The sequence below is a fragment of the Lichenifustis flavocetrariae genome (assembly GCF_026130545.1).
Lineage (GTDB): Bacteria > Pseudomonadota > Alphaproteobacteria > Rhizobiales > Beijerinckiaceae > Lichenihabitans > Lichenihabitans flavocetrariae.
On record NZ_JAMOIM010000004.1, the window covers coordinates 57,672 to 170,232 of the forward strand.

The following is a 112,561-nucleotide window of genomic DNA, read 5'->3' on the forward strand; positions in this document are numbered from 1 at the left end:
GGCGTCGATGCAAGTCGCGGCTTCGGGAGGGCCGCTTTTTGGAGGTGATCGTCATGCGTTCGGCGATGGCTGTATTGCTTCTTACGATGCTCTTTCATGGTGGGGCTCTGGCCGACGGTCGATTCCGCAACATGATGCCCTATGGCGAAGCGCGCGAAATGTTTCTGCGAATGGGATACCGTCCCTACATGATGCCCGGCGCGGATATCTGTGACCCGGACGACCCGCGCTGCTTTCCCGAACTCGAATATTGCGCGAAGAGCCGAACCTGGGCCTGCACCTACACGTGGCGGCGCGGCAAGACCATCATCGAAGTCGAAACCCGCTACGACAACCCGATCGTGGCGCGATCGGAATGTGTGGTCAATTGCACCCAGTCCCCGAAGTCGGTTCCGGCGTCCGGTGAGGGTGTCGCTGCGCGGTAGTCATTCCCACGGCGGGTTCTAGATCTTTCTGTCGTGGCCCCGCCTGATCGCGAGATGACCTCGGTCAGAAATGGCGTCGACGGGAAGAGGGCGATCGAGCCAATCGGACATCCATGCTGACCACCCTCGCGGTCGAGAGCTATCGTTCCCTTCGAAAGCTCGTCATCCCCCTAGCCCCTCTGGCTGTGATCACCGGGCCGAACGGGAGCGGAAAATCGAGCCTCTACCGGGCATTGCGATTGCTCGCCGACACTTGCCAAGGCTCGCTCGTGGCGAGCCTCGCCCGCGAGGGTGGGCTGCCGTCGACACTATGGGCCGGGCCGCATGAGATCGGGCGGGGCGTGAAATCGGGGCAGTATCAGGTGGAAGGGCTGCGGAGACACCAGTCCGTCCATCTGCGGCTCGGTTTTGCGGCCGATGACTTCGGCTATGCGATCGACTTGGGACTCCCGTCCCAAACTCCGCCAAGCGCGTTCAACCTCGATCCCGAGATCAAGCGCGAATGCCTCTGGTCAGGCCCCGTGCTGCGCCCCTCGACCCTTCTGGTCGACCGGCGCGGTCCCTCGCTGCGGGTGACAGACGCCACGGGCGCCTGGCAACATGCGTTGACGGCGCTGCCGCCCTACGACAGCATGATGACGGCTTTCGCGGACCCGCGGGGGGCGCCCGAGATGATCGTCTTGCGCGAGAGGGTTCGGGGCTGGCGCTTCTACGACAACTTCCGCACGGATTCAGAAGCCCCGGCCCGGCACATGCAGATCGGGACGCGGTCACCCATCCTCAGTCACGACGGCGCCAATCTGGCGGCCGCCCTGCAGACGATCCGGGAAATCGGCGATGCCGCCGGGCTCGACCAAGCCGTGGACGAAGCCTTCCCGGGTGCGGAAGTGATCGTCGTCCATGCCGACGGGCGGTTCCAACTGACGATGCGCCAGCATGGGCTTCTTCGTACCCTCGGGGCAGCCGAACTTTCCGATGGAACGCTGCGCTACCTCCTGCTGGTCGCGGCGCTCCTGACCCCGCGGCCGCCCGAACTTCTTGTCTTCAACGAGCCCGAGGCGAGCCTTCATCCCGAACTTCTACCGGCACTGGCGGCCCTGATAGGCCGAGCCGCCGCACGATCTCAGATCGTCGTCGTGTCGCACAACGCGCACCTCGTTTCCCTGTTGCGGGACGGTGCGGACACCGGAACGATCGAACTGGAAAAGGCCTTCGGCGAGACTCGGATCAAGGATCTCGACGCCGCCGACAGGCCCCGATGGGAGTGGCCCGCCCGGTGACAACGTCCGGCCAGGCGCGACCCGATTGTTACTCGCGCCCCATCAGGCGCTGCCTCCTCCCGGAAAGGCGCGCCGCAGCAGGTCGAACTGCGACTGCACGCCGGGGAGCGACGGGCGGGGCCGGTCGACACGCGATGCGTGAACCTGCGCATCGAAATGGACGATGCGCGCGTGGATCCGAAGCGATTGCGCCGTGAACTCCTGCAGATCCTCCGGCAATTGAGCGAAGAGAGCGGCCTGACTGGCAATGCCTTGCGAGGACGTCAGGCTTTGCCGGCTTCGTGCCGTTTCGTCATCGGCCAACTCGCCATCGTTGACCGCCTTCTGGACCAGCAGCCACGAGGCGATCTGCATCAGGCGGGTCGTGAGCCGCATGCTTTCGGCCGCGTAGGCGAGGGCGAGAGGACGCGGCAGCGTTCGGGATTGCTCACGTCCCGGACCATCGAGATAGGCCGCAACATCCTCCACGAGGGACATGCCGTCCTGATAAAGCGTCTTGAACTGGGGAGAAGATGCCAGCCGGTGGGCGAAGCTGATCGTATTTCCTTGTTCCATGCCCAGCATCACAGACCTCTTCTCCATCGTCGCGATTGCCCGGATCCGGCGGCGCCTGCCGCCTGTGCCGAAGTGAACCGCTCTCATCTAACCGCGATCAACGTTGCAAACACCACGCCGCGAGAGATCTCCTCGCGTTAACTTTGTGTTAAGGTTAACGGAACGCGTCTTCCGCCACGGTGAGGACGATCTTTCCGATGTGGTCACCCGCCTCCATGCACCGGTGCGCGGCGGCGGCTTCGCTCAAGGTGAAGGCACGGTCCATCACGGGCCTGATCTGACCGGACGCGATGATCGGCCAGACTTTGGATTCCAATGCGTTGGCGATGGCACGCTTCTCGGCGATGCTGCGTGGCCGGAGGGTCGATCCCGTATGGATCAGGCGTTTCGTCATGAGCTTGGTGAAGTTCACCTCCGCCTTCGCGGCTTCCAGGAAGGCGATCTGCACGACCCGGCCGCATTCGGCCGCAGCCTCGTAGTTTCGCTCGATGTAGGAGCCGCCGACCATGTCGAGGATGACATCCGCGCCCCGCCCGGACGTCACGGCCTTGACGGCATCGACGAAATCCTCGTCCCGGTAGTTCACCGCCCGGTCTGCCCCGAGCGCCACGATGGCGGCGCATTTCTCCGGCGATCCGGCCGTTGCGATCACACGTGCGCCGAAAGCCTTGGCCAGCATGATGGCCGTCGTACCGATGCCCGACGTCCCACCATGGACCAAAAGTGTCTCACCGGCTTTGAGCCCGCCTCGTTCGAACACGTTGGTCCACACCGTGAAGAACGTTTCGGGGAGCGCGGCGGCCTCGCGCATTGTCAGGCCCGTCGGGATCGGCAGGGCCTGCGGCTCCGGTGTCTTCACATATTCGGCGTAGCCACCGCCCGGCACCAGCGCACAGACACGATCGCCGACCGCGTAGCGGTGAGTGCCAGGACCGAGGGCCGCGACGGTGCCGGAGACCTCCAGGCCCAACAGGTCGGAGGCCCCCGGAGGCGGCGGATACGCGCCTTTGCGCTGCAGGATATCTGGGCGGTTGACGCCCGCCGCCGCGACCCGGATGAGGATCTCGCCTTCGTGCGCTTCCGGCACGTTGCGATGAGCGAGTTCGAGGACCTCGGGGCCGCCCTTCCCGTTCATGGCGACGACGGTCATGGTTTCAGGGAGAGACATGGCGGCTCCTGGGTTAGAGATGTTTTTCAGATAGAGCGTTCCTGCGACCGGGACACGCTCGATACCGAAAGACGGAAGATGACCGATCCGCAAGGACTCGCGCAGCGCCTGGAGGCGCTCGAAATGCATGCGGCCCATCAGGCGCGGGTAATCGACGAGCTCAATGCGACCGTTGCGGCGCAATGGACCACGATCGACGCCTTGCGGCGGGGCCTCGCGACGATCGCCGAGCGACTGGAAAGTGCCGAGGCGCGCGGCGTCGGCCTTCCACCCGTGCAGAAGCCGCCGCATTATTGATGGCACGGGTTCCTCCGCCCCAGTCGCCTCGCCGAACGCCACGTGTCATCGAATTGTCGCTGCCGACGGGCATGAGCGGCCGACGCATCAACCGGAGGTTTCTCATGAAAGCACAGGTCCTGTCGGCCGCCACGGCGGTCCTTTGCATCATGGGGACTGTCCCGGTCGTCCAGGCGGCAGAGCGGCCGCATAACGTCATTCTGTTCGTGCCCGACGGCTTGCGTGGCGTCATCGTCAACGACACGACGGCCCCGTCCATGGCGGCGCTCGCGCGACAGGGCGTCTGGATGAAGAACAGCCATTCGCTGTTCCCAACCTTCACGACCGCCAACGCCTCGGCGATGGCGACGGGGCATTACCTCGGTGACACCGGCGATTTCTCCAACACGATCTATACCGGCTTCCAGGTGCCCGGCGCCGGCAACAGCATGGTGCCGTTTCTCGAGAACGATCCCGTGCTCGGCGATGTCGACGAGCATTTCGCCGGGGATTATCTCGATGAAGCCACGATTTTGAAGCTCGCCCGCGACAAAGGGTTCAGCACGGCCGCGATCGGCAAGCTCGGACCGGTCTTGATCTTCGACCATACGAAGGACGGCCGCGAGCAGTCGATCATCATCGACGATCAGACCGGGACGCCCAAGGGGGTGCCTCTGTCGGCCGAGCTGAGCGATCGGCTGAAAGCCGCCGGTGTCCCGCTCGCGGCACCCACGCGGGGTGACAACGGCAAATCGGGGGATTTCAAGACGGCGGGCACCCATTCGGCCAACGGCAACCAGCAGGATTATTTCGCCTCCGCCGCGACCCGGGCCGTGCTGCCGCTCTTCGCCGCGCGCGACAAGCCCTTCGTTTTGGTGTTCTGGTCGCGCGACCCCGATGGCACGCAGCACAATCAGGGTGACAGCCTGCTGAGCCTCGTGCCCGGCATCAACGGGCCGACCTCCATGGCGGCGATCCGGAACGCGGACGATGACCTCGCCCGGCTGCGCGCAACGGTGGCCGAACTGGGCTTGACCGACACGACGGACATCATCGTCTCATCCGATCACGGCTTCTCGACCATTTCGAAACAGAGCGAAACGAGTTTCGCCGCGAAACAAACCTTCAGCGATCAGCCGGCGGGCCTGCTCACGGTCGGCTTCGTGGCCATCGACATCGCGCAGGCTTTGAGCCTGCCGCTGATCGATCCCGACAACAACTACGTGACGCTCGCTGCCGGGCAGCATCCGAAGTTCGGCAACGGCCTGATCGGCGGCGACAAGGATCACCCCAAGGTCGTGGTGGCCGCCAATGGCGGGTCGGATCTGATCTATGTCCCGGACGGTGACAAGGACACGGCCCGCAAGGTGGTCGAATTCCTGATGAGCCAGGATTACGTGAGCGGCCTGTTCGTCGACGAAAAGCTCGGTCATTTCCCTGGCACGCTGACGCTGGCCGACATCAACCTGCAAGGCACCGCCGTCACCCCGCTGCCGGCGATCGCCGTGAACTTTCGCTCTTTCGACACGGTCTGTGGCGAGCCCACGCGTTGTGCGGTCGAACTGGCCGATACGGGGTTGCAGCAGGGCCAGGGCATGCACGGCTCCTTCAGCCGCGCCGACACGCAGAACTTCATGGCCGCCGTCGGCCCCGACTTTAAAGCGGGCTTCATCGATCTCGCGCCCACCAGCAACGCCGATATCGGCAAGACGATCGCCAAGATCCTCGATCTGCCGGTGGCCGACAAAGGCAAGCTCGTTGGAAGGCCGATCACCGAGGTCATGGCGGGCGGCGCTCCGGCGCCCGAGGTTCTCAGCGAAATCCTGATGTCGGACCCGGATTCCAAAGGTCTGAGGACAGTGATCGACCGGCAGCAGGTGGGAGACACCTTGTATTTCGATGCCGCCGGCTTTCCGGGCCGCACCGTGGGATTGTCGAGCACGCCCTTCGACCTCAAGGCCAAATAGCTGAAGCCTTCGCGTTATCCGAAATACGTCGGGGCCAATCCGACGCAAGCGCCCAGCATAACGATGACGAGCGGCGGCCTGTCGAGGGCCGTCAGAAGGACGAAGCCCGTCGCGACGCTTGCAAAGTCGGACGGGCGCAGGACGGTGCTGGTCCAGACCGGGCATAGAGAGCAGACGAGACTGGTCCGCTCAGAGACCGCGACAATGTGAGAAGCGACGACATTTCGACCATCACGAGGCTTTAGCGTGCGGGTCCCGCCTGTCCAACGTCTTCGGCCCCGTGATCCACCCGGCACCTTCAGCTTCGCCCGCCGCCGGCGCTTGCCAAGCTGGACGCGCATCTTTACCTGTGCGTCCCGCACGCGAGACGGACCCCGACCATGGCGACCCATAAGCTTTTTCTTCTTCCCGGCGACGGCATCGGCCCCGAAGTCATGGCCGAAGTGGAGAAAGTCGCCGCTTTTCTGACGGAGAGCGGACAGGCCCGGTTCGAGATCGAGAAGGGTCTGGTCGGCGGATGCGCCTATGACGCCCATGGTCAGGCGATCAGCGATGCCGATATGGCCCGCGCGCAGGCTGCCGACGCCGTCATTCTCGCCGCGGTCGGCGGCCCAAAATGGGATGACGTTCCTTACGAGGTCCGTCCCGAGGCGGGATTGCTGCGGCTGCGCAAGGACATGGCTTTGTTCGCAAATCTCCGTCCGGCCATCTGCTATCCGGCGCTGGCTTCCTCGTCGTCGCTGAAGCCCGAGGTGATCGAGGGGCTCGATATCCTGATCGTGCGAGAACTCACGGGCGGCGTGTATTTCGGCGAGCCGAAGCAGATCATCGACCTCGGCAACGGCCAGAAGCGCGGCATCGACACCCAGGTCTACGACACGTTCGAGATCGAGCGCATCGCCCGCGTGGCCTTTGAACTGGCGCGCCAGCGCGGCAATCGCGTGACTTCGTCCGAGAAGCGAAACGTGATGAAGTCGGGCGTGTTGTGGAACCAGACCGTCACGGCCCTGCACAAGCGAGACTATGCCGATGTCAAACTCGACCACATGCTGGCCGATGCGCTCGGCATGCAGCTCGTCCGCTGGCCCAAGCAGTTCGACGTGATCGTCACCGACAACCTGTTCGGCGACATGCTGTCGGATGTTGCCGCCATGCTGACGGGCTCGCTTGGCATGCTGCCCTCGGCCTCGCTGGGTGAAACCGACGTCAAGACCGGCACCCGCAAGGCGCTCTATGAGCCCGTCCACGGTTCGGCACCCGACATCGCCGGCAAAGGCATTGCGAATCCGATCGCCATGATCGCGTCCTTGGCCATGGCGCTTCGCTATTCCTTCCACAAGCCTGACTTGGCGGCCCGCATCGAGGCCGCGATCTCGGCCGTTCTCGATCAGGGCATGCGGACGGCCGATATTGCCGCCAAGGGCGAGGCTACGGTTTCGACTTCGGCCATGGGTGATGCGATCGTGGCGGAGATCCGCAAGGCGGGCTGACCCCACACGGCCCGAAGCCGCCTGGATCCGGTGAGCAGTCGCCCGCACCGGACCGCGACAGCAAGGATCGATTTTGTTTTGTCGGTGCGAAACCGATCCTGCTAGAAAAGCGCTCACTGAACAAACAAGGAAACGGTCGCGTGTGACGGCCGGTGCCTAGAGCTTCCTTTGGAGGCGGTCGACCAGATGGATTTCAAATCGGCGCACAATAGCGCGCCACTCGTGCCGGGCCGCGAATGCGGGGCCTGCACGATGTGCTGCAAGGTCTACAGGATCGAGGCACTCGGCAAGCCGGATGGTGTGTGGTGCACCCATTGCGTCGTGGGATCTAGCTGCAAGATCTACCCCGACCGGCCCGACGATTGCCGGGACTTCTTTTGCCTGTGGCGCACCGATGCGACACTGCCCGACAGCTGGAAACCCAACGTCTCGAAGTTGACGATCAGCCTGTTTCCCAAGAACGGGTTTCTCTATGTGCAGGTCGATCCCTCCACTCCACAGGCGTGGCGCAAGGAGCCTTATTTTTCGACCCTGAAAACCTGGTCGGCGAGCCTCTTGCAGCGCGGGCGGCATATCCTGGTCTTCGTGCGCGATCAGGCCACCCTGATCATGCCCAGCGGTCCGATCCCGATCGGCATCATGTCCCCCGACGACGGCTTCGTGGTCCGCGAACGATTCACCCCGACCGGCAAGACATTCGAGGTGGAACGCGTGGCTTCCACCGGTGGGCAGCGCACCGCCGTCTAAACTCTACGCCGGGAGGCCCAGACGTCAGGCGGCGTGTGAGGTGTGATCGGACTGCATCAGCACTGCGTGCAGCGCCTTGGCGTCCCGGGTCATCCGCAATTGCATGGTGAGCTTCGGGTCACGTAGAAAGCGCGCCACGCGTGCCAGAGCCTTGAGATGATCGGCCCCCGCCATTTCGGAAGCGATGAGCAGGAACACGAGATCGACGGGCGCGCCATCCATGGCCTCGAAATCGATCGGCTTTTCGAGGCGAGCGAAGACGCCGAAGATGCGCTCGCATCGCGCCAGTTTGCCGTGCGGGATAGCCACGCCGTTGCCAACGCCCGTCGAGCCGAGCCGCTCGCGTTGGAGGACAGCGTCGAAGACCTCGCGGTCTGAGAGCCCCGACACCGCAGCAGCCCGTTCGCTCATCTCCTGCAAGACGGTCTTTTTGCTCGCGGCGCGCAACGACGGCAGGATTGCGTCGCCCGGGATCAGGTCGATCAAAGGCATTCCATCAAACCTCGTCGACGGCTGCGATTTTGGGCATACACAGCCCAAGATCCGAACCGTCCGTCATTCGGCCCGAGCGAATTTGCGGCACCATCCCGGACGGGATAATGCCGGCACACAACGGTGATATGATACGCATCCGAATTGTGGTCCACCGCTCGAACCTCGAAACCTTGAGGGCTTCGAACCGGCCGACGCAATTCACATGCCGGCCCCGAATTTCCTGGCTACGACTCCAGATCATAAGGATCGATCCAGCCGATATGCCCATCGGTTCGCCGGTACACGATATTGACGTGATCGTTTCCCGAATGCCGAAAGACCAGCACCGGCGCACCCGAAAGATCCAGTTCCGAGACGGCCGCGGCCACCGACATCGCGGTCAGGGGCTTTTTGGTTTCGGCAACGATCACCGGGCTGTAGCCGACGGCATCCAACTCCTGATCGGGCTGCTCGATGGTCCGGTCCGGCATCAAGGGTAAGCTGGCCACGCCAGACCCCGGATGCCGCTCCCGCAGCTTGCTCTTGTAGCGGCGTAGGCGGCGCTCCAGCTTGTCCGCCGCCTGGTCGAAGCAGGGATAGGGCTCATGCGCGCGACCCTCGACCTGCAGGGTGGTGCCGGAGGTGAGATGCAGGGTCAGGTCCGACCGGTAGCCCGATCCCTCCGTCTCGATCGTGACGTGGCCGGTGATCGGACCGTCAAAATATCTGCCGACCGCGGTCGTGATCCGCGTGCGGGCATGGTCCTGGAGCGCTTCCCCGATCGTCAGGTTCTTGCCGGACACCCGCAATGTCATCGCTCACTCCCGTAATGCTTCGTTGGGGCGAGAGCGTTAGGAGCGCCTCGCCGCGAAGTCAACGCGCGAGAGCGGCCTCGAGAGGCCCGCCCAATGCCGATTTCTCCCGCCGTCGTTCGACCGATGAAGGAATCCGCAAGCTTTCGCGGTATTTCGCGACGGTGCGCCGGGCGATGTCGATGTTGGCCTGTTTGAGGCGGCTCACGATGGCATCGTCCGACAAGACGCTCGTCGGGCTTTCGCTTTCGATCATCTGTTTGATTCGAAATCTCACTGCCTCGGCCGAATGGGCATCGCTGCCGTAGGACGAGGCGATCGACGCCGTGAAAAAATATTTGAGTTCGAACAAGCCACGGGGCGTGCTCATATATTTATTGGAGGTGACGCGCGACACCGTCGATTCATGCATGCCGATTGCGTCAGCGACGCTGCGCAGGTTGAGCGGCCGCAGATATTCGACGCCCTTGGCGAAAAAGCCGTCTTGCTGGCGGATGATCTCGCTCGACACCTTCAGGATGGTGCGGGCCCGCTGTTCGAGGCTCTTGGTCAACCAATTGGCCGTCTGCAAGCAATTGGTGACGAAGGTCTTATCGGCATCGCTCACGGGTGAGCGCGACACCCGCGCATGATAGCGTTGATTGATCAGGATGCGGGGCAGCACCTCGGTGTTCAATTCGACGTGCCAGGACCCGTCCTGCGCGGCCGAGACGAAAACGTCCGGGATGACGGTCTGCACCGGCGCACCGCCGAAGGTTCGGCCTGGCTTCGGATCGAGCGTGCGTATCTCCGCCAGCATGTCGCGGAGGTCCTCGTCATCGACGCCGCAAAGCTTTCTCAGGCTGCCGAAATCACGACGCGCCAGCAGTGGCAGATGGGCCAGCAGCGCCTGCATCGCGGGATCGAGCCGGTTGCGCTCGCGCAACTGCAGCCCCAGGCACTCCGCCAAGTCCCTCGCCCCGATCCCGGTCGGTTCGAAGCCGTGGATTACGGCAAGCACGGCCTCGACCCGGGCCGTCGATGTGGCGAGGCGCTCGGCGACGGTCGCGGTCGACTCGCGCAGATAGCCGGCCTCGTCGATCGCATCGATCAGGCTGAAACCGATGATCCGTTGCGCGGGATCGACGACCGCCAACATCAGCTGCTCGATCAGAACTTCGCTCAAGGTCGCCGTGCTGCTCAGATAGGTCTCGGGACCCGCGCTCTCGCCCGTTGCCGAAGGCGCATTGTTCCAGGTGGTGGTCGAAAGCCCATGACCGTCCAAGGCCTCGCCGGTCGTCCCGCCGCTGCGATCGGCGTCGAACGTATTCGCCAATTCGGTGCCAAGGCTCGCCTCAAGCTCACGCTGGTCGGTTGCAAGTTCATTCGAGGTCCAGTCGCGCTCGGCCGAGCCGCCGTCAGCGGAAGCGTCGTCGCGTTCCGCGGCATGAGGTTCGGTGGGGTCCGGCCGGTCCTCGGCCCGTTCAAGAAGCGGGTTGCGCTCCAATTCCTCTTCTATGAACGAAGCCAATTCGACGTTGGACAGTTGCAGCAACTTGATGGCTTGGAGAAGCTGCGGGGTCATCACCAGGGTCTGGCCCTGGCGCATCATCAATTTGGCCGATAATGCCATTCAACCACCCAACGCATGAATGCACTGGCCGCGCTCACGAGGCGAGCGATCGACAGACCGCTTATAGCACGGTTCTTGCTTAACCGAAGGCTTTGCCGGTGGAAGCGACGGGGTTTGACCGCAGCGGCACGATTATGGTTAACGCGTCGTCCGACGTCACATGCGGAAGTCTTCGCCGAGATAGAAGCGCCGGACGTCCTGGTGGGCCACGATCTCGTCGGCGGTTCCTTCGGTCAGAACATGGCCAGAATGAATGATATAGGCCCGGTCGATCAGGCCGAGCGTTTCTCGCACATTGTGGTCGGTGATCAGCACCCCGATGCCGCGCCCCTTGAGGTGCCGGACGAGGTCCTGGATGTCGCCGACCGCGATCGGGTCGATGCCGGCGAAAGGTTCGTCGAGCAGCATGAAGGACGGATGGCCCGCGAGCGCACGCGCGATCTCGCACCGCCGCCGCTCGCCGCCCGACAGCGCGATCGAGGGGGTCTTGCGGAGACGCGTGATATTGAACTCGTCCAGCAGTTCTTCGAGCTCGGCTTCGCGCTGTTTCTTGTCCGGGACCGTGATTTCAAGCACGGCCCGAATGTTGTCCTCGACATTGAGGCCGCGGAAGATCGAGGCTTCCTGAGGCAGGTAGCCGATCCCGAGCCGCGCGCGACGATACATCGGCAGAGCCGTCACATCGTGGCCATCAAGTTCGATACTGCCTTTGTCGGGCTTCACCAGCCCTGTGATCATGTAAAACACCGTGGTCTTGCCGGCGCCATTCGGGCCGAGCAAGCCCACGGCCTCGCCCCGCCGCACGTAGATGCTCACGTCTTCGACCACTTTACGGGCCCGGTACGCCTTGCCGAGATTGTGGACGCCGAGCACGCCTTCGGCGTCCGGCACGGGCTTAGGTACATCTCCCGCGAGACTGCTCGCCTGGTTTTCCCGCGGGGCACCGTCGTCGTTCGGCGTGACCGACGGGAACGCGAGCTCATCCTCGGTAAGGTCCCGCTTTCCACGGGACCAGATTCGTTTCAACGACACCATGCCACCTTGGACGGGTAAGTAGGTTGCGGTCGGCGTGACCGGCTTTGTTCGAAGGCCAATGTCATCCACGATGTCGCTTGTGCGGTGCAACCGATGATGCGCGCGGGTCCGATAGGGAACAAGCAGTTTCGCGTCTGTCCATCATTGTCGATCAAGGCTGGCTGGCGGTCGTCGCTTTCTTCTTCGGGGCGGGCTTTTTCGCCGCGGCCGCATGGCCTGCGGGCCCTGCGGCAGGTGCCGCCGCATCCGGCGTTCCCGAGCCGGGCGTGAAGATGCTGCTCACCCGCCCGTTGGTTTTGCCAGAAAACACCTGTGCCTGGCCGGAGGTGAGATCATAGACGAGACGATCGCCGCGTGTGACGTTCGGTCCCTGGCTGAGAGTGACATTGCCGGTCAGGGTCACCCGATTCTCGTCCTTATCGTAGGTGCCATTGTCGCCTGTGCCGATCTGATCCTTGGAAATTAGGGTCACAGGGCCCTTCGCCTCCATATGGCGCACCGAACTTCCCGCACCTGGCGCGCCCGCAGCCGCGCCGCCCGCCGTGGCCGCCGCTGCGTTTTCGCCGCCGGCCGCCGGGGCAGGGGCGTTCGGATCCGATTTCGTAAGAAAGATGACGAGTTGCGACGCCTTCAGCGTGGAATCGCCCTGAACCGCCACAACGCTTCCCGAGTAGACGAGCTTCTGCTCCTTGTCATAATAGTCGAGCTTTCCGGCGTCGATATTGATCGGCTCATGCGAGCCGGCGCCCGGAAGGAGCGTGGGGGAGGGGCCTGATTTCTGCGGCGCTGCAGCCGGCTTCGGCGCCGCGGGTGGTTTCTGCGCATGGGCCGGGACCCACGACAGCGTGACAAGTGCGAAGCCGCCCAAAGCCCTTCGCCATCCGGAGGGAAGCTGAGCAGACCGGCTCACGGCGCGGTTCCCTTCATCTGCGCCACGGTTCCGGCCGCGCTCGCGGCCGGCAGCATCACCGAATGCACGTGCCCCTCGAACGTCAGTTGTTTGCCATTGTCGATCATCGTCATCGTGTCGGCCGTGACCGACCCCGTCTGCATCACCACCGTCACGGGATTGGGGGTCGACACATCGCCGGCCTTGAACTGCACATGGGCCTTGCTCATCCGCACGTCATATCCCGACCCACCGACCAAGTGAATGTTGCCTTCGAGGTCCATGGTTTCCTTCGACGTGTCGTACAGTCCCTTGTCGGCCACGATATGGGCGACCGTCCGATCGGGCAGGGTCACATGGGCGTCGAGCGTGTTCAGTTCGAGCACATTCGGGGTGCGGATGTCCTGCACGGCCGTCTCGGCGGTGAAATCATAAGGCCGGCCATCCTGCCGAAAGCCCGACATCTTGGGCTTGGCCATGGTGACGCGCGATCCGTTCAGCCCCACGCTGCTGACCGACACATTGTCGGGCAAGACGGCCCGGAAGGGATTGAAGAAGGCAAATCCCACGATCCCGAGGCACAGCGCGACGGCCCCCACGACGATCAAACGCCGCATCCATCTGACCCGCGCCGTGTGCCGGCTGGCGAGCGTAAAGGCGTTCCCGCCCATGCGGGTCGTAACCGTCGTCAATCGTCCCGGACCCGGGAAAGCGGTGGTGTCGGTCATCGGGCTCGTGGACGGATCGGATCTTTGTTCCGGGATGCGCTGCGCTCCTAGGAGAGGCGAGTGGCCAAGTTAAGGCGCGCGCCCGGACGCCGTATCACTCGTGGGAGAAGATATCGACGCTCGGCCAACCTTGAAGATCGAGGTGGGCACGGGTGGGCAGAAAGTCAAAGCATGACTGCGCCAGGACCGCTCGTCCTTCGCGCGCCAAAAAGGCATCGAGGCGCGCCTTCAGCGCATGCAGGTGAAGCACGTCGGACGCCGCATAGGCGATCTGGGCCTCGCTCAAGGCGGGAGCGCCCCAATCCGAGGATTGCTGCTGCTTCGAAATGTCGAGGCCGAGCAGTTCGCGGCAGAGTTCCTTCAAACCATGGCGATCGGTATAGGTGCGGACCAGCTTCGAGGCGATTTTCGTGCAGTAGATGTTTTCGGTCATTGTTCCGAATGCATGAAACAAAACCGCCACGTCGAACCGCGCGAAATGAAATAGCTTCTGGACCGCGCGATCGGCCAACAATCGTTGGAGGTTCGGCGCGCTGCGCTGGCCGACCGCGATCTGAACCAGATCCGCCGAGCCGTCGCCACCGGACAATTGCACCACGCACAGGCGGTCACGATGCGGATTGAGACCCATGGTCTCGGTATCGATCGCGACACTGTCGCCATAGCGCCGGTCCGCGGGAAGGTCGCCTGCGTGGACCTGGATCGTCGTCGTCAATGAAGTGGCCACCTTGAAAGCTGAGGCAGGTCTCTTACCCCGGTTTTCTCACATGGGGCAATGTCCTGCGCCAAATCGGGCCGGCGGGTCCCTGCTTCGGTGGCTACGGCGGCGAACCACAGCAGCGGTCGCGTATTCGTCTACCGACATGCCTATCGAATACAGACCGATACCGCGAGAAAATGTTTACAATACCGTAGAAAGAAAACCGCCGCGAAATGTTATGTTCACTTTGTGATCATTACAAATAGACGCCGCAGGCCCCAAAGGTCAGTTCAATATGAAATGCAGTGTTAAGTAGGACGGGCTCTGGATCCAAACGTGATCAAGTGGTAATTTTCTGTTCGTGCGATCGAACGCGAACTATCAACAATACTTGTACTAAAAGCTACGGGTGTGGGGATTATGTCTGCTTTTAATCTGTTCAAGCCCTGCGGTGCGGCATCCGAGCGCAGCGCACTGGATCATTCCCTTGCGATTATCTCATTCACACCCACCGGCACGATTCTGGAGGCAAACAGCAACTTCTGTTCCCTCTTGGGATACGAGGCGTCGGAGCTCGTCGCCCAGCATCATAGTCTCTTCATTGATCCCGCGGTCGTTGCCAGCGCGGACTATAAGCTCTTCTGGATGAAGCTGGGTCAGGGAATATTCGACGCGCGCGAGTACAAGCGCCTGGGCAAAGGAGGGCGCGAAATTTGGATCCAGGCCTCCTACAACCCCGTCAAGGACAAGAAGGGGCGCGTCATCCGCGTTGTCAAAGTCGCTACCGACATCACGGCCGACAAACAGAAGAATATGGAATTTGAGGCCAAGCTGAACGCCGTCTATAGGGTTCAGGCTGTGATCGAGTTCTCGCCGAGCGGTCAAATCCTGACGGCAAACCAGAACTTTATGAATTGCCTCGGTTATGATCTCAGTGAAATCAAGGATCAGCACCACCGGATGTTCGTGGAGCCGGCCTATGCTCAATCCCCCGATTACCCGGAATTCTGGAATCGTTTGAACCGGGGCGAGACGATTTCCGCTGAGTTCAAGCGTCTTGGAAAGAACAAGAAGGAAGTCTGGATCCAGGGCAGCTACAATCCCGTGTTCGACGCAAACGGCAAAGTCGTCAAGATCGTCAAATTCGCGAACGATGTCACTGAACGTATGCGGGCCATACGCGAGATCGGCCTCGGCCTCGCCGCACTCGCCGATAGCAGGCTCGACCATCGCATCGTCACGACGTTCGGTCCGGAATTCGAGCAACTCCGCACTGACTTCAACCATTCGCTCGAAGGACTTCAGACCGGTCTGAAGAAGGCAGAAGCGAGGGACCAGGAGTTGCGGGCCGCGCAGGACCGGAAGGCGGCGGAGGACCGGCTGACCATTTCTGAACTGGGGAACGGCCTCAAGGCGCTGTCACGAGGTGACCTGACCCATCAGATCGAGGCGGATCTCGCGCCCGCCTCGCAGGTTCTCAAGGACGATTTCAACAATGCGGCAGCCATTCTTCTAAAGGCGATGACGGATGCTGTGGCGGCCGGGTTGATCGTGTCGTCCGGCAGCCAGCAACTCTCGGCCTCGGCCGAGCAGCTGTCGCAGGGCTCGACCGAGCAGGCCTCCGCGACCGAGGAGGCCTCGGCCTCGATGGAAGAAATGGCCGCCAATGTGAAGCAGAATGCAGATAATGCCAGCCAGACCGAGAAGATCGCCCACCAGTCGGCCAAGAACGCCGAAGCGAGCGGGGTCGCGGTCGGCAAGGCGGTCGACGCCATGCAGACCATCGCGACCAAGATCACCATCGTGCAGGAGATCGCCCGCCAGACCGACCTCCTGGCCCTCAACGCCGCCGTCGAGGCGGCCCGGGCCGGCGAACATGGCCGCGGCTTCGCGGTCGTGGCCTCCGAAGTCCGCAAGCTTGCCGAACGCAGCCAGGCGGCGGCGGCCGAGATCGGCACCCTGTCGTCCGAGACCGTGAAGGCCGCGCAGGAGGCGGGCTCGATGCTGGCCAAGCTCGTGCCCGACATCAAGCGCACGGCGGAACTGGTGGAAGAGATCACCGCCGCCTGCCGCGAGCAGGATGTCGGATCGATGCAGATCAATCAGGCCATCCAGCAGCTCGACAAGGTCACCCAGCAGAACGCCTCCGCGTCCGAGCAGATCTCGTCGACCTCCGAGGAATTGGCGGCCCAGGCCGAGCACCTCCAGAAGACGATTGGCTTCTTCCATCTCGGCACAGAAAACGGCCAGATCAAAGGTCAGGGCGAAACCGGTTTCAATCCCGTGCGCAACCTGCAGAAGAAGGCCAGCCGTTTTACGCGGGACGCGGTGAAGCCGGCCAAGATCACCCACACACGCAAACCGTCGAACGGCTTCACGCTGGACTTCGAGGAAGATGAGGAGGATGCGCGTTTCAAGCGCGCCTGAGGCTCTGCTCCGGACCTACGACAGGAGGGGGAGGCGCGACAACCTCCCTCCTGCGCTTCCCGAACTGCCGCGGCACGAGTATGCGTCGATCACGAGATGCCGAGGCGAACGGCAAACCTGCAAGGGTCCAAGGTCGCATTTCGCACTTGACGGATCCCTTCGGTCGAGACAGGCGGCGTGAATCTTTGGACCAATTAGGCCTTCCTGGCCACCACGGCGCGCGGGCGACCACCGAGATCGGAGCGGGTGGTCTCGTGCCGCAATCCCGCGCGATCGAGAAGACCTTGCACGGATCGTGCCTGACCGGCACCAACTTCGAGGACAGTCACCCCGCCGGAACGCAAAAGGCGCGGCAGGGCCGAGGCGATCACTCTATAGCAGTCCAGCCCGTCCGAGCCACCGTCTAGCGCAAAATGTGGATCGTGCTCCCGCACCTCACGGTCGAGCGTCGGGATCACACTTGTCTCAATGTAGGGTGGGTTGGAGACGACCAGATCGAACCGGCTGTCGGCGATCGCATCGGCCCAGGAGCCATTCACCACGAGACTCCGGCTTGACAAGCCCAAAGCCGTGAGATTGCGCCGAGCCACGTCGCAGGCCGGGCGGGACCGGTCGACACCAATGCCTTCCGCCAGGGGACATTCCGTCAGAAGCGAGGCCAGGATGGCGCCCGACCCGATCCCAAGGTCGAGGACGAAAAGCGGGGAGGCGCGGCGGTCCCCCAAGGCCGTGAGTGCGGCGGAGACGAGCGTTTCGGTATCCGGTCGGGGGTCGAGGACGGCCGGCGTGACGGCGAACGGCAGGCCCCAGAACTCACGCTGCCCGACAATGCGCCAGACTGGCTCGCCGGCGAGCCGGCGTGCCAGCCAGAGCCGCAGCCGCTCGGCCGCGACGCCGCCGATCGGCACGCCACCCGCCCGGATCAATGCGGTTCGGTCGAGTCCGCTGGCCTCCTCGACAAAGATGCGTGCGTCGAGCGCCGCATCCGCAACACCGGCTTCCCGCAGGCAGCGGGCGATGTGCGCGCGCGCCTCGATATGCGTGAGCGACGCGAATGCGCCCGGTCCCGTCAAGTTCGTAACCCAGTCGGGTAGTCCCGCCCGGGCCACCATATTGTTCGCCGGGGCCGCGGTAACATCGAGGTCAGGCGGCCGCGCGTTCCAGGACACGGCGCAAGCGAGCCGCGAAAGCCGCCGCGTCCTTGGGCTGCTCGCCGTCGACGATGCGGGCTTCGTCGAAGAGCAGCCAGGCCGAATCCTCGACGATCGCTTTGTCACCATCCCCACCGAAGCGGGATGCCAGCGCGGTGACGAGCGGGTGGTTGGGGTTCACCTCAAGCACGGGTTTCGACAATTCGTCGAGCCGACCGTGCTGGGAGAGAATCCGCTCCAGGCGCCGGTCGGGTCCGTGTTCGGGGGCCACCAGACAGGCGGGGCTTTCGGAGAGGCGGTCGGAGGCGCGGACATCTTCCACGGCCCCTTCCAGCGTCTGTTTCATGAAAGCCAGCAGGGTTGCCACCTTCGGACTGACGTCCTCGGATTTCGGCGCCTCCTGGCCATCCGCGAGCGGCACGAGCTTGATGTCTGCGGCGCCCTGCGTCACCGACTTGAACGGCTTACCCTCGAAACCGGCGGCGGTTCCGACCCAGAAGGCATCGACCGGGTCCGGTAGGAGCAGGACCTCGATGCCACGTGCCTTGAAGCCTTCGAGCTGCGGGCTGCCGGCAAGGCGTTTCGCATCGTCACCGAGAAGGTAATAGATCGCGGTCTGGTTCGGTCGGAGGTTGGCGATGTAATCCGCAAGCGTCCGGTTTCCATCGGGATGCGTCGAGCTCACGAAGCGGGCGAGCTTGAACAGGGCGTCGCGTCGCTCATAGTCTTCATAGAGCCCCTCCTTGATGACGGACCCGAAATTCTCCCAGATCTTGCCGAATGCGTCCTTGTCATTCTCGGCGAGCTTGGTGAGCTCGCCCATCACGCGGGTGACGACACCCTTCTTGATCGCCGCGAAAACCGGGCTCTGCTGCACGATTTCGCGCGAGACGTTCAGGGGCAGATCAGCGGTGTCGACCACAAGCCGGACGAAGCGCAGCCAACCAGGCACCAGGTCGGCATCCGAGGTGATCAGCACGCGGCGAACATAGAGCTTGGCACGACCTTTACGCGCGGGATCGAACAGGTCGAAGGGCCGTGAGCCGGGCACGAAGGCCAGGACGTTGTATTCGTAACGCCCCTCGGCGCGCCAATGGATCGTCAGGGCAGGCTCGTCGAACTGGCCCGCGAGGGTGCGGTAGAACTCGGTATATTGCTCAGGCGTGACGTCGCTCTTCGACTTCGCCCAAAGGGCCGCACCATCGGTGAGCGATTTCTCTTCGCCCTCGGGCTTGTCGAGGAACACGATCGGCACCGCGACCGCGCCAGAATGTTCCTTGATCAGGCTTTCGATCTTGTAGGCCTGCAGGAACTCCTTGGCGTCCTCCTTGAGGAACAGATTGACCCGCGACCCGCGCGTCGGCGCAAGGCTAAGATCGAGCGGCTCGATGCGATAGGCCCCCTTGCCGTCGGAGATCCAGCGCCATGCCGCGTCCGTGCCGGCCCGCCGCGTCTCCACCTCGACCCGGTCGGCAACCATGAAGGCCGAGTAGAAACCGATGCCGAACTGGCCGATCAGGTTTTGCGCCTCGGCCTTCTTGTCCTCTTCGGCATTGAGCCTGTCCAAGAAAGCCTTGGTGCCGGAACTCGCGATCGTACCGAGTGCCGCGATGAGATCGGCCTCGCTCATGCCGATGCCATTGTCCGCAACCGTGAGACGGTTCTTGTCCGGATCGAGACTCACCGTGATGGCGAAAGGCGCTCCGTCGGCCACGAGTTCCGGATGGGCTATCGCCTCGTAGCGGAGCTTCTCGCAGGCGTCCGCGGCATTGGAGATCAGTTCACGAATGAAGATGTCGCGCTCGGAATAGATGGAATGCACCATCAGATCGAGCAGACGGGCCACATCGGCCTGGAAGGCGTGGGTGGCGGTGGGCGTTGCGGCGCCGGCAGCGCCGGTAGCGGCTTCTGCCTCGTCGGTCATCGGCACAGGTTCACCTCGGATCGGTGGAAAAACGTAGACGCCAGATATCGCGGCACGCTTGCTCGGTTGCAAGGGCACGCTGGCCCGCGCCTGGGCAAAAAGGACGCCTGAGTCCGACGTCGGCTTGAATGCACGAGGGCCCTGCGCAACATTGGGAGGCGAAGCAGGGTGAGGCATGACAATCAACGAAGCGCCGGAAAATGGTGATCAGCAGACCCGTATGGATTCGCGTGCCGCGGTCCATCCCTTCCCGAGCCGTCAAACTCCCGAGCCGAACCGCCGTGAGGGCGCGGTCGTGTCGTTCGATCGGCACGAGTTGCGGGAGATCCTGAACGTCTATGGGCGCGGCATCGCCAATGGGGATTGGAAGGATTACGCCCTCGATTTCACGCCGCAGAAATCGGTCTTCTCGATCTATCGCCGCGCCTCCGAGGTGCCGTTGTACCGGATCGAGAAGGATCCCGCGCTGGCCCGCAAACAGGGCGCCTATGCGGTGGTGAATGCGGCCGGTTTCGTGCTGAAGCGCGGCCCCGAACTCGCTCGCGTGCTGCGGGTTCTGGAGACGAAGCCGCGGTTGAGCGTGGTATAGACGGTTGGCGATCTTTGGCCCAGGATCCGAGATGACTCCCGTCAACAAAAAACCCCGGATCGCTCCGGGGTTTTATCGTGAAGTCTCTGACACCGTTTAGTTGTTCCGGTTGCCCATCAGGTAGAGCAGGCTCTGGAAGATGTTGATGAAGTCGAGGTAGAGCATCAGCGCGCCGTTGACCGACTTCTTGGCGGTCATTTCGTGGCCGTCACCCTCGTAATACATTTCCTTGATGGCCTGCGTGTCCCAGGCGGTGAGGCCCGAGAAGATCAGCACCGAGAGAATCGACAGGCCGAACTGGAACGCCGAGCTCTGCAGGAACACGTTAACCAAGCTGGCGATCACGAGACCGATGAGGCCCATCACCAAAAAGGATCCCATGGCCGACAGATTGCGCCGGGTCGTGTAGCCGTAGAGGCTGAGGCCGCCGAAAGTCGCCGCGGTCACGAAGAACGCGTTGGCCACCGAAGCCCCGGTATAGACCAGCAGAATGCTCGACAGCGACAGACCCATCACGGCCGAGAAGCCGAGGAACATGTTACGCGCCGTCGCGGCCGCCATACGGTCGATCCGGAACGAGAAGAAGAACACGAAGGCGAGCGGCGCCAGCATCACCACATAGCGCAGAGGGCTCAGATAGAGCGCCGCGCCCAGCTGCGTCAGCTCGACATGCATGCCGCGCACCGCGACACCCTCACCAGCCGGCGCCACCGCCAACATATGGGTGCCAAGTGCAACCAACCCCGTGATGGCAAGGCCCATCACCATATTATTGTAGACACCGAGCATGTAGCTGCGGAGGCCTTGGTCGATCTCAGCAGCGCCGGCTCGAGCCGCGCGCCCGCCGAAGCGTGCCGCCGCGTTGCGGTCGAAGTCGGACATGGGAACCCTCTAATGTAAAAACCGAACCGCCGGGCCGGCGGTTCGCGAGACCGAGGCGTTTGACGGCCTTGTCCTTGACGGAAATATGGCTTGCCTCGCGATGCGCGACAAGCCTCGGCGAGGCTCCTCGCAATGAAGTTTCGGTAACTTCGTGGCGTAGACTTAACCGTCGCGCGCTTCGAGGTCATGCCCGAGGCGCGTTTCCAGCATGGCCAGGACGGCGGCTTCTTCCGGGCTCAGTTGGGCCAGGTTGTCGCGAAGTTCCGCATCGACTTCCTGCTTCATCTCCAGCAGGAGTTCGCCCGAGAGGTAGGTCTTGAGGATCTCGGGATGCACGTAGCATTTGCGGCAGATCGAGGGCGTATTTCCCAGGCGCGACGACACGTTTTCGATCGCGACCCGGATGTTCTTCTTGGCAAGCGCCTGCGAGTCGAAGGCTTCGAACCCGTTGAGCGCCAGAGCCGCCAGCACGGTGCCGGCCCAGGTGCGGAAGTCCTTGGCGGTGATCCGCCGGCCGGTGATCTCGTGGAGATAGTCATTGACGTCCTGCGAGGACACCGAATGTCTGAGACCCTCATGATCGAGATATTGGAACAGCTGTTGGCCTGGCAGGTCCTGACACGCCCCCACGATCTTCGCCACGCGCTTGTCCTTGACGTGCAGGTTCCAGATCTTTTTGCTCTTCCCTTTGAACTCGAAATGGATTTCCGATCCCTCGATCTCGACATGCGGGTCGCGCAGGGTCGTCAGGCCATAACTCTTGTTGGTTTTGGCATAATCCGCGTTGCCGACGCGGATCAGCGTGGTTTCGAGCAGGTAAACGATGGTGGCCAGCACCTTTTCGCGGGGCAGGCCGCGCAGCGCCATATGGGTCTTCACCGTCGATCGGATCGTCGGCAAAGCCGCGGCGAATGCGTTCATATGCTCGAATTTGACGCTCTCCCGCACTTCGCGGAACGCGGCGTGGTAGCGGTATTGCTTGCGGCCTTTGTCGTCGCGGCCCGTCGCCTGGATGTGTCCGTTGGCTTTCGGGCAGATCCAGACATCGCGATAAGCGGGTGGGATCGCGAGATGGCGGATTCGCTCAAGCACCTTCTGGTTGGTAATCGTCTTGCCGTTCGGTCCCCGATAGGTGAAGCCATTTTCGGCCTTCTCGCGGGCAATGCCGGGACTGTCGTCGCTGACGTAAACGAGGCCAGCCCCTTCGGCCGCATCGCGCGGGTCAACGATCTCGTGCACCTCGGAATCGTCGTCTGCCAGCATCCGTTCCACTTTCACGCGCCTTACCGTCGATGAGCGCCCAGGCGCAATGGCACCGCCGCGCTCTGTCCCGAGCCTCATTGTCCGACAGGTGAGAACCGGCTGGCGGCTCAACGGTTCCTGAGGCTCGCCACGAGCGGCTGCGGCTAATCCGACTTCGGGGCTGTAACGGCGCCGATACATCAGGCGCTTGCGGCCGGACCCGCGCTCAGTATAGTGCCGGCCTCGCAAGGGCCCCGAAACGATGACCAAGCCGATCAACTGGACCAACTTCTCGACGCTCGCCTGCGTCGCGATTCTGGTCGGCACGGAGACGGTTGGCCTGTCCTGGGCGGCGGGCTGGGCGCTCGGAGGGTTGTTTCAGTTGCCGCAGACCTTGGCCCATGTGGTCGAGATCCTGTTCGGGCTGATCGGCTTCGTGCTGCTGTTCTTCTTCATGCGTGCCGCCGTCAAGGTCGAGCCCATCCGCGGCTGACCCGCGCTTCTCAATCCTGTCTCCCCTCCCAATCCTGTCTCCCTGTCTCAACTCCTGAGTGTTTCATGTCGCGTTCGATTGACCGTCGGGATTTCGTCAAGGCGTTGACGGCCGCGAGCGCGGCCGGCCTTCTGGCGAGCGGCGGCGTGCCGGCCTTCGCCCAGAGTGCCCTGAAGCTCGGCGATCCCGAGCCCTTCTCGTTCGACAAGCTCAAGGAGACGGCGCGAGAGATGGCGCAAGGCGCCTATGTGCAGCCCCGCGAACCCGACCCGCAGGTCGTCGACAAGATCGATTACGACGCATGGGGCAAGATCACTTACAACACCGATCAGGCCTTGTTCGTCGACGGCCCTGGCAAGTTCCCCGTCACCTTCTTCCATATCGGCAAATTCTTCCGCAAGGCGGTGGAAATGCACGTCGTGGCCGACGGCCAGGCACGCACGATCATTTCGAACCAGGACATGTTCCATATGCCGGTCAATTCGCCGGCGCGCGACCTGCCGCCCGGCGTCGGCTTTGCCGGGTTTCGCTACCAGGAACCGCGCGATGGAACGCTCGATTGGCACAAGAACGACTGGGTGGCGTTTCTCGGCGCCTCCTATTTCCGGGCCATTGGCGAACTCTATCAATATGGCCAATCGGCGCGCGGTCTCGCCGTCGATGTCGCGGTCGCGGGGAAGAATGAGGAATTCCCCGACTTCACGCATGTCTACATCGAGACTCCGAAGGACAAGAGCGACACGGCGGTTCTCTACGCCCTGTTGGACGGCCCATCGGTGACGGGAGCCTACAAGTTCATCATGACACGTGGCAAAGGCGTGCTGATGGACATCGAGCACACGCTGCACCTGCGCAAGGATATCAGCCGGCTCGGGATTGCACCGCTCACCACCATGTATTGGTTCTCGGAGACCGCGAAGCCGACCGCGATCGACTGGCGCCCGGAAGTTCACGACTCGGACGGTCTTGCGCTCTGGACCGGAGCGGGCGAGCGGATCTGGCGCCCGCTCAACAACCCGAGCATCACGACGGCCTCGGCCTTTGCGGACCAATCGCCGAAAGGCTTCGGCACGCTGCAGCGTGACCGCAATTTCGACCACTATCTCGACGGCGTTTATTACGACAGGCGTCCGAGCGTTTGGGTGGAGCCGCTGGGCGACTGGGGCAAGGGTGCCGTCCAATTGGTGGAGATCCCGACGGACGACGAGATCCACGACAATGTCGTGGCCATGTGGGTGCCGGCCGAGCCCGCGACGGGCGGCAAGAGCTACGGGTTTCACTACAAGCTTCATTGGCTCGCTGACGAACCCTACCCAGGCGAACTCGCCCACTGCGTGGCCACCCGCCTCGGCCGCGGGGGCCAGCCTGGTCAGCCGCGCCCCGCCGGTGTCCGGAAATTCATGGTCGAATTCCTCGGCGGCCCTCTCGCGACGCTGCCGTTCGGGACCAAACCGCAAATGGAGCTTTGGACGTCGCGCGGGCGCTTTACCGACTACCAATATACCGAGGCTGTGCCGGATGGGGTCGCCGGGCATTGGCGCGCCCAGTTCGATCTCGTTGTCGACGGCAACGATCCTGTGGAGATGCGCTGCGTGCTCAAGAACGGCGACACGCGCTTGAGCGAAACCTGGGCATTCCAGTATCATCCCTTCTGACAGGGGCGTTTACCTTAATCTCCTGTTGTACTCTGGCAGGGAACTTTCGTTGTTGCTTGACGTTGTCGCCTTATACCAGGGAGGCTGCAATGGGTCGTTCTGTTTTGCTTTGGCTTGTGGGTGTTCCGATCCCCGTGATTATCCTTCTCGCCATTTTCTGGCATTAAACTCCAGCCCGGCCTCAGGCCGGGTTTTTTGCGTTCGATTGGAGCGTCGTCTGTGGGAACTCTGCGGCCAACGCTGAATTTGCCCGTCGGAGACATCGGGGCGTAAGCCGGGACGGAGCAAAGAGGGGCCATGGCGCGAGTCAATGCGTCCATCCCGCCAGCCGAGCGGGATGGGACACGGACGGTTATCACCGTCGGCGCAGTCATTGCTGCGCTTTACTTCGGCAGGGAAATCTTCGTCCCGATCGCTTTGGCGATCCTTCTGAGCTTTGTTCTGGCCCCGGCTGTGCGGAAGCTCCACGCCGTTGGCCTCGGGCGGGTGTTTCCTGTCATGTTTGCGACCCTGACGGCGTTTGCCGTGATCGCGACCCTGGCGGCCGTCATGGCGGCTCAATTGAGGGATGTCGCCGCGGACCTTCCCCGGTACGAAGACACGGTAACCAAGAAGGTCACGTCCCTTAGAGGCGCGACGAGCGGCGGCGCATTGCAAAAGATCGAAGACGCCGTGACCCGGGTCAACGGTGCCCTCAACAAGGAGCCTCGCGCCCAGGCGAGTGTGAATGCGGGACAAGCGCAATCTCCGGAGGAGGCTCCCGCGGCCCGCGCGCCGATCCAGGTCGAGGTCCAGAAGCCGGTCTCATCCTTCGACACCCTGAGTGCCGTCGTGAGCCCACTGTTGCACCCCCTGGGAACCGGGGGCATCGTGGTGATCTTCGTGATCTTCATCCTGCTGCAGCGCGAGGACCTTCGCAATCGCCTCATCCGCCTATTCGGCGCAAGCGATCTGCACCGGACCACCGCGGCCATCGACGACGGCGCCAAGCGGCTTAGCCGCTACCTTCTGATCCAGTCGCTTCTCAATGCGACCACGGGCCTGCTCATCGGGGTCGCGGCCTTCGCGATCGGCGTCCCGAATCCGATCCTCTGGGGGATACTGTTCGGTTGCATGCGTTTTGTCCCATATCTCGGGCCGATCATCGGGGGAGCGCTTCCCTGTCTATTCGCGGCGGCGGTCGATCCAGGCTGGTCGATGGCGCTTTGGATGGCGGGAACGGTGGTGGTTCTCGAGCTCCTCGTCGGTCAATTCCTCGAGCCCTTGCTCTATGGGCACAACACGGGCCTCTCCCCGGTTGCCGTGGTTGTCTCGGCGACCTTCTGGACCGTCCTGTGGGGGCCGATCGGCCTGCTGCTCGCAACGCCCCTGACCGTCTGCCTCGTCGTCATCGGCCGGCATGTCGATCAATTGGAGTTTCTCGATGTTCTCCTGGGCGACAGGCCGCCTCTGAGCGCCCCTGAGACCTTCTATCAGCGCATGCTAGCCAACGATCCGACGGAAGTCTCCGACCAGGCTCAGGAATGCCTGAAGTCCATGTCGCTCACTGACTATTACGACAGCGTGGTGCTGCCGGGGCTGCTTCTGGCCCAGGGGGATGTCGCCACCGAGCGTCTCTCCGTGGACCGGCAGATCCAGATCAGGGATGCGACCGCCGAGGTGATCGAGGACCTCAATGATCAGGACGAGCCGGCAGAAGGCGCAGGCCAGCAGCGTTTGCGCCGGTTGTTGGGGGCACGCGAGACGGACGATCATGGGGCTTCGGAGACGCTGGACGAGGTGCCGGTCCCGGCGGCGTGGCAGCAGGGTGGCGCGGTTCTTTGCATCGGAGGCCGGGGGCCGCTCGACGATTGCGCCGCTTCGATCCTTGCGCAGGTTCTGAGCGAGCGCGGCATGGGGGCTCGTGCGGAAAGCTATGCGGCTCTTTCCAAAGGCTCCATCGGACAGCTCGATGTCGCTTCGGCGCGGCTGATCTGCCTCTCCTGTCTCGACGGCACGAGTTCCGCCTATCTGCGGTTCGCGATACGCCGCATCCGGCGGCACGCGCCGCGTGCAAAGATCATGATCGGCGCGTGGTGGCTTCAGACGGCTGAGGAGGGTGGCAGTCAGCCCGCGCAGGCGCCCGCGAGCCTCGTCGATCCATTCGCCACCACGATCGTCGACGCGGTCCGGTTCTGTCTCGCCGAAGCGTCCGCTTTGCCGGATGAGGAACTTTCGTCGGTCGCAGATATGCAGCCGGACTTGGCAGCCGCCTCGTAAACCGCCGCCATGATGCCACACAACTTACTTAAAGGTGAACGGGCGCTGAAGGCGTTCTTCGAAAGGTTGCGATTTGACCAGCAATCATCCCCATGGCCTCGGCCGCGCACCTGCGTGTGACCCCGACCGGAGGGTTGCGGAGCCTAGCCGCACGGGAAGCGATGCCTCCGGCGACTTCTTCGAAGACATCGTGGTCGGCACTCAGCTGGACCTTGGGTCGCATACATTCACAAGGGACGAGATCGTCCAGTTCGCCTGCAATTACGATCCGCAGCCATTCCATCTGGACGAAGTCGCGGCGGCGCAATCCACGTTGCAGAGGCTGTCCGCTTCCGGTTGGCATACGGCGGCCGTCTGGATGCGGCTCTACGCACTGCATCGCAATGCGATCCGCGAGGCGCTGATCGAACGCGGGGAACGTGCCGCCGCGCCGGGGCCGTCGCCGGGCTTTCGCGCCATGCGTTGGCGGACGCCGGTGCATCCCGGCGACACAGTGACGTATCGTTCGGTGGTGTCCGGCAAGCGAAGTCTGCCGAAGCGGAAGTGGGGGCTCGTGTTCCATCGGAACACGGGTGTCAACCAGGACGGGCGCATCGCGGTCGAGTTCAGCGGCAGCGTTCTGTGGCAATGCCGGCCTGCCTGAGGTGAGTTTCTGCGAGGCGTCGATGCAGACGCCGGAGATTGACAGAGCCCGGAGACGAGGTCTCTTGTCGCCTCAAGTGGCAGCTCAAGCTTCGGGCACGGCACGCTCATGCAGGACGCGAAATACAAGGCTGCGGCTGACGAAGACGGATCCTGGAGCGTCATCGATGCCGAAAGCGAGATCCCGGCGGTTGTGAACGGTGTTCCGCAGGTGGGTCTCACCGAAGATCTGGCCCGCGAGGTCGCGGACACGCTCAATGCCATGATGGACGATGGAGACGGCTAGGTCCTTCATCCCTCGTTTTGTGCGGGACGCTCCGGCGCTGAATCAAGCCGAGTTATTTCACGCCGCCGGCCGCCGCGAGACCGGATGAAGTCAGGTCGCGGCGCTCGCGCCCGAACCCGACGAACAGCACCATGATGCTTGCCACGAGGCACAGGATGCCGGCCGCCACGAAGGCGCCGAGATAAGAGCCGGTTCCGGTGCGGATGAGCCCGGACCCCCAGGCCGCCGAAGCGGCGCCGATCTGATGCGCGGCCGCGATCCAGCCGAACATGACGGCGGCATTTTCCTTGCCGAAGGATTTCTCGGCGAGCCGCACCGTCGGCGGCACGGTTGCGATCCAGTCGAGGCCGTAAAAGGCCGCAAAAATCGTCAGCCCATAGAAGCTGTAGTCGAACGAGAACGGCAGGAACATCAACGACAGGCCCCGCAGGCCGTAGTACCAAAACAGGAGAAAGCGGCTGTCCATCCGGTCGGTCAGCCATCCCGAGCCGGTCGTGCCGAAGAAGTCGAAGATACCCATCAGGGCCAGGAGGCCGGCGGCCTGTACTTCGGGAATTCCGTGATCAATGCAGGCGGGAATGAGGTGCGTGCCGATCAGCCCGTTGGTCGAGGCACCGCAGACGAAGAAGCTGCCGGCCAGCACCCAGAAATCACGTGAGCGGGTTCCGGTGCGGAGTGCCTTGAGGGCTCGGATGGCGGGATTCTCGGTGTGGATTACCCGCGGCTCAATGGCGGTGCCACCATAGGGCGCGAGACCCAGATCGGCGGGCCTGTCCCGCAGGAACAGGATTACGAAAGGGATGAGCACGAGGGCGGCCGCCGCGACGGTCAGCGACACGGCCCGCCAGCCCCAGGCCTGCCCGAGGCTGGCCAGGAGCGGCAGGAACACCAGCTGCCCGGTCGCGCTGCTAGCGGTGAGAAGGCCCAGTACCAGTCCTTTGTTCTTGATGAACCAACGGTTCGCGACCGTGGCCCCCAGAACGATCGCGATCATGCCCGTCCCGGATCCGACCACGATTCCCCACAGCACCACCAACTGCCAGGGAGTCGTCATCAGGGCCGTGCTGGCGACCCCGAAAGCCAGGATGATCAGCGCGGTCACGACGGTGCGACGCAAACCGAAGCGCTCCATCACGGCAACCGCGAACGGCCCAAGCAGCCCATAGAGAAGGATGTTCACCGCGATGGCGGAACTGATGGTCGCGTCGGACCAGCCGAACTCACGCTCGAGTGGCACGATCAGGATGCCGGGAGTTGCTCGAATGCCGGCTCCGACGAGCAGGATCGCGAAGGTGATGCCCATCACCACCCAGGCGTAGTTCAGGCGGGGTGACATCGCCGGCGATGGCTGGCTCATGGCTGGCTCTCCTGATGTGGCGCTCTGTTGGCATGGCTGGGAACGGGCAGCGGCGGCTGGTCGCCTGCGGCGGGGGAAAGGGTCTGCATTGCGACGACACGCGCGAGAACGATCCGCAACGCCTCGGCCGCATCGCCACCAAAGGACTGCTCGAATTGTGTCTGCGCTTGGGCCCAGAATGGGCGGGCCGTCGTGACGAGCGCGCGGCCCGCTTTGGTCAGGGCGACGATACGCTTGCGTCCATCCGTCGGTCCGACGGCAATCTTCACGAGGCCACGTGATTCAAGCGGGCGAAGCAGGTGTCCAAGGGTCGAGCGGTCCATCGCGAGGCCTCGGGCGAGCTCTTGCAGAACGTGCGGTCCCGATCGTTCGAGCCTCACCAAAACGGCATATTGATTGACGCCGAGCCCGACAGGCATCAACGCCTCATCGTAAGCGCGCGTGACAACACGGGCTGCTTGCCTGAGGGCTGAACAATTGCAATCGGAGCCGGGCACCTGGACCTTCGTGAAACGAGTGTCGCGAAGGAAGATTATGGGCAATTGCCCATTCTTGCAAGCCCTGCGTTTCGGCGGCGGTGGTTCAGTCTGCATTGCCGCTTCTGTGGAGGGTAGAATGCTGGGTTGCCGGAAAGTGAAACCTTAGAGCCGTCGTACGTTGATGCATCGAATGCACCGAGGGATGAGCAGGGCTGACGATGGCGAACGATGCTGGCGTGATGGCGGTAGACCATATGGGGTTCTCGGTTGGCTCGTTGGAAGACGCGCTCCAATTCTGGACCGAGGCAATGGGATTCGTGCTTGTCCGCCAAAGCGAAATGGGCGGAGCGTTCCTGCGTGAAACGACGGGAGTGGAGGACCCGCGATGCCGGATGGCGCTGGTGAAAGACCCGAACGGCTTCGCGGTCGAACTGCTGGAATATTCCACCGGTCATGAACTGGGCCGCGTTCCGCGCAGTTCTGGCGCGATTGGTTCCGCGCATCTCGCCGTGACGGTCGTGGACATTCGAAGGGCTGTCGGACGGGTGGAAACGGCAGGATGGCAGGTGAAGGGTTTACCGCAGCAAATCCCAGGCGGTCCTCGATCCGGAACAATCGTCGCTTATGTGGCCGGCCCGGATGGCATTACCATCGAGCTTATGCAGCCGCCCGTTTAGTCGCTCTGGCTGCCTCCTCATTGTGAGCCTCAGAACCAGCCGCAGCTTCGATCCACTGCCAAAAAAATGTTAGCCGGCTTGTGGCGGGTCGAGTGGATAATGTCGCATCGGCGCCGACGGCGGTCCGTGGGTCGCTTCGATTGCGGCCGAAAGCCAGAAGGATGAGACTGTGACGCTGCTGTTCCTGGAAGATCTCGTCGTCGGCCAGCGCTTCGATAGCGGTTTCCATCAGGTCGATCGCGCGCAGATCGAGGCTTTCGCCAAAGAGTTCGATCCGCAACCCTTCCACCTTGACGAAAGCGCCGCCAAGGCCAGCCTCTTCGGCGGTCTCGCGGCCAGCGGTTGGCATACGGCAGCCATCACGATGCGGCTTCTCGTCGGTGGCGGCCTACCATTCGCGGGCGGCCTGATCGGTGCCGGCGGCGAGATTACCTGGCCTCAACCGGTTAGGCCGGGTGACACGCTTCGTGTCGAGAGCGAGATCATGGCGATCACACCGTCGCGGTCGAAACCGGATCGCGGCATGGTGGCGACGCGGTCCGAGACGCGCAATCAACAGGGCGAAACGGTGCAGATCCTCCTGGCCAAACTGGTCGTTCAGCGTCGGCCCGTGGACGGCTAGGTCAGCCGAGGGGCCTTTGGGACTATCGCGTCGTCAACGTCCGGTCAGAACGTCTCGACCCATGGCCGAACTTCGACCTCGAACGACCACGCGCTTCGCGGTTGGCTCAGCACCGCCATGCAGGTGGTCGCGATCGCATCGGGATCGAGCGTGCTGTCCGGCTTGTCGGCCGGATCCGCCCGGGTCGCGCTACGCACCGCCCCATCGACGACAAGATGGACCACATGGATGCCCTTGGGACCGAGTTCTCGCGCGGTGCTTTGCGCCAGTCCACGCAGCCCGAACTTGCCCATGGCGAATGCGGCCGATCGCGCGAAACCCTTCAGGCTCGCGGTCGCACCGGTGAACAGGATCGCGCCACTACCCTTCGGGATCATGCGTTGGGCGGCCTGCTGGGCCACCAGGAAGCCGCCGAACGCGGTGGTGAGAAGCGCCGATCTCACCTGATCGGGATCGAGCTCAGCCAGGGGGCCGGGGACACGCTGGCTCGGATTGAAGATGACGAGGTCTGGCTCTCCCAGCTGGGTGTCGACCGCTTGGAACAATTCGGCGACGCTGCTCGGATCGGCGGCATCGGCGGCGAATGTTCTGGCGCCGATATCGGCCGCGAGTCCTTTCAGTTTGTCCGGGTTGCGGGCCGCGAGACCTACCCCGAGGCCCGCGGTGCTCAGGGCCCGCGCCAGTGAGGCGCTGATGCCAGGCCCGGCGCCGACGATGAGGGCCGTCTTGTACGGGAGAGGGCTCATGACGTGTTCCTTCGACGTTTGCGCTCAAGATGGGGGTCGCACGCGACCGATTCCAGTCCCTTGCGAACGAGCCGGCGGCCATGACAACAGGTCGCGCCGACGTGGATTGCTGGCCGGACCCGGGCGCGACATGGTGCGGGCGCCCATCATCGCGCCGTTCCGGAAGCTTATGACCACAAGATCCAAGCCGACCATCGTATGGTTTCGGGACGACCTGCGGCTCACCGATCAGCCGGCCCTACACGCGGCGGTAACAAGCGGCCGGCCCGTGCTGTGCATCTACATCTTCGACCAGGTCAGCGAGGGCGTGCGGCCCTTGGGGGCCGCATCGCGCTGGTGGCTGCATCATTCCCTCGCGAGTCTCGACGACAAACTGCGGACGATCGGAGGCCGTCTGTTTCTGTTCCAGGGCGCCACGGAGGCGGTCGTCGCGGCGCTGCTGCGGACCGGTATCGAAGGCCTCATGTTCAACCGCCGCTACCAGCAGGCCGAGCGGCGCATCGACGATGCCGTCGTGGACCTGTGCCGCCGCGAAGGGGTCGCGGTCGAGGACTTCGTCGGTTCGGTCTTGCACGAGCCCTGGGAGGTGATCCCCAAAACGGGTGGTTTCTATAAGGTCTTCACGCCCTATTGGCGTGCCGCGGTAGCGCATGGACCGACGCTGCCGCCGATGGGCGTGCCTGGGCCGATGGCGAAATCCGCGCCAGGTCCCAGGGTCGAGGGAGGGCCTGTCGCGCTTGAAGAGCTCGGTCTGCTTCCCGAAATCTCGTGGGACGGCGGTCTCTGCGACACCTGGGAGCCCGGCCAGGACGGCGCCCAGCGGGCCCTCGATCTGTTTCTGCGCGAGAAGGTCGAGAGTTACGCGACCGACCGCGATCGGCTGGGCGTCGCGGGCTCGTCGCGCCTGTCGCCTCATCTGCGCTTCGGTGAGATCTCACCACGTGAGGTCATCGCGGCGCTGGAGCGGCGCGCCGGATCTTCGGCCGAGAAGTTCGCCGCCGAACTCGGTTGGCGGGACTTCAACACAGCCCTCCTGTTTCACGTACCCGATCTCAGCACCGCGCCGTTCCATAAGAGCTACGCGCGCTTCCCCTTCACCAAGTTGACGCCTGCGGCGCTCGCCGCCTGGCAGCATGGCCGTACCGGCTATCCCGTGGTCGATGCCGGCATGCGCCAACTCTGGCAGATCGGCACGATGCACAACCGGGTTCGCATGATCACGGCGTCATTCCTGGTCAAACACCTGCTGGCTGATTGGCGGATCGGCGAGCGCTGGTTCTGGGATACGTTGTGTGACGCGGACCCGGCCAACAACCCGCTAAACTGGCAGTGGATCGCCGGCTGCGGCAACGACCCGGTGCCGTATTTCCGCATCTTCAATCCGGTGCTGCAAGGCGAGAAATTCGATCCCGATGGCGCCTATGTGCGCCGCTACGTGCCGGAACTCGCAGACCTGCCAGACCGGTGGATCCACAAGCCCTGGGAGGCGCCGAGCGACGTCCTGGTGAAGGTGAACGTGGTCTTGGGCAAGACCTATCCGGCGCCGATGGTCGATCACGCCAAGGCCCGGGTTCGCGCCCTCGACGCATTGCGGCGCCATCGCGAGACGCTCGACCGTGACCAGGCCTAAGAACCGACCGGCGCTCATCGTCGACTATGGCTTCCCGACCTCGACGTCCCGCGTCGAATTTCCTCTTGCCGGCCGTCGGTCCCGGCCCAAATCCAGGTTGACATCACGCGTCAACTGGTCGACGGCAACGGCCTCTCGCGTGAGCTTCGACGCACAAGGACCATCATGCATCACCGCGCTCTGCTGTTCTGGCTCATGTCCAGCGTTGGCCTTTTGGTCGCGCCGGGGCTCGGCCATGCCGCCCCCGCGTCTGACCCGAGCGGAACTTGGTTGACCGAAGATGGCCGTGGCCGCATCCGGGTCGAGCATTGCGCATCGAAGCCAGACCATATCTGCGGCTATGTGGTTTGGATGAAGGAGCCCAATGGCCCCGACGGAAAGCTGAAGAAGGATCAAAGCAACCCCGACCAGACGAAACAGTCCCGTGTCCTTCTCGGTCACCAGTTGATCCTGGGCCTGAAAGAGAACGACGAGGGCCATTTCAAGGGCCAGATCTACGACGCGGACAATGGCAAGAAATATGACATCACCATGTGGCGTCAGGCCGAAGACGAGTTGAGGATCAAGGGATGTATGCTGGCGATCCTGTGCGGATCGCAGACGTGGACGCCGGCGACCGATGTCCTGTCCGGGCAACTCACAGCCGCGACCGGCACACCGGGTGGACCCAGGCCAGATCCGGAATGGGCGCCAGAGGGGAAGCATCCTGCGGCGGCGAAACCCACCAAGTAGCTGCTGACGCCGCCTGGGGCTTGGCCATAAATCGATTGCTCACCCCAGCTTGCGACCCTCCGGGGCACTGACTAACGTGCGGCGTAAACGAACGGGCTGACGCATGCAGACGAACGCCAGTGTCCTCGACGCCATCGGCCACACGCCGCTGATCAAATTGCGGCGCGCCTCGGAAGAGACGGGCTGCACGATCCTGGGCAAGGCCGAATTCATGAATCCCGGCGGCTCGGTCAAGGACAGGGCGGCGCTCGCTATCGTCGAAGATGCCCTGCAGCGGGGCACGCTGCAGCCCGGCGGCACGATCGTCGAAGGGACGGCCGGCAATACCGGCATCGGGCTCTGCCTCGTTGCGAGCGCGCTCGGTTTCAAGACCGTGATCGTGATCCCGGACACGCAGAGTCAGGAAAAGAAGGACATGCTGCGGCTGTCCGGTGCCGAACTGATCGAAGTCCCGGCCGTGCCTTACTCGAACCCCAACAACTACGTGAAGGTCTCGGCGCGTGTCGCCGAGCATCTGGGCAAAACGGCACCCGGCGGTGCCATCTGGGCGAACCAGTTCGACAATGTCGCCAATCGCGAAGGACATCGCCGCACCACCGGCCCCGAGATCTGGGAGCAGACTGAGGGCGCGGTCGACGGGTTCGTCTGCGCGGTCGGCACCGGCGGCACGCTGGCCGGCATCGGGCAGGCCCTCAAGGAGCGCAACTCGAAGATCCGCATCGGTCTCGCCGATCCGATGGGGGCGTCACTGTTCAATTTCTACGCACACGGCGAACTGAAGTCTGAAGGGTCGTCGATCACCGAGGGGATCGGGCAGGGCCGCATCACGGCGAATCTCGAAGGTGCGCCGGTCGATCACGCCTATCAGATCGAAGACACGGAGGCGCTCGACATCGTGTTCGATCTCGCCGAACACGAGGGGCTGCTACTCGGCGGCTCCTCAGGCATCAATGTCGCGGGCGCGATGCGGCTTGCTCGCGAGCTCGGGCCTGGCCACACGATCGTGACCATCCTGTGCGACTCCGGCGCGCGCTATCAATCGAAGCTGTTCAATCCCGCCTTTCTCAAATCGAAGGGCCTTCCCGTGCCGGCGTGGCTCGTGCGGCCACCGAGCGTCAGCCTGGATACCTTACTGTGACCGAATTCCTGTTCCGCGACGACGCCACCCTGCGCGAAGCCACGGCAACCGTCGTCACCGTCGAACCCGATGGTGGCATCGTGCTCGACCGTACCCCGTTCTACCCTCAAGGCGGCGGCCAGCCGGGTGATACCGGGACGCTCGTGATCGACGACGGGCGACGTATACCGATCGCCACGACACGCTATGGCGCCGACAAATCGACGATCGTCCATGTTCCGGCGCCCGATGGTCCGGCTTTGCAGCCCGGTGACCGCGTGACGGCCATCCTTGACTGGGAGCCGCGCTGGAACCGCATGCGGGTGCATACGGCTCTGCATCTGCTCACCGCGGTGCTGCCCTATCCGGTCACGGGCGGCGCGATCGGCGAAGGCGATGGGCGCCTCGACTTCGACATTCCGGACGCCGGGTTCGACAAGGCTGAGATCGAGGCCAAGCTGAATGCGCTCATCGCGACGGACGCGGAGGTGCGGACACGTTGGATCACCGACGAGGAACTTCTGGCCAATCCCGGCCTCGTCAAGACCATGTCGGTCAAGCCCCCCATGGGTACCGGTCGCATCCGGCTCGTCGAGATCGTCGGGCTCGACCTGCAACCTTGCGGCGGCACGCATGTAGCGCGCACGGGCGAAATCGGCACCGCCGTCATCACGGCGATCGAGAAGAAGGGCAAGCAGAACCGGCGGGTGCGGGTAAGGCTGGCGGATTGAGCAAGGCTGCTGATCGCAGTCTCGTCGGGCTTGATCTGACCGTGGCTGACGTTTCCAAGCGGCTGATGCCGGTCGCGTGAGGCGGCGAACCGGTCTTGGGTGAGCCTTCGGCAATTCCACTTGCCGGCGGCCGTTCGCTCCTGGGTGCCAACCGCTTCCTCAACGATCTCCGACTGCCGGCGCCCCGGCCTGCGCGGCGCCGAGGAAGCGTTCTTCCCACCAGGTGAACAGAATATCCCGCAGGGCCGATGCGTCATCGGATCCGTAGACCGGGAGCCGGAGCCCATCGAGCATTGCGGCTTCGTCCGCATCGAGCGTCACGCGCAAGACATCTTCCCGAAGCGGGACATTGACGAACTCAGGCACGTATGTCGCGTCACGCACGAGCGCGCGCTCTGCCTTTATAAGTGGCTGACGGAAATCCTTCGGGGTGCGTTGGCTCTTGAGGATCGGTGTTTTCGGAACGCTTGCGAGGTCGGCATCCGTCGCCTCGAAAACCGTCAGTTTGATCGGCTTCAGGCCGAAGTTGCTGGTGCGCATCACATCTGCGCCGCAGACGTTCGGGATTGCAAGCACATCCGCGAGCGCCAGGAGATCGACATGGTCGCCTGCTGTCGAAGTCTGCCGGGTGATGGTGGCGCGCCCATCGAGCGTCACTTCCGTGCACATGAACAGGTTGAAGCTGTCGTGCACGTCATCCGGCGTCAGCCCATATTCGCGCTGCGCCTCGGCCTGAATATCATGGCAATTGGTATGCGCGTCGAACCCGTAGGCGCTTTCGTACACATAGGCGCTGCAGCGCGGGAACAACACGTCGTTCCGGCCGACGGTGTCGTCGAGAATATACAGGAGCGCTCGCTCGCGAGGCGGCGCCGACCACATGAACGTGCCTTTTGAGGGATTGAACCCGTGCACCGTGCGGGTGCGGCCGCAATGCATGAATTCCTTGTAGTCATGCAGGTTGAAGCAATTGAAATCGACGCATTGCAGTCCCTCGACCTGCTCGATGCGCAGGATCTGGCCGGCCAGAAGCTCGATCGCTTTGCCAGTACCGGGCTGCATCACCCATTCGAACAGGATCTTTCGGGCGCTCATGACCGGGCACCAGCGGTTGCGCGCTTGGCCGCAAGTTCACGCAAGGCCAGACGGACCAGGGCAACGCGATCGGGTGCCACCCCCTTTGCGATGGTACGGTCCAGCAGTTCGAGTTGCTGCTGGTTGAGTTTCAGAGTCACAGTTCGACCCATCATCGCGCCTTCCACGTATACTAGATTTGAGACATGTCGAGGTTTGCCCCAGCATAGGGCCAAACCTCAAGCGAGCTGAAGCCCAAATTGGCGCCATTTTAGTACGTTATTTGCGCAATTAGGATACTTGTGTTGATCGATCGTGTATACGATAACGAATAACACTTTCAGACGAGGTCCATGTCCAAGCCTTCTCCCCGCTCCGATCGCGCCTATTCTGCGCTTCGCCAGGCCATCATCGAGCAGGCGCTTCTTCCGGGAGCGAAGCTGCCCGAGGACGAGATCGGCGCCCATTTCGGCATGAGTCGGACGCTCGCGCGGTCGACCCTTGCACGCCTCAAAGCCGAGGGGCTGGTGGACGCGCCCGTGAAGCGAACCGCGACTGTCGCGCGGCCAAGCCTTGCGGAAGCGCGCGATGTTTTCGAAGTACGCCGGGCACTGGAGCGTGAAGCGGTGGCGCTCGTCATCCGCCGGTGGCGGCCGGAGTTCGGGGCCACTCTCGAAGGGCACGTGCGCGACGAGGAAGCCGCCAGGGCACGGCGGGATGACCGTCTATCGATCCGGCTCGCGGGCGAGTTCCACACGCTGCTCGCCGGCATGTCGGGCAATGCGGTCCTGGAGCGCGCCTTGACCGAGCTTGTCACGCGCTGCTCGCTTATCCTCGCACTCTATGGACGGCCGCACTCTTCCGAATGCGCCGTGAGCGAGCATTCGCAGATCATTGGCGCCCTTCGAGGCAAGGATACCGACGCCGCGGTGCGGCTCATGGAGGAACATGTCGGGTCGGTGGAGCAACGCGCGCTCTCGGATGTCCCGGGCCCAGGCGTGTCGCTCGGCGCGGTGCTGGCCCGCTATGCTGCGAGCGATGCAGCGGACAACGTTGTCGCTCTTCCGGCGGACGGGCGTCCATCGAAGCGCGGCCGATCCCAATGAGCGCGCATGTTCATTTCGACTTCCGTGACCTCTCGGCGCGAGATCGCTACAAGCTGCTCATTGGCACCGTCATTCCGCGACCGATCGCTTTCGTCACGACCGTGAACGAGCATGGGCAGGTGAATGCCGCCCCGTTCAGCTTCTTCAACGTGCTGTCGGCCGATCCCGCGATCGTAGCACTCGGCATCGAGAACCATCCCGACATGCGGTTCAAGGACACCGGACACAATATCCGAGTCACCGAGGAGTTCACGGTCAACATCGTCGACAATGCGCTTCTCGACGCCATGAACGTCTGCGCCGTGCCGTTTCCGCCCGAGGTCGATGAGTTGACGCGCGCCCGCCTCACGGCCATCCCAGGGGTGCATGTAAAGTGCCCGCGCATCGCAGAGGCTCCGGCATCCCTCGAATGCCGCCGTCACACGACGCTGTCGCTCGGGAAGTCACGCGACATCATTCTCGGTCAGGTGCTCGGCTGCTTCATTCGGGAGGATGCCGTCGATCCCGTGAACAAGCATGTCGACCAGCGGACGATGGACGCGGTCGGCCGGCTTGGTGGCCATGGCTACTCCCGCATCCGCGATCAGTTCGACCTACCGACAATGTCGGTCGCCGAATGGGAGCGGCGCGAGGCCGAGAAGACATGCGACATCGGGTGACAGGCCCGCCGTCTGTCGAGGTCATGGTCGCTCCGTCACGGGCCGCCAAGCGAGAGGGAAAGTGGGATGAGCATGTTGAAATTGACGCGTCGCGAAATTCTGGGCGCGGCGGCTGGATCTGCGGTGCTGGCCGCGACGCGAACGGCCCATGCCGCCGAAGGGATCACGATCGGCATGATCTATGTCGGGTCGAAGGACGATTTCGGCTGGAACCAGTCCCATGCAGCCGGCGCCAAGGCCCTCAAGGCATTGCCGGGCGTGACCGTTCTCGAGGAGGAGAACGTCGCCGAAAGCGATGCCGTTCTCAAGACCATGGACTCCATGATCAATATCGATGGCGCCAAGCTCCTGTTTCCGACGTCGTTCGGCTATTTCGATCCCTTCATGATCGAGGAGGCGAAAAAGTACCCCGCCGTCGAGTTCCGCCATCCGACCTCGCTGTGGGACAAGAGCAAACACCCAAAGAACCTTGGCGGGTACTTCTGTTTTCTCGACCAGGCGCATTACGTGAATGGGGTCGCGGCCGGGCTCTCCACCACGAGCAACAAGATCGGCTTCGTCGCCGCCAAACCGATTCCGCTCGTCTTGCGTAATATCAATGCCTTCATGCTCGGTGTGAGGCAGGGCAATCCCAAGGCCACCGTGCATCTCGTGGTCACCGGCGAGTGGTCGCTCCCGGTGCGCGAGGCCGAGGCCACCAACGCGCTCATCGACGCCGGTTGTGACGTCATCACCTGCCACGTCGATAGTCCGAAGGTCTGTGTGCAGACCGCGGAATCCCGTGGCGTGAAGACCTGCGGCCACAATGCCGACCTTTCCCAGCTCGCGCCCAAAGGCTTCATCACGGGTGCGGAACTCAAGTGGGCGACCGTCTACACTGAATATGCCGGCCTGATTGCCAAGGGTGAAAAGCTGCCGAATGTGAATGAAGGCGGCTATGACAAAGATATGGTCCAAAGTTCACCCTTCGGTGCGGGAGCGACCGAAAAGGCGAAGGATGCCGCCACCAAGGCGATAGCAGCCGTGAAGAAGGGCACCCCCATCTTCGTCGGTCCACTCAAAGACAATAAGGGCAACCAAGTCGTGGCCGGCCCGCTAGGGCTTTACGACCCCACGCTATGGGGGATGAATTATCTTCTCGAGGGTGTCGTCGGATCGATCGTCTGACCTTTTAAGGTGAAGCCTTGAGGGGGCGGCACCTCACCCCATCTCCACCACAACCCCATCCGCCAGCGTCACGCGCCGGTCCATGCGGGCCGCCAAATCAAGGTTGTGCGTGGCGATGAGGGCCGCGAGACCGGTAGCCTTCACCAGTGTCGTCAGCGTCTCGAACACGTGGTCGGCGGTCTTGGGATCGAGGTTGCCGGTGGGCTCGTCGGCCAGGAGCAGGCCGGGCGCGTTGGCGACCGCGCGCGCGATGGCGACGCGCTGCTGTTCGCCGCCCGACAGCTCCGCCGGGCGATGCGAGACGCGCTGACCAAGGCCGAGATAGGCGAGGAGTTCGGTGGCACGCTTGGTGGCCTCCGGTCGCGTGAGGCCGTTAATCATCTGCGGCATCATGACGTTTTCGAGCGCTGAGAATTCGGCCAGCAGGTGGTGGGCCTGGTACACGAAGCCGATCCGGGTGCGCCGCATCGCCGTACGGGCCGAGTCGTTCATCGCGGCGGTCGGCTCGTCGCCGATCATCACCTCGCCCTTGTCGGGTCGCTCCAGGAGCCCTGCCATGTGCAGCAGGGTCGATTTGCCGGCACCCGACGGGGCCACGAGGGCGACGGACTGTCCAGGCCAAAGCGTCAGGCTCGCGCCGCGCAGGATCGTCAGGGTCGACTCGCCCTGTTTGTAGTGCCGCTCGACCCCGTCGAGCACGAGAGCGGAATCGGCCATCACTCGTACCGAAGGGCTTCGACGGGATCGAGGGTCGCGGCCCGCCACGACGGGTAGATGGTGGCGAGTAGCGACAGAGCGAGCGTCAGCAACGTCACGGCCAGAACGTCGCCGGGTTCGACCACGGAGGGCAGACGCGAGAGAAAGTAGAGCTCGGAGGGGAACAGGTTGGTGCCGAGCAGCCAGTTGAGCCCGGAGCGGATCGACTCGATGTTGTGCGCAACCAGCAGCCCGAGGATCAGCCCGGCCAGCGTGCCCGCGATGCCGATCGAAGCGCCGGTCATCAGGAAGATGCGCAGGATGGCGCCCCGCGTCGCCCCCATGGTGCGCAGGATGGCGATGTCCGGCCCCTTGTCCTTCACCAGCATGATGAGACCCGAGACGATGTTCAGGGCCGCCACCAGCACGATCAGCGTCAGGATGACGAACATCACGTTGCGTTCGACTTGCAGGGCGTCGAAGAAGGTTTTGTTGCGCTGCCGCCAGTCGGTCATGATCATCGGCCGTCCGAGGACCCCGTCGATATCCTTGCGGACCTGGTCCATCCTGTCCGGGTGGTCGACGAAGACTTCGACCACGGTGGCCTCGCCCTCCTTGCCGAAATAAGACTGAGCCTCCGTCAGCGGCATGTAGACGAAGCTCGAATCGAACTCCGACATGCCGATGTTGAAGATGGCGGCCACGGGATAGCTCTTGATGCGCGGCGCGACACCGAACGGCGTTTGCGCACCCTTGGCGGTCAGGACCGAGATCGTGTCGCCGATCCGCAGCGACAGGGCTTCCGCCAGCCGTTGGCCGATCGCAAGGCCGCCGCCCTGGTCGAATCCATCGAGGGAGCCGAGCGTGATATGGCCCACGATCCCGGGTAGCCGCTTGAGGTCGTTCTCGCGGATGCCGCGGATCAGGGCGCCGGCCTGATTGTATTGCGAGGAGACGCCCGCCGCCCCCTCGATCATGGGGATGACGAGCTTCACGCCCGGCACCTTGGCGACACGGTCATCGACCGCATCGAAATCGGTCAGTGGCGTCTCGACGCCTTGCAGGAAGATGTGACCATTGATGCCGACGATCTTGTCGAGCAGCTCGGCTCGAAAACCGTTCATCACCGACATCACCACAATGAGGGTCGCGACGCCCAACATGATGCCGAGAAACGAGAATGCCGCGATGACCGAGATGAAGCTGCGCTCCCGGCGTGCCCGTAGATAGCGCAACGCCACCATCCACTCGAACGGTTGGAACAGCTTGAGCAGGGAACGTCTCGGAAGGGCCTGCGGCAGGCGGCCCGCCTCTGCGGTGTGCGTCAAATCAGGGCTCCCGGCCCGTCAGGCGGACAAGACAATCGTCGACGCTCACGAGGTCGCGGGCGCCCGTTCGTCGGTTCTTCAATTCGACCTTGCCTTCCGCCAGGCCCTTCGGCCCGACGATCACCTGGTTCGGGAGTCCGATCAGATCCATGGTGGCGAATTTGGCACCCGGCCGCTCGTCGCGATCATCGTAGAGCACGTCGATGCCGGCCGCCGTCAAGGCCTTGTAGATCTTTGCGCAGGCGGCGTCCGTCGTCCCATCGCCGACCTTGAGGTTGGCAATGCCGACCTGGAAGGGCGCCACCGCATCGGGCCAGATTATGCCGGCCTCGTCGTGTCCGGCTTCGATCAGTGCCGCCACAACCCGGCTCGGGCCGATGCCATAGGAGCCCATGTGGACCGGCACGTCCTTGCCGTCGGGACCGTTGACGGTTGCTTTCATGGGCGCCGAATACTTGGTTCCGAAGTAGAAAATATGGCCGATCTCGATCCCTCGGGCCGAGACTTTCGCATCGGCCGGCAGGGCCTCGAAAGCCGCCGCATCATGCTTTTCGGACGTCGCCGCATAGAGCGACGTCCACTTGTCGACGATCCCCTGCAGGCCCGCCACATCGTCGAAATCCACATCGGCCGCCGGGGGTGTGAACCCGAGATAATCCTTGTGGCAGAACACCTCGCTCTCGCCGGTCGACGCGAGGATCAGAAACTCGTGGCTGAGATCGCCGCCGATCGGGCCCGTGTCGGCCACCATCGGGATGGCTTTCACGCCGAGTCGCGCGAAGGTGCGCAGATAGGCCACGAACATCTTGTTGTAGGAGTGCTTCGCACCCGCATAGTCGAGGTCGAACGAATAGGCGTCCTTCATCAGGAACTCGCGCGACCGCATCACGCCGAAGCGTGGCCGCACCTCGTCGCGAAATTTCCATTGGATATGGTAGAGGTTGAGCGGCAGGTCTTTGTAGGAGCGGACGTTCGAACGGAAGATGTCTGTCACCATCTCCTCGTTGGTCGGGCCATAGAGCATGTCGCGCTCATGCCGGTCCTTGATGCGGAGCATCTCCTTGCCGTAATCCTCATAGCGACCGGATTCGCGCCACAGGTCGGCGGATTGCACGGTCGGCATCATGATTTCGAGCGCGCCGGACCGATTCTGCTCCTCGCGGATAATGGCGTTCACCTTGTTCAGAACCCGCAGTCCGAGCGGCAGCCAGGCGTAGATGCCGGCCGCCTCCTGTTTGATCATGCCGGCGCGAAGCATCAGCCGATGCGACACGATCTCGGCCTCCTTGGGATTTTCGCGGAGGATCGGCAGAAAATATCGGCTGAGGCGCATCAATGAACTCGAGGATCGGGACGGGCGCGCACCGCGCGCCACAAGCCCTGGCAACATGCGCCGCTTCCCGCGAGGCGGCAGATGCCCGCAAAACACAAAAGCAGGTCCGGCGCAACGATCGGTTAACGCCACCGTCGCGAACGGCTCAAAATTTACTCAGCCGCCATCCAACTGCGGCAAAAACCCGGCATTCAGGCGTTGCAATGTGCATCAGCTCTTCTACAATCGCCATGTGTTGAGCGTCGCGCCGCTGGCGAGACGCCACCGCCGTCCAAGTCTTGGGAGGGACTGAGCGGCACCACTCGGGTCGAGTAACGACATTCCGTGGCATGAAGCGCTGCGGAGAGAAGTGGGCATGTTTGTCTCGCAAGGTCTGACGATGTCAGACCTTGCTTTTTCAAAATCTTTCCGTTGCAGGGCTGCCGTCAGGCGAGGTCCGTCCAGGCCAAAAAACGCGGCGCCTGGGGCCAAACTTTGACCTCGGCGCCGCTTTGAGATGCAAGACGATGATCCCGTGTCGATCGGCCGAGTTTCAGAAGTGCGGCCGACGACAGGGATGAAGCGAAGACGGCCTGGTTAAGCCGCTTTTGCCTTCGGGGTCTTCTTGGCCGGAGCCTTGCCGCCGTCATCCTGTTTTGCCAATTTCGCATTGGCCTCGCGGTCTTCCTCGGCCTCCTCGCTCTCGTCTCCATCGTCTGATTCACCCTGGCCGCCCTGGGCATTGACGGCCGATTCGGCGATCTGCGTCAGCTTCTCGTCCGCGGCTTTCTCCTCCTGCAGGGTCTCGTCGAGGAGCTTGGCCGCATCAGCCATGCCGAGCTGGTTGGCCCAGGTCTTCAGCATGCCGTATCGCGCGATCTCGTAATGCTCGACCGCCTGGGCGCATCCAATCAGCACGGCATCTGCCGCCGCAGTGCCTCCGAAATCTTCGAGGTCTTCTTGCATCTCGTGAACGATGCCCTGCATGGCTTCACATGTCTTGGCACGTGCCGGCTTCCCGAGAATTTCGAAAACCTGTTCGAGACGCTCCACCTGATGGGCACTCTCGTCACGATGCTCTTCGAAGGCCTGCTTCAGCTCGCTCGCCTTCGCGGCCTTCGCAGACTTCGTCAAAGCACGGACGGATTGCTTCTCGGCGTAATACACATCCTTGAGGGTCTCATAAAAGGCATCTGACAGGGTCTTTTCCTTAGCCATGATCAACTCCAACGTCGCTGCGGGGCGGTTTCTGCCGCACCTGGGATGACAAGATCGCACCACGTCCCGACGGAGCCCGCGTCTCCTGGATGAAGACAGAGGGCTCGTTCAAATGCGGGGGGCACGATCGTCGCCGACTCAACGAACGTCCTCCCTGTCCGTTCACTGCGACCAGGAATGATTCACGCTAACATTCGTTATCGAATAGAAAGGAGAGCCATTCTCCTTTGTGACCTGAACCTCTATTCTGTCCCCATGCCGAACCCGCTGATTCAGAAGCTCGAAGCCCGTGACACCTTGTTGCCCGGAGAACGGGAGGCGTTGGAGCGGATCGTGGTTCGGTCCCGAACGTGTCGCTTCGGCGAGATCATGGTCCGCGAGGACGAGCATCTGAACGAAAGCACGCTGTTGCTGCAAGGCTTCGCGGCCCGGGCCAAAACCTTGCGAAACGGCAAGCGGCAGATTGTTGCGGTCCATGTCACCGGTGATTTCGTGGACCTGCACAGTTTCGTCCTGAAGCGCATCGACCATTCCATCGTGGCCCTGACGCCCTGCCGGATCGCCAATGTGGCCCACCGGGATCTCGAAGCCATTACCGAGAATTTTCCGCACCTCACGCGGCTTTTGTGGCTCAGCACGGTCATCGATGGGGCCATCCATCGGGCTTGGCTGGCTGCCATGGGGGGGCGGTCGGCCGCCGGCCAATTGGCACATTTTATCTGCGAGATGTTTCTCCGGCTGAAAGCGATCGGTCACACCGACGGCAACAGCATGGTGCTGCCTTTCACGCAGCCGGAACTTGGTGACATTCTGGGTCTGTCCAGCGTCCATGTGAACCGCGTCTTGCAAGGCTTGCGAAGTGACAATCTGATCCGCTGGCAGGATCAGTCGATCACCATTCTGGATTGGGACGGCCTGACTCGGACGGCTGAATTCGATCCGACCTATCTGTCGCTCCAGAAGGAGCCGCGCTAGTGGCGCGCGAGCGGGATCCGCTCGATGTCCTGCGCACCACCTTCGGACACCAGGCCTTTCGGGGCCGCCAGAGCGAGGTCGTGTCGCATCTGATCGGCGGCGGCGATGCCGTGGTGCTGTTCCCGACCGGCGCCGGCAAATCGATGTGCTATCAGGTGCCCGCCTTGTGCCGGTCCGGCACCGGCATCGTTGTGTCGCCGCTCATCGCCTTGATGCGCGATCAGGTGGAGGCGCTGCGCCAGGCCGGCGTCAACGCGGGGGCGCTCAACTCGATGATCGCCCCTGACGAGGCTGCCCGGGTGCGCCGCGATTTCGCGGCCGGAACCCTGGAGCTGCTTTATGTGGCGCCCGAGCGGCTGTTCAGCGAAGGTTTTCTCGACTTTCTAGGCACCGGCACCATCGCGCTCTTCGCGATCGATGAGGCGCATTGCGTCTCGGCCTGGGGGCATGATTTTCGTCCCGAATACCTGCAACTGGCCGCCCTCAAAGACCGCTTCCCCGGCGTGCCGCGTGTGGCCCTGACCGCGACCGCCGACCCCCAGACCCGCGACGACCTGCGGGTGCGGCTGCGGCTTGAAGATGCGCCAGTCTTCGCCACGAGCTTCGACCGGCCAAATATCCGCTATTCGATCGTCGAGAAGGATCAGCCGCGCCGTCAGCTTCTGCAGTTCCTGAAGCCGCACGTCCGGTCGAGCGGCATCGTCTATTGTCTTAGCCGCAAGAAGGTCGAGGAGGTGGCCTCCTTCCTGAGCGACAATGGGATTCGGGCTCTGCCCTATCACGCCGGCCTCGACCGCGCCGTGCGCGATGGCAACCAGGATGCCTTCCTGAAGGAAGACCGGCTCTGCCTCGTCGCCACCGTGGCCTTCGGCATGGGCATCGACAAGCCGGATGTGCGCTACGTGGCGCATATGGACCTTCCTGGCTCAGTCGAGGCCTATTATCAGGAGACCGGGCGTGCGGGTCGCGACGGCGCCCCGTCCGACGCCTGGATGAGTTACGGCATGGCTGACGTGGTGCAGCGCCGTCGCATGATCGACGAGGGTCAGTCGCCCGAGGAGGTGAAGCGGGTCGAACGCGGCAAGCTCAGCGCACTGCTTGGCATCTGCGAGACGGCCGGGTGTCGGCGCCAGGCGCTGCTTGCCCATTTCGGCGAGGTCCATTCGGGACGTTGCGGCAACTGCGACACCTGCCTCAATCCTGTCGAGACGATCGACGGCACTGTCGTGGCGCAGAAGCTCATGTCGGCCATCTACCGCACGGGAGAACGCTACGGCGCCGGGCATGTGATCGACGTGTTGCGCGGTAACAAGACCGAAAAGGTCGCCAAGGCCGGCCACGATGCCTTGCCGACGTTTGGGGTGGGTAAGGACCGTGATCAGCGTTCCTGGTTGTCGGCGATCCGCCAATTGTCCGTGGCCGGGCTTGTGCAGGTGGACCATGCCTTCGGCACGTTGAAGCTCGGGGAGGGTGCCCGCGCGGTACTGCGCGGCGAGCGGAGCCTGGAACTCCGGCGCGAACGCTCCGGCAAAGCGGCCTCGACCGCAAAGCAGCCGGCCGAGACGCTGCCGGCGGAAGCCGACCAGCTTTTCCAGGCACTGCGGGCCGAGCGCGCCCGCCTGGCCCGTGCGCAAGGCCTACCGCCCTATGTGGTGTTTCATGACACGACACTGGTCGCCATGGCGACGCGGCGGCCCTCGACCCTGGACGATCTCGGCGGGATTCCGGGCGTCGGCAGCGCCAAGCTCGCGCGCTATGGCGCCGCATTTCTGGCCGTCATTCAAGACAACCTTCCGCTGGACGTATAAGACCCACCCGTTGAGGTCGGCCCGTCAGGGGCTTGGCGCGGGTGGCATCGGCGTCATCCAGGCCATGAAGGCGCCCCCCGGCGCGCGCAAAAGGCCGATGCGGCCGACGCCAGTGATCGTCCAAGGCGCCCGCACGATCGTGCCTCCGGACTCGACGGCGAGCGTCATCCGATGATCCACATCATCGACGCCGATATAGGTGAGCCAATGGTCCGGCACGCCTTCAAATTGCGGTGCATTCAGCGAAAACATGCCACCAACCCGTTCGCCGCCATTCATGATGATGCCGTAGGTGTAGCCGCCCTCCATCGGCATGTCCTCGACACGCCAGCCCAGGGCCTTCGCATAGAATGTCTTGGCGGTTTCGGGATCGCGGGTGTTGAGTTCGCTCCAGATTACGCGTCCATGTGCGTCCATCTTCGGGGTCCCCTCCAGTTCGGCTCGATGATGCTCAACCCAGATACATCCTGTTCCAGGTCGGGCTGATCACCACCTCATTGATGCAGACCGAGGCGGGCCGGCTTGCAATATAGAGGATCAGGTCGCCGAGGTCATCCGGCTGCAGCATGCGGCCTCGGTCCTCGGCCGAGGGCGGCACGGGGCGGCTGTCGAGGATCGGGGTGGCGACTTCGGCCGGCAGCACGGCGGTCGAGCGGATGCCGTTCTTGTATTCCTCCATGTTCAGGCTCTGGCTCATGGCCACGACGGCGTGTTTGGCGGCCGTGTAGCTCGCGCCGCTAACCGGCCCGATGAATTTCCCGGCCCACGAGGCCGTGTGGATCAGCACACCATCGCGCTGGGCGCGCATCATGGGCAGAGCAGCGACCGTGCAGTAGAAGGCCGCCGAAAGGTTGCCGTGGATCACGGTATCGATTCCCTCGGGCGTCAACTGGTCCCAGCGCCTCTCGCGGATGTTGGTGCCGGCATTGTTGACCAGGATGTCGAGCCGGCCGAAGCGCTCGCGGATCGCCTCGACGATCGTAGCCGCAGTGCCGGCCAGGGTGAGATCGCCGGTGGCGACAGCGGCTGTTTGGCGCGCAGCGCCGATGCGGTCTGCCACGGCATCGAGCGGCTCGCGTCGCCGACCCGTGAGCATCACCTTGGCCCCCGCACCCGCCAAGGCCAGGGCCGCAGCCTCGCCGATGCCGCTTCCGGCTCCGGTCACCCAGGCGACTTTGCCCGAAAGATCTTTCATGATGAGTCTCCCGATTGGTAGAACAAGTTGTGCTCAAGTGAGGACGACGGGCGCCGGCCGGAGAGCCTGTCGGGGCAACCGGTGCCTGAGTCTGGACATAAGCCGGCGGCTCCGGATTGACATCGCACCGCTGCCCTCGCATGGTCACTGCGGCATCCTTGCGGGATGCGGAAGCCGGTGCAAGCCCGGCGCGGTCGCGCCACTGTATTCTGCTCGCGAGAGTGGAGAGCCAGACCCCTCCCGCAATCAGACTGCTCTTGAACGGGACGCGAAATCCCAAGGAGATCGATGATGACGTCAGTTGCATTCCCGGCCAAATCCCGGCCCGCCGCCATTCCGGTCCGTCAGGTGCTTCCCTGGGCGATATTCGGTGGCCTTCTTCTCATGCTGGCCATCTATTTCGTTGGTGCCGAGGAAGGCGCGACCTCGCTGATCCGAGGCATGTATGTGCATGAATTCGTGCATGACGGCCGCCATCTGCTTGGGTTCCCCTGCCACTAAGGAGCCCGTCTTATGGTTGGAAACTTGCTGTTGCGCGGGATGCTGGCCGGTGTCCTCGCGGGCCTGATCTGTTTCTGCTTTTTGAAGGCCTTCGGCGAGCCTTCCGTCGATCGTGCGATCGCGTTTGAAGCCCAGATGGACGACGCAAAGGCCAAGGCGTCCATGCCCGGCATGGACATGCCGGCGGCGGCACCCGACGAAGAACTCGTGAGCCGGCCCGTCCAGGCGGGCCTTGGCCTGTTCACGGGCGTTGTCGTCTACAGCGCGGCCTTTGGCGGTCTGTTCGCGCTTGTCTTCGCGCTCGCCTACGGTCGCATGGGTGCTTTAGAGGCGAGGTCGGTCTCGGCCCTGCTGGCCGGCATGGGTTTCATCGCGGTCTATGTGCTTCCCAGTCTCAAATATCCCGCCAACCCACCCTCGGTGGGGGAGCCCGAGACGATCGGAATGCGCACAGCGCTGTACTTCGCCATGATCGCACTTTCGCTCGCGAGCATGATCGGGGCGTCGATGCTGCACCGGCGGTTGCTCGCGCGACTCGGCGCCTGGGATGCCGCCGTGGTGGCGGGTGCGGCCTATCTCGTCGTGGTGACGGTCGTGGCCCTGCTGCTGCCATCCGTCAACGAAGTTCCCGCACAGTTTCCGGCCGTCGTGTTGTGGCAGTTCCGCATCGCTTCGCTGGGCGCTCAGCTGTTGATGTGGACGACGATCGGGCTGGTCTTCGGCCGGCTGGCACAGCAGCATCTAATGGCCGGCACGCCGCGCCTTGGAGCCGCTATCCGGGCCTGACGCGTGGTTCTGCGGTTGACGCTTGTGTGTCAGGCGCCGACGCGGGCCAATCGGATCGCATTGTTTCCCGCGGACGAACCTCTGGATGACCCGGGTCTCGAACAAGCCCGCGCCATGTCGGCGCGTTTCAATGACCGGGCGCGCTGTTTGAGAAGCCCTGCTTTGGCGGCGCAGCAGACGGCGGAAGCACTCCGCCTTCCGGCTGAGAGCGAGTCCGACCTCCGCGAGTGCGACTATGGCAGGTGGGCCGGTCGGTCCCTTGAAACCGTGCAGGCCGACGATCCCGTGGGCATGGCGCAGTGGCTTCGCGACCCGGCCAGTTGCCCTCATGGCGGCGAATCGTTGCTCGCCCTTCTGGCTCGGGTCGCGGCATGGCTCGACGGCCTTCGGGGGCAGTCCGATCAGATCGTGGCGATCACCCACGCGAGCGTCGTGAGGGCCGCTATCGTCGCCGCCCTTGGGTCTCCGCCTCCCGCGTTCTGGCGTATCGATATCGCGCCGCTGTCGGTGACGAAGCTGACCTGCAACGGCATACTTTGGACGTTGGTCGCGGCCAATGAACGGCTGCGACGTTCGGAGTTCAGCAGCCCGATCTGAGAGCGGCCAATTTGCCCCTGAATTCCACGTCCAACGGTCTCTAAAACCGCCCGAAGAACCGCCGGATGACGATCGGCGCCGCGATCGACAGGATCAGCAAGAGTCCGAGCAGCACGTTGATGACGATGCCGGGCACGTTCATGAGCGAGAGGCCGAAGGTCGCGAGGCCGAGCACGAAGACGGCCAGGACGACGCCGAGGATCGTGCCGACGCCGCCCGAGATGGCGACGCCGCCCAGCACCACCATGGTGACAACGTCGAGCTCCCAGCCGAGCGCGATATTCGGGCGGACGACGCCGATACGGGCGGTCAGGAGCACGGCCGCCAAGCCCGCCAGCAAGCCCGACAACGTGAAGAGCGCGAAGCGCAGCCGGTCGACCCTGATGCCGGCGAAGCGTGCCGCGACCGGATTGGCCCCTATGGCGAAAAGCTGCCGCCCGATCGCCGTGCCGTGCAGCACCACCCCGAACACGATCGCCAGCACCAGGAAGATCAGGAAGGACAGCGGCGTCGGCGGCATGGTGATGAAATAGGATTGGCCGAGCGCGAGGTAGCTGTCCGGATAGGTTGTCAGCGCCTGGTCGCCGAGCGTCACCTGGGCGATGCCGCGAAACAGCGACATGGTGCCGATGGTGATGACGATCGACGGCACTCCGGTGCGCGTGACCAAGAGGCCGTTCACGGCGCCACAGAGCAGCCCCACGCCAAGGCCAGCGAGGATCAGCAGGGGCGGCGCAACGCCATGCGCTGCCAGCGACCCGATCGCGAGCGCGGCCAGCGCCATGATGGCCGCGATGCTGAGGTCGATCTCCCGCACCAGGATCAATAGCGCCATGCCGAGCGCGATAATGGCCTTCTCGGAGAAATTATAAGTGGTGTCGGCCAGGTTGTAGAGATCGAGGAAATAGGGCGACAGCAGCGTATTGCCGATGATCACCGCCGCCAGCAGGATGACCAGGATGGTTTCCCAGCGCAGCAGAAAATCCGACAGGCGGCGCGGCGCACGATCCGCCACGGTGTAACGGGGCTTTGGCTGGGGAGCGGCGGCCGGCTGCGATGGGCGGAGCGCGAGGTCGGTCATGATCGGGGCCTCGCGCATCAGGCCCCCACCCGAGCGGCTTCACGCCGCGCGCGCGGCAGGATGAGCTTGTCGGGCCGTGCCTCGGCGCGGGCATTGATGATCACGGCGAGCAGGATCACGGCGCCCGAGATCGCCATCTGCCAGAACGGAGACACCTGCATCACCGGCAGTGCATTGACGATGAGGCCGATGAACAGCGCGCCGAGCAGCGTGCCGGCGACCGACCCGACGCCGCCGCCGATCGACACGCCGCCGATCACGCAGGCGGCGATCACGGTCAGCTCATAGCCCGTGGCGATCTCGACATAGGCGACGCCGTAGCGAGCCACCCACAGATAGCCGCTGAGACCCGCGACGGCGCCCGAGATCGCATAGGCGATGAGCTGCTGCCGACCGAGATCAATGCCGCAATAGCGCGCCGCGACCGGGTTGCAGCCGACCGCGTAGAGGCCACGCCCCGGCCGCGTGCGCGTCAGAAACAGCCAGCAGGCGACCGCAATCAACACGGCGATCCAGAAGATGCTGGAGAGGCCGAACACAGTCAGCTTCGGCAGCAGCTGGAAATTCGCGCCCATATTGGCGCCATCGACCTGCGCGCCGCCGCCGATGACCACAATCATGCCGCGGAACACCGCCAGCGTGCCGAGCGTCACGACGATCGGCGGGATCTGCAGCGCCGCGACGAGCCCGCCATTGATCAGCCCGAGCCCCAGCCCGATCACGGTCGACAGAACCACAAACACGATGATGGGAAGGTCGGGGTGATGTTCGGCCACCATGGCGGTGAGCATGCCGGTCAAAGCCAGATTGGCCGCGACCGAGAGGTCGATGCCGCGCGTCAGGATGACGATCATCTGAGCGAGCGCCATCATGAACAGGAAAGCCGTGTCGTTCAGCACCGCCACGAACGTGTCGCGCGTGCCGAAGGCGGGTGCCACGATGCTGATGCCGATCACCATGACGGCGATGATGGCCGCCAGGATGATCTCGCGATAGGTGGCCAGCCGCTTCATGCCGCCACCGCCTGGTGATCGGCCCCTGTGGCCGCCGCGACGATCGCCTCCGCGCTCCAACCTGGGCCGCCCCGCGTGACGGCGGTGACCATCTGGCCCTCGTGCATGACGATGATTCTGTCGGCCAGCCCCATGACCTCCGGCAGCTCCGAGCTGACCAGGATCACGGCCAGCCCATCTTCGGCCAGTTCGCCGATAAAATCATGCACGGCGGCCTTGGAGCCGACGTCAATGCCCTTGGTCGGTTCGTCGAGGATCACGACCTTGGGCTTCGTGGCAAGCCATTTGGCGATCACCACCTTCTGTTGGTTGCCGCCGGACAATTCCCCAAGACGCTGCTCCCAATGCGCCGCCTTCACGGCAAGTCGGGTGCCGAGCATCCGGGTGGCGGCGCGTTCCGAGTTGCGCGACAGGAAGCCGTAGCGCACATGCGCGCCGAGTGAGGCGAGCGTCGTGTTTTCGCGGATTCCCAGTGGCAGCACGGCGCCCTGATGCTGCCGGTCTTCCGGCACATAGGCGATGCCGGCCGCGATCGCGTCCGCCGGGGCCTTGGCCACGAAGGGACGGCCCTCGAGCGTCACCCGTCCCCGCGTCGGCCGGCTCATGCCGAACAGGCATTGCATGACCTCCGATCGCCCGGCGCCGACGAGGCCGTAGAACCCGAGGATCTCGCGGCGTCGGAGCGTGAATCCGATATCCTCGAATTCTGTGGCGTTCGACAGGCCTTCGACCTCCAGCACCGTCTCACCGATGGTCAGGGCGCGCTTGGGGAAGATCTGGTCGACCGGGCGACCCACCATCAGGCGCACGAGATCGGGTTCGCGCACGTCACGGGTCAGTCCCTCACCGACCTTCTCGCCGTCGCGCAGGCAGACCCAACGGTCCGAGACCCGGAAGATCTCGTCGAACTTGTGCGAGATGAACAGGATGGCGTGGCCTTCCGCCTTGAGTTGGTCGACGATGCGAAACAGCTCCTGGATCTCGTGGGATGAGAGCGCCGCCGTCGGCTCGTCCATGATGATGACCTTGGCCTCATGACTTAGGGCCCGGGCGATCTCCACCATGTGCTGTTGGGCGACCGACAGGCGCTTCAGCTTGGTCTCCGGCTTGAAATCGGCGTCGATACGTTTCAGGAGCGCCGCCGTGCGTCGCCGGGCTTCCGCCCAATCGATCAAAGTCCCTCCCGGCATGTGGCCGGTGAAAATGTTCTCGGCGACAGTGAGTTCGTCGAACATCACCGTCTCCTGGTGGATTGCCGCGATCCCGGCCGCCCAGGCGTCGCGCGGCGAGGAGAAGTGCTTGGCCTCCTGGCCGACCGTCAAGCTCCCTTCGTCGGGGAGGTAGATGCCCGTCAGTGTCTTGACGATGGTCGATTTTCCGGCGCCGTTCTCCCCGATCAGAGCCGTGACCTGCCCCGGATAGAGACTGAAGCCGACATCGCTCAGCGCCCGGACACCGGGAAAGCTCTTGGAGATCCCGGCGAGGGTGAGGACGGGATCTGAGGGCATGAGGGGCCGGTTCAGGTGAAACAACGGGGTATTCTCCTTCTCCCGTGTGAACGGGAGAAGGTGGCCGGCAGGCCGGATGAGGGCCGCATCGAAGCCTGAGCAGACCCTCATCCGACCTTGCTTCGCAAGGCCACCTTCTCCCGCTCATGCGGGAGAAGGGCAAAGCGATCAGAAAATCTTGGCGAATTTCTCGACGTTGCTCTTGTCGAAGGTGAAGGGTTCGCCCATCACGGCTTCGCCGTCGTCACCGATCTTGGTTTCACCGAGCCTGCCCATTTTCACGGAGGTTCCGGGCTTGGCCGAAGCGCCGCCGAGAATGTCGGCCATGATCATGGTCGCGGCATAGCCGTAATCGACCGGGTTCCAGATCGCGAAGCTGTCGCAGGCGCCTTTCTCGACGGCGTCCTTCATCTCAGAGGGCAGGCCGAGTCCGGTGATGTAGACCTTGCCGATGAGGCCGCCGTCCATGATGGCCTTAGCGCCCGCCCGGATGCCGATCGTCGTGGGCGAGATTACGCCCTTCAGATTCGGGTGGGCTTTCACGAGCGCCTGCATCTCGCGATAGCTCTTGTCGTCCTGGTCATCGCCATAGACGGTCGCGACGAGCGGCATCTTGGCATATTCGGGCTTCTTCCACTCCTCCTTCATGGCGGCGATCCAGCTGTTCTGGTTCGTCATGGTGGAGGCGGCCGACAGGATCGCGACTTCGCCTTCGCCCTTCAGGGTCTTGGCGATCATCTGCACCTGCTTCGCACCGATCATCGGGGTCGAGGAGGCGCTGAGATGCATCAGGCGACCGCCCGTCGCGACCGCGGAGTCGAAGGAGATGACCTTGATACCCCTTTGCATCGCCTTCTTGCCCACGGGCACCAGCGCATTGGCGTCATCGGCCGCAATGATCAGGCCATCGACCTTCTGGGCGATCAGCGAGTCGAGAACGGCGATCTGGTCTTCGGCGGTGGGTTTTGTCGGCGCCGTATAGATGATCTCCATCCCGCCGAGTTGCTTGGCGGCTTCGTTGGCACCGTCCCGGCAGGCGTCGAAATAGGTGTTGCCGAGGTTCTTGACCACAAGCGCGATTCGCTTGTTCGCCGCGAATGCCGGCGTGCCGAACCCGAGCGGAAGCGCCGCGGCGGCCGAGCCGGCCGCGAGCACCTTGAGCAGGCGGCGTCGATCGGCCGTATAGCTGTTATCATTCATAGAGTGTGATCCTCCCTGCGATCCGCGGCACTTTTTTCACGCCGTTCTTGGTAGCATGTTAGAAAGCGCATCTGGCTGGGTCAATGTGTTTCGTGGACCGAGGCGGGCTGGACCTTGGCCGCCGCCGCCTCTGCCTTAGGTGATAAGAAGCCTCCGCAGGACCCCGAGTTGATGAAACGAATTTTCCTCGCCGCCACAGCGCTGCTGATCCTGCTCAGCCCCGCGATCGCACGAACCCATCGCAAGATCCCACAGCGTGGGACACCGATCATTGCGGGGCAGCCCGGGGTGCGCGTGAGCCCCAGTGGCAATGTCATCACCTCGCCACCCAATCTGCCATCTCGTGACACAAACGGTCGGGTGCGGCCACGGCATCACCGGATGGGGCCGCGCAGGAACATCATGCGATAGCGGACGCGGGATGCGTTGGCGTTACGCTCTCCCAGGGCCTTGAACTCGCCGGCTTCCCGTCGCAGGCTGAAGGAACGCGAACGCCAGAGAACGGCCCGCGGTACAACAAACAAAAACAGTTCAGGGACGGAGCATCATGGAGACCACGGACGCGACCCGCCGCATCTCGGCTTGGGTGTCAGCCTTCAATAGAGCCATGGAGGCGCGCGACATTCCGGGCGCCCTCGCGCTCTTCGATGAAGCTTGCTATTGGCGCGACCTCATCGCCTTCACCTGGAATCTCACGACGGCCGAGGGCAAGCCAGCCATCGAGTCGATGCTGAAGGCCACCTTGGCCGAGACGGCGCCGAACAGTTTCAAGGCTGATGGCAATGCCTCAGAGCAGGATGGCGTGACCGAAGGGTGGTTCACGTTCGAGACCGGCGTGTCGCGCGGGAAGGGCTATCTGCGACTCAAGGGCGACAAATGTTGGACGCTGCTGACCTCGATGGAGGAGCTGAAAGGGTTTGAGGAGAAAAAGGGTCGGCGGCGTGTGTTTGGGGCCGAACATGGCATCCACCGCGATCGTAAATCCTGGTTGGAGCGTAAGCAGGAGGAAGAAAGCCAGCTCGGCACCGAGACGCAGCCCTATGTGGTGGTGATCGGTGCCGGGCAGGGCGGTCTGGCGCTCGGCGCGCGCCTCAAACGGCTGGGCGTGCCCACCGTCCTGCTCGAGGCCAATGCCCGGCCTGGCGACAGCTGGCGCAAGCGCTACAAGTCGCTCTGCCTGCATGATCCGGTCTGGTATGACCACATGCCCTATCTCCCATTCCCCGATGATTGGCCGGTCTATTCGCCCAAGGACAAGATCGCCGACTGGCTGGAAATGTACGCCAAGGTGATGGAGCTCAACGTCTGGACCTCCACCACCTGCGAGAAGGCGACCTTCGACGAGGCGAGCGCCACGTGGACCGTCGAGGTGACGCGCGATGGTCGCCCCGTGACGCTGCACCCGAAGCATCTCGTCTTTGCGACCGGCATGTCGGGCCTGCCCAACATGCCGACCTATCCGGGCATGGAGCGCTTTCGCGGCGAGCAGCACCATTCGAGCCAGCACAAGAGCAGCGAGACCTTTCGGGGCAAGCGGGCCGTCGTGATCGGCTCCAACAATTCGGCCCACGACATCTGCGCCGACCTCTGGGAGAACGGGGCCGACGTGACAATGGTGCAGCGTACCTCCACCCACATCTCGACCTCGGATTCTCTGTTCCGCTTCGGCACCAGCCGGCTCTATTCGGAAGCGGCGCTCGAACGCGGCATCACCACCGACAAGGCCGACCTGATCAATGCCTCGATCCCCTACGGCCTGATGCATGAGTTCCACATGCCGACCGTCAAGGCCATCCGCGAACACGACGCGGAGCTTTACCGGCGGCTGGAGAAGGTCGGCTTCATGCTCGATTTCGGTGACGACGGGTCGGGCCTGCATATGAAATACATGCGGCGCGGCTCGGGCTACTACATCGACGTCGGCGCTTCGGAACTCATCGCCAATGGCGACATCAAGCTGAAGAGCGGCGTCGATGTGCGGGAGATCACCGAGACCGGCGTCGTGCTGAGCGACGGCTCGGAACTGGCCGCCGATCTCATCGTCTATGCCACGGGCTACGGCTCCATGAACGGGTGGGTGGCCCGGCTCGTGTCACCCGACATGGCCGACAAGGTCGGCAAGGTGTGGGGCCTCGGCTCCGACACCACCAAGGATCCGGGACCCTGGGAGGGCGAGCCACGCAACATGTGGAAGCCGACCCAGCAGGAGGGACTCTGGTTCCACGGCGGCAACCTGCATCAGTCGCGCCACTATTCGCAATATCTTTCGTTGCAGCTCAAGGCCCGCATGGAGGGGATACCCACGCCTGTGTACGGCAAGCCACCCGTGCATCATCGGGCGTAGGCGCATCTACGGAGGGGGGCGGTTTCGAGCTCATGGCTGTTGGCCACAGGGAAGCGCCTCTCCGGCCTTGGCCGGCAGGCGCGGAGATCCGTGTGGCCCGCGAGGCGGCCGAGGCACGCCGTTCCGTCATGCGCGAAGTGCGGTATGTCTTCCTGGGTCACAGACATCTTGCAATCCTCCGGATTGTCGGTGAGCAATGAGGGAGGAAGTGACCAGCTTGACCTCGCGGAGACCCGCATCGAATGGAGAGCGGCGATTCCGTTGTAGGTCGGCCCGTCTGCTTTCTCTCCATCACAGTTCATTCAATTGTTCGGTGCACGATCCCTGTTCCCGATGATCGAACCGCTCGCACTTTCCCGCCGCATGTTCTCATTCCGGAAGGTATTGTGATGTACACTTACTCTCCCTTGCGTAAGAACTCGCCGACGATTCATCAGCACCGGCTCGATGTAGCGCATCGACGTATGCAGATTGTGCGTCAATAAGAGGGATATAGCCTATGTAGGCTACATAATTACCCGCCACGACCTGGCGCAAGATTGGCGTCGATCCACGCGGCCACATCGGTGACAGGAATGGCGTGGCGCTGGTTGAACGTACCGTCCTTATTCCAGGCCACGCCGCGCCCTTGGGCAAACGCCGCGCGATACTTGCGCATCATGTTCTGTGGGTCTCGCGCCAGTTCTTCCATCAGAAATGGTACGGTCCATTCCGAACGGCTGAACGGGCGATGCAGAGCCGCTTCAAGTTTGTCGCCGACCTCTCCATAGGTCACGGTGTCGCCGGCCAGATACACGATCTCATTCCTGATGGTGGGTTCTACGAACACGATCTCGGCGGTCAGCGCTCCAATATCGTCAGGAGTTGTCAGTGTAACGGCGGTGTCGAGGCTGCCCAGCGCATGAACTTCGTTGTTTTTGAGGTCAACCACGCCGAATTCCGGCTCGAACAGATAACTCATGAACATGCCGGTCGAGATGATGACCCACTCGGTATCGGTCTGGGCACGCAGCAGTTCCCGCACGTCTAACTGTGCGTCGAAGATGTCCTGCGGACCGCCCCGACCGATCACGTCGAAATCGACACCGAACTGCCATGGGAAATAGCGGGGAATGCCCGACTGCAATGCGGTCTTCGCCAGCTTCATGGGCGTGTCGATCCCGGCGGCATAGCCGGCGCAACCGATCACCGTGTCATATTGTGCGAACTCCGATGCGAGATCATCGATCGAGCTTTTCACCAGATCCCCTATGACGATCTCTATTCCCAGGCTGCGGATTTCGGTGATGTCGCGTTGCTTGACCGGCACATCAGACTCGACTGCGCTGCCGCGCAGCAGCACGCTGATCTTCGCCCCTTTCACATCCTTTGCGCGGTGCGCCAAATTGCGCAGGACCGGGAGACCCAGTTCTCCAGCTCCCAGTACGAGGATATTACGGGACATAACGGCGGACATTGCTTCGTTCATCATTCCGGCCTGTTGGGAAATTCGTTGTCGCCTTGATCTGGCGATGCATCGCCGTCCAGGAAAGAAGGTACATGCGTGATACCGAGGTCAGATCGTTGAACCGAGACGGCATTCTCCGCTACTCCCAGACGGTCTGCGATGGCCTGAGGGACGATGATGACGGTCTGCGTCGCGAAGTCCTCGCCCATGCCGGCAGCCGCTGGTCGCTCGGCGTCATCCATACGCTTGGGGTGTATGGTCAACTACGTCACGCGGAAATCGGCAGGCGAATGCATGGCGTCACTCAACGGATGTTGACGCGTACGCTTCGCCAGTTGGAGCGTGATGGACTGGTTCTTCGTGTTGACTTTGGGGAGATGCCCCCCAGGGTTGAATATGAGCTCTCCGACACTGGCATGGAAATGCTTGTTCGCATGGTCCCGCTATGGACCTGGATCGTCGAGAATGCAGACCGCTTCCGGAAAGCCAGGAGGGCATTCGACAAGGCGCGGCTCGAAGAAAAGTCGTAGAACATTGGTGCGGGCGCGGGGCGCGTTCAGGGGAAGTTGTTTTTCCAACTGATAGTCGTTGCAGTGCTCCCAACGGAAAGCTGATATTTTCCGCCACGGCGGTATTGCCAACCACGCTCCCGATATCGGTCCGTCCGTTCACCACCATTCCTGGTCATTTGCCATGGCGCCACTGACGTCGGAGAAGGGTCGAACCAGGCCGCGCACAACCAATCCCTTCGGCTTCAGAGCTTAGCCCCGGCCCCCACCGGATCGCCGTGTCCGTGTGGACATGAACCAGGCAAGACCGAGGAGCAGCACTCCCAGCGGCACCAACAACACGATTTCCAGGATCGGGTGATCCGGCCGGCACGCGCTCTCGACACCCGTGCCCACGAAGCAGAGAACCATGAGAGCCAGGGTGCACAGCCACCCACGCCAGTCGACGACCGCAATCCGACCGAGGCTCTGCTCCTCGAACCAGTCGTCCTTGTCGCCCATCGGTGGAACACTCCGTGCTTGTCCCGGCCCCATGGGCCTGTCGGATGATTTTATCCTGAGGCGGGCGTCGCAACGGTCGAAGACTATCTCGGTCGTCGCCCGTGGCAAGCCGTTTCCACGCATCTCTGGCGCGACAGACCTCTTGACGCCGGCCCAAAATGTTCATCATCTGTTCCGATGAGCCCGGAGGTTGAACCCCAGCGCAAGATCATCCATGTCGACATGGATGCTTTCTACGCGTCGGTCGAGCAGCGCGACGACCCGGCCCTGCGCGGGCGCCCCATCGCGGTCGGCGGCGCGCGAGAGCGGGGGGTCGTGGCGGCGGCGAGCTACGAGGCGCGGACGTTCGGCGTGCGGTCGGCCATGCCGTCCGTGACGGCGCGGCGGCTCTGCCCCGACCTTACCTTCGTGCCGCCCCGCTTCGACGTCTACAAGGCGGTCTCGGGCGAGATCCGGTCGATTTTCGAGACCTATACGGATCTCGTCGAGCCGCTGTCGCTCGACGAGGCCTACCTCGACGTGACCGAGGACCGGGCACGGATGGGCTCGGCCACCGCCATCGCCGAGGCGATCCGGCGCCGCATCAAGACCGAGACGGGGCTGACCGCGTCCGCCGGCGTGTCGTACAACAAGTTCCTGGCCAAACTCGCGTCAGATCACAACAAGCCCGACGGTCTTTGCGTGGTGACACCTCGCCAGGGTCCCGATTTCGTTGCGGCGCTGCCGGTGTCGCGGTTCCACGGCGTCGGTCCTGTGACGGCCGCCAAGATGGCGCTGCTCGGGATCGCGACGGGAGCCGATCTCCGGGCGCAGAGCCTCGCCATGTTGAAGGAGCATTTCGGCAAGTCCGCCGATTATTACTTCTGGGCGGCTCGGGGACGAGACGACAGGCCGGTACGGGCGCATCGCGAGCGCAAGTCGATCGGCGCCGAACGGACCTTCTTCGAAGACCTCCGGGCGGAAGACGACCTGGTTGCCGCATTGCACCCCATCGCCGAGAAGGTGTGGGAGCGGGCCGCGCAGGGCGGCGCGTTGGGCCGTACTGTCACGCTCAAGGTCAAATATGCCGATTTCCGGCAAGTGACGCGCGCGCAAAGTCCCGGCGGTGCCGTAACATCGTTCGACACGCTCCGGGCAGCCGGGACGGGATTGCTGCTCGGCCTTTGTCCCGTCGAGCGCGGCGTGCGTCTGCTGGGGCTGACACTTTCGGGATTCGACCCGCTGCGCGGCTTTGCCGAGGAACAGCAGCTCGGCCTCGCCCTCTAAGCCCCCGGCGTATGCGCCGGGGAAGATCCCTCAGGCTGAAACGTGAGGCGTCGCGATCTGATCCAGGACCCGCATGGCGTCGTCCGGCAGTATGAGGTCGGCCGCCGCGAGGTTTTCCTCCAAATGTCGCACCGACGAGGTTCCCGGGATTAGCAGGATGTTGGGCGCGCGGCGGAGCAGCCAGGCCAGCGCCACCTGCATCGGCGTCGCGTCGAGGGTTGCGGCCACATCCGACAAGGCCGTCGACTGCAGGGGCGTGAACCCGCCGAGCGGGAAGAACGGCACATAGGCGGTGCCCGTGGCGGCGAGTTCGTCGATCAGGGCCTCGTCGTCACGATGCGCCAGATTGTAGAGGTTTTGCACGCAGACGATCTCGCAGATCCGGCGCCCCTCGGCGACCTGCGTAGAGGTGACGTTGCTGAGCCCAATGTGACGCACGAGGCCCTGCCGCTGAAGGTCGGCCAGGACCGTCAGCGGTGCCTCAAGCGAGCCCTCGACGGGATGGTGGGGATTGAACATGCTGCGCAAGTTGACCACGTCGAGCACATCGAGGACGAGATTGCGGAGATTGTCGTGCACCGCCTGGGTCAGTTCCTCACGCGACAGGGCGGGGAGCCAGGACCCGTCGGCACCACGCCGGGCGGCCACCTTGGTGACGATGACGAGATCCCGCGGATAGGGGTGAAGCGCCTCGCGGATAAGCTGATTGGTGATGTGCGGGCCGTAGAAGTCGCTCGTGTCGATATGGTCGACCCCGTGCGCCAAGGCGGCGCGCAGCACCGCAAGGGCGCCGTCGCGATCCTTCGGCGGCCCGAAGACACCGGGGCCTGCGAGCTGCATGGCACCGTAGCCCATCCGCTTCACCGTGCGGTCGCAAAGCTTGAATGTTCCGGCTGTGCTGATGTCGATCATGGACGTTCTCCTCTGGATCGACTCACATCTAGAGAGTTCTGCCTTGCCTGATAACGGGCCTCAATCGGCACAGGCTGTGCGCAAATTCGGACAATCAAGGTCCTGTCCGGTTCTGAGGCAGCCTGGCCCCCTTCGTGCTCATGACCGAGCAAAGGGGTCTTCGGGTTTCAGGCAGGCTGCATCTGGCCTCTTGGCGGCGCATCGACGGCGGCCCCCACGACCGGAGTCAGCTCGGTCGACCCATCCAACGCCACTTCGGTTTTCATCTCGCGCACGTCGACCGAAACCTTCATGCCGAGATTGTCTTCCGACGCACCGTAGAACGTGCCCGAGAGCGGCAAGGCCTGCCGGGGGTCGCGCGCGACGGCGACCCGGATCAGATCGCGGTTGCCGACGATGCCATTGGTGGGATCGAATTCGACCCACCCGGCGCCGGGTAGATAGACCTGACACCAGGCATGCGTGTTGCCGCCGCCGACATGCTCCTCATCCGCGTCGCTCGGAACGTGCAGGTAGCCCGAAACGAACCGCGCCGCGAGGCCCAGGGAGCGAACAGCCTCCATCATAAGCACCGCGAAATCACGACACGTGCCCTTCGAGGTGTTCAAGGTGGTCAGCGGATCCTGCGTCCCCCGCTCGTGCCGGTGCGTGTAGGTGAAGCCCTCCTTGATCGCATAGGTCATGGTCATCAGAAGTTGGCCGGTGTCCGTCGCCCGCCCCGACCTCAGGAAGCGCTTCACCCATTTGTCGACCTTGTGGTCGGGATCGAGGAACTGCCGTTCGATCAGCCGCACGAGGTCGGGCATTTCCTCCGCCCCATAGGTGAAAGGGTAGGAGCGGGCGTAATCCTCGATCGAATAATCAGGGGCATTCAACGGCGTGTGATCGAGCACGATCGAGGAATCGAACAGCAATTGCGTGGCCTCACCCGAAAAATTCGCGATGGCGACGCAATTGCCGAAGACGTCGTGCAGCCAGCGAATCCGGCGTGGCTCGGGCGTAATCACGAGATCCGACGAAATCAGGCGCTGATCATAGCTGTCACGGGGACGAAACATGATGCGGTGATCGCCGAAGCGGACAGGCCGCTTGTAGTTGTATGTCGTAACATGCCGAACCGAAAGAACGGTCATGTGATCCTTCCCGATGGAGCGTCGTCATGAAAGCCAGCCCGTCAGGGCGGCTGCGACGGCATCCCACCCATTGGCGCTTCAAAAAACGGACCACGACGCCTGTTGCCTGAACACGCGTTCATGACACAGGAGAGGCTCCGACGCACCCACTCTGGCACGCCATCCCGTGTCTCTGCAGAGCTGCGTTGCATTCGTGTTCGAACGGCGGGTCCGAAGTACCAGCCGATACTGCTCTTGCCGTGTTGCCGAAAGAGCAGCGCCAATGAGCCGAAGGCAAACTCACTGGAGCGAGATGTCTCAGGCGGTCACGGTCTGCGAGGAAAAGCGGGTTTCGTAGGAACGGCTCTGGCTCGTCACCTGATGAGCTTCCTCAGTGATGACCTCGAAGTCGCGCAATTGGGCCGAGCCGAAAGCCGTCGAGATCGCCACGTCGACCGCGTCCCGCCCATAGGCCATGACGATCCGTCCGATGCGCCGCTTGTTGTGACGGGCGTCGAATGTCCACCAGCGGCCCCCGAGATAGACCTCGAACCAGGCCGAGAAATCCATCGGATCGGGCACGATCGGAACGCCGATGTCTCCAAGATAGCCGGTGGAATAACGCGCCGGGATGTTCATGCAGCGGCAGAGCGTCACGGCAAGGTGGGCAAAGTCCCGGCACACGCCGACCTGCTCGAAGTGCCCCTCGCTGGCGGTCCGGGTGCTGCGGGCCTGCTGGTAATCGAAGCGGATGCGATTGTGCGCGTAATCGACGATGGCCTGCACGCGCTCCCAGCCGAGACGCGTATGGCCGAACAGCGACCAAGCGAGGTCGGTCAGATGCTCCATGTCGCAATAGCGGCTCGGCATCAGGAAGACCATCACGTCGTCGGGAAGGTCCTCGACATTGTGCTGCGGCGCGTCCCAGCCGACCTCGTCGAGCAGACCCGAATCCTGGATGATGAAATCAGAGGTCACGCGGATTTCACCCGCGGGGGCGAGCACACGGGTCACGCGGTTGCCGAACTGGTCGCGGTAGGTGCGTGAGGGCACCCAGGGGTCGAAATTGATCACTTGCGGCGCGATCAGATCACGCTCCCGTTCCGGCCGGACGCTCAGGAGGAAGTTCATCGCGGTCGGCATGTTGCAGAAGTAGGAGATGTTGAAGCCGCATCGGATGTGCATGAGCGCCGCCGCCGTCGAGAAGGTTACTTCGCCGCGAACGCTGCGGCGTCGGAAGAGTTCCCGCTTCCAGGCTATATCGGCGCGATAGTGGAAAGTAAGCGCGAAAGCTGTTATTTCTGAGCATCATACTGCGCAAATATTGTGCGAAATGACTGATGCGTCGGCCCAATGTGCGATGCCGCTGGTTGATGCCGAAAGCGCCCCCTTCGCTCCTGGCGCTCTGTTGCCAAAGGGTCATTGCGTTCGACACCTGTCCGGCTGCATAAGCGCCGCACGCGAACCCTGCGGCTGAATGGCCTGCGCCGCGGTTCAATCCATGAAGGACATCATTCCATGAGCATCTCGGCTCTCGCCACGGACTCTACCGCCTATGTCCCACTGCGACTTCGTGGAAAGCCGGTTCTGACGCGCGTGCTCGCGGTGCTGGCAGCTTCGATGTTTCTGGCGGCCTGCTCCTGGATCTCGGTACCGCTGCTGTCCGTGCCGATGACCATGCAGACATTTGGCGTCACACTGGTGGGTGCTCTGTTCGGCTGGCGGCTTGGGGCGGCCTCCGTGTTGCTTTGGCTCGGCGAGGCAGCACTCGGCATGCCGGTGCTTTCGGCCGGATCAGCGGGACCCGCCTACATGATGGGGCCGACGGGCGGCTACCTGGTGGCCTTCGTGATCGCTGCGGCCCTGGTGGGATGGTGCGCGGAGCGCGGTGTCACGTCCTGGGGCCTCGTGTCCTCCTTCGGGCTGATGGTCGTGGCCAATGCCCTGATCCTGCTGGTCGGCGCCGCTTGGCTGGCTCACTTCGTCGGCCCGCACAAGGCCATCGCGCTTGGCATCACGCCCTTCATCGTCGGCGGTTTGTTGAAGGCGGCGCTGGCCACAGGCGCCATCGAGGCAGCCCGCCTGCACCTGCCGTTCCGTTGAGGCGGCACGCCGTCAGGCATCCGGCTTCGAGCGGGGATTGATCATCCGATGCCCGCTGATCTCGGTTCCGGCATCGGGTGAGAAGCGCAGGTTCCAGAAGGTCGCGAGGAGGGAGATCCCGGTCACGATCAGAAAGGCTGTCGAAAAATCGGCCAGCTGAACCGTCGTATGGCCCCGCACCTCCATGGAGCCTTGCAGCACTAGGGCGGCGACGCAGATGCCGACTGAGAGCATGAGCTGCTGGAAGGTCGTGTAGAAGCTCGTGGCGGCGCTCATCCGCTCATGCGGGATTTCGTCGTAAGCCACCGTATTGTAGGCGGTGAATTGGAACGACATGAAGAAGCCGCAGCACATGAGAACCGCGAACATGAGCGGGAGCGGCCAGCCAGGCCGGAAAGCCGCACAGACCGCGTAGCCAAGGCTCGCCACGATACCGTTGACGATCAGGCTCTGGCGAAAGCCGTAACGACGCAGCACGCGCGGCGCGAGCGCCTTCATGGCCATCGATCCTATCGCGGTCGCGAATACGATCGTGCCGCTCTGAGCGGCCGTGAGCCCGAAGCCGATCTGCAGCATCAGTGGCAGGAGGAACGGCTGCGCTCCCTGGGTGACCCGCGTCAGCGATCCGCCCCAGACCGACAGACCGAAGCTTGGGATGCGCATCAGGGACAGATCGAGGATGGGCGCGGGCACGCGCCGCGCGTAAGCCACGTAGCCGGCCGCGAAGACGGTCCCGATCGTGAGCAACCCAAGCGTCAGGGCGCGCTCGCCGTCGTGGCTTGACATCTCGAAGCCGAAGAACAGGCAGCCGAGCGCTGTTCCGGACAAGATGAGCCCGGGAAAGTCGAAGCGTTCGCCCCGCACGCCCGGCGTATTGGCGATAAACAGCGTCACCAGCACGAAGCCCAGGATGCCGATCGGCACGTTGATGTAGAAGATCCAGCGCCAGTCGAGATAGGTGACGATGAAGCCACCGACCGGCGGCCCGATGATTGGGCCGATCAAGGCGGGGACCAGCAGCCACGACATGGCGGAGACCATGTCGCGCCGCTCGACGCTGCGCAGCAGCACGAGCCGGCCGACCGGCATCATCATGGCACCGCCGAGACCCTGGAAGATGCGGGCACCGACCAACATGCCGAGGCTATGCGCCTGCGCGCAGAGGATCGAGCCAAGTGTGAACACCACGATGGCCGAGCGGAACACCGTGCGGGCGCCGAAGCGATCGGCGACCTTGCCGCTGGCGGGAATGAATACCGCGAGGCTGAGCAGGTAGGATGTCAGCGCCACGCTCATGCTCGGCGCCGTGACACCGAACTCCCGCGCCATGGTGGGAAGCGCCGTCGTCAGCACGGTCGCGTCCAACTGCTCCATGAACATGGCGCTGGCGATGATAAGGGCGATGGTGCGGAAATTCGTGGTCGGCGTCGGCGTGGCTGGCGCGCGTTCAACGGCTTGCGACATGGCGCGCCGGGATCTCCCAAGCGATCGATAGGAATGGAAGGGAGCCACGCTTTGCGGCGCCCATTTTGTCGTTATAGGTCAGTTCAGGGGTGGCAGGTGGGCGTTTTCATGCCGCCTGCCATGCGCTGATTGAGCGGGTCAGCGCTCGATCGTCATCGCAATGCCCATGCCGCCACCGATGCACAGGGTCGCCAGACCCTTGCGGACGTCGCGGCGCTGCATTTCATGGAGCAAGGTGACAAGCACGCGCGCGCCCGAAGCACCGATCGGGTGACCGATGGCGATCGCGCCGCCATTGACGTTGACGATCGACGGGTCCCAGCCCATGTCCTTGTTCACCGCCAACGCCTGTGCCGCGAAGGCCTCGTTGGCCTCGACGAGATCGAGATCCTTGACCGACCATCCCGCCTTCTCAAGCGCCTTGCGCGAGGCCGGGATCGGGCCCGACCCCATCACGGCCGGATCAACCCCGGCGGTCGCCCACGAGGCGATGCGGCCGAGCGGTGTCAGCCCGCGCTTGGCGGCATTCTCTTCCGTCATCAGGACGACGGCGGCCGCGCCGTCATTGATGCCCGACGCATTGCCGGCCGTGACCGAGCCCTCCTTTGAGAAGGCCGGCTTCAGCTTGGCGATCGACTCCATTGTGGTGCCGGGACGGATATACTCATCCTGGTCGACCACGATATCGCCCTTGCGGCCCTTCACCGTGTAGGGCGTGATCTCGTCGGCAAAACGTCCGGCCTTCTGAGCCGCCTCAGCTTTGTTTTGCGACGCGACCGCGAACTTGTCCTGCTCCTCGCGTGTGAGCTGCCATTTCGTGGCAATGTTTTCGGCCGTGTTGCCCATATGGTAGCCGTTGAAGGCGTCCATCAGGCCGTCCTTCAGCATGGTGTCGATGAATTTGAGGTCGCCCATCTTCGTGCCGGAGCGCAGATGGGCGGCGTGCTGCGCCTGGCTCATGGATTCCTGGCCGCCCGCCACAATGATGTCGGCATCCCGGTTCGCGATCTGCTGCAACCCGAGCGCCACGGCACGCAGCCCCGAGCCGCAGAGTTGGTTCAGGCTCCATCCGGTCTTTTCCTTCGGGATGCCGGCTGCCATGCCGGCCTGTCGCGCCGGGTTCTGGCCCTGTCCCGCCGTAAGCACCTGTCCGAGGATCACCTCGTCCACTTCGCCCGCATCGAGCTTTGCCCGTGTCAAAACGGAGCGGATCACCTCGGCGCCAAGCTCGTGCGCCAGCACATTGGCGAAGGCGCCGTTGAACGAGCCCACCGGCGTTCGGGTCGCGGCGACGATGACGATATCGGACATGGATGTTCCTCCTGGTTGCTTTTGCAGCAGCGGTCCGAAACCTCGGTACAACCGCACTCCCGCATTAAGATCGGACAGTCGTGCACTTGCCGCAAGACATCGAGGTCGGGAAATCGGTGCATTGCGATGGCCTCGGCGTCAGCACCGTCCTGCCGATCTGAATGGCCGCGCACGCGGCGAATTTGTGCACCTGCGGCATTTTCTGGAATTTCTGCCGAGAAAACGGTTTTATGACGCGGATAAACCCCCTATGCATGGCGATTATCAGACGTCTTCGCTGCAGTGCGTTCTCGCAGGTGTATCATGAGTGTCGGCGACACGCCCGTGACGATCAAGAAATACGCGAACCGTCGTCTCTACAACACCGGGACGAGCACTTACGTGACGCTGGAAGACTTGGCCGTGATGGTCAAGAAGGGCGATGATTTCGTTGTGTTCGATGCGAAGACCGGCGAGGAGATCACCCGCTCGGTTCTGGCGCAAATCATCTTCGAACAGGAAGGCAAGACCGGGCAGAGCCTGCTGCCGATCACGTTCCTGCGCCAATTGATCCGATTCTATGGCAACAGCATGCAGATGCTCGTGCCGAGCTATCTCGAATTCACCATCGACCGCCTCACCAGCGAGCAGCACAAGCTGCGCGACCAGATGGACACGACCTTCGGAACCAAATTCCTGCCCGGGCAGGCCGTGCGCAACCAGATGTTCGACCAGCTGGAAGAGCAGACGCGAAAAAACATGCTGATGTTTTCCCAGGCGCTCAGCGTGTTCAATCCTTTCGCCGCGGCTACACCAGGGACCCCAGCGCCAGCCGAGGCTGGGGGTGAGTCCGAACCAGCGGTCCCCGAAGAGGACGACATAGAGACCGTCCGGCGTGACATGGTGGACCTCCAAAAGCGTCTGGACCGGCTGGCCTCGAAGCCCTAGCTCCCTTTGAAACAAGACGGCCGCCTCCCACCCTTCCTGGCGGGGCACTTTGGCCCCCGCGATGATCGAGAACGCCCCGCGCCTTGAGTGAAAGCCAGCACCCGTTCGACCATCCCGCGTTCCGGCTGTTCTGGATCGGGCGAACCCTCTCTTCGCTGGCCTTTCAGATGTCCGCCGTGGCGCTGGGTTGGCTCGTCTATGCGCGGACCGGAAGCGCCGCGAGCCTCGGGCTCGTCGGCCTTTTCCAATTCGCCCCCATGGTGGTGCTGACCTTCCTGGTCGGACATGTCGCGGACCGCTACGATAGACGGTTGATCGTCTCGATCTGCCAGGCGGTCGAAGGCCTAACGGTATTGACCCTGACACTGGGCATCGTTGGAGGCTGGCTCGGAACGCCGGGCATCTATGCGGCCGTCGTGGTGTTCGGGGGCGCTCGTGCGTTCGAACAGCCCACCAATGCGGCGCTGCTTCCGGGCGTGGTGCCGGCGGAGCTCCTGTCGCGGGCCGTGGCCGTATCCTCGACGGCCGTGCAGACGGCCGCCATCATCGGACCGGCCCTCGGCGGACTGCTCTATGCGGTGGGACCCAGCGTCCCCTTTGCTTGCGCGACGGTGTGCTTCTTCTTGGCGAGTCTCTGCGTCCGGGCCATCCGGCTCGAACGTACGCCGCCCCGCAAGGAGCCGGCGACCCTCGCCTCGGTGTTTTCCGGCCTGCATTTCATCTGGCAGCGTCCGGTCGTTCTCGGCACGATCTCGCTTGACCTTGTGGCCGTGCTGCTCGGCGGCGCCACGGCACTGCTGCCGATTTATGCCAAGGACATTCTGCACACCGGCCCTTGGGGGCTCGGTCTGCTGCGCCTCTCACCCGCGCTGGGCGCCCTGGCGATGGGAACTGCCTTGTCGATGGTTCCCCTAGAGCGCCGCGTCGGCCTCAAGATGTTCGCGGCCGTCTTCATCTTCGGGCTGGCGACGCTGGTCTTCGCCTATTCGACCAATATCGCCGTATCGATGGTCGCGCTGGCTGTGCTTGGCGCGTCCGACAACATCAGCGTCGTCATCCGCACGTCGCTCGTGCAATTGCTGACCCCGGAGGCGATGCTGGGTCGGGTGAGCGCGGTCAATTCCCTGTTCATCGGCACCTCGAACCAACTGGGCGAGTTTGAATCGGGAATGACCGCAGCCCTATTCGGAACGGTGCCGGCGGCGGCGCTGGGTGGCTTCGGCACGCTCGCGGTCGTTGTGGTTTGGATGATGCTATTCCCTGCCTTGCGCCGGGCCGATCGGTTCGAAGGCTGACACGAAAGCGGAGGACCTTATGCGGGTGGCATTTCTGGGCTTGGGAATCATGGGTTTCCCGATGGCGGGTCACCTGGCCTCCAAGGGCGGTCATGAGGTGACGGTCTACAACCGCACCGTCGCAAAGGCGCAGGCCTGGGTCGCTCGCTTCGGCGGCACGTCTGCGACGACCCCGGCTGCCGCCGCGGCCGGCCAGGACATGATCTTCTGTTGCGTCGGCAACGACGACGATCTGCGCCAGGTCACGACCGGACCCGAAGGTGCATTCGCGGCCATGGCGCCGGACGCGATTTTCGTCGACCACACGACGGCCTCGGCCGAGGTCGCCCGTGAGCTGTTCGCGGCGGCCCGCCAAGGCGGCTTTCATTTCATTGATGCACCGGTCTCGGGCGGACAGGCCGGGGCCGAGAACGGCCGTCTCACGGTGATGTGCGGTGGTGAGGCCGCGGCCTATGACAGGGCCGAACCGGTCATTGCCGCCTATGCCCAGAAATGTCAGCGGCTGGGGGAGGCGGGTGCGGGGCAGCTCACCAAGATGGTGAACCAGATCTGCATTGCCGGCCTTGTCCAGGGTCTGTCCGAGGCGCTGCATTTCGCCGAGAAGGCGGGGCTCGATGTCGAGCAGGTCGTGGCGACGATCTCCAAGGGCGCGGCTCAGTCCTGGCAGATGGAAAACCGCCATAAGACGATGGCTGAGGGCAAGTTCGATTTCGGTTTCGCGGTGGACTGGATGCGCAAGGACCTTGGTATCTGCCTGGCCGAATCGCGCCGCAATGGCGCGACCCTTCCGGTGACGGCGCTGGTCGACCAATTCTATGGCGACGTGCAGGCGATGGGCGGTCGTCGCTGGGACACGTCGAGCCTGATCGCGCGTCTGCGTCGGTAAGGCCTGACCATTCGAAACCCCTTGTGATCGGTTCAGTCGACAGCCACAAGAAGGCGAGCGACGCAAAGGGCATGCTGGCCGATCCGATTTTTCTGGTTCGTCGCCTCATCGTGGCCTATGGACGCCTCGACCTGGGTTGCCCTGCGGGGTCCACGCTCCAGCCATTCGAGGGTGATGCCGATCCACCTGACCTTCCGCCCGGCCGTTCCGGCCGACATTCCGGTTATCCGCGAGCTAGCCGAACAGGTCTGGCGCGTCAGCTACGCCGCCATGCTGAAGGCCGCTCAGATCGACTACATGCTCGGGTGGATGTATGCCCAAGAAGCGATCGCGGCCGAGATGGATCGCGGCGTTCAATGGACCCTCGCCGAGATTGAGGGGCGGCCGGTTGGCTATCTCGCGCTGTCTCTGAGCGGAAGCGGTCCAGCGGAGCTGCACAAGCTCTATCTCTTGCCCGAGCATCAGGGCAGTGGGCTCGGACAAGAGATGCTGCGCCATGCTCGCGCCCTCGCGTGTCAGGGGGGCGCCAGAGAACTTCGGCTGCGGGTGAACAAGACGAACACCCGTGCCCTCAAAAGTTACGCGCGGGCCGGCTTCCGGATCGTCGACGCGCTCGTGGCCGACATCGGCGGCGGCTTCGTCATGGACGACTATGTTTTGGCGATGTCGCTTCGTAGCGAGGCGCCGCTCGTGAAGATCTGCGGCCTGTCGACGCCGGACACGTTGGAGGCGGCGATTACGGCCGGTGCCGATCAGATCGGCCTCGTGTTCTTTCCCAAAAGTCCTCGCCACGTTTCGCTGGAGCAGGCGCGTGCGCTCGCCGATCAAGCCCGCGGGCGTGCCGCGATCGTGGGCTTGACGGTGGATGCCACGGATGGGGCGATCGATGCCATCATGGAGGCGGTGCGGCCGGACTGGTTGCAACTGCATGGGTCCGAAACGCCCGAGCGCGTCGCCGCCGTGAAGCAGCGGGCCGGCGTCTTCGTGATGAAAGCGGTCGGCCTCGCGACCGCCGCCGATCTGGCCGCGGCTGAGCCCTACGCCCAGGTGACCGATCGCATCCTGTTCGATGCGAAGCCGCCGAAAGACGCGGCGCTGCCGGGGGGTAACGGTGTCGCGTTCGATTGGACCATCCTCAAGCCGATCGACGAGCCCTTCATGCTGTCGGGTGGCCTGTCACCGGACAATGTCGCAGAAGCCGTCCGGATTTCGGGCGCTGCCGCCGTCGATGTTTCGTCGGGCGTCGAAACGGAGCCCGGTCGCAAGGATGCCGCTCTGATCGCCGCATTCGTGCATGCCGCACGGTGCCGCTGATCGACATCGGTCGGAGCATGGGTGTCCGACCTCTACCTGACTTCAGGCTTCCACGAGATCGAGCCGCTTCTCGATGCGATCGAGACGCGTGCCCATCCTGCCGATGTGTGCGGATTGGTCGGCGACGGCCGCATGAAGTACAATCGCTTCCCGGATGTTTGGAGCCATACAAGGTACAGAGACATTCAGGAGATGGGCGGTAGCCGCCGCTCAGCGCCAATGCGTCCGATCGTCGTCAAAACCCTCGTGCCCACAACAAGGCTGGCCTATCGGGGCCACGTGGTCTATCTGCAGCCTTTGGGCGGTGGAGACCAATCGTGAAACCGGAAAAGCTCAATTCCTTTCGAACGGGGCCTGACGAGCGCGGGCATTTCGGCACGTTTGGCGGGCGTTTCGTGGCCGAAACGCTGATGCCGCTCATTCTGGATCTCGAAGCAGCCTATGCGGCAGCACGGGTCGACCCTGCCTTTACGGAAGAATTGCAGGGCCTGCACAAGCATTATGTCGGACGTCCATCGCCGCTTTATTTCGCCGAGCGTCTCACGGAACATCTCGGCGGCGCCAAGATCTATTTCAAACGCGAAGAGCTGAATCACACGGGTGCCCATAAGATCAACAATGTGATGGGGCAGATCCTGCTGGCGCGCCGCATGGGCAAGACCCGGATCATCGCCGAGACGGGTGCCGGCCAGCACGGCGTCGCGACCGCCACCGCCTGCGCGCGCTTCGGCCTGCAATGTATCGTCTATATGGGCGCGGTCGACGTGGAACGTCAGAAGCCCAATGTGTTCCGCATGAAGATGCTGGGCGCGGAAGTCGTGCCCGTCCAATCGGGCGCCAAGACCCTCAAGGACGCCATGAACGAGGCGTTGCGCGATTGGGTCACCAACGTGCACGACACGTTCTATTGCATCGGCACAGCGGCGGGGCCGCATCCCTATCCGGCCATGGTGCGCGACTTCCAGTCGATCATCGGCACGGAGACCCGTGCGCAGATCCTCGAAGCCGAGGGCCGTCTGCCGGACTCGCTTGTCGCCTGTATCGGCGGTGGCTCCAACGCGATCGGCCTGTTTCACCCGTTCCTGGACGAGCCCGACATCGAGATCTTCGGCGTCGAGGCGGCCGGCCATGGGCTCGACACACCGGCGCATGCGGCGTCGATCGCTGGCGGCAAGCCCGGCGTATTGCACGGCAACCGCACCTTTCTTCTCATGGACGACGACGGTCAGATCGTCGAAGGCCACTCGATCTCGGCCGGGCTCGACTATCCAGGCGTGGGTCCGGAACATGCCTGGCTTGCCGATGTCGGACGGGTGACGTTCCTGTCCGCAACTGACCGCGAGGCCCTCGATGCGTTCCAGCTCTGTTCGAAGCTCGAAGGCATCATTCCGGCGCTGGAGCCGGCGCATGCCCTTGCCGCGATCCAGAAGCTTGCGCCGCAGCGCGGGAAGGACCACATCATGGTCTTGAACATGAGCGGGCGTGGCGACAAGGACATCTTTACTGTGGCCGAACACCTCGGCGGAATGTGACAGCATGACCAGCCGCCTCGACGCGCGTTTTGCGGCCTGCGCCGCCGCACAACGCGCCGCCCTCGTGACCTTCATCACTGCCGGTGATCCGGATCCTGAGACATCGCTTGCCCTTCTCAAGAGCCTGCCCGAGGCCGGCGCCGATGTGATCGAGCTCGGCATGCCGTTCACCGATCCGATGGCGGATGGCCCCGTGATCCAGGCGGCCGGCCTCCGGGCTTTGAAACACGGCCAGACGCTTGCCAAGACGGTCGCCATGGTGGGCCGCTTCCGCGAGAGCGACGCCGCGACCCCCATCATCCTGATGGGTTATTACAATCCCATCTATATCTACGGTGTGGAACGGTTTCTGACCGACGCGCTCGCGGCCGGCGTCGATGGGTTGATCGTGGTCGACCTGCCGCCCGAAGAGGACGAGGAACTCTGCATCCCGGCCTTGAAGGCCGGTCTCAACTTCATTCGCCTCGCGACGCCGACGACCGACGACAAGCGCCTGCCGGCCGTGCTCGCCAATACCTCCGGATTCGTTTACTACGTGTCTGTGACAGGAATCACCGGCGCGGCCGTGCCGGACTATTCCAAGGTGAATGAGGCGGTAATGCGCATCAAGGCCCATACGGCTTTGCCGGTGGCGGTCGGGTTCGGCGTGAAGACTGCCGAGAATGCCGCGGCGGTTGCAGCCCATGCCGACGGCGTCGTGGTCGGGACTGCCCTGATCTCGGTCTTGAAGCAATCCCTCGATGGGAATGAGGCCGCCACCGACCGTACAGTGCCGGATGTGGCAGCCTTTGTGGCCGAGTTGGCCCGCGGCGTGCGCGGGGCCCAACGCGTCCGAGGCAATGCCGGAACAGGAGCTTTGCGATGAGCGATCACGCTCCAGAAAGCCGTATGAACTGGATCCTGAACGTCGTTCCACCCAAGATCCGGTCATTTCTCAAAAAAGAGACGCCTGAGAATCTCTGGGTGAAATGCCCCGAGAGCGGGCAACTCGTGCACCATCGGGATCTTGAAACCAATCTCTTCGTGGTGCCGGGCTCGGACTACCACATGCGGATGGGCGCGCTCTCGCGCCTTGCCTCGCTGTTCGACGAGGGGCGCTGGGACGATGTGGCCATTCCCGAAGTGTTACTCGACCCGCTGAAGTTTCGTGACGAGAAGCGGTATGTCGACAAGCTGAAGGACGCACGCGTCAAGACGGGTTTGCAAGATGCCGTCAAGGTCGGTTTCGGCCGGATGGGCGGACGCGACGCGACTGTCGCGGTGCAGGACTTCGACTTCATCGGCGGTTCGCTCGGCATGGCGGCCGGTGAAGCGGTGGTGACCGGCATGGAGCATGCGGTCAAGCATCGAACGCCCTTCATCCTGTTCGCGGCCTCGGGAGGGGCCCGCATGCAGGAGGGCATGTTCTCGCTGATGCAGATGCCGCGCACGACGGTCGCGGTGCGGCGCCTCAGGGCCGCGAAGCTGCCCTACCTCGTGGTGCTGACCAATCCGACTACGGGCGGCGTCACGGCCTCCTATGCGATGCTGGGCGACGTGCACATCGCCGAGCCCGGAGCCTTGATCGGCTTCGCGGGCCCCCGCGTCATCGAACAGACCGTGCGTGAGAAGTTGCCCGAGGGGTTCCAGCGGGCCGAGTATCTGCAACAGCATGGCATGGTCGACATGGTCGTGCACCGCCGGGACATGAAGGCGACCTTGTCGCGCCTGTGCGGCCTGCTGATGAACGAGGTTTCGGCCGACGAGAGGCCAGCCGAGCTGGAAGCCGCCCCGCAATTGCCGTTCCCGGCCGCGGCCGAATAGTTACGCCGCGTGACCGCCGCCCACTTCGATACGGTGCTGGCGCGACTTCCGGCTCTGCATCCCAAACTGATCGATTTGTCGCTCGACCGGATGCAACGGCTGATGGACGACCTCGGCCATCCGGAGCGTCACCTGCCGCCGGTGATCCATGTGGCTGGCACCAATGGCAAGGGCTCGACGGTCGCCTTCCTGCGCGCCATGCTGGAAGCGACCGGCGCCGCCGTGCATGTCTACACCTCGCCGCATCTGGTGCGCTTCAATGAGCGGGTGCGCCTAGGGCGGGCGGGCGGCGGCATTCTCATCGATGACGCGCATTTCGCCGATGTGCTGGAGCGATGCGAGGCGGTCAATGCGGGTCAGCCGATCAGCTTTTTCGAGATCACGACCGCTGCCGCATTCTTGGCATTCAGCGAGGTGCCGGCCGACTATCTGCTGTTGGAAGTCGGGCTCGGAGGGCGACTCGATGCCACCAATGTGGTGGAGCGGCCGGCGCTCAGCGTGATCACGCCGGTGTCGATGGACCATCCGGAGTTCCTCGGAACCAGCGTCGACAAGATCGCCTTCGAGAAGGCCGGCATTCTGAAGCGAGGTGTTCCAGCCGTATTCGCCACCCAGGACGAGGTGGCTCTCGACGTATTGGTTCGACAGGCGGAACGTGTCGGCGCTCCCCACCGCGTCGGCAACCAGGATTTCGCGACGCGCGAAGAAAACGGTCGCCTGATCTTCGAGGACGACCGCGGCTTGCTTGACTTGCCGCTGCCTCGGCTGGCCGGCCGACACCAACAGGGTAATGCCGGCACCGCGATCGCGGCACTGCGGCTGCTGCTGCCCGGCATCGCGCCACGTGCCATCGAGGCCGGTTTGCTTGCCGCCTCCTGGCCCGCGCGCCTGCAGCGGTTGACACGCGGAACCGTGGCCGATCTCGCGCCGCTCGAAGCGGAGATCTGGCTCGACGGGGGGCACAATGCCGATGGGGGGCGTGTGCTGGCTGCCGCCATGGGCGAGCGCGAAGATCGCAACACGCGGCCTCTGGTGCTGATTTGCGGCATGCTCACCACCAAGGATCCGAAGGCCTTTCTGGACTCCTTCCGAGACCTGACCCAGGAGCTGATCGCCGTGCCGATCGGCGACGCGCACGCGGGCCGGAATGCTGCCGACATCGCGGCCATTGCACTCGCCTGCGGCATTCCCGCGGCCACCTGCGGCTCGGTCGCCGAGGCCTTGGGCTTCCTCTGCGCGCGACCCTGGCTCGTGCCACCGCGAATCCTGATCACCGGATCATTGTATTTGGCCGGGGACGTTCTGAAGCTGAATGGCACGCCGCCAATGTAGGCTCCCGACGAGCGTCAGTCTTCGCGGATCATGCCTCAATCGAGCGAACCCCGATGGTGGCGGTATCCGCCGAAAGGGCCCGGAGGGCAGCCTCCGATTCACGCGGCATGTCGTCCAGGCTGCATCCGAAGGGAATTGGCAGCACCACGGACTTGTCGGGGTCCCCATCCCAGACCATCCGCACCTTCGACTGTTTGCGGGCCAGGTCATGGTGAACGCCGACGATCGTCACGCTTCGCTTTTCGGGGTCAGGCATGATCCGACCTTTCTCCATATTGCCTTCAAGAGTGATGGTTCCCCGCGCTGATCATAGAGACCGGCTCATAGTTCATGGATCCCGAGCTACAGCCGGCCCTTCGGGATCTCGTGCGCATAAAATTGGATTTCGTCGTCGATCCAGGCATGCGGATGGCCCGCGAAGCCCTCACGCAGGCTGACGTCGGTAAAGTTTCGCGTTCCGGCCTGAATCACGTCCGGTCCTTCATCGGCCACGACATCCGCGGCCTTCCGGCTCGGGCGGACGATGGCGATGTGCCCAGGGTGGTCTGCCTGGTGATTGTGGTAGCTCGCGACCACGAAAACCCCCGCGTTGGCGACCTTCTGGGCCGCGAGCGCGTCGCTGAGGGGAAGCCAGCCGGCGTCGCGGCCGGCATTCGGCAGCCATTCGTTCTGCGCATTGGCGAGCAGGACCTGCCCATGCTCCGGCGACCGAAGGATGTAGATGCCCAGCCGTTCCGCCACTGCGGCCACGAAGGCGCTGCAATGGGTGTGGCGGCCTGGCAACCGTTCGGGCTGGCCATCGGGCTCGCCGGTTCGCCAATCGACGTGTTGACCGGCGATCCAGCGATCCTCGACATCGAGGTGGTCATAGAAAGCGGACAGCCGTCGGGCGAGAGGGGGTACATCGCCGGCGGCCGGACGCCCGGAAGAGCAAAGGCCGAAACACACCAGCGCGGTGACTTCAGCCAGAAAACGTCGCCGCGTGGGCATGGACAGGTCCTCCGTGCCGCGGATCACGACGCACCAAAGTGGCCGTTGCGACGAAGGGACCTTAGCGCGTCCGCTCGAGGTGATCCGTGATCCGGATCACAGGCCCGAGCCGGTGCGGAGACGAGCGGCGCAGGATGCCGCTCAGAGATCCCAACACTCGTCGTCTCAAGCCGTTGATCGCCCGTGTGACTTGCGCCCGATCACTCCGGCTCGGTGTCGTTCGGCCTTGCCGGTTCCAGCCTGACGATCAATCTGTCCCGATCCCAGAGCTCGCGTGTGTCGCCGTCGATCAAAGCCTGAGCCTGCTGGATCGCTTCTTCATCGGTTTTGGCGGCAATGATCGAAAAGGCCTTGATGTGCCCATCCTCGCCCAGTTGGTAGAGCCGGTAGGAAGGGCCTCCATTCGTCTCAACACCAGATTGGCCCATTCACTCCCCCAGCGACATCGCAGGCTGCCTTGATGGAAGAGCGCGTCTTTTCAGCTCGATAACAAATGAGAGGGGACTAACAAAAATTAGTAGGATTTCTATCGGAGCGGCAGGAGGACCTTCTTCGCGAGTCAGGCTTTCGGCTGGAGGGTCTTGAGCCATGTCTCCACGCCCGGCAGGACACGGGTGACCATCAGCGCCACGCCCTCCGGATTGGGGTGCATGCCGTCGCTCAATTGCAATCGGCTCTGCCCCGCGACGCCGTCCAGGAAGAAGGGATAGATCGGCAGGCTGTGCGCTTTGGCGAGGCTCGGATAGATGGCGTCGAAGCGGCTCGTGAACTCCGCCCCAAGCGTCGGGTCGGCGCGCATGCCCAGGAGGTAAACCGCGATGTGGCGGTCAGCGAGACGTGTGATCATCGTGTCGAGATTGTTGCGGGTGAGGGCAGGGTCCTGGCCGCGCAGCATGTCGTTGGCGCCGAGTTCAAGCAACACGCCATCGGTGCCGTCCTGAATGGACCAATCGAGCCGGTCGAGCCCGCCGGACGTGGTGTCACCCGAGACGCTCGCGTTGCTGATGGTCACGTCGTAGCCATGCTGGCGCAAGGCGGCTTCGAGACGGGCCGGGAAATCCTGGCCGGCCGGAAGCTTGTAGCCGGCCATGAGACTGTCGCCGAAGGCGACAAGCTGAAGCGTTTTGGCGAGCACCGGCACCGGCACGAAGGTCATTGCCGCCATCACGGTAAGGGTGATGATGGCGGGCGCCCTCCTGTTATGCCGGGACACTGTGCCGGGTCTGCGCTGGCATCCCGCGTCAGCGCCGCCATATGAGCGGACGGGACCACCGGCTTGACCGCGCAGCGCTTGGAACATGAATGACCAGTCCATCGAGTACACCTGCGATTGTCTTGCGCGACGTTCATGTCAGTCTGGGACGCGGGCCCGCTCGGGTTCATATCCTGCGCGGATTGGATCTCAATGTGGCGCGCGGCGACGCGGTTGGCATTACCGGACATTCCGGTTCGGGCAAATCGACGCTGCTGATGGTGCTGGCCGGGCTTGAGCGCCCGCAGTCCGGGGCGATCGAGATCGAGGGGAAATCGCTTGGCGGCCTCAGCGAGGATGCTCTCGCCCGGTTTCGCGGCCAGCGGATCGGCATCGTGTTCCAGTCGTTCCATCTGATCCCGACCATGACGGCGCTCGAGAATGTCGCCGTGCCGTTGGAACTCGCGGGACGCCGCGATGCGCTGGCCATGGCACGCCGCGAACTTGCAGCCGTCGGCCTCGAACAACGCCTCGGCCACTATCCTGCGCAATTGTCGGGCGGCGAGCAGCAGCGCGTCGCCCTGGCGCGGGCGCTCGCCCCCAATCCTGCGATCCTGGTGGCCGATGAGCCCACCGGAAATCTCGACGACACGACCGGTCAGACCATTGTCGACCTCATCTTTGCCACGCGCGCGGAACGTGGGGCGACGCTGGTCCTCGTCACCCATGATGCGGATCTCGCGGCGCGCTGCGACCGCACGATCCGCCTGCGCTCCGGCCTGATCGAAGCCGACCTGCGCAATCCGCGTCAGGCGATCGTCGCGGCGCAATGATGGTCGGGGCTTGACTTGTCAGAACTCCGTTGCGGTGGCAGATTCGATCGACGGGGCGCGCGGGCCCTTGCCGAATGGACCATCGCTCCATGGAGACCGATAAGCCGAGGATCGTCCTCACCTATTGCACACAGTGCAATTGGCTGCTGCGTTCCGCCTGGATGGCGCAGGAACTGCTGTCGACCTTCGGGCTCGACCTGGGAGAGGTGGCTCTCTCGCCAGGCACCGGCGGCGTTTTCGTTGTCACCTATGACGGTGAGGTCATTTGGGAGCGCAAGCGGGACGGCGGTTTCCCCGACATCAAATCCTTGAAGCAGCGGGTTCGCGACAGACTTGATCCTGACCGCGACCTCGGCCACACGGACCGGATCATTACGGCATCGGTGTAGCTTGGGCGTTCTCGCGCGAGGGCAAGCCACAAGGGGATGGCGGGTGCCGAGAGCCATCGCGCCACAGCAGCGCAGTAGGAACAGTTTCGATTTCGCGGATGTTGTTTCAGAGAGGAGACACATCCATGACTCTCACCAAAACGTTGCTTACCGCGGTGATGCTCACGCCATTGGTGGGTGTGCCGGCAAAAGCCCGCGTTTATAATCTTGATCCCTACCAGGGCGGCGCTGCCGCGGCCCGATACAATTACCAGCGCTATGGCGACACCGGCTATGCGCGCGACGGCGATGTTCGGAATACATGCGTCAAGCTTTGCCGTCACGATTCAAACCCGTGCGATCCTCCCGCGTTCAAGCAGGCGGACGGTCGCTGCGAGGGGCCCTTCGACTAAGCCTTAAAGCGCTGCCATCGCATGGCATTCCGTTCGTGCCTCGTGACCCGAGCGTGCAAGCCCGCTAGAACCTTCGGCACCGTGGGTCCGGAGTTTAGCGATGACAAGGCTCTATTTTGATCGTGCCCTGCTGCAGGATGGCTGGCGCGATCAGGTGACCGTAACCGTTTCAGGCGACGGTCAGATCGTCGGAGTCGAGTCCGGAACTGCCCCCTCTGCCGATACTGATCGGGTCAAGGGCGTGGCGCTGCCGGGGGTCGGTAACCTTCATTCCCATACGTTCCAGCGCGGCTTCGCCGGGCTGACGGAACGACGAGGGGTCGAGGACGATCATTTCTGGACTTGGCGCGAGGCTATGTACAACTTCGTGGGCCACCTCGTGCCCGAGGATGTGGAGGCGGTGGCCGCCATGGCGTTCGTCGAGATGATCGAGAGCGGTTTCACGGCCGTGGCGGAATTTCACTACCTGCATCATGGCGCCGAGGGTCAGCCTTACGGCGACCCGGCCGAACTCAGCCGCCGTATCGTGGCCGCCGCCGCCACGACGGGCATCGGCCTGACGCTCCTCCCCGTTTTCTATGCCCATAGCGGCTTCGATGGCGGTCCGCCGACGCCGGGACAGCGCCGGTTCGTTTGCGACCTCGATCTCTTCGCACGCCTGCATGCCAGTGCCGGCGATGCCGTGTCGACGCTGCCCATCGGGGGCATCGGCATCGCGCCGCATTCCCTGCGGGCCGTGACGATGGAGGAGTTGACCTATCTGCTCGGCCTGCACGGCTCCGGCGCCGTGCATATCCATATTGCCGAGCAAGAGCGCGAGATCGCGGAATGCCTTGCCGTGACGGGTGAGCGCCCGGTCGACTGGCTGTTGAGCCATATCGCAATCGACAGGCGTTGGTGTCTCGTGCATGCCACGCATATGACCGAGGACGAGACCCGGCGCTTCGGGCGGACGGGCGCCGTCGCGGGGCTCTGTCCCATCACGGAAAGCAATCTCGGCGACGGCATCTTCCCGCTCACCTCTTTTCTCCGTGCGGACGGGCGCTACGGGGTCGGCAGTGACTCGAACGTCCAGATCTCACTTCGCGACGAATTGCGCACCCTATGCTACTCGCAGCGCCTGCGCGACCGCGCCCGCAATCGCGTCGCGACGCCGCATCGCTCGTCCGGCCGGGTCTTGTTCGAAGCCGCCGCGGCCGCTGGTGCCCAGGCTCTCAGCCTACCGATCGGCGCCATCGCGCCCGGAGCGCGCGCCGACATCATCGTTCTCGATCCCGACGATCCCACTCTTGTCGGGCGGGACGGCGACACCGTTCTCGATGCCTGGATATTTGCCTCGACCCATTCTCCCGTCAGCGAGGTGTACCTCGGCGGACGGCGGGTCGTAGAGCGGGGCCGTCACATTGGGCGCGCGGCTGTCGAGGCTGCCTTTCGGCGCGTCATGCACCGGCTCCGAGCGATTTGACGGCCGGCCCCACTGCGGTTCGGCCCGAAAGGCGCCATATGGTGGCGAAAGATCGTGCATTGCGGCGCGGACCGGTCGACCCAGACCTGTGCAATCGCGCTGCGTCCACCGCGGAACGGCATCCCGCGGGTTGAAGCTCAGGAGTTGATTCATGTCCAAACCCCTCGTCGTCTCACTCCCGCACCAGCTCGGCCGAACCGAGGCCGTACGCCGGCTCAAGGACGGGATCCAATGGGCGCGTGAGAAGTACGGCGGGATCGTCTCCATTCAGCAGGAGGAGTGGGCGGGCGATCAACTGACCTTTCGGGTCGGCGCGCTGGGACAAGCCGCGAACGGCCTGATCGACGTCTCCGATAACGACGTGACGTTGACGGTCCAACTGCCCTGGCTGCTGGCGAAATTCGCCGAGAAGGCGCAGGCCGCGCTGCAGAAGCAAGGTCACCTGCTTCTGGAGAAGAAGTGAGATAGGTTGGCAAGATCTGTCACCGGACAATGGCGGGCACGGACATGGTGAACGATGGAGGCGGTGATGCCGACGCGAGCGGAGCGTTCCGGCGCTTTCGCGGATCGAACGGGCCCGCCCTCGTCCTTCTGGTGCTGGCGATCGTACTCGGGAGCGTATCGGCCTTCGTCGCATGGCGCGATAGCGCCGAGATCGAGCGCAATACGGCGTTCACGATCCGGCTCGAACGACTGCTGTCGGATCTCAAAGACCTCGAGACCGGACAGCGCGGCTTCCTCCTGACAGGGGAAGACCGCTACCTTGATCCCTACAACGCCGCCAACGCTCTGCTCGACGGTCAAGCGCGTCGGGTTCAGGAGATGGGCTTTCCCATTGGCGACCTGATCGACCTCGTGAACGAGCGCCGCGCCTCTGCGGCGAGGGGCATCGGATCCTATCGCAAGGATGGCGCCGCGACGGCGCTGTCGCTTGTGCGAAACGGTCGCGGCAAGACGCTGATGGATGCCGTACGGGCGCAAGTCGGCAAGAGCCAGGACGAGGCCGACGCCCGTATTGCAGCTTTTCGTCGTGATGCGCATGTCCTTGCGGTACCGATGGCCGCCATCGCTTTGCTGGCGATGGCTGTCGCCTTCGCGATTTTGGTGACCACGGCAACCCGGCGCCGGCGGGCGCAGCAGGCGAGCGCCGCGCTTCTCGAAGGCGTTCTCGACAACGCGCCGGTCGGGCTCGGCTTCCTCGATGCGACGCTGCACGTGCGGCAGATGAACCGCTCACTGAGGACGATGAGCGAACGCGCCCTCAGTGCCGTCATCGGGCAAAGCATCTGGGAGGTGATGCCCCAGATGCGCGAGGCCCTGGAAGCGCGTGTGCGCACGGTGGTGAGCGGCGGTCGTCCGATCCAGAATCTCGATGTCCAGGCGGTCAGCAACGCGCATCCCGACCAGACCCGACACTATCAGGTCAGTTTCTACCCGCTGCATCGCGTCGGAGCCGGCAATTCCAACGACATCGAGGGCGCCGGCATGGTGGTTCTCGACGTCACCGCCCGCAAGCGAAGCGAGCAGAGGCTACGCGAAAGCGAGGAGCGCTTCAGGACACTCACCGAATCGGTTGCCTCCATCGTCTGGCTCATGAACGGAGCGGGTGAGTTCGACAAGCCGCAGGTCGAATGGGCGGCGTTCACGGGGCAGGAATTCGTGGACCACCAGGGCACCGGTTGGACGGCCGCGATCCATCCCGCCGACGTGGAGGAGGTCAAGACGGCATTGGCGCACGCCATCGCGAGCCGCACGCCCTACAAGATCGAGCATCGCATCCGGCGTCTGGACGGCGCTTGGCGCTATGTCGACGCCCACGCCGTCCCGATCTCGGATGAGGGCGGCCATGTGCGGGAATGGATCGGCTCGTCCACGGACATAACCGCCCGAAAGGAGGCCGAGCTTGAACTGGCCGCCGCCAAGGAGGCCGCCGAATCGGCCAATCGCGCCAAGAGCGTCTTCCTTGCCAATATGAGCCACGAATTGCGGACGCCGCTGTCGGCCGTGATCGGCTACAGCGAGATGATGGAGGAAGAGGTCGAGGACCTCGGCGTCGAGAGCCTCAAGACCGATCTCGGAAAGATCAAGTCCAACGCCCGGCATCTGCTCAGTCTCATCAATGACGTGCTCGACCTGTCGAAGATCGAGGCGAACCGGATGGACGTCTTCGCTGAGGAGATCGATGTCGGGATCTTGTTGCGTGACGTCGTTTCGACCGTCGGCGCGCTGGTTCACAAGAAGAACAATGTCCTGTCCCTGACGGCGCCACCTGATCTCGGCATGATGCGGACCGATGGGGTCAAACTGCGCCAGTGCCTGTTCAATCTGCTGAGCAACGCCTCTAAGTTCACCGAGAACGGGCAGATTACGCTTGAGGCCGTGCGTTCGCAGCGCGGTACGCAGGATTGGCTGGAGTTTCGGGTCGTCGACTCGGGCATTGGCATGTCCCCGGAACAAGTGGACCGGCTTTTCGAGAGGTTCACGCAGGCCGACGAGACCACCACGCGGAAATTCGGCGGCACAGGCCTCGGGCTTGCGATCACCCGGGCTTTTTGCCGGTTGCTCGGCGGTGACATTCGCGTGCAAAGCGTGGCCGGGGAGGGAAGTACCTTCATCATGACGCTTCCGGCCGAGATGCCCCACCTCTCCTCGGCGCCCGATGGCGAGATCGACGCCAGTCCATCCCCCCATCCGCGCGCACGTGAAACCATTCTCATCATCGACGACGATCCGGCCCAGCGCGATCTCATGTCCCGTTTTCTCGAGCGGCAGGGCTTTACCGTGGCGACAGCGCCGGACGGTCAGACGGGGCTCGATCTCGCGCGCGTACTCGAGCCCCGGGCTATTCTCCTCGACGTCATGATGCCTCGCATGGACGGCTGGTCCGTACTGACGACGCTCAAGGCCGACCCGGAACTCGCAAAAATCCCGGTCGTGATGGTGACCTTCGTGCACGATACTGGCATGGGCGCCGCCCTCGGCGCCGCCGACTACGTGACGAAGCCGGTCCATTGGGACAAGCTGAAGATCGTGATGGACCGGTTTCGCGATGCCGAGGGCGATGTGCTCATCGTCGATGACGACGCCGATGCGCGCGCGCGGCTGAAGTCGGTGCTCGAACGCAATGGCTGGACCACCCAGGAAGCCGAAAACGGCAAGGAGGCTCTCGCTCTTGTGTCGCGCGTGGTGCCGCGGGTTATCCTGCTCGACCTGACCATGCCGGTCATGGACGGCTTCAGTTTCCTGGAGGAGCTGAGAGAGCGGCCGGGTTGCCGCGATGTCCCCGTCGTCGTCCTCACCGCGCGCGATTTGACGGCCGGAGACCGTGATCGCCTGGAAGGAGCCGACCGCATCTTCAGCAAGGGCCAAGTGAGCCTGACCGATATCACCCGTGAGTTGCGTGCTCTCGCGCCACCGCAAAGCGAGCCTGAGCGAGCCGAGGAGCCGCTCCTATGAGGCGGTGCGCGGGTCGGCCGCGCCTTACGGAGCAGGCGTGTAGATCGTCACCGCGCCCGGAAGCACCTTGAAGCGGGCGGGCGTCTTGGTGGTAATTTCGCCGTCTGTGTTGACCGATCGCGGCCGGCGCGTCTGCACCACGATCTCCTGGCCGGAGAGCGTCTTGACCTCGTGCCATCGCCCATGTGTGCCTCGTCGCATCGATGGCAGCAGGACCAGGAGTTTCCACACGCTGCGCACTTCGAGGCTGTAGACGTTGAGCCGGCCGTCATCGATCGCCGCATCCTCTGATACCGTCATGCCGCCGCCATAGTGACGACCATTGCCGATGGCGAGATGGATCGTCTTCGACATGATGCGGCTGTCGCCCTGAATGATGCGGGCCCGGAAGGGGCGCATGCGGCTCAACACCTTGAATCCCGCGACCGCATAGCCGAGAGCGCCCCATCTGCTCTTGGCGTCGCGGGTCAGGGCTCGTGTCAGGTCCACCCCGAAGCCGATGCTGGCGACGTTGAAGAAGGGATGGTCGTTGGCGAGGCCGATATCGATTTTCTTCTCGTGACCCGCCCCGATGATCGCCACCGCCTCGATCGGATTGACCGGGATATTCAAAGTCCGGGCAAGGTCGTTGGCGGTGCCGAGCGGGATGATGCCGAGCGGCAGTCCAGTGTCGAGAAGCGCTGGGGCCGCGGCGTTCAAGGTGCCGTCACCGCCACCGATGACCACGCAATCGATGTCAGCGGCCCGGCTGCGGATGAGGCCGGCCAGATCGTCGCGCTTGGCGCAGGCTTGCCGTTCCACCGCAAGGCCGGCGCCTACCAGAGCCTCTTCGACTTGCTGCACGGCCTCGGCGCCGCGGCGCGCATGTGTGTTGACGATCAGCAGGGCCCGCCGTTTGGTTTGGACTGGCGATGGAGACACGCAGGTTCCTCACGGTCGTTGCTTTCCAAACCAAGGGCGCTGACCGGCAAAGGTCAAGGTCCTCAGGCGAGAAAGTGCCGCCCAGGCAACGCAGATCTCCTGCGTGTGGCCGGCTCAGGCATGCGTCCGTCGAAATTCGGCAAGACGATCCGATCGAAACTTGATTGGGATGAGCGAAACGCGATGTTCTCCTTACGTGACCGCCGCCGCCCCTTGCTGGTTTTCGGCCGGCCATGTCCCCGATAGAGGTTCTCGATGACTGTCCGAACCACGATGCTGTCGCAGCTCCGCAATCGTCGGGAGGGCTTCAGCCTACCCCGCGGCTTTTACACCGATCCGGAGTTCCACAAGGTCGACCTCGAGACGATCTACTACAAGGACTGGCTGTTTGCGGGCCACGACTGCGAGATCGCGACGCCGGGCCAGTTCTTCACGTTCAAGATTGGCGACTATCCGGTCGTGGTGGTGCGAGGCAACGACGGCGCCATCCGGGCCTTCCACAATTCCTGCCGCCATCGTGGCTCCCGCGTCTGCACGACCGACCATGGCAAGATGCGCCGGCTGATCTGTCCCTATCACCAATGGGTCTACAATCTCGACGGCACGCTGTTCGGCGCACGTCACATGGGCGAGGATTTCGACAAGTCCGAGTTCGGCTTGAAACCCATCCATTGCGAGAGCTTCGCGGGCTATATTTTTGTCTGCGTGGCTGATGTCGCCCCCGATTTCGAGGCCTTTCGGGCCAGCACCGAACCCTACCTCGCGCCGCATCTTCTCAAAGACGTGAAAGTCGCATTCGAAAGCACCATCGTCGAGAACGGCAATTGGAAACTCGTGTGGGAGAACAACCGCGAGTGCTACCATTGTGCCAGCAATCATCCGGAGCTCTGCCGCACCTACCCGGAAGCCCCGGCCTCGACCGGTGTTTCCGGGGGCGCCGACGACCCGGAGATTTCGGCCCATTGGGCGCGTTGCGAGGCGGTGGGACTACCCTCAACCTTCAGGATCTCAGCTGACGGTCAGTACCGCTCGGCCCGGATGCCGCTGTTGCGGGACGCCGAAAGCTACACGATGTCGGGCAAGCGCGCCGTGGCGTTGCCGCTCACCGACAGCGTTACCGAGCCGAAGATCGGCACCATGCTGTTGTTCCACTATCCCTCGACCTGGAACCACGTGCTCGGCGACTCGGCCGTGACGTTCCGGGTTCTGCCGCTCAGCGCCACCGAAACCCAGGTCACCACCAAGTGGCTGGTCAATGCCAAGGCGGTCGAGGGCGTAGATTACAGCGTCGACGAACTCACCAAAGTCTGGATCTCGACCAACGATCAGGATCGGCAGATCGTCGAGGAGAACCAACGCGGTATCCTGTCGCCCGCCTATCAGCCCGGACCCTACTCGCCCGAGCATGAGGGTGGTGTGATGCAATTCGTCGAATGGTACGCCAATGCGATGGAGCGCCGCCTGGGCGGCGAGGAGACGCCGAAGCTGCGCAGCGTCGCCTGAGCGGACCAGGCCAAGGTGGCGGTCGCCAGCTTGGCGGGGCTCGGCTCCACGAAGGTGGTTACGGCCCAGCCGCTCGACTTGTTGGAGGAGATGAGCGTGGATCGCGTCACGGGCGGCTGTCTATGCGGCAACATCAGACTTGTGGCATCGGGCGCTCCCTACAGGGTCGGCCTCTGCCATTGTCTCGACTGCCGCAAGCATCACGGGGCCCTGTTTCACGCGTCGGCCGTGTTCCCTCAGGATGCGGTGACGATCACGGGCGAAACACGCGACTATGCCGGGCGGTTTTTTTGTCCACACTGCGGTTCCTCCGTTTTCGCGCGCACCGCGGATGAAATCGAGGTGAACCTGGGGTCCCTCGATGCGCCTGACCAACTGATGCCCAGCTATGAAAGTTGGACGGTTCGTCGCGAATCCTGGTTGCCGCTGTTCCCACTCGCGAGGCGATACGATCACGATCGTGACGCGACCGGTCGTTTCGAGGCGTAGGCCCTACGGACGACGAGTGCTCCAGCCGGAATTGCGCGCTGGCTTCGGCAAGCGGCCCGCTCTAAATCCGCCTGTACGGCCTTCGAGAGCCGGCGATCAATGAGGACCGGCCGAATCATGACACGCTCTCCCGGTCCTTTGGGTCCACGCCGCACGACCGGCAGTCGCGCCTTTGTCCCGAGTTTCAACTTCCTGATGATCGTCGCGTTGTTCACGGTGACTGGGATCGTCATCGGGCGGGGCCTTGTGCAGGGCGCCGGCATCGCGCTCGTCTTCGTGTTTTCCGGCTGGGTGCTGAGTCTGTGTCTGCATGAGTTCGGCCACGCCGTCGTGGCCTATAAGGGCGGCGACGCCTCGATCGCCGGGACCGGTTATCTGACGCTCGACCCCGTGCGGTTCGTCAATCCCGTCCTGTCGATCGTACTTCCCCTTGTTTTTACGCTCCTTGGGGGGATCGGCTTCCCGGGCGGCAGCGTCTTCGTCGATCAGTCGCGGCTGCGCAGCGAAGCTTGGCGATCCGCCGTCTCGGCCGCGGGGCCTTTCGCCAATCTCCTCTTCATGCTGGTGCTGCTCGTCCTCTATCATTGGACGGCCACCAATCCGGGCGACATCGGCGCGGTCCTGGCGTTCCTGGCTTTCCTCCAGGCCACCACGATCGTGCTCAACATCCTGCCGATCCCCGGCCTCGATGGTTACGGGATCATCCGACCCTTGCTGCCGATGTCCTGGCGTGACACCGGCGACCGCATGGCGCTTTTTTCTGGCCTGATCATTACGGGATTGTTCCTGTTCGTCGGCCTTTTCGGCCGCGCGGTCTTCTTCGGTGGCCTCCGGATCACCACGGCCCTCGGCATCGATCCGAGCGACGTATTTGCGGGCTTTCAGATGATCCGGCTCTGGTAGACTTTTTGGAGGCCTTGAGTTCCGACGTTCGCGACTCCGGCCCGGAACTCAGGCAGTCAGCTCGTCGGGCGGCCCGGTGCCTCCGCATAGGCGTTCAATTCATTCCAGGTGTGCGTGTCGAGAGCGATGCCCTCGCGGGCCGCACGGGCCCGTGCGGCGTGCCGCCGGTCACCCGGCAGACGGTCCTGACCGGCGTCATGCAGGGTCGCGATCAGGCGCTCGACGCGTTGCGTGAACCCTAAAAGGGAGCCTGCCTTCGCGGGATCGATCAGGATCACGCATTGCCCTGTGCAGGGTGTCTGCGCACCGGGATGCGCGGACCAGTCGACCTCGAACGAGAAGCGGCCCCCCGTGAGCGCGGCGGCAAGGATCTCGATCATCAAGGCGAGGCTGGATCCCTTATGGCCACCGAAGGGCAGGAGGGCTCCACCTTCGAGAATGGCCTTGGGATCGCGCGTGGGTTGGCCATTGCGCGCCACTCCGATCCCGTCCGGAACGAGGCGGCCTTCGCGGGCCGCGATCTTGATGTCGCCATGCGCCATCGCGCTTGTGGCCTGGTCGAAGACCAGCGGCAGATGGCCGTCTCGCGGTGTCGCGAAGGCCATCGGGTTCGTGCCGAAGACTGGTTTCGTGGCGCCATGCGGCACCACGACCGCCATGCTATTCACCACCGAGAGGGCGACCAGGCCCTGCTCGGCGAAGGGCTCGACATCGAGCCAGAGCGCGCCGAAGTGGTGCGAGCCGTGGATGCCGACCACGCAGGACCCGGCGTCACGCGTTTTTGCAACGGCGAGCGGGGCCGCCGCGGCGAGGGCCGGCTGGGCGAAGCCATTGCGGGCATCCACCTGGATAAACGCGGCCGCTACATCCTCGACGAGCGGGACCGCGCGGCCATCGACCCAACCGCTGTGCAGTGTCGAGACATAGCCTGGAATGCGGAACACGCCGTGGCTGTGGGCCGCATCGCGCTCGGCGCTGGCGCAATTCCGGGCCAGGATCGCCGCGACGTTGGTCGATGTCCCATGCGCCAAGAAGATGTCACGCAGGAGGGCTTCGAGTTGCTCGAAGCTGACGGTCTGGCGCTCTCGATGCGTGTTCACCTCTTTACCATCGCCCATTGTTCGAGGTAGCGCTTGGCGTCGTTCCAGGCTTCCGCATCGGCCGACAGGCCGATATATCCGTCGGGCCGCACGATCAACAGTCGATCTGGATCGGGCGGCTGGCGCGGCTTGGCTTCCAACAGAGCTGGAAATTGCGCCGCGAGTGCGCTGCCTTCCTCGGTGTCCGCCGCGTAGAGAACGAAGAGCGGGGCAGGCCCCGCACCAGGCGCAGCTCCATCGTAGAGGTCGGGAGGCAGGCGATCGCCCGCATGCGGTCCGCTCGAGAGCGGGCTCTTCGCATAACCGATCTCGATTTCGCTCAAAGTGGAGGCCATTTTGTCCCGCACGGCGTGGAGCCCGAGCAGGAAGCGAAGCGCAAGGTTGCGGAAGGCCTGTGCGGTGGGATTGCTGAGCGTGCCGAGATCGGTCAGTCGGCTCGCGTTGCGGAGGACGATCTCCCCCACAGCCGATCGTTCCGGGCTATAGCTGCCGAGCAACCCGGCTTTGGCTTGGCCGCGCATCACCATCGCGAGCTTCCAGGACAGGTTGAACGCATCCTGCATCCCGGTGTTCATGCCCTGGCCCCCCGCCGGGCTGTGGACATGGGCGGCATCTCCGGCCAGGAAGACGCGCCCGCGGCTGTAGTCGGACACCTTTCGCTCGTTGATGCGAAAATTCGAAAGCCACACGGGATCGTGGACGCGAAATCCTCCCCCGGTGCGACTGTCCACCATGGCTTGCACATCGGCGAGGGTCGGATCGGGACGAGGGTGAGCTAGATCTGTTTTACCGACGGTCGCGACCACGCGCGCCCGTCCGCCTGGGATCGGGAAAATCACAAAGGGGCCGTCTCGGTGAAGGTAGGTGGCGATCTGATCCGGCGGTGGTGCGCCCTCACCCTCCAGACGGACGTCGGCGAGCATCCAGTCGTCGCCCTGGGCCGATCCATGAAAATCCAGTGTGAGGCCGTGCCGCACAGTGCTATGGGCGCCGTCGCACCCGAGGAGCCAGGGCGTCGTCACCGTTTCCTCGCGCCCATCGGCGTGGCTGAGTTGCGCCTCGACGTGGGTCGCCCCCTCGGCGAAGTGCGTCAACGTCACCTGCCGTTCCACTGAGACGCCGAACGAGGCAAGGTGCGATGTCAGCAGGCGTTCCGTGTCGCGCTGCGGAAGCATCAGGGCGAAATTGTAAGCGCTGGCGATATCGTCGAACTGCGTCAAGCCGAGCACCGCGGTGCCGCTCCGCATACTGGCGCCGTGAGCCCGAAGCCCGGCCTCCAGGAAGCCCTGACTGCAGCCCATGCGGTCCATCAATTCGAGGGTGCGCGACCAGACGACGAGCGCCTTCGAGGTTTCCGTCGCATGGGGGCTCTGATCGATCAGCCGAACGTCGATCCCATAGCGCGCGAGTTCCGCGGCAAGCGTGAGGCCGACTGGCCCGGCACCAACGATCAGGATGGGTCCCATGGACGTCTCCACTCTGCGAGATCCATCCGGTCATCGGTGCCGGTTGGACTCTCCAAGGAGATTCATAGTCCAAATTCGATATTTATGTCTCTTCTCGGTGCGCGCCATGCGCCGCGGATCTCCCGAATTCGCCTCAGTCCGGGTGAGCCGCGTCGGCCGCGTCGCGGAAAACGTTTTGGCCGTCAAGTCGCAGACCACACCTGAGATTTGACTATGACTTACGCGTCAACGCGCCTGCACCTGTCGGAAGCGGCTCACCAAAGAACCTAACGGCACAGGGCGCCGTGAGAGGCCAAGGAGGCCATCGAGTCCCGACCATTTGAGCAACTGACAGAACATGACTGATGCCACCACACCGAAGCCGGTTCCGATCGCGAGCGTCAATCCGTCCATTTCTGGGGATGCAAACCGTGCGATTCTGACGAACACAGGCAATGTGAAGATGTGCAGCACATAGATGCCCATGGATTGCTGCCCAATATGGGCAAGGCCGGCTCCCATTTTTGTACGAGTGATTGCTTGAGCCAAAAGGAATATAGCCACGATGCCTAGGCAAGAAGCCGGTATCGTCGCAAAGCTGACGGGCCAGGAAGCGCCAAGTCCTGACGCGATCAGTGCGAGACCAACCGCTGCGCATAGGGTTGGCGCTAAAAACGCTGTGTCTCGCATCCAGTAGGGCACCTTGAACTGACGCTCGGCTGCCATGAACCCGAAGGCGAAGAAGGGCAAATGCAGCAACGTCTGTGTGAGGACTGGAACGGGTGCAAGAGGCCCTATCTCGAACAGCATCAGATCCGCAAGCAGACAGATCGTCATGAGCAGGACCGATCTACCACTTGAAGCAACGGCGACCACCTGCGCTATAAATAATGAGTACAAAAACCAAAATATACCGATTGGCTTGAATATTTCCATTGGAATAGCACTCAGCGACGCAGAGTGATGGATAGCTATTGTTGTCGAGGCGATCTGTTGTGCAAGCACGAAGATGGTCGACCAAAAGAAGTATGGCCAAAGAATTGTCGCAGGCCTGGAACGAAGGAATGCGTGAGGCCCTTGCTTACCGATCGACGCGTAAACGTTCCATCCGGCGAGCAGAAAGAACAGCGGCATGTGCGTGGTATAGAGCACGAAATCGGCCGCACGCATCAGATCGAAATGGGCGCCAAGGCCAAGATCCAGCATCCCGCGCTGGAGATGACCGTACACAACAAGGATTATGCCGATCCCGCGAGCGGCGTCCTGTGTGACCTTTCTTTCACTTATCGCGGCCTGCTCCATTGCTGCAATGTCAATGCAACCTGAAAGCGAGTCAATTGGTCAATGAGGCATTACGCGAATGGTAGACTGCGGAGCGCTTTTGTCCCCCTTTGAGACGCTTTCCCCAACCGAGTTAATGCTCGTGAATGAGACGAACGGCGATGACGGGTTCGGGTTCCACTGCGATTGGGGCCTCCTCGATCACTCCGTCGACAAGGCCTCGCAGACCTCACGCTTCACCGTCCTGGCGATCCCGTAACCCTGATCCTGAGTCACTTCTGCCAAGCCGCAGCGCGCCTCGGTGCTCCGCGTTGCGGATACGGCGCCCGAGGCCTGGGGCAGGTTCACAACGGCCACGACGATCAACGTCAGAATCACGACGGCAAGGCCGGAGGCCAGGCCGAAGACTGCAGATTTCGCCATCAGGTTCAGGTGCTCGCTACAACTCTCGCGGCCCGTACGGCCGGCCAACGCCGGCTAGCTCTAGGAGCCTCGGACTCCCCCCGCTAGTGCCGCGCTGCAACACTCTTGGGCCGTGAGTAGCAGGCGAGAACAAAGACAGAACTTGCGGCTTTTTGCCCGATCGTCTAGGCCTCCTCCATGGCCAAGATGCCCGCACCGCCCACCGCTCCGCTGACGCCGCCCGAACCGATCGAGGTGGGGCTGCGTGCCGCGCTCGAAGAGCGCTATCTCGCCTATGCGCTCTCCACCATCATGGGCCGGGCGCTGCCGGATGCGCGCGACGGCTTGAAGCCGGTCCATCGCCGCATTCTCTATGGCATGCAGGTGCTCCGGCTCGATCCGGCCACGGCTTTCAAGAAATGCGCCAAGATCGTCGGCGATGTGATGGGTGACTTTCATCCGCATGGCGATCAGGCGATCTATGACGCGCTCGTGCGCCTCGCGCAGGATTTCTCCTCGCGCTATCCGCTGGTCGACGGTCAGGGCAATTTCGGCAATATCGACGGCGATCCCGCTGCGGCCTATCGCTACACCGAGGCGCGCCTCACGACGACCGCCAAGTTGTTGTTAGAAGGCATCGACGACGACGCGATCGATTTCCGCGAGAACTATTCGGGCGACAAGCAGGAACCCATCGTTCTGCCGGCCGCCTTTCCCAATCTCCTCGCAAACGGATCGCAGGGCATCGCGGTCGGCATGGCGACGTCGATCCCGCCGCACAACCTGGCGGAGCTCTGCGACGCGGCGCTGCACCTCATCGCCAAGCCCGAGGCCAGTTCCGATGAATTGCTCGACTATGTCCAAGGTCCCGATTTTCCGACCGGCGGCATCATTGTCGATTCCAAGTCGTCGATCCTTGAGAGCTACCGCACGGGCCGCGGCGGGTTCCGGGTCAGGGCGCGTTGGATCACCGAGGATCTTGGCAAGGGCGGTTGGGTCGCGGTCATCACCGAGATCCCCTATGGGGTGCAGAAATCCCGGCTGATCGAGAAGCTGGCCGAACTCCTCAACGACAAGAAGCTGCCGCTCGTCGCCGATCTACGTGACGAATCGACCGAGGATGTCCGCGTCGTCATCGAGCCCCGGGCCCGCACCGTCTCGCCGGCCATGATGATGGAGAGCCTGTTCCGGCTGAGCGAACTCGAGTCGCGCGTGCCGCTCAACATGAACGTGCTCGTCGACGGCATCGTGCCACGCGTGGTGGGACTGCCGGAGGCGCTCCGCCAATGGATCGATCACCGCCGGACGGTGCTGATCCGCCGCTCCCGCCATCGCCGCGCCGAGATCGTGCATCGCCTCGAAGTGCTCGAAGGCATGGTCGTCGTGTTCCTCAACCTCGATGAGGTGATTCGCATCATCCGCGAGGAAGACGAGCCGAAGCCGGCCCTGATCGCCCGCTTCAGCCTGACCGACGTGCAGGCAAACTACATCCTCGACACCCGCCTGCGCAGCTTGCGGCGGCTCGAGGAGATGCAATTGCGCGCCGAGCGCGACAAGCTCATCGCCGAACGCGATGCGATCGATGCGCTTCTCGGCAACGAGGCCGCGCAGTGGAAGACGATCACCAAGCAGATCCGCGACATCCGCAAGGCCTACGGTCCAGACACCGCGATCGGCCGGCGGCGCACATCCTTAGAGGACGCGCCCGAGATCCATGCGGTGGCTTTGAGCGAAGCCCTGACCGAACGGGAACCCGTCACGGTGCTGGTCTCTGAGAAGGGGTGGATCCGGGCCATGAAGGGCCATGTCGCAGATCTTGCGGCCGTCACCTTCAAGGGTGACGACAAGCTTCGGACTTCCTTTTTCACGGAATCGACCGCGCGCCTTCTGGTGCTTTCGAGCGACGGCAAGGTGTTCACGCTCGATGCCGCGAAGCTTCCGGGCGGCCGGGGGGCGGGCGAGCCGATCCGCCTCATGGCCGAGCTCGACGAGGCCGAGGACGTTGTCGCCGTGCGGCCTTACGAACCCGGCACGAACCTGCTGGTCGCGGCGACCGACGGTCGGGGCTTCATGGTCTCACAGGACGACATGATCTCGGGTACCCGCAAGGGCAAGAGCCTCATGGGGGTGGACAAGCCGGCACGCCTCAAGCTTGTGGTGCCGGCGCGGGGCGACCATGTCGCGATCATCGGCGACAACCGCAAGCTTCTCGTATTCCCCATTGTCCAGGTGCCACAGATGACGCGCGGCAAGGGGATGCGGCTGCAGCGTTACAAAGAAGGAGGCCTGTCGGACGGCAAAGTTTTCGCTCTGGCGGAGGGCCTCACTTGGAAGGATACTTCAGGCCGAATCTGGACCGTGAAGGGCGACGATCTTATGCCGTGGCTTGGTCACCGAGGCGAGGTTGGCCGTCTCCCGCCAAAAGGTTTCCCTAGGAACAACCTCTTCACAGGGTAGTGTTTTCAGGCCTCTGTCCCCTTAGCCCGCCCGTTCCCACCCGTTCAATCCGAGGCGTTCCTGTGGCAGGAAGCGCGCCTTATAGCCCATCTTGCGAGACCCTTCGACCCAGTAGCCAAGATAGAGATGCGGCAGGGCGAGGGAGCGGGCGCGTTCGATATGTTCGAGGATCATGAACGTTCCAAGCGAACGGTCGGCGAGCTCGGGATTGTAGAAGGAATAGACCATCGATAGGCCATCGGCCAGAATGTCGGTGACGCATAAGGCGACGAGAGGCCCGATGCCGCGGCCGGTAAAGCCCGAGTCCGGTCCTCGCCGGCGATATTCGACCAAGCGGGTCTCGACATGTGAATCCTCGATCATCATGGCGTAGTCGAGGATGCTCATGTCGGCCATGCCGCCTTCGGCATGACGGGCCGCGAGATAGTCCCGGAAGAGGCCGTATTGCTCCGAGGTCGGGCGCGGTTCGACGGCGCGGCCGATCAGGTCGCTGTTGCGGTCGAGCACACGCCGGAAACTCTTGCTCACTTTGAATTCATTGACGCACACCCGCACCGAGACACAGGCCCGGCAGCCTTCGCAGGCCGGCCTGTACGCGATGGTTTGCGAGCGCCGGAAGCCCGACTGCGTCAGCGTGTCGTTCAACCCTGTCGCCCGCCGGCCGATCAGGTGGGTAAACACCTTCCGCTCCTCCCGGCCCGGGAGATACGGGCAGGGGGAGGGGGCTGTAAGATAGAATTGTGGCGCATCGCGAGGCTCGCGCGTCACGCTCGGTGTTTCCTGTGAGTGGTCATGGGAGGCTAGCAGGTTCCGGTCAACGCGTCAGCCGCGCGCGACGTTAAATTCGTCGCACGACGATCACGTCCGCGAAGACATCATGCAGGCACCGTTTGTCCTCGGAAAACAGCGACCACAGGAAGATCGGCGGAAACATCCAGCTGAAATAGAACAGGACCGCATGAACGGCCGCTGCCAGGAAGGTGACGCGGTCGCCGGAATCATTGGTGCGGATCTCAAGGCCCATGGCTCGCATGCCCGGCGTCGCCATCTTGCGCCCTGACACCGTCAAGCCATTGTAGAAAAAGGCCACGAAGGGGAACAGCGGCGGCAACAGGACGAGCGACAAGCCGAGGGTCAGCACCAACAGGGCCAACCAGAGACCGAAGGAGAAGATCGACACCGCGATGAAGTCGAAGCAGACCGCCAGGATGCGCCGGGTCCGGACGCTATCGAGGGCGCCGACCGGCAATCCCGCCCGCCCGCGCATGGGAAACGGCTGGAGGGGTTGCGACCAGCGGATGGAGGTTTGGCTCATCGTCGATCCTCGATCGGACATCTACGGGGCTAATGTGGATGGGGTCGCCCAACACGGCAAGATGTTGGGCGATGACTGTGTTGCCGCGACGCTCAAACCCGGCGCGGGCCGAGATCGCGATACCCCAGGAACCCGCCCGGCCGGGTCACCAGGGCGGCCACAAGGATCGTGAACAGGGCGAGGTCGCGGTACTCGATGGGAAAGACCGCCGACCATGCCGCTTCCAGGAGCGCGATCGTCACGCCCCCCAGAAAGGCGCCGGGGACCGACCCGATGCCGCCGAGAACCGCGGCCAGAAGCGCCTTCAGGCCCAGAACGGTCCCGAAGGAGGCCCCGAAGCTGCCGTAGATCAGCACCGTCATGGCGCCGGAGGCACCGGCGAGCGCCGAGGCGAGCGCAAAGGTCGTGCCGAACATGCGGACGGGATCGACACCCATGAGTGCCGCTGCTTTTGGGTCGTCCGCCATGGCGCGCCAGTTGCGTCCGAACTGGCTGCGCGCCATCAGGATGAGAACCGCCGCCGCGCTGGCCGCGAAGATGGCCGTCACCGCCAGCGCCAAAGGCGTGACGGTGACGATGAATCGATCCGCTTGCGCCACGCCGATCGGGGCCGCGCGGAGCGGCGCGATCCACAGCGGCGTCGCGCCCTGTGCCAGACGGATATATTCTCCGAGCACGAGCGCGAGACCGACCGTCGCCACCAGGCCGTGCTGACCGCTGACCCGGCCGAGCGGCAGGAACACCCAACGGGCCAGCGCCACCCCGTGCAGCGTGCCGGCCCAGAGGGCCGCAAGGACCGCGGCAAGGATCATCATGACGAGCGGAGGATCGGCCAGGAAGCCAAGACCGGTCAGGCTTGCCGCGCCGCCGATGGCCGCCATGGCGCCGAACGCGAGATTGATGCGGCCCGCAAGCCCATAGACGAGCGAATAGGCGGTGGCCAGCAAGCCATAGATGGCCATGCCGGGCAGGGCTCCCAGGCCGTTCTGCAGAGCCTGGGCAAGCGGCAGTCGCAGCATGGGGGCACCGGGCAGGAGAGCGACCGGCTGCGGATCGGCGCCGTCGCTGTCCGGCGAGGCGAGCCAGAATCGGGTGAGCAGTTGTAGGCTGACAGGCGACAGGGTGCCGGCCCCTGTGCGGATGCCTTGAAGCGCATCGAGACCCGCTGCGGCGCGTCCGAAGCGGCATTCGGCAAAGACCGGATCACTCCGTCCGTCAGGCATCGTGGACCGGGCGGCGATTTGAATGACCGTCACTTCGCTCTTCGCATCGACGGCGGATTGCTTCACGACCGTGAGAACGGCATCGCGCTCGGCAAGCGCCACAAGGGCGATCCGACACAGGCGAAACTGATCCGCATCCGGGGCGGCGCCGCAGCCACAGAGCGGCAGCGCCAGGCACAGACCTAAAAGCGCGCGAAGAATGCTCGCCGTCACGCCTTCAGAAGGGCGGCGACGGCCGGCGCGAAATAGGTCAGAACGCCACGGGCTCCCGCTCGCTTGAAGGCGATGAGGCTTTCGACCATGGCGCGCTCGCCATCGATCCAGCCGTTGCGCGCCGCCCCCGCGATCATCGCATATTCGCCGGACACCTGATACGCGAAGGTCGGCACGCCGAACTCGCTGCTCACACGCTGGACGATGTCGAGATAGGGCAGGCCAGGTTTGACCATGATCATGTCGGCGCCTTGCGCGAGATCGAGGGCGACCTCGCGCAAGGCCTCGGCACCATTGGCCGGGTCCATCTGGTAGGTGCGCTTGTCGCCCTTCAGCGTCGCACTTGTGCCGATCGCGTCGCGGAACGGCCCGTAGAAAGCCGAGGCGTATTTGGCCGCGTAGCTCATGATCTGGACGTGCTGGAAACCCGCCTCGTCGAGGCCGCGCCGGATCGCGCCGACGCGACCGTCCATCATGTCGGACGGCGCGATGATGTCGGCCCCGGCGCGGGCCTGGTTGAGCGCCTGGGCGACCAGCACCGCGACCGTTTCGTCATTGAGGATCTGCTCGTCGTCGAGCAGACCGTCATGGCCATGACTCGTGTAAGGGTCGAGCGCCACATCGGTGATGAGGCCGAGGTCCGGGATGGCCCGGCGGATCGCCCGGCAGGCCTTGCAGACGAGGTTCTGATCGTTCAGGGCTTCGGACCCGGTTGCGTCCCGCAACTCGGGTTCGGTGAACGGGAACAGCGCGATCGCCGGGATGCCGAGATCGCGGGCCCGCTCGGCCTCGCGCACGATTTCGTCGATCGAAAGCCGTTCAACCCCCGGCATCGAGGGCACCGGAACCCGTGTCCTTTCACCGGGAATGACGAAGACCGGCCAGATCAGATCGTCGGCGGTCAGCGTCGTTTCACGCACGAGGCGCCGCGCCCAATCCGATTTCCGGTTGCGGCGCGGACGGTGCACGAGGCCAAGCCCTGCGCCTTGCGTGGGTGGTTCGGCGGGCGGATATGAGCCGATCGGATTCAAGGGGAACGCCACACGTCAACTCCCTGCCACCTTGGAATTGATTCGATCTAGCACAGGCGCACCGCCATGGCACCAGGACCTGTGTCGCGCAGGCGCGGCGGACTTCGCTTTCCTCGCTGCCGAACCTGCTCTACAGCACCCAGGTTGGTTTCACGAAGCGGGCCCATTCACATGTTGCCGGAACCGGAACGTCTTCGGCATTGCGTGCGCCGCGGTCGGTGATGAAAAAGACTTCAAACCGTCTTGTGCAAACCTTGGCGCCGATGCCGCCCATTTCCGTCGGTGCCCGGCCGCGGGAAACGAAGTCGCGCTTCGGCACCGGCCTGTCCGTGTTCATGCGCTGCGTCGCGGTTCTCTGGATCGCCGAGGGGTTGCTTCAATGGACGAATGTCCTGACCGACCCAAGCGGTGCGATCATGTCAAGCGACTCGCCGCTGCATATCGCAGCCTTGTTTTTCTTCTGCGTTCTCGATTTCGTGGCCGCCGTGGGTCTTTGGCTCGTGGCGCCCTGGGGTGCGGCCGTTTGGATGGCGACGATCCTGGGCCATGTCGTCGTGGTGGCGCTCGCGCCCGACTTCCTGCCTGGGCCCGCGGCAGTCATCACCAGCGACGTCGTCCTGCTGTCAGCCTATTGTGCCCTTGCGTGGTGGGCCGCGCGCAACGAGACGACATGAGCCGACCCCCGGCTCATGTCGTGCGTTCGAGCAGGGGCTGGCCGAGGTAGCGGCCCGGGGTGGACACGCCCGGCAAGGTGAAGAAATAGCCCCCGCCGACAGGCTTGATATATTCTTCGAGCGGCTCGCCGTTGAGGCGGCTTTGGACCGCGAGAAAGCCGGCCGCCAGATTCGCCTGGAACGAGACGAACAACAGGCCCATGTCGAGTTGGCCCGCCTTCGTGAAGCCGCTCGCGAAATTGTAGGGGCGCCGCAGAATGAGGTTGGCGTCGGTTTCGGGTGTGCGGGGATTGGCGAGGCGGATATGGGCGTCGAGCCGGACCTTGTCGCCATTCGGGTCGGCGGCGTAATCGGGCACGGTGCGCTCGCCGGTCTGGCCGAGCGGTGCGCCGTCCATCTTGGACCGGCCGATGATGGTTTCCTGCTCGCCCAACGGCGTGCGGTCCCAGCGCTCGACGAGCATCCGGATCTTGCGGACCACTTGGTAGCTGCCGCCGACCGCCCAGGCCGGTTCGGCGTCGCGGCCGTCGACCCAGACGATTCTGTCCATGAGGTGGTCGTCGCGGGCATCGAGATTGGCCGTGCCATCCTTGAAGCCAAGCAGGTTGCGCACCGTGTCGCGGCCGAGCTTCTTCACCGTATGAGGCGGCAAGAACCCGTCCATGGTCCAGCGCAAGCTCAACAGGTCGGGGGTCTGCTTGATCACATCCCGCAGGGCATGGATGTTGGTTTCCGCCGTGTTCGAGCAGATCTGTATCAGCAGGTCACCGTGGCAGAGCGCCTCCTCGAGCGCATCGTTCGGAAACTGCGTCATGGTGACGAGATGGCGGGGGCGCTCGTCGGCGAGCCCGAAACGGTCGTCGAACAAGGAGGCGCCGACACCGACCGTCATGGTGAGGTTATCGGGGAAAACCTTATCGCCCATCAGCCCTGAATCGGCCGGGGGCAGCTTGCGGTCGACCTGTTTCACCACGCCGCCTTGCATCAGAAAAGCGAAGCGGTCGGTAAGAAGGCGCATCAGCCGGACGAGTTCGTCCTTGTCGGATGCGACGACATCGAAGGCCGCGAACAGAGCCGCCGCCGGCTGCGGCGTGACGATGCCCGCTTGGTGTGCGCCGTAAAAGGGCTGGATGTCCTGTGTCCCGTCATTCTCGACGGTGGGCTGAGAAACAGCCAGGGGGGCAGGCGCTGCCGTGGCTGGTGTCAGACCAAGCGCGCTACCGGCGGCGCCGAGCCCAAGGCCGAGCAGCAGACCACGGCGACCCGGACAGGCCGGAGCTGCGTCCAGCAACGCATGGGCCGGGCAACCCCGAGGCGGTCGGTTCGTGTGATCTCCCATGTCAGCCTCCCTTGGCCGTGACCTTCAAGGTGCCTTTCGGGTTGCTGAGCAGGCCACAGGTCATGCCGTACTCACCCGCATCGAGGGTCGCGGTGAGCTTCTGAACGAAGCCGGGAATGATGTTCTCCCGCTCTTCGACCACCATGTACCCTTGCAGGATCTCCCATTCGATCGCGCGGCTGCTGTCGTTCTTGATCAGGAACACGGTCTTGCCTGCGCCGACCGTGAGGTTGGCAGGCTCGCAGCCCTTCGCCGTAATGGTGACGTTGACCGACGGCGGATCGTCGGCCCGAGCGGCCGTTGCGGCCATGCTGGTGATGGCCGCGATGCCCAGGCTAATAGCCAACCGACATTGCATGGAGAGGACTTTCAAAGGTTCAGGCCGGACGCGGCGAGCGGACGGGACGGCTTTGCGTGAAGAAGAGGATCAGGGCCGGGACCAGGAAAACGACATAGGCCAGAACCTCGCCGATCGCGGGCGAGTCCTGATAGCCGAGAAGACCCGACAGGAGCGTGCCGAGAACGCTGTCCACCGGCAGGATTCCGCTGAGGTCGAAGGCTCGCTCCTGCAGGCCGTTCCAGAGGCCCGCCTCATGGAATGCCCGCAAGGCGCCTGAAAGGAGGCCAGCAGCAACGAAAATGATAAAGACGCCGGTCCAACGGAAAAACCGGCGCAGGTCGAGGCGCATTCCGCCATAAGTGATGGCGACGCCGATCCCGACCGCTGTCAGCAGGCCCAATGCGGCGCCGACCGGCACGCCGGGCCCGACGCTCTGCTGGAATGTCGCGAGAAGAAAGAACACCGATTCCAGTCCTTCGCGGCCGACCGCCAGGAAGGCCATGCCGACCAGAGCCCAACCCTGCCGGTCGCCGGGGCGCAGTGCGGCATCGACCGAGTGCTGCAATTCGGCCTTGATGGAGCGGGCCGCCTTCTTCATCCAGAAGACCATGGAGGTCAGGATGGCCACGGCCGCGACCGCGACCGCGCCTTCGAAAAACTCCTGCTGCCTCTGAGGAAATTCGCCGCTGGTGTAGTTCAACGCCACACCGATGACGACGCAGAGAGCCAGTGCCAGAGCGACGCCGAGCCAGACGGACGGCATCCACCTCTCGCGGCCGGTCTGCTTGAGGTAGCCGGCGATAATCCCGACGATCAGCGCCGCTTCGATGCCTTCGCGTAGCATGATCAGATAGGCAACAAGCACCGAACCGTCTCCTCTTCGGGGTGACGGACTTGTAGATCAGGCGATGGGCGAGATCAAGATGAGGACGGCGAATACTAGAAAACTGATACCTTAGAATGGATGTAATCTGTGAATTGCTTTCTTAGAAGCATTCTGAACTTTGGTTCCTCGCCGCCAGATCGGACGTGCAGTTCGATGGTGCAGCCAGTCGGCGGAGGACCTCCATTCGAGTGGCGGAGCCCGCGCGACCTGAAGATGCTTTGAGGCGGGGCGGGGCATGAGGTCAGACGAAAGCGTATGTCCGCTGGGCGGCATGCCATTGCTGTCCAGTGCCATATTGCTCCCCGAAGGCAGGCTCTCCGAGCTCCTTCTTGAACGGGATCGGTCGGCGCCTTGCGGAACTTCTGGGCCATGAGTCCATGTTCATGTCTTTGTTTTCTAAGCGAGAAGAGGAAGACGCCGTCATCGGCGAAGCAATTCGACCAACGTCGCGACGATGCGGTTCATGCCTGTCTCCGCTTGCAAGGCATCCGTCATTTGCCGAATAAGGCGGCTCGGCGGGCCTTTTCGCCGAACCTCACCGAGGATCCGCGCTTGTCCACGAACCTGTCCGGCCATTCGCTGGCGCCCGTTAGGGCATCTAGGGCAGCGATCGAGGGCTATGCCGAAGAGATCGCCGGCATCTTCTCGTTCAACCCTGGTGACGCACTCGAGCCAGTGGTGGCCGATCTGGGCGGCACGATCGAATATAGAAATCCAGTCTCGTCAGGGAACGAACCCCCCGAGTCAATTGCCATCCGTTCGTCCGAAAGCTTCACCATTTATCTGGGGAAGATGAATTCTTCGGAACGCGACCGTCTGACCATCGCCCATGAGCTTGGGCACCTCTTTCTTCATTATCCCCTGTTCACCGAACGTCATATCGGTGAGACCATGGTGGTGTCGCGTTGGGTCGACGAAACCGATCCGTCGCAAATTTTGGGGGAGTGGGAGGCGAATTGGTTCGCCGCCGCCTTCCTGATGCCCGAAGCGAAGTTCAGGGCCGCGTGCCTGCGGATGGAACTACCAGGAGTTGCCGGACTCTTTGCGGTGAGCCTGTCGGCGGCTGAGCTCAGAAAAAGGAGTTTGGTCGCATGAGTATGCCCCAGTGCCCACGCTACCGCGTCAGACTTTTTCTGTCTGTCGATCTCGTCGGGTCGACTGTGTTCAAGGCCGGTCGCGGTGGGGAGGGAACAAGCGACCCTTATCCGGTCTGGGTCAACGAGACGAGGAAGTTCTACCGGCAGTTTCCAGACATTTTGGCCTCGAAGTTCCGCAGCATCGCCGATCCACATTCAGCAGAAGGGCACGCGGAGTTTGTCCCGAAACTGTGGAAGACAGTGGGAGACGAGATCATCTTCTGCTGCAAATTGATGGACGTGACGCATCTGGCTTGGTGCGTGACGTCATTCCTGAGATCGCTGGATGCCTACGGCAGGATCCTGGAGCCGATCAACGCATTGGACGTGAAGGGAACGGGATGGGTCGCCGCGTTCCCGGCGCCGAATGTGACCGTCGAGGTGGCGGGAAGAACGCGCGGGGCTGCCAGTCTGGACTATATAGACGAGGAATTCGAGACCCAGGCCGACAACAGCCCCGGTGATTTCGATTTTCTCGGTAAGGACATCGATTCAGGATTTCGCGTCGCCCAGTATGCGGCGGCTGACAGGTTCGCTGTGTCTGCCGAACTGGGTCTGCTGCTCTGTGAAGCGACGAAGTTGCGCATGTTTCAAGACAAGCTTGTCTTTCATGGACGGGAACCTCTGAAAGGCGTGATCAGCAGCCGACCATATCCGATCATCTCGGTCGACACGGAGCGCAGTACCAAGAGGCGGGATGTCAAAGACCACGAGCGTGCGTTGACCGGACAGGCGGCGTCAAATCCGACTCTTCTTCGAACATTTTTGACAGCCTTTCTCGAAGACGAAAAGATGGATGCTCCCGTGCTGCCCCACGCCGGCGACGGGATCGACGCGAGTCGGGTCCCGAGCAGCTATAAGGAATTCGCGAACTCTTGGGCCGAGACGGTCAAGGAAACGACGATGCGATCGTCGCGCGAGAAGCAAGCTTCCGAAGCCGACCAGATCGATGGAGTTCTTCCTCCACGGCTCCTGACGGTTCTGGGGCAGTTGCGAGATCGTCAGAGGCGGGAGGAGATCAGACGTGGCTCCCTTTCGATCGTGCCTTCAGCATCCGACACTCCGAATTGAAGGGCATAGGTGGATGCTCCGAGGGCGGAAAACCGCGAAGGGTCACCCAGAAGATGCGGGCTCACCGTACGTAATCCGCCAAGCCTACGAGATTCCCCTGCCGAGCCCGAGCTGGAACGCCGTCAAGCTGCCAGCGCCTCGAACAATCGCAGCCCATCCGTGCCACCCACCAAGGGATCGATCAGATTCTCTGGATGGGGCATCAGGCCCAGCACGTTGAGGTCGGCCGAATAGATGCCGGCGATGTTCCGCTCCGAGCCGTTCGGGTTGGATTGTCCACCCGTCTCGCCGGCGGCATTGCAATAGCGGAACGCGACGCGACCATCACCCTCGAGCCGCTCCAGTGTGTCAGTGTCGGCCGTGTAATTGCCCTCGCCGTGAGCGACACAGAATTTCACGGCCTCGCCCGCCGCGAAGCGCCGCGTGAACGCCGTATCGGTCCGCTCCACCTGGACGTGCTGGAAGTGACACAGGAAGCGCAGGTTTTGGTTGCGGACCAGAACGCCCGGCAACAAGCCTGCCTCGCAGGCGATCTGAAATCCGTTGCAGATCGCCAGCACCAGTCCACCGCGCGCCGCATGCGCCCGCACCGCATCCATGATCGGAGCCCGGGCCGCGATGGCGCCGCAGCGCAGGTAATCGCCATAGGAGAAGCCACCCGGCAACACGACGAGATCGGTGCCCTGCGGCAAAGCCGTTTCGGCGTGCCACACCATTGTGGGGCGGCGGCCCGTTCCCTTCGTCAGCGCGCGGGCGACATCCGTCTCGCGATTGATCCCCGGGAACGTGACGACGGCCGAGATCACGAATGCGTTCCGTCGAGCTCGATCCGGTAATCCTCGATGACCGTGTTGGCCAGAAGTTGCTCGCAGGCTTGCGTCAGAACCGTCTGCGCCTTGGCGGGATCCGCCGCACCGAGGTCGACATCGAAGAGCTTGCCCTGCCGAATGGCTCCGATCCCGTCGATCCCCAGTGACCGCAAAGCGCCTTCGATGGCTTTGCCCTGCGGGTCGAGAACCCCGGCTTTCAAAGTGACGGTGACACGGGCTTGCATGGGAGAGCTCGGGGCGTAACGGGAAAGGCAGGGGAGCCTTAACCCACGAAGGCCGCGTGACGCAAAACCTTTCACAGCCGCTGGAGGGCCTCGCGTCCTCATTCTGACGAGCCGAAGCTGAGATCCGGAACCGGAGCCTCGGTCGACAAGGTCGTCGCGCGAAGATCCCGGGATCGGACGCGGCTCCGACACAGGAACGCCCAGCCGGCTTGTGCCTGCGAAACTTTCTCCTGATGGAGCTTCGACGTCGGATCGCCTGGATCAAGGTTTCAATCTCGGTTAGGTCTCGACGCGAGGCAGGGCGGAGATTGTGCGGACATTCACGGGTTGCGACCTGATTATCTTCGATTGTGACGGTGTGCTGGTCGATAGCGAGATGCTCGCGATCCGGGCCATGTGCGGCGTGTTGAACGAGGCCGACATCCCGGCCACGGAGTCCATGATCCTGCGCTGCTTCGGGATGAAACAGCTCGACACCCTCCGGCGGATCGCGGCCGAGACCGGCCGAGAGATCCCGCCCAATGTGGCAGAGCGCCTCTGGCCGGCGACCCGCAGCGCCTTTGAGGCCTCGCTTAGACCCATGCCGGGGATTTTCGATGTTCTGGATCTGGTAACCGGCCCCAAGCGCTGCGTCGCTTCTTCATCCCATCCCGAACGCATCGCAACGAGCCTCGCGCTGACGGGTCTCGCCAGCTATTTCGGCGACAGCGTCTTTTCGTCTCATCAGGTCGTTCGCGGCAAACCGGCCCCGGACCTATTCCTGTTCGCTGCCGCCTCGATGAGCGTCGATCCTGCAAGATGCGTGGTGATCGAGGATTCTGCCTTCGGCATCGAGGGGGCCCGTGCCGCCGGCATGACCCCCTATGGCTTCACTGGCGGCGCGCATATTCAGGCCGGACACGACGCAGCCCTGCGCCAGGCTGGGGCCGTCGCGGTGGAAGCCACATGGGAGGCGATGTCCGGGCGGCTGCTCGGTTCATGCGTCGCGCCGTAAACCGGCGGGTTCCGAGCCAAATGGCCCAAGGGACCCCATCCGAACCGCAAGTGGCTTGAAACGCCCGGCCAGCCGACGCATCCTCTTCTCATGTCCACCGTATTCAAGCCGCGAAGCGATCTCGAAGCCACCACGGCCCTCTCGACCCTGAATGTCCGCTCGCGCGACATCTTCAAGCGCATCGTCGATTCCTATCTGTCGACCGGCGAACCGGTCGGCAGCCGCAACCTGTCCCGGCTCCTGCCAACGAGCCTGTCGCCAGCCTCGGTGCGTAACGTCATGTACGAGCTCGAACAGCTCGGCCTGATCTACGCGCCGCACACCAGCGCCGGTCGCCTGCCGACCCATCTCGGCCTGCGCTTCTTCGTCGATGCGATGCTCGAATGGGGCGATCTCGGCGAGAGTGAGCGCCGACGCATCGACGCGGAGCTCAGAGCCGCCTCGCAGGCCCGCACGCTTGACGGCGCGCTGTCCGAAGCCATGGGCCTTCTGTCCGGCTTGACCCGCGGTGCCGGCGTCGTTGTGACCGGTAAGGAGAATCCAGGGCTGAAGCACATCGAATTCGTCCGCCTCGATGCTGAACGCGCGCTCGCCGTGCTGGTCGCCGAGAACGGCTCGGTCGAGAACCGGGTGGTGATGACGCCGCGCGACCTGCCGGCCTCGGCCCTGATCGAAGCCGGCAACTATCTCAGCGCGCGGATCAAGGGCCGGACGCTTGCGGAAGCCCGGGCTGAGATCGAGACGGAGCTGAGCGCCGCGCAATCCGAACTCGACGAATTGTCGGCGCGCGTGGTCGACGCGGGTCTCGCCTCATGGGCAGGCCTTCAAGGTGACCGTCGTCTCATCGTGCGCGGTCAGGGCAACCTCCTCGAAGACCTGACGGCGCTCGAAGACCTCGAACGCATCCGCCTCCTGTTCGACGATCTCGAAACCAAGACCGAGGTCATCGAGCTGCTCGACCGCGCCGAAACCGGCGAGGGTGTCCGGATCTTCATCGGCGCCGAGAACAAGCTGTTCTCGCTCTCGGGCTCGTCGATGATCGCGACTCCGTTCCGTGATCGTGACCAGAAGATCATCGGCGTCCTCGGCATCATCGGACCCACCCGCCTCAACTATGCCCGGGTCGTTCCCATGGTGGATTACACGGCGCGGGTGATTTCGCAGTTCATCGGGCGCGTGTAGGAAGCCAAGTGATGACCAGACGCTCCGTTCTGACGCTTGCCGGCATCGGCGCGGCGGTCGGCCTCCTTCTCTCGGTGACGGCGCTGGTGCTGCTTCTGCAGCCGCCTTCGGCCGTGGGGGGCCGAGCCGCCATCGGCGGACCCTTCGCGCTGATCGACCAGGACGGCCGGCCCGTGACCGAGGCGAGCCTCGAGGGTGAGCCGTCTCTGCTGTTCTTCGGTTACACGCATTGCCCCGATGTGTGTCCGACGACGCTCAACGACATGAGTCAGATGCTCGATGCGCTCGGCCGAGATAAGAAGGCGCAAGGCATCTTCGTCACGGTCGATCCCGAGCGCGACACGCCGGCGGTCCTCAAGGACTACCTGTCGAACTTCGATCCCCGCATCAAGGCTTTCACAGGGACGCCCGAGGCGATTGCCGCGATGGAGAAGAGCTACAAGGTCTATGCCAAGAAAGTATCGTCCACCGATGGCAGCTATTCGATGGATCACACCGCCATCGTCTATCTGATGGACAAGGAGGGCCGCTTCGTGAACGCCTTCAACCTGGAGCAGTCCCCCAAGAACGCCGCGGCGGAATTCGCGTCCTATTTGTGATGTGGTCGCCACCTGCATGGCTAAGAAGTGGTTGCTGGGTGATGCGGACGACACGCACTGTTCTCTGGCCCGCTTGCGTTCAGCAGATCTCATCAGATTGATGAGCGACAAAATTCATGCGTTTCGACCTACTTCGGCATCTCCCCTCTCCCTTGTGGAGAGGGGGTGGGGGTGAGGGGCGGAACGCTCATGTGTTTGTCAGAGGGAAGCGTCGGGAATGCCGTCGCGACCCTCACCCCCTTCCCCTCTCCGCAAGGGAGAGGGGAGAAGGCGTCTTCGAGAGCCGCGACCGACATCGGGTTTCCCGGCCATAAGCCTGCGCCCACCAACGTCGGATATCTTCCAGGATCCCGCCGAAAGGGCGGCCTTTCATGATCGTCCGCAGCCGCCTCGATCTCTGGCAGCTTCTGTTCCGCATGCGCGGGTCGGTGATCCCCCGCATCAAGGGGCGCATCGCCGCGGTCGTGGCGCTGTCGATCGTCGTCGTCGTGCTGCAGGATGCGCGATGGATGAATGCCGCCCCTCTCGCGGCGCTGCCGTTCTCGCTGATCGGCATCGCGCTTTCCATCTTTGCCGGGTTCCGCAATTCGGCCTCCTACGATCGCTGGTGGGAAGGCCGGAAGGTATGGGGCCAGGCGCTGGTCGACATCCGCAGCCTGACCCGGCAAGCGATCACCTACGGGGCACACGGCGACGCGATGCAGGCCCGGCCCTTGACGTTGCGTTGCGCGGCTTTTCTGCACGCCTTGCGTGACCGGCTGCGCGGCGATCCTCTCGGTCCGGCGGCGCTTGCCCACCTTCCCGAGCCCGAACATGGCGTGCTGGCCGCCGCCCGCAATCCGCCGAACCTCATCCTTCGGGCGATGTCGTCCGATATCGCGGTGTGGCTGGCGCAGGGACGCATCGAAGCGCAAATGGCTGTCGCGATGGAGGAGCGCGTCGTCGCGCTATCGGGCGCACTCGCGGCCTGCGAGCGGCTGAAGTCGACCCCGATCCCCTACACGTACTCGCTGCTGCTGCACCGAACCGTCTATCTGTTCTGTCTGCTGCTCCCCTTCGGCCTCGTGGCCACGGCTGGTGCCTGGACGCCGCTCGCGGTCGCGATCGTGTCCTACACGTTCTTCGGCCTCGATGCTCTCGGCGACGAGCTCGAAATGCCGTTCGGGTGCGGTGTCAACGCCCTGCCGATCGACGCGATGGCAGGGACGGTTGAAATCGACGTGCTCGAGCTGCTGGGCCAGCCGGGTCTGCCGCCCGACCCGCAGCCCGTCGATGGCATTCTGCTGTGACCGGCGTCACGACCATTCAATAGAAACCGATGGGGAAATACTTCAGGTAGAGATCGGCGTAGACACCCTTCGCGGCCACTTGTGCGAGCGCATAGTCGAGGGCCCGGCGCAGTCTCTGGTCGTCCTTGCGGACCGCAATGCCCGCCCCTTGCCCGAAAAAGCGGCTTTCGGTGAACGGCCCGCCGCGGAACACGCAGCATCCGCCCGCCGCGTCGCCGTTGAGCCACAGAGCCGCGGCGATGCCATCATCGAAGAGGGCGTCGATCGTGCCATTCTTGAGCGCGGCGCGGGCTGACGCGGCCGAGGAGAACGGCACGATAGTCGCACCGGGAAAGAAGGTTCGCAAGTAAGCCTCGTGCGCCGTGCCGGATTGCACGCCGACCTTCTTGCCCGCGAGGGCTTCGGGCGTCGGATCCCCGAGGGTTGCGTCGGAGCGCGTGAGGAAACGCGCCGGCGTCCGGTAATAGGCCCTCGTGAAGGCGACCGTCTTGCGGGCCTCCTCGGTGATCGAGAGCGACGCGATGGCGGCATCGGCCTCGCGCCCGGTCACGGCCGGCACGATCGTCTCCCATGCACGCGCCTGAATCGTGCAACTCACCTTCAGTTCGTCGCAGAGCGCACGCGCCAGGTCGACGTTGAACCCTGTCAGGGTGCCGTCCGCCAGCGTGAAATCGAAGGGCGCGTAGTCGTCGCCGGTGACGAAGCGGATCGTCGTGGCAGGATCAAGATCCGGCTTTTCCAGCACCCGCTGCGAGTCCCAAAAGCTTGGGAGAAAGACATCCGGCGGACGCTCGGCCGCCAGCAAGCCCCGTCCGCCGCACAGGACGCTCGCGACGACAATCAGGATTCTGCACCCACCCCGCAATTGCCGCTCGCTTTCAATCGGGAAGCCTTCGATGATCGGACCTGTATGGCGTATCGGAAAGCCTGACCGCAATGGGGGCTCGGGACAGCGAGCAGTGGGACAGCATGGCGCAGGTGGGGCCCGCTGTTGGCTTGCCGCCGGAGATCGCCTTTATCCCGGTGGGGGTCGTGGCTCAGACGACCCTGGCGCGTGCCGCGCGTGCTGCCGCGACCTCCGAGGTCTCGGCCGAACGGGCCCTTCTGGCCGAAGGGCACCTGTCGGTGGATCGCTATTATCGTCTGCTGGCCACCCACCTCGGCCTTCCCTTTGCCGAAACTCCGCTGCGGCCGGCGCCCAACGCCGACCTCGTCTCCGTAATGGCCACCGGCATTCTGCCGCTCGCGCCGAACCGGCGCGGCTGGCGATGGCTGGCGGCACCCTCCGGAACCGTCCTGCGAACCTTTCTCGAACGCGCGGCTTCGCAGGCGGGAGGGACGGTCGCGATCACCTCGCCCGATCGACTCGAAGCTCTGATAAGGCAGGATCGGCGATCCGGTGTTGCCCAACTGGCAAGCCACGGGCTCGCCGACTGGAACGGATCCTTGTCGGCCAAGGGCGGTCTCACGCTCCGGCAGATCGTGTGGGGCGCGTCTATGGCCGTGGCACTATGCGGGGCGGCCTGGATCGCGCCCGCGGCCTGCCTCGATCTGCTCGCGCTCCTGTTCTCGCTGGCGTTTCTCCTGGCCGTCGCCGTGCGCCTCGCCGCCACGGCGGCCAGCCCGGAACCCGCGTCGCGGGATCAGGTCGACCGCATCCCGGATCATGACTTACCTCTCTACTCCATCGTGGTTCCGCTCTACCGTGAGGCTCCCGAGGTGCGTCGCCTCACGGCCGCCTTGAGCCGTCTCGACTATCCGCGAAGCAAACTCGACATCCTGTTGATGATCGAGGCCGATGATCGGAGCACGCTCGCAGCGCTGGAACGCTTGGACTTGCCCGCCTGCTACCGCATCGTCATGGCCCCGGACGGGCGGCCGCGCACCAAACCACGCGCCCTGAACGTGGCACTACA

At 63.7% G+C, this 112,561-nt stretch carries 112 protein-coding genes and 1 pseudogene (1 of these 113 running past the window's edge); 59 read left to right on the forward strand and 54 right to left on the reverse strand.

What is annotated here, in order from left to right:
* Positions 1-65 precede the first annotated feature (65 nt).
* Both M8523_RS07695 and M8523_RS07700 read left to right on the forward strand, forming a co-directional pair.
* Complete coding sequence (locus M8523_RS07695) at positions 66-425, forward strand: hypothetical protein (RefSeq protein WP_282584267.1); 360 nt, start codon at positions 66-68, stop codon at positions 423-425.
* 113 nt (positions 426-538) lie between these two features.
* Complete coding sequence (locus M8523_RS07700; RefSeq protein WP_282584268.1) at positions 539-1,705, forward strand: AAA family ATPase; 1,167 nt, start codon at positions 539-541, stop codon at positions 1,703-1,705.
* Positions 1,706-1,747: 42 nt separating this feature from the next.
* Here M8523_RS07700 and rcdA read toward each other — a convergent pair whose 3' ends face one another.
* Positions 1,748-2,269 carry a protease adaptor protein RcdA gene (rcdA, locus tag M8523_RS07705; protein WP_282584269.1) on the reverse strand — a complete coding sequence of 174 codons (522 nt, stop codon included), beginning with the start codon at positions 2,267-2,269 and terminating at the stop codon, positions 1,748-1,750.
* Between the two features lie 145 nt (positions 2,270-2,414).
* Positions 2,415-3,428, reverse strand: a complete 1,014-nt coding sequence (locus tag M8523_RS07710) for an NAD(P)H-quinone oxidoreductase (protein ID WP_282584270.1) — start codon at positions 3,426-3,428, stop codon at positions 2,415-2,417.
* A gap of 78 nt (positions 3,429-3,506) precedes the next feature.
* Here M8523_RS07710 and M8523_RS07715 point away from each other — a divergent pair, with 78 nt between their 5' ends.
* From M8523_RS07715 to M8523_RS07730, 4 genes are all read left to right on the forward strand, one after another.
* Entirely contained in the window at positions 3,507-3,725 is a 219-nt protein-coding gene (locus tag M8523_RS07715) for a SlyX family protein (protein WP_282584271.1), read from the forward strand.
* A gap of 104 nt (positions 3,726-3,829) precedes the next feature.
* A complete protein-coding gene (locus M8523_RS07720; protein WP_428350057.1) occupies positions 3,830-5,671 on the forward strand; it encodes an alkaline phosphatase family protein in 1,842 nt (613 codons plus the stop codon).
* 380 nt (positions 5,672-6,051) lie between these two features.
* A complete protein-coding gene (gene leuB / locus M8523_RS07725) occupies positions 6,052-7,161 on the forward strand; it encodes a 3-isopropylmalate dehydrogenase (protein WP_282584272.1) in 1,110 nt (369 codons plus the stop codon).
* A gap of 186 nt (positions 7,162-7,347) precedes the next feature.
* A complete protein-coding gene (locus M8523_RS07730; RefSeq protein ID WP_282584273.1) occupies positions 7,348-7,908 on the forward strand; it encodes a hypothetical protein in 561 nt (186 codons plus the stop codon).
* Between the two features lie 24 nt (positions 7,909-7,932).
* On the opposite strand, the gene M8523_RS07735 is transcribed toward M8523_RS07730, so the two are convergent.
* The 7 genes from M8523_RS07735 to M8523_RS07765 form a co-directional block, all read right to left on the reverse strand.
* Positions 7,933-8,400, reverse strand: coding sequence for a PTS sugar transporter subunit IIA (locus M8523_RS07735; protein ID WP_282584274.1), 468 nt, complete (start codon positions 8,398-8,400; stop codon positions 7,933-7,935).
* Between the two features lie 227 nt (positions 8,401-8,627).
* Positions 8,628-9,197 (reverse strand): ribosome hibernation-promoting factor, HPF/YfiA family, encoded by a 570-nt coding sequence (gene hpf / locus M8523_RS07740; protein WP_282584275.1) that lies wholly within the window; start codon positions 9,195-9,197, stop codon positions 8,628-8,630.
* A 58-nt stretch (positions 9,198-9,255) separates the two neighbouring features.
* On the reverse strand, positions 9,256-10,806 hold the full coding sequence (rpoN, locus tag M8523_RS07745; protein ID WP_282584276.1) for an RNA polymerase factor sigma-54: 1,551 nt from the start codon (positions 10,804-10,806) through the stop codon (positions 9,256-9,258).
* Positions 10,807-10,962: 156 nt separating this feature from the next.
* Positions 10,963-11,832, reverse strand: coding sequence for an LPS export ABC transporter ATP-binding protein (lptB, locus tag M8523_RS07750; RefSeq protein WP_428350161.1), 870 nt, complete (start codon positions 11,830-11,832; stop codon positions 10,963-10,965).
* 160 nt (positions 11,833-11,992) lie between these two features.
* Complete coding sequence (locus M8523_RS07755; RefSeq protein WP_282584278.1) at positions 11,993-12,751, reverse strand: LptA/OstA family protein; 759 nt, start codon at positions 12,749-12,751, stop codon at positions 11,993-11,995.
* Complete coding sequence (lptC, locus tag M8523_RS07760) at positions 12,748-13,458, reverse strand: LPS export ABC transporter periplasmic protein LptC (protein ID WP_282584279.1); 711 nt, start codon at positions 13,456-13,458, stop codon at positions 12,748-12,750. The genes M8523_RS07755 and lptC overlap by 4 nt, the downstream gene beginning before the upstream one ends.
* A gap of 94 nt (positions 13,459-13,552) precedes the next feature.
* Positions 13,553-14,173, reverse strand: coding sequence for a ribonuclease D (locus tag M8523_RS07765; protein ID WP_282584280.1), 621 nt, complete (start codon positions 14,171-14,173; stop codon positions 13,553-13,555).
* Between the two features lie 405 nt (positions 14,174-14,578).
* Between M8523_RS07765 and M8523_RS07770 the strand changes: the two genes are divergently transcribed.
* A complete protein-coding gene (locus tag M8523_RS07770) occupies positions 14,579-16,585 on the forward strand; it encodes a methyl-accepting chemotaxis protein (RefSeq protein ID WP_282584281.1) in 2,007 nt (668 codons plus the stop codon).
* Positions 16,586-16,779: 194 nt separating this feature from the next.
* Here M8523_RS07770 and prmC read toward each other — a convergent pair whose 3' ends face one another.
* The gene (prmC, locus tag M8523_RS07775) at positions 16,780-17,697 is read right to left on the reverse strand and encodes a peptide chain release factor N(5)-glutamine methyltransferase (RefSeq protein ID WP_282584282.1); all 918 of its coding nucleotides are present in this window, start codon (positions 17,695-17,697) and stop codon (positions 16,780-16,782) included.
* Between the two features lie 31 nt (positions 17,698-17,728).
* Complete coding sequence (gene htpG / locus M8523_RS07780; RefSeq protein ID WP_282584283.1) at positions 17,729-19,660, reverse strand: molecular chaperone HtpG; 1,932 nt, start codon at positions 19,658-19,660, stop codon at positions 17,729-17,731.
* A gap of 175 nt (positions 19,661-19,835) precedes the next feature.
* On the opposite strand from htpG, the gene M8523_RS07785 reads away from it, so the two are divergent.
* Complete coding sequence (locus tag M8523_RS07785) at positions 19,836-20,249, forward strand: DUF2794 domain-containing protein (RefSeq protein WP_428350063.1); 414 nt, start codon at positions 19,836-19,838, stop codon at positions 20,247-20,249.
* Between the two features lie 96 nt (positions 20,250-20,345).
* On the opposite strand, the gene M8523_RS07790 is transcribed toward M8523_RS07785, so the two are convergent.
* Together M8523_RS07790 and M8523_RS07795 are read right to left on the reverse strand one after the other, a co-directional pair.
* A complete protein-coding gene (locus tag M8523_RS07790; RefSeq protein WP_282584284.1) occupies positions 20,346-21,131 on the reverse strand; it encodes a Bax inhibitor-1/YccA family protein in 786 nt (261 codons plus the stop codon).
* Between the two features lie 162 nt (positions 21,132-21,293).
* Complete coding sequence (locus M8523_RS07795; protein WP_282584285.1) at positions 21,294-22,394, reverse strand: DNA topoisomerase IB; 1,101 nt, start codon at positions 22,392-22,394, stop codon at positions 21,294-21,296.
* Positions 22,395-22,635: 241 nt separating this feature from the next.
* Here M8523_RS07795 and M8523_RS07800 point away from each other — a divergent pair, with 241 nt between their 5' ends.
* The 5 genes from M8523_RS07800 to M8523_RS07820 all read left to right on the forward strand — a co-directional run bounded on the left by M8523_RS07800 (position 22,636) and on the right by M8523_RS07820 (position 27,708).
* The gene (locus M8523_RS07800) at positions 22,636-22,866 is read left to right on the forward strand and encodes a hypothetical protein (RefSeq protein WP_282584286.1); all 231 of its coding nucleotides are present in this window, start codon (positions 22,636-22,638) and stop codon (positions 22,864-22,866) included.
* 65 nt (positions 22,867-22,931) lie between these two features.
* On the forward strand, positions 22,932-24,521 hold the full coding sequence (locus tag M8523_RS07805; RefSeq protein WP_282584287.1) for an OpgD/OpgG family glucan biosynthesis protein: 1,590 nt from the start codon (positions 22,932-22,934) through the stop codon (positions 24,519-24,521).
* 297 nt (positions 24,522-24,818) lie between these two features.
* A complete protein-coding gene (locus M8523_RS07810; protein WP_282584288.1) occupies positions 24,819-26,780 on the forward strand; it encodes an AI-2E family transporter in 1,962 nt (653 codons plus the stop codon).
* 73 nt (positions 26,781-26,853) lie between these two features.
* Positions 26,854-27,423, forward strand: coding sequence for a MaoC/PaaZ C-terminal domain-containing protein (locus M8523_RS07815; protein ID WP_282584289.1), 570 nt, complete (start codon positions 26,854-26,856; stop codon positions 27,421-27,423).
* Between the two features lie 108 nt (positions 27,424-27,531).
* Positions 27,532-27,708 carry a hypothetical protein gene (locus tag M8523_RS07820; protein ID WP_282584290.1) on the forward strand — a complete coding sequence of 59 codons (177 nt, stop codon included), beginning with the start codon at positions 27,532-27,534 and terminating at the stop codon, positions 27,706-27,708.
* Between the two features lie 52 nt (positions 27,709-27,760).
* On the opposite strand, the gene M8523_RS07825 is transcribed toward M8523_RS07820, so the two are convergent.
* Both M8523_RS07825 and M8523_RS07830 read right to left on the reverse strand, forming a co-directional pair.
* Positions 27,761-29,065, reverse strand: a complete 1,305-nt coding sequence (locus M8523_RS07825) for an MFS transporter (protein ID WP_282584291.1) — start codon at positions 29,063-29,065, stop codon at positions 27,761-27,763.
* The gene (locus M8523_RS07830) at positions 29,062-29,484 is read right to left on the reverse strand and encodes a MarR family winged helix-turn-helix transcriptional regulator (protein ID WP_282584292.1); all 423 of its coding nucleotides are present in this window, start codon (positions 29,482-29,484) and stop codon (positions 29,062-29,064) included. Before M8523_RS07830 ends, M8523_RS07825 begins: the two co-directional genes overlap by 4 nt.
* 278 nt (positions 29,485-29,762) lie before the next feature.
* Here M8523_RS07830 and M8523_RS07835 point away from each other — a divergent pair, with 278 nt between their 5' ends.
* Complete coding sequence (locus M8523_RS07835; protein WP_282584293.1) at positions 29,763-30,221, forward strand: VOC family protein; 459 nt, start codon at positions 29,763-29,765, stop codon at positions 30,219-30,221.
* A gap of 169 nt (positions 30,222-30,390) precedes the next feature.
* On the forward strand, positions 30,391-30,843 hold the full coding sequence (locus tag M8523_RS07840) for a MaoC family dehydratase (protein ID WP_282584294.1): 453 nt from the start codon (positions 30,391-30,393) through the stop codon (positions 30,841-30,843).
* A 44-nt stretch (positions 30,844-30,887) separates the two neighbouring features.
* Here the strand turns inward: M8523_RS07840 and M8523_RS07845 are convergent, their stop codons facing one another.
* Positions 30,888-31,589 (reverse strand): SDR family NAD(P)-dependent oxidoreductase, encoded by a 702-nt coding sequence (locus tag M8523_RS07845; protein ID WP_282584295.1) that lies wholly within the window; start codon positions 31,587-31,589, stop codon positions 30,888-30,890.
* A gap of 169 nt (positions 31,590-31,758) precedes the next feature.
* Between M8523_RS07845 and M8523_RS07850 the strand changes: the two genes are divergently transcribed.
* The 4 genes from M8523_RS07850 (at position 31,759) to M8523_RS07865 (ending at position 35,799) form a co-directional block, all read left to right on the forward strand.
* Positions 31,759-33,219 (forward strand): cryptochrome/photolyase family protein, encoded by a 1,461-nt coding sequence (locus tag M8523_RS07850; protein ID WP_282584296.1) that lies wholly within the window; start codon positions 31,759-31,761, stop codon positions 33,217-33,219.
* A gap of 165 nt (positions 33,220-33,384) precedes the next feature.
* Positions 33,385-33,951, forward strand: coding sequence for a DUF2147 domain-containing protein (locus M8523_RS07855; protein WP_282584297.1), 567 nt, complete (start codon positions 33,385-33,387; stop codon positions 33,949-33,951).
* A 103-nt stretch (positions 33,952-34,054) separates the two neighbouring features.
* Positions 34,055-35,089 (forward strand): cysteine synthase A, encoded by a 1,035-nt coding sequence (locus tag M8523_RS07860; protein WP_282584298.1) that lies wholly within the window; start codon positions 34,055-34,057, stop codon positions 35,087-35,089.
* Positions 35,086-35,799 carry an alanyl-tRNA editing protein gene (locus tag M8523_RS07865; RefSeq protein WP_282584299.1) on the forward strand — a complete coding sequence of 238 codons (714 nt, stop codon included), beginning with the start codon at positions 35,086-35,088 and terminating at the stop codon, positions 35,797-35,799. Before M8523_RS07860 ends, M8523_RS07865 begins: the two co-directional genes overlap by 4 nt.
* A 159-nt stretch (positions 35,800-35,958) precedes the next feature.
* Here M8523_RS07865 and M8523_RS07870 read toward each other — a convergent pair whose 3' ends face one another.
* Positions 35,959-36,894 carry a DUF1989 domain-containing protein gene (locus M8523_RS07870; RefSeq protein ID WP_282584300.1) on the reverse strand — a complete coding sequence of 312 codons (936 nt, stop codon included), beginning with the start codon at positions 36,892-36,894 and terminating at the stop codon, positions 35,959-35,961.
* Positions 36,891-37,049 carry a ribbon-helix-helix domain-containing protein gene (locus tag M8523_RS07875; RefSeq protein WP_282584301.1) on the reverse strand — a complete coding sequence of 53 codons (159 nt, stop codon included), beginning with the start codon at positions 37,047-37,049 and terminating at the stop codon, positions 36,891-36,893. The genes M8523_RS07870 and M8523_RS07875 overlap by 4 nt, the downstream gene beginning before the upstream one ends.
* A 177-nt stretch (positions 37,050-37,226) precedes the next feature.
* Here M8523_RS07875 and M8523_RS07880 point away from each other — a divergent pair, with 177 nt between their 5' ends.
* From M8523_RS07880 to M8523_RS07890, 3 genes are all read left to right on the forward strand, one after another.
* Complete coding sequence (locus tag M8523_RS07880) at positions 37,227-37,979, forward strand: GntR family transcriptional regulator (protein WP_282584302.1); 753 nt, start codon at positions 37,227-37,229, stop codon at positions 37,977-37,979.
* Positions 37,976-38,638 (forward strand): flavin reductase family protein, encoded by a 663-nt coding sequence (locus M8523_RS07885; protein ID WP_282584303.1) that lies wholly within the window; start codon positions 37,976-37,978, stop codon positions 38,636-38,638. Before M8523_RS07880 ends, M8523_RS07885 begins: the two co-directional genes overlap by 4 nt.
* A 66-nt stretch (positions 38,639-38,704) precedes the next feature.
* Positions 38,705-39,805: a BMP family ABC transporter substrate-binding protein gene (locus tag M8523_RS07890; RefSeq protein WP_282584304.1), complete on the forward strand. Its 1,101-nt coding sequence runs from the start codon at positions 38,705-38,707 to the stop codon at positions 39,803-39,805.
* A gap of 33 nt (positions 39,806-39,838) precedes the next feature.
* Here the strand turns inward: M8523_RS07890 and M8523_RS07895 are convergent, their stop codons facing one another.
* From M8523_RS07895 to M8523_RS07910, 4 genes are all read right to left on the reverse strand, one after another.
* Entirely contained in the window at positions 39,839-40,522 is a 684-nt protein-coding gene (locus M8523_RS07895) for an ABC transporter ATP-binding protein (RefSeq protein ID WP_282584305.1), read from the reverse strand.
* Complete coding sequence (locus tag M8523_RS07900) at positions 40,522-41,745, reverse strand: lipoprotein-releasing ABC transporter permease subunit (protein ID WP_282584539.1); 1,224 nt, start codon at positions 41,743-41,745, stop codon at positions 40,522-40,524. Before M8523_RS07900 ends, M8523_RS07895 begins: the two co-directional genes overlap by 1 nt.
* Before the next feature lie 85 nt (positions 41,746-41,830).
* A complete protein-coding gene (proS, locus tag M8523_RS07905; protein ID WP_282584306.1) occupies positions 41,831-43,162 on the reverse strand; it encodes a proline--tRNA ligase in 1,332 nt (443 codons plus the stop codon).
* A gap of 576 nt (positions 43,163-43,738) precedes the next feature.
* Complete coding sequence (locus M8523_RS07910; protein ID WP_282584540.1) at positions 43,739-44,362, reverse strand: YciE/YciF ferroxidase family protein; 624 nt, start codon at positions 44,360-44,362, stop codon at positions 43,739-43,741.
* A gap of 252 nt (positions 44,363-44,614) precedes the next feature.
* Between M8523_RS07910 and M8523_RS07915 the strand changes: the two genes are divergently transcribed.
* On the forward strand, positions 44,615-45,334 hold the full coding sequence (locus M8523_RS07915) for a Crp/Fnr family transcriptional regulator (protein WP_282584307.1): 720 nt from the start codon (positions 44,615-44,617) through the stop codon (positions 45,332-45,334).
* Positions 45,334-47,142 (forward strand): DNA helicase RecQ, encoded by a 1,809-nt coding sequence (recQ, locus tag M8523_RS07920; protein ID WP_282584308.1) that lies wholly within the window; start codon positions 45,334-45,336, stop codon positions 47,140-47,142. The genes M8523_RS07915 and recQ overlap by 1 nt, the downstream gene beginning before the upstream one ends.
* A 24-nt stretch (positions 47,143-47,166) precedes the next feature.
* Here the strand turns inward: recQ and M8523_RS07925 are convergent, their stop codons facing one another.
* Both M8523_RS07925 and M8523_RS07930 read right to left on the reverse strand, forming a co-directional pair.
* On the reverse strand, positions 47,167-47,559 hold the full coding sequence (locus M8523_RS07925; RefSeq protein ID WP_282584309.1) for a VOC family protein: 393 nt from the start codon (positions 47,557-47,559) through the stop codon (positions 47,167-47,169).
* Between the two features lie 34 nt (positions 47,560-47,593).
* Positions 47,594-48,337, reverse strand: coding sequence for an SDR family oxidoreductase (locus M8523_RS07930; RefSeq protein WP_345894231.1), 744 nt, complete (start codon positions 48,335-48,337; stop codon positions 47,594-47,596).
* Positions 48,338-48,628: 291 nt separating this feature from the next.
* Between M8523_RS07930 and M8523_RS07935 the strand changes: the two genes are divergently transcribed.
* From M8523_RS07935 to M8523_RS07945, 3 genes are read left to right on the forward strand one after another with little or no spacing between them, the layout of a single operon-like run.
* Complete coding sequence (locus M8523_RS07935) at positions 48,629-48,838, forward strand: CbtB domain-containing protein (protein WP_282584310.1); 210 nt, start codon at positions 48,629-48,631, stop codon at positions 48,836-48,838.
* A gap of 12 nt (positions 48,839-48,850) precedes the next feature.
* Entirely contained in the window at positions 48,851-49,624 is a 774-nt protein-coding gene (locus M8523_RS07940) for a CbtA family protein (RefSeq protein WP_282584311.1), read from the forward strand.
* Positions 49,625-49,648: 24 nt separating this feature from the next.
* Positions 49,649-50,221 (forward strand): histidine phosphatase family protein, encoded by a 573-nt coding sequence (locus tag M8523_RS07945; protein WP_282584542.1) that lies wholly within the window; start codon positions 49,649-49,651, stop codon positions 50,219-50,221.
* A 40-nt stretch (positions 50,222-50,261) separates the two neighbouring features.
* Here the strand turns inward: M8523_RS07945 and M8523_RS07950 are convergent, their stop codons facing one another.
* The 4 genes from M8523_RS07950 to rhaS all read right to left on the reverse strand — a co-directional run bounded on the left by M8523_RS07950 (position 50,262) and on the right by rhaS (position 55,023).
* Positions 50,262-51,302, reverse strand: a complete 1,041-nt coding sequence (locus M8523_RS07950; RefSeq protein WP_428350164.1) for an ABC transporter permease — start codon at positions 51,300-51,302, stop codon at positions 50,262-50,264.
* A gap of 17 nt (positions 51,303-51,319) precedes the next feature.
* Positions 51,320-52,315 (reverse strand): ABC transporter permease, encoded by a 996-nt coding sequence (locus M8523_RS07955; RefSeq protein ID WP_282584313.1) that lies wholly within the window; start codon positions 52,313-52,315, stop codon positions 51,320-51,322.
* The gene (locus tag M8523_RS07960) at positions 52,312-53,823 is read right to left on the reverse strand and encodes a sugar ABC transporter ATP-binding protein (RefSeq protein ID WP_282584543.1); all 1,512 of its coding nucleotides are present in this window, start codon (positions 53,821-53,823) and stop codon (positions 52,312-52,314) included. Before M8523_RS07960 ends, M8523_RS07955 begins: the two co-directional genes overlap by 4 nt.
* A 168-nt stretch (positions 53,824-53,991) precedes the next feature.
* Positions 53,992-55,023, reverse strand: a complete 1,032-nt coding sequence (rhaS, locus tag M8523_RS07965) for a rhamnose ABC transporter substrate-binding protein (protein ID WP_282584314.1) — start codon at positions 55,021-55,023, stop codon at positions 53,992-53,994.
* Positions 55,024-55,570: 547 nt separating this feature from the next.
* Between rhaS and M8523_RS07970 the strand changes: the two genes are divergently transcribed.
* Positions 55,571-57,367, forward strand: coding sequence for an NAD(P)-binding domain-containing protein (locus M8523_RS07970; RefSeq protein WP_282584315.1), 1,797 nt, complete (start codon positions 55,571-55,573; stop codon positions 57,365-57,367).
* A gap of 514 nt (positions 57,368-57,881) precedes the next feature.
* Here the strand turns inward: M8523_RS07970 and M8523_RS07975 are convergent.
* Complete coding sequence (locus tag M8523_RS07975) at positions 57,882-58,838, reverse strand: aromatic alcohol reductase (RefSeq protein ID WP_282584316.1); 957 nt, start codon at positions 58,836-58,838, stop codon at positions 57,882-57,884.
* Between the two features lie 68 nt (positions 58,839-58,906).
* Here M8523_RS07975 and M8523_RS07980 point away from each other — a divergent pair, with 68 nt between their 5' ends.
* Positions 58,907-59,344 carry a winged helix-turn-helix transcriptional regulator gene (locus M8523_RS07980; protein ID WP_282584317.1) on the forward strand — a complete coding sequence of 146 codons (438 nt, stop codon included), beginning with the start codon at positions 58,907-58,909 and terminating at the stop codon, positions 59,342-59,344.
* 231 nt (positions 59,345-59,575) lie between these two features.
* On the opposite strand, the gene M8523_RS07985 is transcribed toward M8523_RS07980, so the two are convergent.
* Positions 59,576-59,824: a hypothetical protein gene (locus M8523_RS07985; RefSeq protein ID WP_282584318.1), complete on the reverse strand. Its 249-nt coding sequence runs from the start codon at positions 59,822-59,824 to the stop codon at positions 59,576-59,578.
* Between the two features lie 177 nt (positions 59,825-60,001).
* On the opposite strand from M8523_RS07985, the gene dinB reads away from it, so the two are divergent.
* Complete coding sequence (gene dinB, locus M8523_RS07990; RefSeq protein ID WP_282584319.1) at positions 60,002-61,090, forward strand: DNA polymerase IV; 1,089 nt, start codon at positions 60,002-60,004, stop codon at positions 61,088-61,090.
* A gap of 30 nt (positions 61,091-61,120) precedes the next feature.
* Here dinB and M8523_RS07995 read toward each other — a convergent pair whose 3' ends face one another.
* The 3 genes from M8523_RS07995 to M8523_RS08005 form a co-directional block, all read right to left on the reverse strand.
* Complete coding sequence (locus M8523_RS07995) at positions 61,121-62,002, reverse strand: aldo/keto reductase family oxidoreductase (RefSeq protein WP_282584320.1); 882 nt, start codon at positions 62,000-62,002, stop codon at positions 61,121-61,123.
* Between the two features lie 167 nt (positions 62,003-62,169).
* On the reverse strand, positions 62,170-63,135 hold the full coding sequence (locus M8523_RS08000; protein ID WP_282584321.1) for a transglutaminase family protein: 966 nt from the start codon (positions 63,133-63,135) through the stop codon (positions 62,170-62,172).
* A 297-nt stretch (positions 63,136-63,432) separates the two neighbouring features.
* The gene (locus tag M8523_RS08005; protein WP_282584322.1) at positions 63,433-64,299 is read right to left on the reverse strand and encodes a transglutaminase-like domain-containing protein; all 867 of its coding nucleotides are present in this window, start codon (positions 64,297-64,299) and stop codon (positions 63,433-63,435) included.
* A gap of 333 nt (positions 64,300-64,632) precedes the next feature.
* Here M8523_RS08005 and M8523_RS08010 point away from each other — a divergent pair, with 333 nt between their 5' ends.
* Complete coding sequence (locus tag M8523_RS08010) at positions 64,633-65,217, forward strand: biotin transporter BioY (protein ID WP_282584323.1); 585 nt, start codon at positions 64,633-64,635, stop codon at positions 65,215-65,217.
* A gap of 12 nt (positions 65,218-65,229) precedes the next feature.
* On the opposite strand, the gene M8523_RS08015 is transcribed toward M8523_RS08010, so the two are convergent.
* Together M8523_RS08015 and M8523_RS08020 are read right to left on the reverse strand one after the other, a co-directional pair.
* A complete protein-coding gene (locus M8523_RS08015) occupies positions 65,230-66,681 on the reverse strand; it encodes an MFS transporter (RefSeq protein ID WP_282584324.1) in 1,452 nt (483 codons plus the stop codon).
* Positions 66,682-66,819: 138 nt separating this feature from the next.
* Complete coding sequence (locus M8523_RS08020) at positions 66,820-67,992, reverse strand: acetyl-CoA C-acetyltransferase (RefSeq protein WP_282584325.1); 1,173 nt, start codon at positions 67,990-67,992, stop codon at positions 66,820-66,822.
* A gap of 303 nt (positions 67,993-68,295) precedes the next feature.
* On the opposite strand from M8523_RS08020, the gene phaR reads away from it, so the two are divergent.
* The 10 genes and pseudogenes from phaR to M8523_RS08070 all read left to right on the forward strand — a co-directional run bounded on the left by phaR (position 68,296) and on the right by M8523_RS08070 (position 77,081).
* Entirely contained in the window at positions 68,296-68,919 is a 624-nt protein-coding gene (gene phaR, locus M8523_RS08025) for a polyhydroxyalkanoate synthesis repressor PhaR (protein WP_282584326.1), read from the forward strand.
* An 83-nt stretch (positions 68,920-69,002) separates the two neighbouring features.
* Positions 69,003-70,214, forward strand: coding sequence for an MFS transporter (locus tag M8523_RS08030; protein WP_282584327.1), 1,212 nt, complete (start codon positions 69,003-69,005; stop codon positions 70,212-70,214).
* A gap of 19 nt (positions 70,215-70,233) precedes the next feature.
* Positions 70,234-71,100, forward strand: coding sequence for an NAD(P)-dependent oxidoreductase (locus tag M8523_RS08035; protein ID WP_282584328.1), 867 nt, complete (start codon positions 70,234-70,236; stop codon positions 71,098-71,100).
* A gap of 174 nt (positions 71,101-71,274) precedes the next feature.
* Positions 71,275-71,700 (forward strand): annotated as a pseudogene (locus M8523_RS08040) (GNAT family N-acetyltransferase); the annotation flags it as partial.
* Between the two features lie 63 nt (positions 71,701-71,763).
* The gene (locus M8523_RS08045) at positions 71,764-72,414 is read left to right on the forward strand and encodes a phosphoribosylanthranilate isomerase (RefSeq protein WP_282584544.1); all 651 of its coding nucleotides are present in this window, start codon (positions 71,764-71,766) and stop codon (positions 72,412-72,414) included.
* 21 nt (positions 72,415-72,435) lie between these two features.
* The gene (locus tag M8523_RS08050) at positions 72,436-72,735 is read left to right on the forward strand and encodes a hypothetical protein (RefSeq protein ID WP_282584329.1); all 300 of its coding nucleotides are present in this window, start codon (positions 72,436-72,438) and stop codon (positions 72,733-72,735) included.
* The gene (gene trpB, locus M8523_RS08055; RefSeq protein ID WP_282584330.1) at positions 72,732-73,946 is read left to right on the forward strand and encodes a tryptophan synthase subunit beta; all 1,215 of its coding nucleotides are present in this window, start codon (positions 72,732-72,734) and stop codon (positions 73,944-73,946) included. The genes M8523_RS08050 and trpB overlap by 4 nt, the downstream gene beginning before the upstream one ends.
* Before the next feature lie 4 nt (positions 73,947-73,950).
* Positions 73,951-74,811 carry a tryptophan synthase subunit alpha gene (gene trpA / locus M8523_RS08060; protein ID WP_282584331.1) on the forward strand — a complete coding sequence of 287 codons (861 nt, stop codon included), beginning with the start codon at positions 73,951-73,953 and terminating at the stop codon, positions 74,809-74,811.
* 23 nt (positions 74,812-74,834) lie between these two features.
* Entirely contained in the window at positions 74,835-75,749 is a 915-nt protein-coding gene (accD, locus tag M8523_RS08065; RefSeq protein ID WP_282584545.1) for an acetyl-CoA carboxylase, carboxyltransferase subunit beta, read from the forward strand.
* A 9-nt stretch (positions 75,750-75,758) separates the two neighbouring features.
* Positions 75,759-77,081: a bifunctional folylpolyglutamate synthase/dihydrofolate synthase gene (locus M8523_RS08070; protein WP_282584332.1), complete on the forward strand. Its 1,323-nt coding sequence runs from the start codon at positions 75,759-75,761 to the stop codon at positions 77,079-77,081.
* A 28-nt stretch (positions 77,082-77,109) separates the two neighbouring features.
* Here M8523_RS08070 and M8523_RS08075 read toward each other — a convergent pair whose 3' ends face one another.
* From M8523_RS08075 to M8523_RS08090, 4 genes are all read right to left on the reverse strand, one after another.
* Positions 77,110-77,337, reverse strand: coding sequence for a hypothetical protein (locus M8523_RS08075; RefSeq protein ID WP_282584333.1), 228 nt, complete (start codon positions 77,335-77,337; stop codon positions 77,110-77,112).
* A gap of 86 nt (positions 77,338-77,423) precedes the next feature.
* The gene (locus tag M8523_RS08080) at positions 77,424-78,071 is read right to left on the reverse strand and encodes a hypothetical protein (RefSeq protein WP_282584334.1); all 648 of its coding nucleotides are present in this window, start codon (positions 78,069-78,071) and stop codon (positions 77,424-77,426) included.
* A 200-nt stretch (positions 78,072-78,271) separates the two neighbouring features.
* Positions 78,272-78,499, reverse strand: a complete 228-nt coding sequence (locus tag M8523_RS08085) for a hypothetical protein (protein WP_282584335.1) — start codon at positions 78,497-78,499, stop codon at positions 78,272-78,274.
* Between the two features lie 131 nt (positions 78,500-78,630).
* Positions 78,631-79,236, reverse strand: coding sequence for an arylesterase (locus tag M8523_RS08090; RefSeq protein WP_282584546.1), 606 nt, complete (start codon positions 79,234-79,236; stop codon positions 78,631-78,633).
* Positions 79,237-79,373: 137 nt separating this feature from the next.
* Here M8523_RS08090 and M8523_RS08095 point away from each other — a divergent pair, with 137 nt between their 5' ends.
* The 6 genes from M8523_RS08095 (at position 79,374) to M8523_RS08120 (ending at position 85,798) form a co-directional block, all read left to right on the forward strand.
* Positions 79,374-80,096, forward strand: a complete 723-nt coding sequence (locus M8523_RS08095; RefSeq protein ID WP_282584336.1) for an ABC transporter ATP-binding protein — start codon at positions 79,374-79,376, stop codon at positions 80,094-80,096.
* Between the two features lie 89 nt (positions 80,097-80,185).
* Positions 80,186-80,485, forward strand: a complete 300-nt coding sequence (locus tag M8523_RS08100) for an Rdx family protein (RefSeq protein ID WP_282584337.1) — start codon at positions 80,186-80,188, stop codon at positions 80,483-80,485.
* 125 nt (positions 80,486-80,610) lie between these two features.
* Positions 80,611-80,877, forward strand: a complete 267-nt coding sequence (locus M8523_RS08105) for a hypothetical protein (protein ID WP_282584338.1) — start codon at positions 80,611-80,613, stop codon at positions 80,875-80,877.
* A 100-nt stretch (positions 80,878-80,977) separates the two neighbouring features.
* The gene (locus M8523_RS08110; protein ID WP_282584339.1) at positions 80,978-82,342 is read left to right on the forward strand and encodes a formimidoylglutamate deiminase; all 1,365 of its coding nucleotides are present in this window, start codon (positions 80,978-80,980) and stop codon (positions 82,340-82,342) included.
* A gap of 151 nt (positions 82,343-82,493) precedes the next feature.
* Positions 82,494-82,805, forward strand: coding sequence for a polyhydroxyalkanoic acid system family protein (locus M8523_RS08115; RefSeq protein ID WP_282584340.1), 312 nt, complete (start codon positions 82,494-82,496; stop codon positions 82,803-82,805).
* Positions 82,806-82,849: 44 nt separating this feature from the next.
* Positions 82,850-85,798 (forward strand): response regulator, encoded by a 2,949-nt coding sequence (locus M8523_RS08120; protein WP_282584341.1) that lies wholly within the window; start codon positions 82,850-82,852, stop codon positions 85,796-85,798.
* A gap of 24 nt (positions 85,799-85,822) precedes the next feature.
* Here the strand turns inward: M8523_RS08120 and M8523_RS08125 are convergent, their stop codons facing one another.
* On the reverse strand, positions 85,823-86,719 hold the full coding sequence (locus M8523_RS08125) for a lipid kinase (RefSeq protein WP_282584342.1): 897 nt from the start codon (positions 86,717-86,719) through the stop codon (positions 85,823-85,825).
* A gap of 255 nt (positions 86,720-86,974) precedes the next feature.
* Between M8523_RS08125 and M8523_RS08130 the strand changes: the two genes are divergently transcribed.
* From M8523_RS08130 to M8523_RS08140, 3 genes are all read left to right on the forward strand, one after another.
* Positions 86,975-88,222, forward strand: a complete 1,248-nt coding sequence (locus M8523_RS08130; RefSeq protein WP_282584343.1) for an aromatic ring-hydroxylating oxygenase subunit alpha — start codon at positions 86,975-86,977, stop codon at positions 88,220-88,222.
* Between the two features lie 96 nt (positions 88,223-88,318).
* Positions 88,319-88,711, forward strand: a complete 393-nt coding sequence (locus M8523_RS08135) for a GFA family protein (protein ID WP_282584547.1) — start codon at positions 88,319-88,321, stop codon at positions 88,709-88,711.
* Positions 88,712-88,828: 117 nt separating this feature from the next.
* Complete coding sequence (locus M8523_RS08140; protein WP_282584344.1) at positions 88,829-89,614, forward strand: site-2 protease family protein; 786 nt, start codon at positions 88,829-88,831, stop codon at positions 89,612-89,614.
* A gap of 56 nt (positions 89,615-89,670) precedes the next feature.
* Here M8523_RS08140 and M8523_RS08145 read toward each other — a convergent pair whose 3' ends face one another.
* From M8523_RS08145 to M8523_RS08160, 4 genes are all read right to left on the reverse strand, one after another.
* The gene (locus tag M8523_RS08145) at positions 89,671-90,714 is read right to left on the reverse strand and encodes an Ldh family oxidoreductase (protein WP_282584345.1); all 1,044 of its coding nucleotides are present in this window, start codon (positions 90,712-90,714) and stop codon (positions 89,671-89,673) included.
* A complete protein-coding gene (locus M8523_RS08150) occupies positions 90,711-92,180 on the reverse strand; it encodes an FAD-dependent monooxygenase (protein ID WP_282584346.1) in 1,470 nt (489 codons plus the stop codon). The genes M8523_RS08145 and M8523_RS08150 overlap by 4 nt, the downstream gene beginning before the upstream one ends.
* A gap of 225 nt (positions 92,181-92,405) precedes the next feature.
* Positions 92,406-93,461: an acyltransferase family protein gene (locus tag M8523_RS08155; RefSeq protein ID WP_282584347.1), complete on the reverse strand. Its 1,056-nt coding sequence runs from the start codon at positions 93,459-93,461 to the stop codon at positions 92,406-92,408.
* Between the two features lie 180 nt (positions 93,462-93,641).
* The gene (locus M8523_RS08160) at positions 93,642-93,863 is read right to left on the reverse strand and encodes a hypothetical protein (RefSeq protein WP_282584348.1); all 222 of its coding nucleotides are present in this window, start codon (positions 93,861-93,863) and stop codon (positions 93,642-93,644) included.
* Between the two features lie 177 nt (positions 93,864-94,040).
* Between M8523_RS08160 and parC the strand changes: the two genes are divergently transcribed.
* On the forward strand, positions 94,041-96,299 hold the full coding sequence (gene parC, locus M8523_RS08165) for a DNA topoisomerase IV subunit A (protein ID WP_428350086.1): 2,259 nt from the start codon (positions 94,041-94,043) through the stop codon (positions 96,297-96,299).
* A 21-nt stretch (positions 96,300-96,320) separates the two neighbouring features.
* Here parC and M8523_RS08170 read toward each other — a convergent pair whose 3' ends face one another.
* The 4 genes from M8523_RS08170 to hemB form a co-directional block, all read right to left on the reverse strand.
* Positions 96,321-97,067 (reverse strand): arginyltransferase, encoded by a 747-nt coding sequence (locus M8523_RS08170; RefSeq protein ID WP_282584349.1) that lies wholly within the window; start codon positions 97,065-97,067, stop codon positions 96,321-96,323.
* A gap of 70 nt (positions 97,068-97,137) precedes the next feature.
* Complete coding sequence (locus tag M8523_RS08175) at positions 97,138-97,614, reverse strand: RDD family protein (RefSeq protein ID WP_428350088.1); 477 nt, start codon at positions 97,612-97,614, stop codon at positions 97,138-97,140.
* A 92-nt stretch (positions 97,615-97,706) separates the two neighbouring features.
* Positions 97,707-99,050, reverse strand: a complete 1,344-nt coding sequence (locus M8523_RS08180) for a branched-chain amino acid ABC transporter permease (protein ID WP_282584350.1) — start codon at positions 99,048-99,050, stop codon at positions 97,707-97,709.
* Positions 99,047-100,072 (reverse strand): porphobilinogen synthase, encoded by a 1,026-nt coding sequence (gene hemB, locus M8523_RS08185; RefSeq protein ID WP_282584550.1) that lies wholly within the window; start codon positions 100,070-100,072, stop codon positions 99,047-99,049. Before hemB ends, M8523_RS08180 begins: the two co-directional genes overlap by 4 nt.
* 230 nt (positions 100,073-100,302) lie before the next feature.
* Between hemB and M8523_RS08190 the strand changes: the two genes are divergently transcribed.
* Positions 100,303-100,755 carry a DUF6163 family protein gene (locus tag M8523_RS08190; RefSeq protein WP_282584351.1) on the forward strand — a complete coding sequence of 151 codons (453 nt, stop codon included), beginning with the start codon at positions 100,303-100,305 and terminating at the stop codon, positions 100,753-100,755.
* 13 nt (positions 100,756-100,768) lie between these two features.
* On the opposite strand, the gene efeB is transcribed toward M8523_RS08190, so the two are convergent.
* Genes efeB through efeU form a run of 3 tightly spaced genes read right to left on the reverse strand, consistent with a single transcriptional unit; the run spans position 100,769 to position 103,299 of the window.
* Positions 100,769-102,094, reverse strand: coding sequence for an iron uptake transporter deferrochelatase/peroxidase subunit (gene efeB, locus M8523_RS08195; protein WP_282584352.1), 1,326 nt, complete (start codon positions 102,092-102,094; stop codon positions 100,769-100,771).
* Between the two features lies 1 nt (position 102,095).
* Positions 102,096-102,440 (reverse strand): cupredoxin domain-containing protein, encoded by a 345-nt coding sequence (locus M8523_RS08200; RefSeq protein ID WP_282584353.1) that lies wholly within the window; start codon positions 102,438-102,440, stop codon positions 102,096-102,098.
* A gap of 31 nt (positions 102,441-102,471) precedes the next feature.
* The gene (gene efeU / locus M8523_RS08205; RefSeq protein WP_282584354.1) at positions 102,472-103,299 is read right to left on the reverse strand and encodes an iron uptake transporter permease EfeU; all 828 of its coding nucleotides are present in this window, start codon (positions 103,297-103,299) and stop codon (positions 102,472-102,474) included.
* A gap of 573 nt (positions 103,300-103,872) precedes the next feature.
* On the opposite strand from efeU, the gene M8523_RS08210 reads away from it, so the two are divergent.
* Both M8523_RS08210 and M8523_RS08215 read left to right on the forward strand, forming a co-directional pair.
* On the forward strand, positions 103,873-104,415 hold the full coding sequence (locus tag M8523_RS08210) for an ImmA/IrrE family metallo-endopeptidase (RefSeq protein WP_282584355.1): 543 nt from the start codon (positions 103,873-103,875) through the stop codon (positions 104,413-104,415).
* A 65-nt stretch (positions 104,416-104,480) separates the two neighbouring features.
* Positions 104,481-105,527 (forward strand): hypothetical protein, encoded by a 1,047-nt coding sequence (locus M8523_RS08215; RefSeq protein WP_282584356.1) that lies wholly within the window; start codon positions 104,481-104,483, stop codon positions 105,525-105,527.
* 122 nt (positions 105,528-105,649) lie between these two features.
* On the opposite strand, the gene purQ is transcribed toward M8523_RS08215, so the two are convergent.
* Together purQ and purS are read right to left on the reverse strand one after the other, a co-directional pair.
* Positions 105,650-106,333: a phosphoribosylformylglycinamidine synthase subunit PurQ gene (gene purQ / locus M8523_RS08220; protein ID WP_282584357.1), complete on the reverse strand. Its 684-nt coding sequence runs from the start codon at positions 106,331-106,333 to the stop codon at positions 105,650-105,652.
* Positions 106,330-106,581 (reverse strand): phosphoribosylformylglycinamidine synthase subunit PurS, encoded by a 252-nt coding sequence (gene purS, locus M8523_RS08225; RefSeq protein ID WP_282584358.1) that lies wholly within the window; start codon positions 106,579-106,581, stop codon positions 106,330-106,332. The genes purQ and purS overlap by 4 nt, the downstream gene beginning before the upstream one ends.
* Positions 106,582-106,891: 310 nt before the next feature.
* Here purS and M8523_RS08230 point away from each other — a divergent pair, with 310 nt between their 5' ends.
* From M8523_RS08230 to M8523_RS08245, 4 genes are all read left to right on the forward strand, one after another.
* Positions 106,892-107,575: an HAD family hydrolase gene (locus M8523_RS08230; protein ID WP_282584359.1), complete on the forward strand. Its 684-nt coding sequence runs from the start codon at positions 106,892-106,894 to the stop codon at positions 107,573-107,575.
* Positions 107,576-107,665: 90 nt separating this feature from the next.
* Positions 107,666-108,757: a heat-inducible transcriptional repressor HrcA gene (gene hrcA, locus M8523_RS08235; protein WP_282584360.1), complete on the forward strand. Its 1,092-nt coding sequence runs from the start codon at positions 107,666-107,668 to the stop codon at positions 108,755-108,757.
* An 11-nt stretch (positions 108,758-108,768) separates the two neighbouring features.
* On the forward strand, positions 108,769-109,356 hold the full coding sequence (locus M8523_RS08240; protein ID WP_282584361.1) for an SCO family protein: 588 nt from the start codon (positions 108,769-108,771) through the stop codon (positions 109,354-109,356).
* A 371-nt stretch (positions 109,357-109,727) separates the two neighbouring features.
* Complete coding sequence (locus M8523_RS08245; RefSeq protein WP_282584362.1) at positions 109,728-110,645, forward strand: bestrophin family protein; 918 nt, start codon at positions 109,728-109,730, stop codon at positions 110,643-110,645.
* Between the two features lie 16 nt (positions 110,646-110,661).
* Here M8523_RS08245 and M8523_RS08250 read toward each other — a convergent pair whose 3' ends face one another.
* A complete protein-coding gene (locus M8523_RS08250; protein ID WP_282584363.1) occupies positions 110,662-111,582 on the reverse strand; it encodes an ABC transporter substrate-binding protein in 921 nt (306 codons plus the stop codon).
* Between M8523_RS08250 and M8523_RS08255 the strand changes: the two genes are divergently transcribed.
* Positions 111,582-112,561, forward strand: partial view of a glycosyltransferase gene (locus M8523_RS08255; RefSeq protein WP_282584364.1) — the 5' portion only. The gene runs 904 nt beyond the window's last position; only the first 980 of its 1,884 coding nucleotides appear in the window; its start codon is at positions 111,582-111,584; the stop codon falls past the right edge of the window. The two genes, M8523_RS08250 and M8523_RS08255, sit on opposite strands and share 1 nt — an antisense overlap.

Excerpts from the sequence above, each read along its gene's own strand:
- M8523_RS07695 (WP_282584267.1), top strand. The coding sequence starts at position 66 with ATGGCTGTATTGCTTCTTACGATGCTCTTTCATGGTGGGGCTCTGGCC.
- M8523_RS07700 (WP_282584268.1), top strand. The coding sequence starts at position 539 with ATGCTGACCACCCTCGCGGTCGAGAGCTATCGTTCCCTTCGAAAGCTC.
- rcdA (WP_282584269.1), bottom strand. The coding sequence starts at position 2,269 with ATGCTGGGCATGGAACAAGGAAATACGATCAGCTTCGCCCACCGGCTG.
- M8523_RS07710 (WP_282584270.1), bottom strand. The coding sequence starts at position 3,428 with ATGTCTCTCCCTGAAACCATGACCGTCGTCGCCATGAACGGGAAGGGC.
- M8523_RS07715 (WP_282584271.1), top strand. The coding sequence starts at position 3,507 with ATGACCGATCCGCAAGGACTCGCGCAGCGCCTGGAGGCGCTCGAAATG.
- M8523_RS07720 (WP_428350057.1), top strand. The coding sequence starts at position 3,830 with ATGAAAGCACAGGTCCTGTCGGCCGCCACGGCGGTCCTTTGCATCATG.
- leuB (WP_282584272.1), top strand. The coding sequence starts at position 6,052 with ATGGCGACCCATAAGCTTTTTCTTCTTCCCGGCGACGGCATCGGCCCC.
- M8523_RS07730 (WP_282584273.1), top strand. The coding sequence starts at position 7,348 with ATGGATTTCAAATCGGCGCACAATAGCGCGCCACTCGTGCCGGGCCGC.
- M8523_RS07735 (WP_282584274.1), bottom strand. The coding sequence starts at position 8,400 with ATGCCTTTGATCGACCTGATCCCGGGCGACGCAATCCTGCCGTCGTTG.
- hpf (WP_282584275.1), bottom strand. The coding sequence starts at position 9,197 with ATGACATTGCGGGTGTCCGGCAAGAACCTGACGATCGGGGAAGCGCTC.
- rpoN (WP_282584276.1), bottom strand. The coding sequence starts at position 10,806 with ATGGCATTATCGGCCAAATTGATGATGCGCCAGGGCCAGACCCTGGTG.
- lptC (WP_282584279.1), bottom strand. The coding sequence starts at position 13,458 with ATGACCGACACCACCGCTTTCCCGGGTCCGGGACGATTGACGACGGTT.
- M8523_RS07770 (WP_282584281.1), top strand. The coding sequence starts at position 14,579 with ATGTCTGCTTTTAATCTGTTCAAGCCCTGCGGTGCGGCATCCGAGCGC.
- prmC (WP_282584282.1), bottom strand. The coding sequence starts at position 17,697 with ATGGTGGCCCGGGCGGGACTACCCGACTGGGTTACGAACTTGACGGGA.
- htpG (WP_282584283.1), bottom strand. The coding sequence starts at position 19,660 with ATGACCGACGAGGCAGAAGCCGCTACCGGCGCTGCCGGCGCCGCAACG.
- M8523_RS07785 (WP_428350063.1), top strand. The coding sequence starts at position 19,836 with ATGACAATCAACGAAGCGCCGGAAAATGGTGATCAGCAGACCCGTATG.
- M8523_RS07790 (WP_282584284.1), bottom strand. The coding sequence starts at position 21,131 with ATGTCCGACTTCGACCGCAACGCGGCGGCACGCTTCGGCGGGCGCGCG.
- M8523_RS07795 (WP_282584285.1), bottom strand. The coding sequence starts at position 22,394 with ATGCTGGCAGACGACGATTCCGAGGTGCACGAGATCGTTGACCCGCGC.
- M8523_RS07800 (WP_282584286.1), top strand. The coding sequence starts at position 22,636 with ATGACCAAGCCGATCAACTGGACCAACTTCTCGACGCTCGCCTGCGTC.
- M8523_RS07805 (WP_282584287.1), top strand. The coding sequence starts at position 22,932 with ATGTCGCGTTCGATTGACCGTCGGGATTTCGTCAAGGCGTTGACGGCC.
- M8523_RS07810 (WP_282584288.1), top strand. The coding sequence starts at position 24,819 with ATGGCGCGAGTCAATGCGTCCATCCCGCCAGCCGAGCGGGATGGGACA.
- M8523_RS07820 (WP_282584290.1), top strand. The coding sequence starts at position 27,532 with ATGCAGGACGCGAAATACAAGGCTGCGGCTGACGAAGACGGATCCTGG.
- M8523_RS07825 (WP_282584291.1), bottom strand. The coding sequence starts at position 29,065 with ATGAGCCAGCCATCGCCGGCGATGTCACCCCGCCTGAACTACGCCTGG.
- M8523_RS07830 (WP_282584292.1), bottom strand. The coding sequence starts at position 29,484 with ATGCCTGTCGGGCTCGGCGTCAATCAATATGCCGTTTTGGTGAGGCTC.
- M8523_RS07835 (WP_282584293.1), top strand. The coding sequence starts at position 29,763 with ATGGCGAACGATGCTGGCGTGATGGCGGTAGACCATATGGGGTTCTCG.
- M8523_RS07845 (WP_282584295.1), bottom strand. The coding sequence starts at position 31,589 with ATGAGCCCTCTCCCGTACAAGACGGCCCTCATCGTCGGCGCCGGGCCT.
- M8523_RS07850 (WP_282584296.1), top strand. The coding sequence starts at position 31,759 with ATGACCACAAGATCCAAGCCGACCATCGTATGGTTTCGGGACGACCTG.
- M8523_RS07855 (WP_282584297.1), top strand. The coding sequence starts at position 33,385 with ATGCATCACCGCGCTCTGCTGTTCTGGCTCATGTCCAGCGTTGGCCTT.
- M8523_RS07860 (WP_282584298.1), top strand. The coding sequence starts at position 34,055 with ATGCAGACGAACGCCAGTGTCCTCGACGCCATCGGCCACACGCCGCTG.
- M8523_RS07870 (WP_282584300.1), bottom strand. The coding sequence starts at position 36,894 with ATGAGCGCCCGAAAGATCCTGTTCGAATGGGTGATGCAGCCCGGTACT.
- M8523_RS07875 (WP_282584301.1), bottom strand. The coding sequence starts at position 37,049 with ATGATGGGTCGAACTGTGACTCTGAAACTCAACCAGCAGCAACTCGAA.
- M8523_RS07880 (WP_282584302.1), top strand. The coding sequence starts at position 37,227 with ATGTCCAAGCCTTCTCCCCGCTCCGATCGCGCCTATTCTGCGCTTCGC.
- M8523_RS07885 (WP_282584303.1), top strand. The coding sequence starts at position 37,976 with ATGAGCGCGCATGTTCATTTCGACTTCCGTGACCTCTCGGCGCGAGAT.
- M8523_RS07890 (WP_282584304.1), top strand. The coding sequence starts at position 38,705 with ATGAGCATGTTGAAATTGACGCGTCGCGAAATTCTGGGCGCGGCGGCT.
- M8523_RS07895 (WP_282584305.1), bottom strand. The coding sequence starts at position 40,522 with ATGGCCGATTCCGCTCTCGTGCTCGACGGGGTCGAGCGGCACTACAAA.
- M8523_RS07900 (WP_282584539.1), bottom strand. The coding sequence starts at position 41,745 with ATGGTGGCGTTGCGCTATCTACGGGCACGCCGGGAGCGCAGCTTCATC.
- proS (WP_282584306.1), bottom strand. The coding sequence starts at position 43,162 with ATGCGCCTCAGCCGATATTTTCTGCCGATCCTCCGCGAAAATCCCAAG.
- M8523_RS07915 (WP_282584307.1), top strand. The coding sequence starts at position 44,615 with ATGCCGAACCCGCTGATTCAGAAGCTCGAAGCCCGTGACACCTTGTTG.
- M8523_RS07925 (WP_282584309.1), bottom strand. The coding sequence starts at position 47,559 with ATGGACGCACATGGACGCGTAATCTGGAGCGAACTCAACACCCGCGAT.
- M8523_RS07930 (WP_345894231.1), bottom strand. The coding sequence starts at position 48,337 with ATGAAAGATCTTTCGGGCAAAGTCGCCTGGGTGACCGGAGCCGGAAGC.
- M8523_RS07935 (WP_282584310.1), top strand. The coding sequence starts at position 48,629 with ATGACGTCAGTTGCATTCCCGGCCAAATCCCGGCCCGCCGCCATTCCG.
- M8523_RS07940 (WP_282584311.1), top strand. The coding sequence starts at position 48,851 with ATGGTTGGAAACTTGCTGTTGCGCGGGATGCTGGCCGGTGTCCTCGCG.
- M8523_RS07950 (WP_428350164.1), bottom strand. The coding sequence starts at position 51,302 with ATGACCGACCTCGCGCTCCGCCCATCGCAGCCGGCCGCCGCTCCCCAG.
- M8523_RS07955 (WP_282584313.1), bottom strand. The coding sequence starts at position 52,315 with ATGAAGCGGCTGGCCACCTATCGCGAGATCATCCTGGCGGCCATCATC.
- M8523_RS07960 (WP_282584543.1), bottom strand. The coding sequence starts at position 53,823 with ATGCCCTCAGATCCCGTCCTCACCCTCGCCGGGATCTCCAAGAGCTTT.
- rhaS (WP_282584314.1), bottom strand. The coding sequence starts at position 55,023 with ATGAATGATAACAGCTATACGGCCGATCGACGCCGCCTGCTCAAGGTG.
- M8523_RS07970 (WP_282584315.1), top strand. The coding sequence starts at position 55,571 with ATGGAGACCACGGACGCGACCCGCCGCATCTCGGCTTGGGTGTCAGCC.
- M8523_RS07975 (WP_282584316.1), bottom strand. The coding sequence starts at position 58,838 with ATGATGAACGAAGCAATGTCCGCCGTTATGTCCCGTAATATCCTCGTA.
- M8523_RS07980 (WP_282584317.1), top strand. The coding sequence starts at position 58,907 with ATGCGTGATACCGAGGTCAGATCGTTGAACCGAGACGGCATTCTCCGC.
- M8523_RS07985 (WP_282584318.1), bottom strand. The coding sequence starts at position 59,824 with ATGGGCGACAAGGACGACTGGTTCGAGGAGCAGAGCCTCGGTCGGATT.
- dinB (WP_282584319.1), top strand. The coding sequence starts at position 60,002 with ATGAGCCCGGAGGTTGAACCCCAGCGCAAGATCATCCATGTCGACATG.
- M8523_RS07995 (WP_282584320.1), bottom strand. The coding sequence starts at position 62,002 with ATGATCGACATCAGCACAGCCGGAACATTCAAGCTTTGCGACCGCACG.
- M8523_RS08000 (WP_282584321.1), bottom strand. The coding sequence starts at position 63,135 with ATGACCGTTCTTTCGGTTCGGCATGTTACGACATACAACTACAAGCGG.
- M8523_RS08005 (WP_282584322.1), bottom strand. The coding sequence starts at position 64,299 with ATGCACATCCGATGCGGCTTCAACATCTCCTACTTCTGCAACATGCCG.
- M8523_RS08010 (WP_282584323.1), top strand. The coding sequence starts at position 64,633 with ATGAGCATCTCGGCTCTCGCCACGGACTCTACCGCCTATGTCCCACTG.
- M8523_RS08015 (WP_282584324.1), bottom strand. The coding sequence starts at position 66,681 with ATGTCGCAAGCCGTTGAACGCGCGCCAGCCACGCCGACGCCGACCACG.
- M8523_RS08020 (WP_282584325.1), bottom strand. The coding sequence starts at position 67,992 with ATGTCCGATATCGTCATCGTCGCCGCGACCCGAACGCCGGTGGGCTCG.
- phaR (WP_282584326.1), top strand. The coding sequence starts at position 68,296 with ATGAGTGTCGGCGACACGCCCGTGACGATCAAGAAATACGCGAACCGT.
- M8523_RS08035 (WP_282584328.1), top strand. The coding sequence starts at position 70,234 with ATGCGGGTGGCATTTCTGGGCTTGGGAATCATGGGTTTCCCGATGGCG.
- M8523_RS08045 (WP_282584544.1), top strand. The coding sequence starts at position 71,764 with ATGTCGCTTCGTAGCGAGGCGCCGCTCGTGAAGATCTGCGGCCTGTCG.
- trpA (WP_282584331.1), top strand. The coding sequence starts at position 73,951 with ATGACCAGCCGCCTCGACGCGCGTTTTGCGGCCTGCGCCGCCGCACAA.
- accD (WP_282584545.1), top strand. The coding sequence starts at position 74,835 with ATGAACTGGATCCTGAACGTCGTTCCACCCAAGATCCGGTCATTTCTC.
- M8523_RS08075 (WP_282584333.1), bottom strand. The coding sequence starts at position 77,337 with ATGCCTGACCCCGAAAAGCGAAGCGTGACGATCGTCGGCGTTCACCAT.
- M8523_RS08080 (WP_282584334.1), bottom strand. The coding sequence starts at position 78,071 with ATGCCCACGCGGCGACGTTTTCTGGCTGAAGTCACCGCGCTGGTGTGT.
- M8523_RS08085 (WP_282584335.1), bottom strand. The coding sequence starts at position 78,499 with ATGGGCCAATCTGGTGTTGAGACGAATGGAGGCCCTTCCTACCGGCTC.
- M8523_RS08090 (WP_282584546.1), bottom strand. The coding sequence starts at position 79,236 with ATGGCGGCAATGACCTTCGTGCCGGTGCCGGTGCTCGCCAAAACGCTT.
- M8523_RS08095 (WP_282584336.1), top strand. The coding sequence starts at position 79,374 with ATGACCAGTCCATCGAGTACACCTGCGATTGTCTTGCGCGACGTTCAT.
- M8523_RS08100 (WP_282584337.1), top strand. The coding sequence starts at position 80,186 with ATGGAGACCGATAAGCCGAGGATCGTCCTCACCTATTGCACACAGTGC.
- M8523_RS08105 (WP_282584338.1), top strand. The coding sequence starts at position 80,611 with ATGACTCTCACCAAAACGTTGCTTACCGCGGTGATGCTCACGCCATTG.
- M8523_RS08110 (WP_282584339.1), top strand. The coding sequence starts at position 80,978 with ATGACAAGGCTCTATTTTGATCGTGCCCTGCTGCAGGATGGCTGGCGC.
- M8523_RS08115 (WP_282584340.1), top strand. The coding sequence starts at position 82,494 with ATGTCCAAACCCCTCGTCGTCTCACTCCCGCACCAGCTCGGCCGAACC.
- M8523_RS08120 (WP_282584341.1), top strand. The coding sequence starts at position 82,850 with ATGGTGAACGATGGAGGCGGTGATGCCGACGCGAGCGGAGCGTTCCGG.
- M8523_RS08130 (WP_282584343.1), top strand. The coding sequence starts at position 86,975 with ATGACTGTCCGAACCACGATGCTGTCGCAGCTCCGCAATCGTCGGGAG.
- M8523_RS08140 (WP_282584344.1), top strand. The coding sequence starts at position 88,829 with ATGACACGCTCTCCCGGTCCTTTGGGTCCACGCCGCACGACCGGCAGT.
- M8523_RS08150 (WP_282584346.1), bottom strand. The coding sequence starts at position 92,180 with ATGGGACCCATCCTGATCGTTGGTGCCGGGCCAGTCGGCCTCACGCTT.
- M8523_RS08155 (WP_282584347.1), bottom strand. The coding sequence starts at position 93,461 with ATGGAGCAGGCCGCGATAAGTGAAAGAAAGGTCACACAGGACGCCGCT.
- M8523_RS08160 (WP_282584348.1), bottom strand. The coding sequence starts at position 93,863 with ATGGCGAAATCTGCAGTCTTCGGCCTGGCCTCCGGCCTTGCCGTCGTG.
- parC (WP_428350086.1), top strand. The coding sequence starts at position 94,041 with ATGGCCAAGATGCCCGCACCGCCCACCGCTCCGCTGACGCCGCCCGAA.
- M8523_RS08175 (WP_428350088.1), bottom strand. The coding sequence starts at position 97,614 with ATGAGCCAAACCTCCATCCGCTGGTCGCAACCCCTCCAGCCGTTTCCC.
- M8523_RS08190 (WP_282584351.1), top strand. The coding sequence starts at position 100,303 with ATGAAAAAGACTTCAAACCGTCTTGTGCAAACCTTGGCGCCGATGCCG.
- efeB (WP_282584352.1), bottom strand. The coding sequence starts at position 102,094 with ATGGGAGATCACACGAACCGACCGCCTCGGGGTTGCCCGGCCCATGCG.
- purS (WP_282584358.1), bottom strand. The coding sequence starts at position 106,581 with ATGCAAGCCCGTGTCACCGTCACTTTGAAAGCCGGGGTTCTCGACCCG.
- hrcA (WP_282584360.1), top strand. The coding sequence starts at position 107,666 with ATGTCCACCGTATTCAAGCCGCGAAGCGATCTCGAAGCCACCACGGCC.
- M8523_RS08240 (WP_282584361.1), top strand. The coding sequence starts at position 108,769 with ATGACCAGACGCTCCGTTCTGACGCTTGCCGGCATCGGCGCGGCGGTC.
- M8523_RS08245 (WP_282584362.1), top strand. The coding sequence starts at position 109,728 with ATGATCGTCCGCAGCCGCCTCGATCTCTGGCAGCTTCTGTTCCGCATG.